This window comes from Curvibacter gracilis ATCC BAA-807, from assembly GCF_000518645.1.
GTDB lineage: Bacteria > Pseudomonadota > Gammaproteobacteria > Burkholderiales > Burkholderiaceae_C > Curvibacter > Curvibacter gracilis.
In genome coordinates, this window is record NZ_JADZ01000013.1 from 1 (window position 1) to 112,138 (window position 112,138).

The 112,138-nt window shown below is 65.3% G+C and carries 109 protein-coding genes (1 of these 109 cut by a window edge); 70 read left to right on the top strand and 39 right to left on the bottom strand.

Translation table 11 applies throughout. The features are described from left to right. From L880_RS32210 to L880_RS35600, 12 genes are all read left to right on the top strand, one after another. Nucleotides 1-2,321: type VI secretion system Vgr family protein (locus tag L880_RS32210; protein ID WP_157462799.1), on the top strand; the 2,321-nt coding region annotated here is incomplete at its 5' end. 14 nt (nt 2,322-2,335) lie between these two features. Next, the gene (locus L880_RS0110915; RefSeq protein WP_027475708.1) at nt 2,336-2,698 is read left to right on the top strand and encodes a PAAR domain-containing protein; all 363 of its coding nucleotides are present in this window, start codon (nt 2,336-2,338) and stop codon (nt 2,696-2,698) included. 1 nt (nt 2,699) lies between these two features. Next, the gene (locus L880_RS32215; RefSeq protein WP_051443248.1) at nt 2,700-3,311 is read left to right on the top strand and encodes a DUF4123 domain-containing protein; all 612 of its coding nucleotides are present in this window, start codon (nt 2,700-2,702) and stop codon (nt 3,309-3,311) included. 21 nt (nt 3,312-3,332) lie between these two features. Further along, complete coding sequence (locus tag L880_RS0110925) at nt 3,333-3,737, top strand: hypothetical protein (protein ID WP_027475709.1); 405 nt, start codon at nt 3,333-3,335, stop codon at nt 3,735-3,737. Further along, nucleotides 3,734-4,522 carry a hypothetical protein gene (locus L880_RS32220; RefSeq protein ID WP_051443249.1) on the top strand — a complete coding sequence of 263 codons (789 nt, stop codon included), beginning with the start codon at nt 3,734-3,736 and terminating at the stop codon, nt 4,520-4,522. The genes L880_RS0110925 and L880_RS32220 overlap by 4 nt, the downstream gene beginning before the upstream one ends. 91 nt (nt 4,523-4,613) lie before the next feature. Continuing rightward, nucleotides 4,614-5,702, top strand: coding sequence for a type VI immunity family protein (locus tag L880_RS0110935; RefSeq protein ID WP_027475710.1), 1,089 nt, complete (start codon nt 4,614-4,616; stop codon nt 5,700-5,702). Nucleotides 5,703-5,966: 264 nt separating this feature from the next. After that, entirely contained in the window at nt 5,967-6,818 is an 852-nt protein-coding gene (locus tag L880_RS0110945) for a type VI immunity family protein (protein WP_245615094.1), read from the top strand. Between the two features lie 27 nt (nt 6,819-6,845). Further along, a complete protein-coding gene (locus L880_RS34365) occupies nt 6,846-7,559 on the top strand; it encodes a hypothetical protein (RefSeq protein ID WP_157462801.1) in 714 nt (237 codons plus the stop codon). 100 nt (nt 7,560-7,659) lie between these two features. Beyond that, the gene (locus L880_RS0110955; RefSeq protein ID WP_027475713.1) at nt 7,660-8,094 is read left to right on the top strand and encodes a hypothetical protein; all 435 of its coding nucleotides are present in this window, start codon (nt 7,660-7,662) and stop codon (nt 8,092-8,094) included. Nucleotides 8,095-8,141: 47 nt separating this feature from the next. Further along, the gene (locus L880_RS35595) at nt 8,142-8,294 is read left to right on the top strand and encodes a hypothetical protein (protein WP_157462803.1); all 153 of its coding nucleotides are present in this window, start codon (nt 8,142-8,144) and stop codon (nt 8,292-8,294) included. A gap of 635 nt (nt 8,295-8,929) precedes the next feature. After that, nucleotides 8,930-9,757, top strand: a complete 828-nt coding sequence (locus L880_RS0110970; protein WP_027475714.1) for a hypothetical protein — start codon at nt 8,930-8,932, stop codon at nt 9,755-9,757. A gap of 125 nt (nt 9,758-9,882) precedes the next feature. After that, complete coding sequence (locus L880_RS35600) at nt 9,883-10,311, top strand: hypothetical protein (RefSeq protein ID WP_157462805.1); 429 nt, start codon at nt 9,883-9,885, stop codon at nt 10,309-10,311. Nucleotides 10,312-10,467: 156 nt separating this feature from the next. On the opposite strand, the gene L880_RS34370 is transcribed toward L880_RS35600, so the two are convergent. After that, nucleotides 10,468-11,475, bottom strand: a complete 1,008-nt coding sequence (locus L880_RS34370; protein WP_051443251.1) for a BLUF domain-containing protein — start codon at nt 11,473-11,475, stop codon at nt 10,468-10,470. Nucleotides 11,476-11,602: 127 nt separating this feature from the next. On the opposite strand from L880_RS34370, the gene dinB reads away from it, so the two are divergent. From dinB to L880_RS0110995, 3 genes are all read left to right on the top strand, one after another. Continuing rightward, nucleotides 11,603-12,838, top strand: coding sequence for a DNA polymerase IV (gene dinB, locus L880_RS0110985; protein ID WP_027475716.1), 1,236 nt, complete (start codon nt 11,603-11,605; stop codon nt 12,836-12,838). A gap of 120 nt (nt 12,839-12,958) precedes the next feature. Beyond that, nucleotides 12,959-13,792, top strand: a complete 834-nt coding sequence (locus L880_RS0110990) for an enoyl-CoA hydratase-related protein (RefSeq protein ID WP_027475717.1) — start codon at nt 12,959-12,961, stop codon at nt 13,790-13,792. Nucleotides 13,793-14,031: 239 nt separating this feature from the next. Further along, nucleotides 14,032-15,591 (top strand): methyl-accepting chemotaxis protein, encoded by a 1,560-nt coding sequence (locus L880_RS0110995; protein WP_027475718.1) that lies wholly within the window; start codon nt 14,032-14,034, stop codon nt 15,589-15,591. Nucleotides 15,592-15,615: 24 nt separating this feature from the next. Here L880_RS0110995 and queF read toward each other — a convergent pair whose 3' ends face one another. The 5 genes from queF to L880_RS0111020 all read right to left on the bottom strand — a co-directional run bounded on the left by queF (nt 15,616) and on the right by L880_RS0111020 (nt 22,321). Further along, the gene (gene queF, locus L880_RS0111000; protein WP_027475719.1) at nt 15,616-16,464 is read right to left on the bottom strand and encodes an NADPH-dependent 7-cyano-7-deazaguanine reductase QueF; all 849 of its coding nucleotides are present in this window, start codon (nt 16,462-16,464) and stop codon (nt 15,616-15,618) included. Nucleotides 16,465-16,469: 5 nt separating this feature from the next. After that, entirely contained in the window at nt 16,470-17,342 is an 873-nt protein-coding gene (locus L880_RS0111005) for a 2OG-Fe(II) oxygenase (protein ID WP_027475720.1), read from the bottom strand. 66 nt (nt 17,343-17,408) lie between these two features. Continuing rightward, complete coding sequence (locus L880_RS0111010; RefSeq protein ID WP_084461246.1) at nt 17,409-18,191, bottom strand: carbonic anhydrase; 783 nt, start codon at nt 18,189-18,191, stop codon at nt 17,409-17,411. Between the two features lie 121 nt (nt 18,192-18,312). Then, nucleotides 18,313-19,089, bottom strand: a complete 777-nt coding sequence (gene yaaA / locus L880_RS0111015) for a peroxide stress protein YaaA (protein WP_027475722.1) — start codon at nt 19,087-19,089, stop codon at nt 18,313-18,315. Nucleotides 19,090-19,294: 205 nt separating this feature from the next. Continuing rightward, nucleotides 19,295-22,321, bottom strand: a complete 3,027-nt coding sequence (locus tag L880_RS0111020; RefSeq protein WP_027475723.1) for an Rne/Rng family ribonuclease — start codon at nt 22,319-22,321, stop codon at nt 19,295-19,297. Nucleotides 22,322-22,862: 541 nt separating this feature from the next. On the opposite strand from L880_RS0111020, the gene L880_RS0111025 reads away from it, so the two are divergent. From L880_RS0111025 to L880_RS0111040, 4 genes are read left to right on the top strand one after another with little or no spacing between them, the layout of a single operon-like run. Continuing rightward, the gene (locus L880_RS0111025; RefSeq protein ID WP_027475724.1) at nt 22,863-23,888 is read left to right on the top strand and encodes an RluA family pseudouridine synthase; all 1,026 of its coding nucleotides are present in this window, start codon (nt 22,863-22,865) and stop codon (nt 23,886-23,888) included. After that, nucleotides 23,885-24,556, top strand: a complete 672-nt coding sequence (locus tag L880_RS0111030; protein ID WP_027475725.1) for an HAD family hydrolase — start codon at nt 23,885-23,887, stop codon at nt 24,554-24,556. The genes L880_RS0111025 and L880_RS0111030 overlap by 4 nt, the downstream gene beginning before the upstream one ends. A 41-nt stretch (nt 24,557-24,597) precedes the next feature. Further along, a complete protein-coding gene (locus L880_RS0111035; RefSeq protein ID WP_027475726.1) occupies nt 24,598-24,963 on the top strand; it encodes a Rieske (2Fe-2S) protein in 366 nt (121 codons plus the stop codon). A gap of 1 nt (nt 24,964) precedes the next feature. Then, nucleotides 24,965-26,011 carry a S49 family peptidase gene (locus L880_RS0111040; protein WP_027475727.1) on the top strand — a complete coding sequence of 349 codons (1,047 nt, stop codon included), beginning with the start codon at nt 24,965-24,967 and terminating at the stop codon, nt 26,009-26,011. A 36-nt stretch (nt 26,012-26,047) separates the two neighbouring features. On the opposite strand, the gene L880_RS0111045 is transcribed toward L880_RS0111040, so the two are convergent. Continuing rightward, nucleotides 26,048-26,860: an SAM-dependent methyltransferase gene (locus L880_RS0111045; protein WP_027475728.1), complete on the bottom strand. Its 813-nt coding sequence runs from the start codon at nt 26,858-26,860 to the stop codon at nt 26,048-26,050. Continuing rightward, nucleotides 26,857-27,471, bottom strand: coding sequence for a Maf family protein (locus L880_RS0111050; RefSeq protein ID WP_027475729.1), 615 nt, complete (start codon nt 27,469-27,471; stop codon nt 26,857-26,859). Before L880_RS0111050 ends, L880_RS0111045 begins: the two co-directional genes overlap by 4 nt. A 26-nt stretch (nt 27,472-27,497) precedes the next feature. On the opposite strand from L880_RS0111050, the gene L880_RS0111055 reads away from it, so the two are divergent. The 21 genes from L880_RS0111055 (at nt 27,498) to nagZ (ending at nt 47,117) form a co-directional block, all read left to right on the top strand. After that, entirely contained in the window at nt 27,498-28,040 is a 543-nt protein-coding gene (locus L880_RS0111055) for a YceD family protein (protein WP_027475730.1), read from the top strand. 187 nt (nt 28,041-28,227) lie between these two features. After that, nucleotides 28,228-28,410 carry a 50S ribosomal protein L32 gene (gene rpmF, locus L880_RS0111060; RefSeq protein ID WP_019575026.1) on the top strand — a complete coding sequence of 61 codons (183 nt, stop codon included), beginning with the start codon at nt 28,228-28,230 and terminating at the stop codon, nt 28,408-28,410. Nucleotides 28,411-28,517: 107 nt separating this feature from the next. After that, nucleotides 28,518-29,573 (top strand): phosphate acyltransferase PlsX, encoded by a 1,056-nt coding sequence (gene plsX, locus L880_RS0111065; RefSeq protein ID WP_027475731.1) that lies wholly within the window; start codon nt 28,518-28,520, stop codon nt 29,571-29,573. After that, nucleotides 29,570-30,547, top strand: coding sequence for a beta-ketoacyl-ACP synthase III (locus L880_RS0111070; RefSeq protein WP_027475732.1), 978 nt, complete (start codon nt 29,570-29,572; stop codon nt 30,545-30,547). The genes plsX and L880_RS0111070 overlap by 4 nt, the downstream gene beginning before the upstream one ends. Nucleotides 30,548-30,692: 145 nt before the next feature. Continuing rightward, nucleotides 30,693-31,643, top strand: a complete 951-nt coding sequence (gene fabD / locus L880_RS0111075) for an ACP S-malonyltransferase (RefSeq protein WP_027475733.1) — start codon at nt 30,693-30,695, stop codon at nt 31,641-31,643. Beyond that, nucleotides 31,640-32,383 carry a 3-oxoacyl-ACP reductase FabG gene (gene fabG / locus L880_RS0111080; protein WP_027475734.1) on the top strand — a complete coding sequence of 248 codons (744 nt, stop codon included), beginning with the start codon at nt 31,640-31,642 and terminating at the stop codon, nt 32,381-32,383. Before fabD ends, fabG begins: the two co-directional genes overlap by 4 nt. Nucleotides 32,384-32,487: 104 nt before the next feature. Next, nucleotides 32,488-32,727, top strand: a complete 240-nt coding sequence (acpP, locus tag L880_RS0111085; protein ID WP_019575021.1) for an acyl carrier protein — start codon at nt 32,488-32,490, stop codon at nt 32,725-32,727. Nucleotides 32,728-32,842: 115 nt separating this feature from the next. Then, entirely contained in the window at nt 32,843-34,090 is a 1,248-nt protein-coding gene (fabF, locus tag L880_RS0111090; protein ID WP_027475735.1) for a beta-ketoacyl-ACP synthase II, read from the top strand. A 557-nt stretch (nt 34,091-34,647) separates the two neighbouring features. Further along, on the top strand, nt 34,648-35,283 hold the full coding sequence (rpoE, locus tag L880_RS0111100; protein ID WP_027475736.1) for an RNA polymerase sigma factor RpoE: 636 nt from the start codon (nt 34,648-34,650) through the stop codon (nt 35,281-35,283). Between the two features lie 27 nt (nt 35,284-35,310). After that, nucleotides 35,311-35,934: a sigma-E factor negative regulatory protein gene (locus tag L880_RS0111105; RefSeq protein ID WP_169737751.1), complete on the top strand. Its 624-nt coding sequence runs from the start codon at nt 35,311-35,313 to the stop codon at nt 35,932-35,934. 140 nt (nt 35,935-36,074) lie between these two features. Then, a complete protein-coding gene (locus L880_RS0111110) occupies nt 36,075-37,025 on the top strand; it encodes a MucB/RseB C-terminal domain-containing protein (RefSeq protein WP_281174761.1) in 951 nt (316 codons plus the stop codon). Between the two features lie 92 nt (nt 37,026-37,117). Then, on the top strand, nt 37,118-38,602 hold the full coding sequence (locus L880_RS0111115; RefSeq protein ID WP_027475739.1) for a DegQ family serine endoprotease: 1,485 nt from the start codon (nt 37,118-37,120) through the stop codon (nt 38,600-38,602). Nucleotides 38,603-39,105: 503 nt separating this feature from the next. Further along, nucleotides 39,106-40,914, top strand: coding sequence for a translation elongation factor 4 (gene lepA, locus L880_RS0111120; protein ID WP_027475740.1), 1,809 nt, complete (start codon nt 39,106-39,108; stop codon nt 40,912-40,914). Between the two features lie 2 nt (nt 40,915-40,916). Then, on the top strand, nt 40,917-41,897 hold the full coding sequence (gene lepB / locus L880_RS0111125; protein WP_027475741.1) for a signal peptidase I: 981 nt from the start codon (nt 40,917-40,919) through the stop codon (nt 41,895-41,897). Between the two features lie 94 nt (nt 41,898-41,991). Further along, complete coding sequence (locus L880_RS0111130) at nt 41,992-42,312, top strand: DUF4845 domain-containing protein (protein ID WP_245615098.1); 321 nt, start codon at nt 41,992-41,994, stop codon at nt 42,310-42,312. Beyond that, a complete protein-coding gene (gene rnc, locus L880_RS0111135; RefSeq protein WP_027475743.1) occupies nt 42,313-42,996 on the top strand; it encodes a ribonuclease III in 684 nt (227 codons plus the stop codon). Continuing rightward, complete coding sequence (gene era / locus L880_RS0111140) at nt 42,993-44,012, top strand: GTPase Era (protein ID WP_027475744.1); 1,020 nt, start codon at nt 42,993-42,995, stop codon at nt 44,010-44,012. Before rnc ends, era begins: the two co-directional genes overlap by 4 nt. Nucleotides 44,013-44,024: 12 nt before the next feature. Further along, a complete protein-coding gene (gene recO / locus L880_RS0111145; protein ID WP_027475745.1) occupies nt 44,025-44,789 on the top strand; it encodes a DNA repair protein RecO in 765 nt (254 codons plus the stop codon). Beyond that, nucleotides 44,786-45,559 carry a pyridoxine 5'-phosphate synthase gene (locus L880_RS0111150; protein WP_027475746.1) on the top strand — a complete coding sequence of 258 codons (774 nt, stop codon included), beginning with the start codon at nt 44,786-44,788 and terminating at the stop codon, nt 45,557-45,559. Before recO ends, L880_RS0111150 begins: the two co-directional genes overlap by 4 nt. A gap of 15 nt (nt 45,560-45,574) precedes the next feature. Beyond that, the gene (gene acpS, locus L880_RS0111155) at nt 45,575-45,991 is read left to right on the top strand and encodes a holo-ACP synthase (protein ID WP_027475747.1); all 417 of its coding nucleotides are present in this window, start codon (nt 45,575-45,577) and stop codon (nt 45,989-45,991) included. Between the two features lie 43 nt (nt 45,992-46,034). Then, complete coding sequence (gene nagZ, locus L880_RS0111160; protein ID WP_027475748.1) at nt 46,035-47,117, top strand: beta-N-acetylhexosaminidase; 1,083 nt, start codon at nt 46,035-46,037, stop codon at nt 47,115-47,117. A gap of 49 nt (nt 47,118-47,166) precedes the next feature. Here the strand turns inward: nagZ and L880_RS0111165 are convergent, their stop codons facing one another. Both L880_RS0111165 and lysS read right to left on the bottom strand, forming a co-directional pair. Further along, nucleotides 47,167-48,183 (bottom strand): GGDEF domain-containing response regulator, encoded by a 1,017-nt coding sequence (locus L880_RS0111165; protein ID WP_051443252.1) that lies wholly within the window; start codon nt 48,181-48,183, stop codon nt 47,167-47,169. A 113-nt stretch (nt 48,184-48,296) separates the two neighbouring features. Continuing rightward, nucleotides 48,297-49,832, bottom strand: coding sequence for a lysine--tRNA ligase (gene lysS, locus L880_RS0111170; RefSeq protein ID WP_027475750.1), 1,536 nt, complete (start codon nt 49,830-49,832; stop codon nt 48,297-48,299). Nucleotides 49,833-50,057: 225 nt separating this feature from the next. Here lysS and L880_RS0111175 point away from each other — a divergent pair, with 225 nt between their 5' ends. Further along, entirely contained in the window at nt 50,058-50,612 is a 555-nt protein-coding gene (locus L880_RS0111175; RefSeq protein ID WP_027475751.1) for a YggT family protein, read from the top strand. A 12-nt stretch (nt 50,613-50,624) separates the two neighbouring features. On the opposite strand, the gene chrA is transcribed toward L880_RS0111175, so the two are convergent. The 16 genes from chrA to grpE all read right to left on the bottom strand — a co-directional run bounded on the left by chrA (nt 50,625) and on the right by grpE (nt 69,153). Then, nucleotides 50,625-51,977 carry a chromate efflux transporter gene (gene chrA, locus L880_RS0111180; RefSeq protein ID WP_027475752.1) on the bottom strand — a complete coding sequence of 451 codons (1,353 nt, stop codon included), beginning with the start codon at nt 51,975-51,977 and terminating at the stop codon, nt 50,625-50,627. A gap of 107 nt (nt 51,978-52,084) precedes the next feature. Beyond that, nucleotides 52,085-52,957 carry an acetyl-CoA carboxylase, carboxyltransferase subunit beta gene (accD, locus tag L880_RS0111185; RefSeq protein WP_019575003.1) on the bottom strand — a complete coding sequence of 291 codons (873 nt, stop codon included), beginning with the start codon at nt 52,955-52,957 and terminating at the stop codon, nt 52,085-52,087. Between the two features lie 28 nt (nt 52,958-52,985). Further along, complete coding sequence (trpA, locus tag L880_RS0111190) at nt 52,986-53,804, bottom strand: tryptophan synthase subunit alpha (protein WP_027475753.1); 819 nt, start codon at nt 53,802-53,804, stop codon at nt 52,986-52,988. Beyond that, nucleotides 53,801-55,084 (bottom strand): tryptophan synthase subunit beta, encoded by a 1,284-nt coding sequence (gene trpB, locus L880_RS0111195; protein ID WP_027475754.1) that lies wholly within the window; start codon nt 55,082-55,084, stop codon nt 53,801-53,803. Before trpB ends, trpA begins: the two co-directional genes overlap by 4 nt. Continuing rightward, nucleotides 55,062-55,787 carry a phosphoribosylanthranilate isomerase gene (locus L880_RS0111200; RefSeq protein WP_027475755.1) on the bottom strand — a complete coding sequence of 242 codons (726 nt, stop codon included), beginning with the start codon at nt 55,785-55,787 and terminating at the stop codon, nt 55,062-55,064. The genes trpB and L880_RS0111200 overlap by 23 nt, the downstream gene beginning before the upstream one ends. Beyond that, nucleotides 55,784-56,617, bottom strand: coding sequence for a tRNA pseudouridine(38-40) synthase TruA (gene truA, locus L880_RS0111205; protein WP_027475756.1), 834 nt, complete (start codon nt 56,615-56,617; stop codon nt 55,784-55,786). The genes L880_RS0111200 and truA overlap by 4 nt, the downstream gene beginning before the upstream one ends. Nucleotides 56,618-56,646: 29 nt before the next feature. After that, a complete protein-coding gene (locus tag L880_RS0111210; protein WP_051443253.1) occupies nt 56,647-59,244 on the bottom strand; it encodes a motility hub landmark protein FimV in 2,598 nt (865 codons plus the stop codon). 197 nt (nt 59,245-59,441) lie between these two features. Next, nucleotides 59,442-60,578 (bottom strand): aspartate-semialdehyde dehydrogenase, encoded by a 1,137-nt coding sequence (gene asd / locus L880_RS0111215; RefSeq protein ID WP_031255030.1) that lies wholly within the window; start codon nt 60,576-60,578, stop codon nt 59,442-59,444. 81 nt (nt 60,579-60,659) lie between these two features. Then, the gene (leuB, locus tag L880_RS0111220; protein ID WP_027475758.1) at nt 60,660-61,748 is read right to left on the bottom strand and encodes a 3-isopropylmalate dehydrogenase; all 1,089 of its coding nucleotides are present in this window, start codon (nt 61,746-61,748) and stop codon (nt 60,660-60,662) included. 65 nt (nt 61,749-61,813) lie between these two features. Further along, nucleotides 61,814-62,464, bottom strand: a complete 651-nt coding sequence (gene leuD / locus L880_RS0111225) for a 3-isopropylmalate dehydratase small subunit (RefSeq protein ID WP_027475759.1) — start codon at nt 62,462-62,464, stop codon at nt 61,814-61,816. Between the two features lie 21 nt (nt 62,465-62,485). Next, on the bottom strand, nt 62,486-62,614 hold the full coding sequence (locus L880_RS0111230; RefSeq protein ID WP_019574995.1) for an entericidin A/B family lipoprotein: 129 nt from the start codon (nt 62,612-62,614) through the stop codon (nt 62,486-62,488). A 20-nt stretch (nt 62,615-62,634) separates the two neighbouring features. Next, nucleotides 62,635-64,056: a 3-isopropylmalate dehydratase large subunit gene (gene leuC, locus L880_RS0111235; RefSeq protein WP_027475760.1), complete on the bottom strand. Its 1,422-nt coding sequence runs from the start codon at nt 64,054-64,056 to the stop codon at nt 62,635-62,637. Between the two features lie 33 nt (nt 64,057-64,089). Beyond that, nucleotides 64,090-65,079 (bottom strand): LysR family transcriptional regulator, encoded by a 990-nt coding sequence (locus L880_RS32245; RefSeq protein ID WP_043329249.1) that lies wholly within the window; start codon nt 65,077-65,079, stop codon nt 64,090-64,092. A 206-nt stretch (nt 65,080-65,285) separates the two neighbouring features. Continuing rightward, complete coding sequence (gene dnaJ / locus L880_RS0111245) at nt 65,286-66,419, bottom strand: molecular chaperone DnaJ (RefSeq protein ID WP_027475761.1); 1,134 nt, start codon at nt 66,417-66,419, stop codon at nt 65,286-65,288. An 87-nt stretch (nt 66,420-66,506) separates the two neighbouring features. Then, nucleotides 66,507-68,465 (bottom strand): molecular chaperone DnaK, encoded by a 1,959-nt coding sequence (gene dnaK / locus L880_RS0111250; protein ID WP_027475762.1) that lies wholly within the window; start codon nt 68,463-68,465, stop codon nt 66,507-66,509. Between the two features lie 127 nt (nt 68,466-68,592). Further along, complete coding sequence (gene grpE, locus L880_RS0111255) at nt 68,593-69,153, bottom strand: nucleotide exchange factor GrpE (RefSeq protein WP_019574990.1); 561 nt, start codon at nt 69,151-69,153, stop codon at nt 68,593-68,595. Between the two features lie 214 nt (nt 69,154-69,367). Here grpE and rpsF point away from each other — a divergent pair, with 214 nt between their 5' ends. From rpsF to dnaB, 5 genes are all read left to right on the top strand, one after another. Continuing rightward, the gene (rpsF, locus tag L880_RS0111260) at nt 69,368-69,742 is read left to right on the top strand and encodes a 30S ribosomal protein S6 (RefSeq protein ID WP_019574989.1); all 375 of its coding nucleotides are present in this window, start codon (nt 69,368-69,370) and stop codon (nt 69,740-69,742) included. Nucleotides 69,743-69,780: 38 nt separating this feature from the next. Continuing rightward, the gene (gene priB / locus L880_RS0111265; RefSeq protein ID WP_019574988.1) at nt 69,781-70,068 is read left to right on the top strand and encodes a primosomal replication protein N; all 288 of its coding nucleotides are present in this window, start codon (nt 69,781-69,783) and stop codon (nt 70,066-70,068) included. Between the two features lie 16 nt (nt 70,069-70,084). Next, nucleotides 70,085-70,366, top strand: coding sequence for a 30S ribosomal protein S18 (gene rpsR, locus L880_RS0111270; RefSeq protein WP_011794373.1), 282 nt, complete (start codon nt 70,085-70,087; stop codon nt 70,364-70,366). A gap of 11 nt (nt 70,367-70,377) precedes the next feature. Further along, nucleotides 70,378-70,830, top strand: coding sequence for a 50S ribosomal protein L9 (gene rplI / locus L880_RS0111275; protein ID WP_019574987.1), 453 nt, complete (start codon nt 70,378-70,380; stop codon nt 70,828-70,830). Between the two features lie 178 nt (nt 70,831-71,008). Further along, nucleotides 71,009-72,505 (top strand): replicative DNA helicase, encoded by a 1,497-nt coding sequence (gene dnaB / locus L880_RS0111280; protein ID WP_027475763.1) that lies wholly within the window; start codon nt 71,009-71,011, stop codon nt 72,503-72,505. A gap of 98 nt (nt 72,506-72,603) precedes the next feature. Here the strand turns inward: dnaB and L880_RS0111285 are convergent, their stop codons facing one another. The 3 genes from L880_RS0111285 to L880_RS0111295 all read right to left on the bottom strand — a co-directional run bounded on the left by L880_RS0111285 (nt 72,604) and on the right by L880_RS0111295 (nt 75,570). Next, a complete protein-coding gene (locus tag L880_RS0111285) occupies nt 72,604-74,388 on the bottom strand; it encodes a PhoH family protein (RefSeq protein WP_027475764.1) in 1,785 nt (594 codons plus the stop codon). A gap of 187 nt (nt 74,389-74,575) precedes the next feature. Continuing rightward, nucleotides 74,576-75,061, bottom strand: coding sequence for a peroxiredoxin (locus L880_RS0111290; RefSeq protein WP_027475765.1), 486 nt, complete (start codon nt 75,059-75,061; stop codon nt 74,576-74,578). 119 nt (nt 75,062-75,180) lie between these two features. Then, nucleotides 75,181-75,570 (bottom strand): Mth938-like domain-containing protein, encoded by a 390-nt coding sequence (locus L880_RS0111295; protein WP_027475766.1) that lies wholly within the window; start codon nt 75,568-75,570, stop codon nt 75,181-75,183. Between the two features lie 124 nt (nt 75,571-75,694). On the opposite strand from L880_RS0111295, the gene L880_RS0111300 reads away from it, so the two are divergent. The 6 genes from L880_RS0111300 to moaD all read left to right on the top strand — a co-directional run bounded on the left by L880_RS0111300 (nt 75,695) and on the right by moaD (nt 82,063). After that, nucleotides 75,695-76,927 (top strand): pyridoxal phosphate-dependent aminotransferase, encoded by a 1,233-nt coding sequence (locus L880_RS0111300; protein ID WP_027475767.1) that lies wholly within the window; start codon nt 75,695-75,697, stop codon nt 76,925-76,927. Between the two features lie 39 nt (nt 76,928-76,966). Next, nucleotides 76,967-78,289, top strand: coding sequence for a homoserine dehydrogenase (locus L880_RS0111305; RefSeq protein WP_027475768.1), 1,323 nt, complete (start codon nt 76,967-76,969; stop codon nt 78,287-78,289). 120 nt (nt 78,290-78,409) lie between these two features. Continuing rightward, nucleotides 78,410-79,840, top strand: a complete 1,431-nt coding sequence (thrC, locus tag L880_RS0111310) for a threonine synthase (protein WP_027475769.1) — start codon at nt 78,410-78,412, stop codon at nt 79,838-79,840. Nucleotides 79,841-79,986: 146 nt separating this feature from the next. Further along, nucleotides 79,987-80,535, top strand: coding sequence for a molybdopterin-guanine dinucleotide biosynthesis protein B (gene mobB, locus L880_RS0111315; protein WP_019574978.1), 549 nt, complete (start codon nt 79,987-79,989; stop codon nt 80,533-80,535). Then, nucleotides 80,532-81,803, top strand: a complete 1,272-nt coding sequence (locus L880_RS0111320; protein WP_027475770.1) for a molybdopterin molybdotransferase MoeA — start codon at nt 80,532-80,534, stop codon at nt 81,801-81,803. Before mobB ends, L880_RS0111320 begins: the two co-directional genes overlap by 4 nt. Then, nucleotides 81,800-82,063, top strand: a complete 264-nt coding sequence (moaD, locus tag L880_RS0111325) for a molybdopterin converting factor subunit 1 (protein WP_027475771.1) — start codon at nt 81,800-81,802, stop codon at nt 82,061-82,063. Before L880_RS0111320 ends, moaD begins: the two co-directional genes overlap by 4 nt. On the opposite strand, the gene L880_RS0111330 is transcribed toward moaD, so the two are convergent. Both L880_RS0111330 and L880_RS0111335 read right to left on the bottom strand, forming a co-directional pair. Next, nucleotides 82,064-82,405 (bottom strand): hypothetical protein, encoded by a 342-nt coding sequence (locus tag L880_RS0111330; protein WP_027475772.1) that lies wholly within the window; start codon nt 82,403-82,405, stop codon nt 82,064-82,066. It abuts the gene before it with no gap. Between the two features lie 38 nt (nt 82,406-82,443). Continuing rightward, nucleotides 82,444-82,698: a hypothetical protein gene (locus L880_RS0111335; protein ID WP_027475773.1), complete on the bottom strand. Its 255-nt coding sequence runs from the start codon at nt 82,696-82,698 to the stop codon at nt 82,444-82,446. Nucleotides 82,699-82,781: 83 nt separating this feature from the next. Here L880_RS0111335 and L880_RS0111340 point away from each other — a divergent pair, with 83 nt between their 5' ends. Both L880_RS0111340 and L880_RS0111345 read left to right on the top strand, forming a co-directional pair. Then, nucleotides 82,782-83,024, top strand: coding sequence for a hypothetical protein (locus L880_RS0111340; RefSeq protein ID WP_245573638.1), 243 nt, complete (start codon nt 82,782-82,784; stop codon nt 83,022-83,024). Between the two features lie 48 nt (nt 83,025-83,072). Continuing rightward, a complete protein-coding gene (locus tag L880_RS0111345) occupies nt 83,073-84,014 on the top strand; it encodes a hypothetical protein (RefSeq protein WP_051443265.1) in 942 nt (313 codons plus the stop codon). On the opposite strand, the gene L880_RS0111350 is transcribed toward L880_RS0111345, so the two are convergent. Together L880_RS0111350 and dapA are read right to left on the bottom strand one after the other, a co-directional pair. After that, a complete protein-coding gene (locus L880_RS0111350) occupies nt 83,992-85,305 on the bottom strand; it encodes a DUF4397 domain-containing protein (RefSeq protein ID WP_084461249.1) in 1,314 nt (437 codons plus the stop codon). The two genes, L880_RS0111345 and L880_RS0111350, sit on opposite strands and share 23 nt — an antisense overlap. A gap of 198 nt (nt 85,306-85,503) precedes the next feature. Further along, the gene (gene dapA, locus L880_RS0111355; RefSeq protein WP_027475776.1) at nt 85,504-86,415 is read right to left on the bottom strand and encodes a 4-hydroxy-tetrahydrodipicolinate synthase; all 912 of its coding nucleotides are present in this window, start codon (nt 86,413-86,415) and stop codon (nt 85,504-85,506) included. 307 nt (nt 86,416-86,722) lie between these two features. On the opposite strand from dapA, the gene L880_RS0111360 reads away from it, so the two are divergent. Beyond that, nucleotides 86,723-87,211, top strand: coding sequence for a molybdenum cofactor biosynthesis protein MoaE (locus tag L880_RS0111360; RefSeq protein ID WP_027475777.1), 489 nt, complete (start codon nt 86,723-86,725; stop codon nt 87,209-87,211). A 20-nt stretch (nt 87,212-87,231) separates the two neighbouring features. On the opposite strand, the gene L880_RS0111365 is transcribed toward L880_RS0111360, so the two are convergent. Next, nucleotides 87,232-87,795 carry a hypothetical protein gene (locus L880_RS0111365; RefSeq protein ID WP_027475778.1) on the bottom strand — a complete coding sequence of 188 codons (564 nt, stop codon included), beginning with the start codon at nt 87,793-87,795 and terminating at the stop codon, nt 87,232-87,234. 87 nt (nt 87,796-87,882) lie between these two features. Between L880_RS0111365 and clpB the strand changes: the two genes are divergently transcribed. The 4 genes from clpB (at nt 87,883) to L880_RS0111385 (ending at nt 93,385) form a co-directional block, all read left to right on the top strand. Then, entirely contained in the window at nt 87,883-90,489 is a 2,607-nt protein-coding gene (gene clpB / locus L880_RS0111370; protein ID WP_027475779.1) for an ATP-dependent chaperone ClpB, read from the top strand. Between the two features lie 109 nt (nt 90,490-90,598). Next, nucleotides 90,599-90,946, top strand: coding sequence for a hypothetical protein (locus L880_RS32250; RefSeq protein ID WP_043329256.1), 348 nt, complete (start codon nt 90,599-90,601; stop codon nt 90,944-90,946). Nucleotides 90,947-91,087: 141 nt separating this feature from the next. After that, nucleotides 91,088-91,975 (top strand): formyltransferase family protein, encoded by an 888-nt coding sequence (locus L880_RS0111380; protein ID WP_157462809.1) that lies wholly within the window; start codon nt 91,088-91,090, stop codon nt 91,973-91,975. A 66-nt stretch (nt 91,976-92,041) separates the two neighbouring features. Then, the gene (locus tag L880_RS0111385; protein WP_027475781.1) at nt 92,042-93,385 is read left to right on the top strand and encodes an amidase; all 1,344 of its coding nucleotides are present in this window, start codon (nt 92,042-92,044) and stop codon (nt 93,383-93,385) included. A 16-nt stretch (nt 93,386-93,401) separates the two neighbouring features. On the opposite strand, the gene L880_RS0111390 is transcribed toward L880_RS0111385, so the two are convergent. Both L880_RS0111390 and L880_RS0111395 read right to left on the bottom strand, forming a co-directional pair. Beyond that, the gene (locus L880_RS0111390) at nt 93,402-95,570 is read right to left on the bottom strand and encodes an FUSC family protein (protein ID WP_027475782.1); all 2,169 of its coding nucleotides are present in this window, start codon (nt 95,568-95,570) and stop codon (nt 93,402-93,404) included. Nucleotides 95,571-95,671: 101 nt separating this feature from the next. Next, a complete protein-coding gene (locus L880_RS0111395; RefSeq protein WP_027475783.1) occupies nt 95,672-96,586 on the bottom strand; it encodes an AraC family transcriptional regulator in 915 nt (304 codons plus the stop codon). 111 nt (nt 96,587-96,697) lie between these two features. On the opposite strand from L880_RS0111395, the gene L880_RS0111400 reads away from it, so the two are divergent. Beyond that, nucleotides 96,698-97,957 (top strand): MFS transporter, encoded by a 1,260-nt coding sequence (locus L880_RS0111400; protein WP_027475784.1) that lies wholly within the window; start codon nt 96,698-96,700, stop codon nt 97,955-97,957. 12 nt (nt 97,958-97,969) lie between these two features. On the opposite strand, the gene L880_RS0111405 is transcribed toward L880_RS0111400, so the two are convergent. Further along, nucleotides 97,970-99,031: an ABC transporter ATP-binding protein gene (locus L880_RS0111405; protein WP_027475785.1), complete on the bottom strand. Its 1,062-nt coding sequence runs from the start codon at nt 99,029-99,031 to the stop codon at nt 97,970-97,972. Between the two features lie 52 nt (nt 99,032-99,083). Here L880_RS0111405 and L880_RS0111410 point away from each other — a divergent pair, with 52 nt between their 5' ends. From L880_RS0111410 to L880_RS0111445, 8 genes are all read left to right on the top strand, one after another. Next, complete coding sequence (locus L880_RS0111410) at nt 99,084-100,700, top strand: ABC transporter permease (protein ID WP_027475786.1); 1,617 nt, start codon at nt 99,084-99,086, stop codon at nt 100,698-100,700. 159 nt (nt 100,701-100,859) lie between these two features. Beyond that, complete coding sequence (locus L880_RS0111415) at nt 100,860-101,906, top strand: Fe(3+) ABC transporter substrate-binding protein (protein WP_027475787.1); 1,047 nt, start codon at nt 100,860-100,862, stop codon at nt 101,904-101,906. A gap of 143 nt (nt 101,907-102,049) precedes the next feature. Beyond that, nucleotides 102,050-104,302: a TonB-dependent receptor gene (locus tag L880_RS0111420; RefSeq protein WP_027475788.1), complete on the top strand. Its 2,253-nt coding sequence runs from the start codon at nt 102,050-102,052 to the stop codon at nt 104,300-104,302. Nucleotides 104,303-104,314: 12 nt separating this feature from the next. Further along, nucleotides 104,315-105,001, top strand: coding sequence for a Fe2+-dependent dioxygenase (locus tag L880_RS0111425; RefSeq protein WP_027475789.1), 687 nt, complete (start codon nt 104,315-104,317; stop codon nt 104,999-105,001). Then, entirely contained in the window at nt 104,986-106,089 is a 1,104-nt protein-coding gene (locus L880_RS0111430) for an alpha-hydroxy acid oxidase (protein ID WP_027475790.1), read from the top strand. Before L880_RS0111425 ends, L880_RS0111430 begins: the two co-directional genes overlap by 16 nt. A 105-nt stretch (nt 106,090-106,194) precedes the next feature. Then, entirely contained in the window at nt 106,195-107,907 is a 1,713-nt protein-coding gene (locus L880_RS0111435; protein ID WP_027475791.1) for a thiamine pyrophosphate-binding protein, read from the top strand. A gap of 89 nt (nt 107,908-107,996) precedes the next feature. Next, nucleotides 107,997-108,239, top strand: coding sequence for a type II toxin-antitoxin system Phd/YefM family antitoxin (locus L880_RS0111440; RefSeq protein ID WP_027475792.1), 243 nt, complete (start codon nt 107,997-107,999; stop codon nt 108,237-108,239). Further along, the gene (locus L880_RS0111445; RefSeq protein WP_027475793.1) at nt 108,236-108,499 is read left to right on the top strand and encodes a Txe/YoeB family addiction module toxin; all 264 of its coding nucleotides are present in this window, start codon (nt 108,236-108,238) and stop codon (nt 108,497-108,499) included. Before L880_RS0111440 ends, L880_RS0111445 begins: the two co-directional genes overlap by 4 nt. Before the next feature lie 42 nt (nt 108,500-108,541). Here L880_RS0111445 and L880_RS0111450 read toward each other — a convergent pair whose 3' ends face one another. Both L880_RS0111450 and L880_RS0111455 read right to left on the bottom strand, forming a co-directional pair. After that, on the bottom strand, nt 108,542-109,579 hold the full coding sequence (locus tag L880_RS0111450; protein WP_027475794.1) for an MBL fold metallo-hydrolase: 1,038 nt from the start codon (nt 109,577-109,579) through the stop codon (nt 108,542-108,544). 14 nt (nt 109,580-109,593) lie between these two features. After that, nucleotides 109,594-110,520, bottom strand: a complete 927-nt coding sequence (locus tag L880_RS0111455; RefSeq protein WP_027475795.1) for a LysR family transcriptional regulator — start codon at nt 110,518-110,520, stop codon at nt 109,594-109,596. Between the two features lie 168 nt (nt 110,521-110,688). Here L880_RS0111455 and L880_RS0111460 point away from each other — a divergent pair, with 168 nt between their 5' ends. After that, on the top strand, nt 110,689-111,555 hold the full coding sequence (locus L880_RS0111460; RefSeq protein ID WP_027475796.1) for an alpha/beta hydrolase: 867 nt from the start codon (nt 110,689-110,691) through the stop codon (nt 111,553-111,555). Between the two features lie 181 nt (nt 111,556-111,736). Then, nucleotides 111,737-112,138: the beginning of an efflux RND transporter periplasmic adaptor subunit gene (locus L880_RS0111465; RefSeq protein ID WP_027475797.1), read on the top strand. It continues 882 nt past the right edge of the window; only the first 402 of its 1,284 coding nucleotides appear in the window; it begins with the start codon at nt 111,737-111,739; its stop codon lies off the right edge, out of view.

Genomic DNA, 112,138 nt, shown 5'->3' on the forward strand with positions numbered 1-112,138 from the left:
CAACAGCGCCTTCAGGGAGGATCGTCACCGTGCCCCGCACCGTCACCTACTGGTCTGCCGTGGCCCTTGAACTCAAGGGCAGCCCGGCCTTCGAAGTGCATAACCTGAGCGGGCGCGAAGCGCTGGGCGAGCTGTTCGAGTACAGCGTCGTGCTGCAAAGCCCCGACAGCCCCGACCTGAGCGAGCACGTCACGGCCAACCTGCCCTACAAGCAGATGGTGGGCCGCGAGGCGGGCGTGCGCATTGAGCTGGACGGGGGCGGCCAGCGCGAGATCAACGGCCTGGTCACCCGCGCCCGCTACCTGCGCTCGGAGAACCGGCGCAGCCTCTACGAGGTGACCCTGCAGCCCTGGCTGGCCCTGGCCGCGCGCACCAGCGACCACCGCATCTTTCAGGACCTGGACGTCATCGGCATCACCCAGCAGGTGCTGGCCGACTACCCCTACCCGATGGAGCTGCGCGTGTCCCACAGCTACCCGAGGCGGGTGTTTCAGGTGCAGTACGGCGAGACCGACCTGGGCTTTCTGAGCCGGTTGTGGCAAGAGTGGGGGCTGTACTACCACTGGCAGCACGAGGGCGGCAAACACCGTCTCATTCTGGTCGACGATGCGGGCGCCCACCCGCCCTGCCAAGGCGCGTACGCCACCGTGGCCTACTATGGGCACGGCGCCAAGCTCACCGAAGAGTACTGCCATCAGTTCAGCACCCAGGAAGGCCTGCAAAGCGGGCGCTGGGTGAGCGACGACTTCGACTTCACCCGCCCGCGGGCGCGGCTGCAGCAAAGCAGCGCCCTGCCGCGCAACACCGGCCACCCCGGGCAAGAGCTGTACCGCTGGCCGGGCGACTACGCCGACCCCGACGAAGGGCGCAACCTCAGCCTCACCCGCATGCAAGAGGCCGGCGCACCCGGCAACCGGGCCCAGGGCTCGGGCAAGCTGCGCGGCATCGAGTGCGGGCGCACCTTCACCCTTCAGAAACACCCCCAGGACAAGGCCAACCAGCGCTGGCTGGTGCTCAGCACCACGCTGCAGATCCAGGAAAGCGCCCACGCCTCAGGGCAAGAGGGCTACAGCTGCCACTGCAGCTTTGAACTGCAGCCGGCCAAGCACGTGTTCCGCAGCCCTCAAACCCAGCCCAAACCCCTCACCACCGGCCCCCAGACCGCCATCGTCACCGGCCCGCCCGGGCAAGAGATCCACACCAACGAGTATGGCCAGGTCAAGGTGCAGTTCCACTGGGACCGCTACGGCCAGCGCGACGAACACAGCAGCTGCTGGATCCGCGTCTCGCAGCCCTGGGCAGGCAGCAACTTTGGGGGTATCGCCACGCCGCGCATCGGGCAAGAGGTGATCGTCGACTTCGAAAACGGCGACCCCGACCGCCCCATCATCACCGGGCGGGTCTACAACGCGCTGAACATGCCGCCCTGGGCGCTGCCGGGCAACGCCAGCATGAGCGGGCTGCTGAGCCGCTCCACGCCCGGGGGCACGCCGGGGGCGGGCCTCAAGAACGGGGTGGGGGACGCCAACGCGCTGCGCTTTGAAGACAAGAAGGGTCAAGAGCAGCTGTGGCTGCACGCCCAGAAAGACCAGTTGAGCGAGGTGGAGCACGACGAAGACAAATGGGTGGGCCACGACCGGCGCAAGACCATAGACCACGACGAAACCAGCCACATCCGCAACGACCGCACCGAGACGGTGGGGCACGACGAGCGCATCACGGTGCACAACAACCGCAGCGAGCGGGTGGACCATGACGAGCACATCAGCATCGGAGACAACCGCAGCGAAGACGTGGGCCGCAACGAGACCATCCACATCGGAGGCAACCGCAGCGTGACGGTGGGCGGCCTGAAGACCGAGACGGTGACCTTGGCCAAGGCCGAGACCATCGGGTTGGGCAAGGCGCTGAGCATTGGCGGCGCCTACCAGACCACGGTGGGCGGCTTGATGAACACCACGGTGGGTTTGCAGAAATCCGAGCAGGTGGGGCTCAACGCCAGCCAGAGCATCGGCAAGGACAGAAGCATCTCCATTGCCAACGATGACCAGAAAACCGTGGGCAACAACCACAGCGAGCAGATTGGCAAGAACCAGGCCATCGAAGTGGGGGCCGACCATGCGCTGCGCGTCAAGGCCAACAGCCTCACCCAGGCCGGCCAGGAACTGGCGCTGCAGGCCGGTGCCTTGTTGCAGGCCAAAGGGCAGGATGTGGTGATCACCGGGGCCAGCAGCATCCGCCTGCAATGCGGGGCCAGCACCATCGAACTCAAGCCCGGCTTGATCACCATCGATGCCCCGCTGGTGAAGATCAACAGTTGAAGAGGGGGCTGTTGATGGGACAACCTGCTGCACGCATTGGCGACATGCACACCTGCCCGATGATCGAGCCCGGGCCCACACCGCATGTTGGCGGGCCCATTGTGTCGGGGGAAGCCAGCGTCATCATCGGCGGCTCTCCCGCCGCCCGTGTGGGTGACCGTGCCGCCTGTGCCGGCCCGGTGGATTCGATCACCCAGGGCGAAAGCACCGTGCTCATCGGTGGCCGGCCCGCCGCCCGCCTGGGCGACAAGACCGCTCACGGCGGCATCATCGTGGCGGGTTGCCCCACCGTGCTCATAGGCCGCAATGAGGGCGAGTGCCTGGCCCAGGCCGCCCGTTCAGGGGCCGCCGTGCTTCATTCGATGGGGGCCGACTGAAATGCACTCCCCCTACAAGCCGCCCACGCCCCCTGTGCCCGACCGATACACCGCCGCCTGTGCCGTGGCGGTTCGCCGGCTCCTGAGGGCTCAGCCTGCCGAGCAAGCCTACGCCATCGTTGACACGGCGGTCGACGACCGCCTGTATGGCTGGCTGCAGCTTGAGCCACCCCGCAGCGAAGTGACCTGCCTATACGACGGCGACCCGGCTGTGCGCTACGCACGCTATGCGCCCTACCTGATGCACCTGCACGAGCACAGCCCGCTGCTGCGCCAGTGGTTTGAACGCGGCTGGCAGCAGCACTGGGGCATCTGGTGCACCAGCGCGCAAGAGCCGGCGCGCCTGAAGCGCCACTTCAAACGTTTTCTCACGTTGAAGCACGAAGGCCGTCTGGCCTACCTGCGCTACTACGACCCCCGTGTGCTGATGACCCTGTTGCCCGCCCTGAACCCCGGCCACCTGTCAGATTTTTTTGGGGCCGAGGTCATCGGCAGCTATGGCGCCTGCCGACCGGATGGGCAGTTGTGGGTGGCCAGCGCCGTGCGCCCCAGTTGGCTGCACCAAACCTTTGGCGCGGCCAAGCTGGTCAGCGCGCTGTACCCCCTTCGTTGAACCACGCACGGGCGCAGCAACATGCCTTTGTCCAACACAGAACTCCGCCGCCTGCAGCGCGCCGCGCTGCAGGCCCATGAAGCCATGCTGGCCGATGCCGTGCGCGAGGTGGCCCAGCTTGGCCCCCGCGACTGGCCTGCCAATGCCTTGCTGGCCCACACCCGCCGTGGCCTGGACCGCGCTGTGCTGCATGGCCTGGACACCCAGCCCGACCTGCTGAGCTTTCTGGCCTTTCGCCACCTGTTTGGCGAGCGCTTTGACGAGTTTCCGGCGGTGCGGCGCTACCTGGCGCGCACCGACCTGCCCAGCGGCCACCGCATGCAACACATGATGCTCACGCTGCCCCTGGGCATCTGGGACGTGGTGCGCCGCCGCACACCGCCCGGGCCCTCGCCCCTGGGCATCCACCCCGAGGAGGCGCCATGAGCACCGCCGCCCTTGAGAATTTCCGAGGCCCAGGCTGCGGTCACCTGGCGTACGGCTTCAGGGCCCTGGACATGCTCAAAAAATCAGACAGCCTGTGCCAGGTGCTGCCCCCGATCGGCAACCAAGCCTGCCGCAGCAAAGACTACATGAACGAGATCGACAGCCGGGCCCTGTGCACCTTGTTTTGCTGTTGCAACAAGACCGGTGGACGGCAGGCCTGCGTCAAGAATGTGCTGTGGGCCGCCGACGGGGCCAATGGCTACAGCGGGCACTACAAGGCCGAGGTGCCCTACATCGATCGCCAGCCCCAGATGTCACGCAACAACCCCAAGCGTGCCACCCGCGGCCGGCCCGCGGGCTCTCGCATCCCCGATGTGGTGGTGGTCAAGGATGGCGCCAAGCCCCCCACGCTGGACAATGTTCAGAAGGCCTATGAGATGAAGTTTCCGGGCGACAGCTACGGCAATGAGATCGGGTCGGACCACATGACCCAGCAGGAGGCCTACAAGGATCTGTTTGAGGACAAGATCGATGAAAAGCCAATGACAACCCAAAGTTGCAAGTGTGACGACGAAGACGAGGCAAAAGAGAACGCCAGCGTGCTGCAAAAGGCCCGCGCCTGGGAGGCCCAGCGCGATCAGGCCCTGGCGATCGAGCACCCGCTCAACGAAGAGATGTGGCCTTTGATCGCCAGCGCATTGACCGGTGGCGTGACCAGTGTGATCGGGAGGGGGGCGAGCTTGTTGCTGGGACGCGCCTTGCAAGTCCTCAAGCTGGCGTTTTAAGCACCGCGCCCCCCACGTCGCCCCTGGTCTGCCTCATTGATCTCCGGCCACCCCATCGACGCCTCACCCCTTACCAACACCAGGAACCCCCATGCCCCCCTTAGACCCGAACCTGAGCGAAAAAGACGTGCTCCAAGCCTTGCAAGGCACGCTGGAGGTGGTGGACACGCTGCGCGTGATCGACAACCTCAACAATCTGGTGGCGCGCGGCGGCTTCATGCTGAACATGGCGTTTCTGGACGGTGACCAGTTGGCGGTGCGCGAGCGCTTTTGGGCGCTGTTTGACCACTACTGCCGCGTGGTGCCGCTGCAGGAGATGGTGTGGTGGCGCATTGGCCGGCCACTGCCCTTTTTGAGTGAACGCGCCCAAAAGCAGATCGCAGACGAGCGTACCTACCGCTTCAATCCCAAGGTTGTGCATTCCTTTCGAATGGGCTCGGGCCTGCAAAGCCTCAAGATGCGGGGCCCGGCGATCTGGGACGATCACGCCCAGGCGCATTACTGCAAGGTGTTTATCCGAGACTCCAAATCGATGTGGTTTCGCGATACGCACATCACACCGGGCTCAGGCCCCTCGCCCAGCGTGGTGCGCTTTGGCTTCCCGGTGTCGTGGGTGAGGGGTGGGGGCGACACGGCGGGCTTTGTCAAGCAGGCGGTGCAGATTCTGCAGCCGCTGTGGGCCACGGCGGGCTGGGGGGTGATCCCGGCGCCCACCGAAGAAATCTCGTGGAGCAATGAGGCTCAGCAGCGCCTGTACCCTTGGTTGGAGCGTTTTGCGGGCATCGATGCGATCAGCTCATTCACACTGAACAAAACGGCTTTTCACAAGGGCATGCCCAGCATCAACTGGATCAATTTTGTGAGTGATGCGCTGTTGCAGCCGCTGGGCGGGCGCGAGGCGGTGCGGGCGCAGGTGCAGGCCAGCCAGTGGCTGACGGCCAAAGACGTGGGCAACTGCCTGATGGTGCAGGCGGGGCCATTTCCGAGCGTGTGCGACACGCTCAGCGGGCTGCCGCTGCCGGCGGGCTTTGGCGAGGCGGCGCGGCTGCTCAAGCCCATCCGGGTGCAAGGCGTTCTCAACAGTTTTGTGAGCAGCAAAGGCGGGCACGGCCCCGACGATGAGGACTGGCAGCGCGACTGCGATCAGTGGTTTGGGCGCTTTGACCGCTATGGGCTATGAGCACGGCCCGTTGACACCAGGAACCCCCATGCCCCCCTTAGACCCGAACCTGAGCGAAAAAGACGTGCTCCAAGCCTTGCAAGGCACGCTGGAGGTGGTGGACACGCTGCGCGTGATCGACAACCTCAACAATCTGGTGGCGCGCGGCGGCTTCATGCTGAACATGGCGTTTCTGGACGGTGACCAGTTGGCGGTGCGCGAGCGCTTTTGGGCGCTGTTTGACCACTACTGCCGCGTGGTGCCGCTGCAGGAGATGGTGTGGTGGTGGGGGGGCGCCCTCTGCCTTATCTGGGTGAACGGGCCCAGGCCAAGCTGCGCGAACTCAAACACAACGCGCTCAACCCGAAGTACGCCATCAGCTTCCGCATGGGTTCGGGCCTGCAAAGCCTCAAGATGCGGGGCCCGGCGATCTGGGACGACCACGCCCAGGCGCATTACTGCAAGGTGTTTATCCGAGACTCCAAATCGATGTGGTTTCGCGATACGCATGTCACACCGGGCTCAGGCCCCTCGCCCAGTGTGGTGCGCTTTGGCTTCCCGGTGTCGTGGGTGCGGGGTGGGGGTGACACGGCGGGCTTTGTCAAGCAGGCGGTGCAGATTCTGCAGCCGCTGTGGGCCACGGCGGGTTGGGGCGTGATCCCGGCGCCCACCGAAGAAATCTCGTGGAGCAATGAGGCGCAGCAGCGCCTGTACCCCTGGCTGGAGCGCTTTGCGGGCATCGATGCCATCAGTTCGGACACACTGAACAAAACCGCTTTTAACAAGGGCATGCCCAGCATCAACTGGATCAATTTTGTGAGCGATGCGCTGTTGCAACCGCTGGGCGGGCGCGAGGCGGTGCGGGCGCAGGTGCAGGCCAGCCAGTGGCTGACGGGCAAAGACGTGGGCAACTGCCTGATGGTGCAGGCGGGGCCGTTTCCGAGCGTGTGCGACACGCACAGCGGGCTGCCGCTGCCGGCGGGCTTTGGCGAGGCGGCGCGGCTGTTCAAGCCCATCCGGGTGCAAGGCGTGCTCAATGACTTTGTGAGCAGCAAGGTCGGGCACGGCCCCGACGATGAGGCCTGGCAGCGCGACTGCGATCAGTGGTTTGGGCGCTTTGACCGCTATGGCTTGTAGACCTGACGAATGAGGAGTGAATGCAGCATGACGATGTCCGACAAGACCGAACAGCGCCGCCAGCAACGTGCGGCGCTGCAAGCGCAGGAAGTGGCCCTGGCGCAGGCAGTGCGCGAGGCAGCCCATCTCAATGCAGACGATTGGCCGGACGAGGTTTTGCTGGCCCACACCCGCCGTGGGCTGGACCGTGCGGTGTTGCACGGGCTGGACAGCCAACCCGACATTCTGGGTTTTTTGAGCTTTCGCCATTTGTTTGGCGAGCGCTTTGATGAGGTGCCTGCAGTGCGGCAGTACCTTGCGCGCACCGATCTGCCCAGCGATCAACGCATGCAGCGCATGATGCTAGAGTTGCCCTTTGATGTCTGGCAGCAGGTGGGCCAAAGCACGCCGCCCGGCCCTTCGCCAGAGGGGTGGGCCGAGCTGGCGCAGGAGGCGGGGCCGGTCGTTCAAGGCCAAGGGCTTGAGCCGCAAGCGGGCGATTCGCAGCGCATTGAGCCAGCGGAATCAGACGGGCCCTTTGTGTGCACACTGAGCTCGTACCAAGAGTACCTGCGTGAGTTGCAAAAGAAGAAGTTGGCCTGGGCCGCCTTGCGTGATGAGGTGCTGGCCCTCCAGCCCATCCTCCAGGATGAACGCTGGCAAAAGGCAGCCAGCGTGCTGGGCGGTGGCCAAGGAGAGGTGCCGACCAGGGCTGCAGCCCGGTGTGCCAAGGGCTTGCAGGGTTTGGGAATCCATTTCTGATCTGATGGATTTGGGCCAGCGATTGCTACCCCGCGTCCTGGCGGTGTGAGTGGCTCGGCAAGCCCGTTGGAAGAGAATGAAAACCGAACCACCGTAGCCCGTGGCGATTCAGGAGAAGGAGCTGCCGCCGATGCGTTTTACACGCTTGAAAACCACCATTATTGCGCTGCTCTTTGGGCTGCCGATGGCCTTCATCGAGCCCTACCCATCAGAACATGATGTGGCGCTGCTTGCACTGGGTGCATTGTTTTTCGGGTTTGTGTTCACCGTTATCCGAGAGCCTGATCTGAAGCGGGTGTGGATTGGCTATGGCCTCGCCACATTCATGTGCTTCGCCGTCTCATGCGTGTGGTGGTGGGGCGCAATGCGTGCTGGCTGGTGGTACCCACCTCAACTGCCCATCATTCAGCAATTTATCTGGGTGGATGGTGAATCCGCGTATGACGCGATGGTGAGCAATCTATTTCTGATGCTGTGGCTTGTTGTCACGGCCGCCTTTGTGGCTTGGCAAGTGAGGGCGCGCGGACGGGGTTGATTTTGCTGGGTCGGCTCCAAGCGGGGAGCACAGTCAATCCTGGGACGATGCGATACCAAAGCGGCGTGGTCATCTGCGTGGGCGGCGCCAACAAGAGTTCGGGCAAATCAGGCGGCTCGATCATCAAAGACCTGGCCCGCTTTGACGGCCAACGCTGGGAGCGCATTCACGACCCGGACAACGAGCGCATCGACGAGTGATGGTCCCGTTGGACCTGAGCAACCCCTATGCTCCCTTGGCCCCCAAGTTGAGCGAACAAGATGTGAGCCAAGCCCTGCAAGGTACGCTGCAGGTGGTGGACACGCTGCGCGTGATCGACAAGCGCAACACTGCGCATCCTTGCCCCATATCAGTCCTTGGGTCACCGTTTACAGCGGCTACCCCCAACGGGTTGCCGCACAGCAAGTTCAGGGGCGATTCAAGCTGGGCAGGCCCAAAAGATGCCGTCACGCGTCATCGAAATGGTCACGCAGGGCCAGTGCACGCGGGCAGAGATCCAGAAGCAACTCGACGGGATGTTCAAAGTGCATGAGTAGGCCGTGGTGCGGGCGGTGAAGCATGCGGGCAAGGTGAAGGATGACGTTCGGAATGTATTGATGGGCAGAAAGGACTGATGACGATGCGTGAGGATCTGTTTAGAACGACGGTGGCTGCGGCGCTCATTGAGCCAGAGTTACCTTTGCTGGGCGAGTCTTTGGACTCCGTTGAAGGGCAAGGCGTCATTTCGACATTTGCTCCCGGCTTGCGACCAGATTCACCATGGCGCAGTCAGCTCGTCGAGGACTGGGTCATGGCGTCTGTCGCCTACTGGCCTGCTACGTTTTGGCGGTGCATTTTGTCTGCGGAAGGCCAAGTCAACCTCTACGGCCCCGGAGGCAGCCCGGATCACATCTTCCAAATCCCCCAGGCCGGCGTGTTCGGCCCCGGCTCGGCAGGCTATGGCTACGTCAACCGCATCCGGGCGGTCGACGACGGGCTGTATGTGTGTGGTGATCACCGGCAGTTCTACCGCTTCAACTGGGATGGCCAGAACCTGTCCACGGGGCGCTGGGTGGACATGGCCGCCAGCATGCGGCAGGCCCCGGTCTCTGACGACCCGCCCGACGATGACGAGGCCTTTGACGCCTGGCTGGACGCCCAGGACGGCAGCGTGGAGTTTCGCGATCTGGGTGGCAGCGCGGAGCACGACCTGTACGCGGTGGGCGATGAAACCTGGCACTTCGATGGCCACCAGTGGCAACGCCTGACCCTGCCCAGTGACGAAGCGCTGAACGCCATCGAGGTACAAGATGCGCGGCACGTCGCCTTGGTGGGGCACAACGGCACCGTGCTGTTGGGCAATGCCCGCGAGGGCTTCAGAGATGTGTCTGGCGTGGACGACAACCAGAACTTCACCGGGGTGGTCTTCTTCGAACAACAAGTCTGGCTGGCCAGCACTCTGAGCTTGCTCGTCTACGACCTGCACAAGCCCGACGCCAAGATCGAGCGCTACCACACCGACCTGGCGGTGGACCGGGTGGACACCCATCAACTACAAGCGATGGGCGGAGTGCTGTGGAGCTTTGGCTACAAAGACCTGGCCTACCTGGACACGCGCACCCCCGAGGCGCATTGGGTGCGAGTGCACCATCCGGACAACCCGAGGGTGGACCAGCCTCTCTAGCCAGAAAGCCCGAATGTTTCCCAGGGCGCGGCTGGCCCCCAAGCAACCAGATGATGGATTTGACAGGGTGGACCCACAAGGGTCACAGGGGCCCTCGACGCTCGTGCCAAGAAAGGTCAACAACCGTGAAACTGTGCTTTGTTCTGTTGGGTTTATCGCTTCTATGCGGAACGCAAAACTCGCGTGGTCAGGACCATGCGCTGGCCGTGGATCAGTGCATCGCCGAAAGATCTGGCGCCGACAGCGTCATTTGCATCGAAAAAATCAAGCAAAACAGCCAAGCCGAGCTGCGACGCCTGGAGCGAGCCACTGTGTTGAAACTGAAAAAACAAAGCACGGCTGGGGATATCACCGTCACGCATTACCAGATGGCGGTGTCTGCGTTGAACAAGGCATCCACAGAGTTTGCGAGGTTCAGTGCCCATCAATGCGAGTTCTCGGTGGGGGCGAGTGGCGCCGTGGCCTCCGGTAGTGGACAGGTTCGTGGAGCCTGCCATGTTCAATTGAACGACTGGCGCATCCAATATCTGAAGATGGAGTTGTCAAAACGCTGATCCATGACGTGTTCGACAGGGATCAAAGAATGTGCAGTGTCGGCTGCTTGCACTTTCCCATTTCAATTGCCCTCGGGCCAATGCCAGATCGACACCCTGCACAAAGGCCACCCTGCTGCCCGTACTGACTGAGCGGTGGGCGTGGGGCTCTGCCTCTCACCCCGGAGGCCCAGATGGTGGCCCCAGCCTGAACAACGCTTGCAAGGAGGGCCACAGTGCTGACCAGTTGTTGCCGGCGGCATCCGGGGCTGGTTCGCCAAGGGTGCGCAAGTCCAGCCCGGCTTGTTGGGCCAGGGCAATCAGTTCGCCCTCCAGGCTGGGGGCGAAGCCCAGGCCGATGAGGCCGGGGCGCTGCTGCCGGTCCAGCCGGGTGAGGCAGCGCAGGGCGTCCTGCATCAACAGCCGGTCGTGCCCGGCATCGCCCTCGAACAGCAACAGCAGGTGGCCGTAGTCGGCCAGCAAGGCCTGCACGATGCCCAGTTCCAGGCCGGATTGGGGCAGGGCCACCACGCGCCGGGGCTGGCCCTGTTGCCCGAAATCGACATAGCGGATCGACAGGCTGGGGGCCTCCCCGCCTGTGAAGCGGCCGTGTCCCACCTTGCGCCGGTGCTTTCTGGCCAGCCAATGCACCAGGCTGGTGGCGTGCTCGTTGTGCCGGGCGCAGACCATCAGGCGCTGGAGGGGCTGTGGCGGCAGGAAGGGGTTGCCACCCGTGCCGGCCAGGGGGGTGGACAGCAGGCGCAGCAGCTGGGCCGGTGCCAGCGCCAGCCGCTGGCGTCGGGCGTGGCGGAACTGGTCGATGCGGCGGCCCAGGCTGTCGGGGGTCTCGGGGCTTTCCATGACGGCGCTGGACCAGGGCACCAGCAGCCGGCGCTCGGCGGGCTCGCGGTGCAGCAGGCGCATGTGGCGGTGGCGGGCATCGCGGGCGATGCGGGTCAGCACCTGGTCGATGGCCGTGCCCGGGCCTTCCAGCCAGTGCACAAACCAGCCGCTTTGGTACAGCAGGGTGGAGGCCACCCCCATGGCAGCGTTGCGCGCAGCAGCCGAGGCCCCAATGTGCCTGACCTGGGCCAGAGGGGTGCCCTCGAAGCAGGCGCGGCTGGCGTAGACCACCGAGTCAACTGTCTCGGAGCGGGGCAGCAGAAAGTCGTCTGGCGTGAGCATGGCCCCCAAGCATCTCAGGTTTGCCTCACCCGTCTGCGGGCCAGCCCTGCCATCTCTTCCAGCTTTTGCAAAGCGCCAGTCCTGCGGTTGGTTTGGGGTGATGTCTGGGGCGCTATGCTTGGCTCTCATGAACCCGCCGGCCTCATCGCCCCCTCCGCTGCGGCGCATCGCGCACCTCGACATGGACGCCTTCTACGCGTCGGTCGAACTGCTGCGCTACCCGCAACTCAAGGGGCTGCCGGTGGTGATCGGCGGTGGTCGACGCAAGGAGGATGCGGTGCTGGCGGCAGGTGCGGCGCTGCCGCTGGAGGCCTTCGCGCGCCTGTCGGGCTACACCGGCCGGGGCGTGATCACCACCGCCACCTACGCGGCGCGTCAGTTCGGTGTGGGTTCGGCCATGGGCCTGATGAAGGCGGCCCGGCTGTGCCCGCAGGCCATCCTGCTGCCGGTGGATTTTGACGAGTACCGCAAGTATTCGCGCCTGTTCAAGCAGGAGATCACCGAGATTGCCCCGCTGATGGAAGACCGTGGGGTGGACGAGGTGTACATCGACTTCACCGAGGTGCCCGGTGGCCAGCGCGAGGGCGGCCGCGTGCTGGCCCGCCTGATCCAGAAACGGATTTTTGACGTGACCGGCCTGACCTGCTCGGTGGGCGTGGCGCCCAACAAGCTGCTGGCCAAGATGGCCAGCGAGTTCAACAAGCCCAATGGCATCTCGGTGGTGCACGAGGCTGATCTGCAGACGAAGATCTGGCCCTTGGCCTGCCGCAAGGTGAACGGCATCGGCCCCAAGGCCGAAGCCCGCCTGGCCACGCACGACATCCACACCATCGGCGATCTGGCGGCACGCGACCGGGCCTGGCTGGTGGCCCATTTTGGCCGCAGCTATGGCGCCTGGCTGCACGATGCCGCCTGGGGCCGCGATGAGCGCCCGGTGGTGACCGAAAGCGAGCCGGTGTCGGTGAGCCGCGAGACCACCTTCGAGCGTGACCTGCACGCGGTGCACGACAAGGCGGAGTTGGGGGCCGTGTTCACCCATCTGTGTGAGCGCGTCGCGGCCGACCTGCAGCGCAAGGGCTATGTGGGGCGCACCATCGGCGTGAAGCTGCGCTATGACGATTTCAAGAGTGTCACCCGCGATCAGACCCTGCCCCAAGCCACGGCGGATGCGGCCCAGATCCGGCGTGCGGCCGGCCAGTGCCTGAAGCGGGTGGACCTGACGCGGCGTTTTCGCCTGTTGGGCGTGCGCGTGGGCAGTCTGCAGCGCCTGGGGCCGGATGGCCAGCCTCTGCCGCCCGAGGTGGTGGCGCCCGACGCTGGTGGGCAACGCAGCCTGGACCTGCTGACCGAGCCCTTGTTCTGAGCCTGGGCCGCTGGTCGCTGTCGCCCGTTTGCCAGCGGCTTGATCGGCGCTCACGTTAAATTGAAACGTTCGGCCGCGAGCGGTTTTGCGGCTTGGCCACCTCGACAAGACGGAGACCCCATGAAGTGCTTTGCCCTGACCCAGACCGACCACATCGCCCACCTGGTGCTGAACCAGCCCGAGGCCTTGAACACCATGCACCCCACCTTCTGGCGCGAGCTCGATGAGGTGCTGGAGCAGTTGAACCGCGAGGGCCAGGCGCGAGCGCTGGTGATCTCGAGCACGGGCAAGCATTTCAGTGCCGGCATGTCGCTGGACACCTTTGCCGGCGCCATCAGCATGGACGACCAGAGCCCCGAGGGCCGGGCCGCGGTGTTCGACCTGCTGACCGATATGCAGGCCACCTTCACCCGCCTGGAGACCTTGCGCATGCCGGTGATCGTGGCCATCCAGGGCGGCTGCATCGGCGGTGCGGTGGACATGGTGACGGCCTGCTGCATCCGCTATGCCAGCGCCGACGCCTTCTTCTGTGTGCAGGAGATCAACATCGGCATGGTGGCCGATGTGGGCACCCTGCAGCGCCTGCCCAAGCTGCTGCCGCAGGCCCTGGTCAAAGAGCTGGCCTACACCGGTCGCCGCCTGAGCGCCGAACGGGCCCAGGCGCATGGCCTGGTCAACGAGGTGTTCGAGAGCGCCGAAGCCACGCTGGCGGCGGCCCTGCAATGCGCCCGCGAGATCGCGGCCAAACCCCCTGTGGCGATCTGGGGCACCAAGCAGGCCATCCACTACGCCCGCGACCATTCGGTGGAGGATTCGCTGCGCCAGATGGGCTGGCTGCAGGGCGCCATCTGGAGCAACGCCCATGTGCGCGAGGCGGTGCTGGCCATGAAGCAAAAGCGCGCGGGGGCCTTCCCTTCGCTGTCGGCCCTCACCCCCTTCAAGACACTGGGTTGACGAATCCAGTGTTCGCTTGGCGGACGATGCTCGCATTTTTTGTTGCTGCGAATCAACCGTTGATCTGCGGTAAGCGCTACAGTCATTTCTTATAAAAATAGGGCCGAGGCGACCCAGAGGCGCCTGGCTCAGGGAGGGTTGGCGCTCTGCCGCAGCATGTGCGGCGCGGTCCTGTCACGGCTGACGAGCGCCAATCCTGTCGGTGCTACTTTTTGAGTTGTTACTGGATGGGGGTCTACATGCGCGTCAATCTGCCGGTGTCTCAGCACGAGTACGTGTTCGACGACGACCAATTGTTGGTGTCCACCACCGACACACGGGGCGTCATCACCCACTGCAACCCCGCCTTTGTGCAGGTCAGTGGGTTCACCTACGACGAGTTGATCGGTCAGCCCCACAACCTGATCCGCCACCCGGACATGCCGGCTGCGGCCTTCAAGGACATGTGGGCCACGATTGGGCGCGGTCGGCCCTGGACGGGGCTGGTGAAAAACCGGCGCCAGAACGGTGACCACTACTGGGTGTATGCCAACGTGACCCCCGTGATGTCCAACGGCAAACCCACCGGGTACATGTCGGTGCGCATCAAGCCCACCCGTGAGCAGGTGCAGGATGCTGAGCGTCTGTACGAGCGCTTGCGTCGCGATGAAGAGCAAGGGCGTGCCTCGGTGATGCTGCGTGGTGGCAAGGTGATCAGCCGCGACTGGAGTGCCCGTCTGCTGCGCCTGACCCGTCTGGACCTGCCCAGCACCCTGGGGCTGTGGTTGTTTCTGATCGGCTGTGGGGTGGTGCTGCCTGATCTGATGGGGGCCTCGGCCAGCCTGGCCATGGGCATTCGCCTGGCCGTGCTGCTGCTGGGGGGCATCGGGGTGGTGGCCTGGTTCCATGCCAGGGTCAGCCGCAGCCTGAACGAGGCCGTGCGTTTTGCGGGTGACCTGTCGGGCTGCAACCTGTCCACCTCGGTGGCAGTCAACTACCCGGAACCTTTGGGGGGCCTGATGCAGCGGCTGCAGCAGATCCAGGTCAACCTCAAGGCGGTGGTGGGCGATGTGCGTTTCGAGGTGGCGGGCTTCACCCAGGCGGCGGGCGAGATCGCCCAGGGTGCTGACGACCTGTCGGGCCGCACCGAGACCCAGGCCAGCAGCCTGCAGGAAACTGCGGCCTCCATGGAGGAGATCTCCAGCACCGTGCGCCAGACGGCCGACACCTCAGGCAAGGTGTCGCATGAAAGCGAGCAAAGCCTGGCGCTGGCCGAGCGGGGAGGGGCCGCCATGCGTGATGCCGCCCAGGCCATCGGCGCCATCGAGCAATCATCCGCCAAGATGAGCGAGATCATCGGCGTGATCGAGGGCATTGCGTTTCAGACCAACATCCTGGCCCTCAACGCGGCGGTCGAGGCCGCCCGGGCGGGCGAGCAGGGGCGGGGCTTTGCCGTGGTGGCCTCCGAGGTGCGGGCCCTGGCCCAGCGCAGTGCCACGGCCGCCAAGGAGATCCGCGAGCTGATCGGCAACTCGGCCCAGCAGGTGAGCGATGGGGCCCGTCAGGTGCAGGGCGTGGGGCACACCATCGAAGAGGTGGTGGCCTCGGTGTCGCGGGTCAGCACGTTGGTGGGGCAGATCAGTGCGGCGGCGCGTGAACAGTCCACGGGGCTGAGCCAGATCAACGAAGCGGTGACGCAACTGGACGTGACCACGCAGCAGAATGCCGCGCTGGTCGAAGAATCTGCCGCCGCCGCCCAGACCCTGAGCCAGAGCGCGCGCTCCTTGCAGCGCTCGGTCAGCGTGTTCCGGCTCAGTTGAGTCGGGCCCTGCCCACCGCAGGCTTCACTGGCGGGCGGTGCGGGTGTTGGCCGGCAGAGCCTGGGGATGGCTGGTGCGGAAAGGGTTGATGTCCAGCCCGCCGCGCCGCGTGTAGCGTGCATACACCGACAGCTTGATCGGCTGGCAGCGGCGCCAGAGGTCCATGAAGATGCGCTCCACGCATTGCTCGTGAAACTCATTGTGGTTGCGGAAGCTCACCAGGTAGGCCAGCAGGCCGGCCTGGTCGATCTGGGCGCCGCTGTAGCGGATCTGCACGCTGCCCCAGTCGGGCTGGCCGGTGACCAGGCAATTGCTTTTCAGCAGGTGGCTGGTCAGGGTCTCGGTCACCGGGGCCTCGCCCGCCTGGGTGCTCAGCAGCTCAGGGGCCGGGGTGTAGTGCTGGCATTCGATGTCCAGCCGGTCCAGGTTCAGGCCGTCGAGCTCGTGCACCGGTTCGCGGTCGAAGACCTCGGGGGCCAGCAATTTGACACCCACGCTGCCAGGGTGCGGGGCGCCACGCCAGGCGGCCTCGCTCAGGTCGGCGCGCAACCGGGCCTGCACCTCGCTGGCATCGGCAAAGCGCGTGTTGTTGAAGCTGTTGAGGTACAGCTTGAACGACTTGCTCTCGATGATGTTGGGGCTTTCGCAGGGCACGGTGACATGGGCGATGGCCACCTGCGGCTTGCCGCGCTGGTTGAGCCAGGACAGCTCGAAGGCGGTCCACAGGTCGGCTCCGAAGAACGGCGGGCTGCCTGAGATGCCGATCTCCTCGCGCTTGCCCAGGCGTGGGATCGGGAACAGCAGGCTGGGCTGGTACTGGTCGACGTAGGCCGAGGCCTTGCCGAGCTGGGATTGCTCTGGGGTGTTGGTCATGGGGGTCATTTGAATTCGCGTTCGCGCAGCCACTTGGTGGCGATCCATTTCTCGCCGGCGATCACCGGCGCGCCGCCGTGCAGGGTGCGGGTGCTGGGGTGGGGGCGCTCGTAGCTGAAGAACACCGCGTTGCCGCGCTGCGGCGCGACTTCGAGGTGCACGTCAGGGAAGGTGGTGCCGCCGCCTTTTTCGGGCTCGTTGAGGTACATGACCAGGGTGCCCACACGCTGACCACCGCGTTGGAGGATGGTGGGGGTGCCCGGCTCGCCGGGGTCGAAGTAATCGTAGTGGGGCTTGTATTCGGCGCCGGGTCGGTAGTGCAGAACCTGCAGCCCCTCGCCGTTTTCGACGGGCCAGTTCAGCAGCCGTGCGATGCGTTGTTCGATGCGCTGGATCAGCGGGCTTTCGCCGCGCGAGAAGAACATGCCGTCGCTGGTGCGGTCCACACTGACCTCTTCGCCCCCGGTCTGGGTGGCCACGGTGCGCGAGCGTGCCAGGCGCGGGCTGGCCGCAGCGATCAGGGCATCGCACTCTTCATCTGACAGGAACTGCCCGAACACCACGACGCGCGGCTGCACCATGGCCAGCAGCACGGGCACCTGCCGGTCGCCGGCATCCACGCGCAGGGGGGATTCGGCCAGCGCGGGTTCGGGCACCGGGCTGCGGGCGGGCAGACCCTGGCGCAGGGCCCGGGCTTCGAGGTGGTCGCCGAGGGTGATCTCCATGGCCTCGATGGCCACCTCTTCAGTCCAGCCCGAGGCCAGCATGGCCTTGAGCACGCTGGGGGCGTCGTGGCCGGCTTCGGCCTGTTCGACGATCCATTGGCGCAGGGCGGGGGTGATGGCTTGCGTGGTGGTGGTGCTGGAGGTCTGGGTCATCGGGAGTCGGTGAGGGCTGGATGAGGCGCCAATGCTAACGCCAAGCCAGCCTCCCCGGCGCAAGCGCTAGTTGGCTTCGACCCGGCGCCCGTGCAAGGGCTGGATGGGCCGGGCGTTGAAGGGGTACAGGCGCTGAAACGCCCGGATCTGCTGGGCCGAGGCGGTGATGGGCTGCTGCAGCACCTGCCAGCGCACGCCTTCGCTGCAGGGCGGCGTGGTCAGCGAGCCTCGATAGCGGTAGTAACGCCGGGACGCGGGCAACCAGTCGCTGACCTGCAGGGGGCTGGTCAAGGTCTGTGTCTCTCCGGCCTTGGCGGGCAGATGGTCGAACACGGCCTGCAGGTCGGTGTTGGCCGTCCCTTGATCGATGAAGACGGCCAGCACCGCCAGTTCCCCACTGGCGTTGCGGTGCACCAGGTGCGCCTCGAGGGGGTGAGATCGGCCATTGACCCGCTCTTCGCTGGGGGTGTGGAAGTGGAACTGCTGCAGCTCGAAGCGCTCGCCGTCCAGCAGCAGGGCGCCGGCCTGGCTCAGGTTGACCTGCAGGGTGTGGCCATTGTTGAGCACGCTGGCGGGGCTGGCGCGGTAGTCCCATTCCAACGGAGGCAGGTCGGCCCGGATGGCGTGGCGGATGTCGATGGGGGATTGCTGGTGGCCGGTCTTGCAGCCTTTGAAGTCGGGGTCGACCTCCGCCCAATGCGCCGCATCGTGGGGGCCGCGATAAGCCCAGTGGGCGTGGCCGGGCTCGTCGGCTTGCGCCAGGTGGGCGCAACCCAGGGCCAGTGCGAGGGCGGCAGCGGTGCGGATCGTGGTCCGGCGCGGTGAGGACTGGGAGGAGGGTGGGGACATGGGCGTGCCTTTCAAAAATGAAAGGCACTCTAGGTTGCCCCGACGGTCGTGCGGCCCGACTTCAGGTGCCGGCCGGCGCAAAGGCGGTTCAGGCTGTCCGGGCGGACTGGCGCCAGACCGGTCAGCCCAGGCGGCGCCGGAAGACGAGGCGATCGGTTTCAGACGCGGCGGGCTGGAAGGCATAGCCGTCGAGGTCAAAGCCCTCGAGCTGGCTGGGCAGGTTGACCCGGTGGGTGATGGCGTAACGTGCCATCAGACCTCGGGCCCGCTTGGCATGGAAGCTGATGATTTTGTAGCGATCGTCTTTCCAGTCTTCGAACACACATTCGATGACCCGGGCCTTGAGTACTTTCTGCTGCACGGCCTTGAAGTACTCCTGCGAGGCCAGGTTGACGACCACCGGTGAGGCGTCGGCCTGCAGGCGCTGGTTGAGATGATCGGCAATCTGCGGGCCCCAGAACTGGTAGAGGTCTTTGCCGCCCGGGTTGGCCAGGCGGGTGCCCATTTCGAGGCGGTAGGGCTGCAACTGGTCCAGGGGGCGCAGCACACCGTACAGGCCGCTCAGGATGGCCAGGTGTTGCTGAGCCCATTGCAGGTCTTCTGCCGAGAGGCTGCGCGCCTGCAGGCCGTCGTACACATCGCCATTGAAGGCCAGCACGGCCTGGCGGGAGTTGTCAGCGGTGAACCGGTTCGACCAGGCCTCGTAGCGGGCCACATTGAGGCTGGCCAGCTTGTCGCTCAAGCTCATCAGGCTGGCGATGTCGGCCGGGGTCTTCTGGCGCAGCACCTCGATCAGTTGTCGGGACTGCGGCAGGAATTGGGGCAGGGTGTGCGGCAGCTCGGCAGGCACGGGCGTGTCGTAGTCGAGGGACTTGGCAGGAGAGATCAGGAACAGCATGGCGTGGGTGTCGAAGCGGGTAGGGCGGAGGGGCATCGGGCAGCTGAATGCGCCACCCGGTGGGCCTGTCAGCGCCTGATTGTGCCCACAAGCCGGAGACCCGGCGGGGCACCCTGGATTGGGCCGAGCCCTATGAAAAAAGCCCGGCACCCCCAAGAGGGGCCGGGCTGGATCAGGGCAGCGGCCGGTTCAGACCGGCCGGGGCTCAGGCCTGCTGTTCGAAGGGCAGCTTGAGCTCGCTCAGATCGCGGCGGGTTTCCACCAGGATCAGTGGGCCTTCGTCAAGCACCACCAGCGGGGGGCGTTCGCGGGGCACATGCACCGGCTTGGGCTCGGCAGCGATGGCGGCCTGCACGGCAGCCACCTTGTCGGCGTCCGAGTTGACCCATTCCAGGCCGGCGCTTTGCGCCAGTTCCTGCAGCGTGGGGATCGGCAGCTCAAAGGCTTGCACCTTGGGCAGGCCGGCTTCCACCGGAGCCGCGACAGGTGCCTGGGCGACCACCGGGGCAGCGATCTCGGCGACCACCTGGGCAGGCGCCTCGGCTTGGGCCGGTGCCGGTGCTGCGGCCTCGACCGGGGCCACCCAGGCTTCGGCTGGGGCGGCTGCGGGCTCGACCGGGGTCACGTTGCTGAAGTAGCTGGCGCGGGGCTCGAACTCAGCCTGTTCCTGGCCTTCACGGCCTTCCGGATTGGCCTGGCCGTCGCGTGGTGCGCGTTCGCCTTGGCGCTCACGGCGGTCACGGCCGTAACGGTCACGCGAACGGCGTTCACGGCGTTCCTCGCCGCCGCCTTCCACCGGGGTGGCGCGACCCTGGCCTTCGGCCTGGGCCTCAGCCGAGGCTTCGATCAGGTTGCTGCCTTCCGGAGCCTGGGGTGCATCGCCCTGGCCTTCGGTGCGTGGGGCACGGTCCTGGCGCGGGCCGCGTTCACGGCGCTCGCCACGTTCGCCACGTTCACGGCGCGGGCGTTCGGCGCGAGCCTCGGTGTTCACCGGGTTGCCCGCTTCATCCAGGGCCAGGTTGGCCACGGCTGCTTCGGGGGCCGCTTCGTTCAGGCCGTTGCTGCGCAGCTCGGCCGGGGCGCCGTTGGCACCCTGGTTCTCGGGGCGGCGCTCACGCGGGGCGCGGTCCGGGCGGCCTTCGCGGCGCGGGGCCTCGCCCTCGGGGCGCTCGCCACGCGGGGCGCGGGTTTCGCCGTCACGCGGGGCGCGCGGTTCACCGCGCTCACCGTTGCGGCCTTCGCCGCGCTCGCCACGTTCACCATTGCGACGCGGGCCGCGGCCTTCGCCACGTTCCGTGCGCTCGCCATTGCGGTTCTCGCGGCCTTCGCCCCGTTCGCCACGCTCACCACGGCGGCCACCACGGCCTTCGCCGTTGCGCGACTCGCCGCGTTCGCCGTTGCGGCCTTCACGCTTTTCGTCCTTCTTGGCCTCGGTGGCCACAGGCGCCGGAGCGGGTGCCACCACGGGCTTCACGCCGAACAAGCCCTTGAGCCAGCCGAAGAAGCCGGTGTCTGCGGGCACTGCCGGGGCGGGCGCGGCAGCCGGTGCGGCTGGAGCGGCCTTGTCGGCCGGGCGGCCACGGGCGGCCGAGGGCGCGCCTTCGGGCTTGGGCAGGGCCTGGGGCGCCGGGGCGTCGGGCAGCACGCCCTTGATCACCGGGGTCTGCTTGTTGGTGGGCTCTTGCGAACGGCGGGTGACGGTGGTCGGGTCCTCGATCACTTCGGCCATCTTGTAGCTGGCTTCCATGTGGTCCAGGCGCGGGTCGTCGTGCTTGAGGCGTTCGAGCTTGTAGTGCGGGGTTTCCAGGGCCTTGTTGGGCACCAGCATCACGCTCAGGCGCTGCTTGACCTCGATCTTGGCGATCTCGGTGCGCTTTTCGTTGAGCAGGAACGAGGCCACCTCGACCGGCACTTGCACGTGCACGGCGGCGGTGTTGTCCTTCATGGACTCTTCCTGGATGATGCGCAAGATCTGCAGCGCCGAGCTTTCGGTGTCGCGGATGTGGCCCGAGCCACCGCAGCGCGGGCAGGGGATGGATGAGCCTTCCGACAGCGCCGGCTTGAGGCGTTGGCGGCTCATTTCCATCAGGCCGAACTTGCTGATGGTGCCGAACTGCACGCGGGCGCGGTCCTGGCGCAGCGCGTCGCGCAGGCGGTTTTCCACTTCGCGGCGGTTCTTCGACTCTTCCATGTCGATGAAGTCGATCACGATCAGTCCCCCCAGATCGCGCAGACGCATCTGGCGCGCCACTTCGTCAGCGGCTTCCAGGTTGGTGCGGGTGGCGGTTTCCTCGATGTCGCCGCCCTTGATGGCGCGCGCCGAGTTGACGTCCACCGACACCAGGGCTTCGGTGTGGTCGATCACGATGGCGCCGCCCGAGGGCAGGGTCACGGTGCGGGCGTAGGCCGATTCGATCTGGTGTTCGATCTGGAAGCGGCTGAACAGCGGGGCATCGTCGCGGTAGCGCTTCACGCGGGCGGCATGCTCGGGCATGACGTGCGCCATGAACTGGTGCGCCTGCTCGTAGATGTCGTCGGTGTCGATCAGGATGTCGCCGATGTCGTGGTTGAAGTAGTCACGGATGGCGCGGATCACCAGGCTCGATTCCTGGTAGATCAGGTAGGCGCCCTTGCCGCCCTTGGCCGCGCCGTCGATGGCGGTCCAGAGCTTGAGCAGGTAGTTCAGGTCCCACTGCAGTTCAGGGGCGCTGCGGCCGATGCCGGCCGTGCGGGCGATGATGGACATGCCGTTGGGGTATTCCAACTGGTCCATGGCTTCTTTGAGCTCGGCCCGGTCTTCGCCTTCGATGCGGCGCGAGACACCGCCACCGCGGGGGTTGTTGGGCATCAGCACCACGTAGCGGCCGGCCAGGCTCACGAAGGTGGTCAGGGCCGCGCCCTTGTTGCCGCGTTCTTCCTTTTCGACCTGGACCAGCAGTTCCTGGCCTTCACGGATCACGTCGTTGATGCGCGCCTGGCTGGGCGACACGCCCGGGGCAAAGTACTGGCGCGAAATTTCCTTGAAGGGCAGAAAGCCGTGGCGGTCTTCGCCGTAGTCGACAAAACAGGCTTCGAGGCTGGGCTCGAAGCGGGTGACGACGGCCTTGTAGATGTTGCCCTTGCGCTGTTCGCGCCCTTCGATTTCGATTTCGTAGTCGAGCAGTTTCTGCCCGTCCACGATGGCCAAACGGCGTTCTTCCGCCTGGGTGGCGTTAATCAGCATCCGCTTCATGATGCGTGTCCTTCCTGGACCCTGTAGGTCCATGCAATCGTCAAATCTTCAACAGGCCCGAAATGAGCCAACGATGCCGGAACAGACGCTTTGAAACGAAGGGAATTGCCGTGGGTGCACAGACGCCTGAGCTGGTGGCTCAGGTATCGGGCGGGGGCGCGTGGATGGGGGCGAGTGAGTGTAGGGGCTGTGTGGCCGCAAAGGGTGCGGCGTCAGGTGACCGGTAGGCGGGCACCATGGGCGATTGCATGCCATTTGACGGTGGCATGAGCCACCGCAAGCAGGTCTGAATCAGCGCCATCAGCACAGGTTGTCTCGCTTTGATCCGCCCGAGACCCCGGCAATTTCAGCGGGCTCTCAGGCATGGGTATTCCGTATCGGTGTTTCAAAGTGCCGGCCCATCTGGCTTTGGGACACTGTCATCACGAACTCTGGTGCGTGATCTACAGCTCACAAGTCAGTCGGCATCGACCTTGCCAGCGCCGCGGAAGTGGGACTGGACTAAACTCCAGACGAATCAACCAGTTACAGCAAAGCGCTAGTGAAACACATTATAGAGGGCAAAGTCGGCCCTCAAATCAAGCCCGCCGCAGCTGCGGCCAGCCTCTTGCTGGTGGACGAAGAATCCGCCGGCCAGCGCCTCGACAACTTCCTGATCCGGCACCTCAAAGGGGTGCCGAAAACGCATGTCTACCGCATCATCCGCAGCGGTGAAGTGCGCATCAACAAGGGGCGGGTGGCCGCCGATACCCGGGTTCAGACCGGGGATTCGGTGCGCGTGCCGCCCGTCCGTCTATCTGAGCGCGCCGCCGAGAAGGCCGACGCCCCGGCGCCGGCGCGCGAGTTCCCGGTTCTTTTCGAGGACGATCATCTGCTGGCCATTGCCAAGCCCGCCGGTGTGGCGGTGCACGGCGGCAGCGGCGTGAGCTTTGGCGTGATCGAGCAATTGCGCCAGGCGCGACCGCAGGCGCGCTTTCTGGAGCTGGTGCACCGGCTGGACCGGGAGACCTCGGGCATCCTGCTGTTGGCCAAGAAGCGCTCGGCGCTGACGCACCTGCAAGACCAGTTCCGCGACCGCGAGACTGGCAAGACCTACCTGGCCCTGGCCATCGGGGCCTGGCCGGTCAACAAGAAGGTGATCGACTCGGCCCTGCACAAGTACCTGCTTCCGGATGGTGAGCGGCGTGTGAAGGTGGTCGACAAGGACCACCCGGATGCCATGCGTGCGGTCACCCTGGTGCGCGTGCGTTCGGGCTTGCCCGCGGTTCAGTTGGCGGGCTTGCCGGCGTTCTCGCTGCTGGAGGTGACCATCAAGACTGGCCGCACGCACCAGATCCGGGTGCACCTGGCCAGCAGCGGGCATGCGATTGCGGGCGACGACAAATATGGTGATTTCGAATTGAACAAGCGCCTGGTCAGGCACGGCCTCAAGCGCATGTTCCTGCATGCCTGGCGGTTACAGTTCAAGCACCCCGCCAGCGGCGAGGCGATCCAGTTGGAATTGCCCCTGCCGCCCGAGTTGCAATCCTTCATCGACGCCAATCCCAACGCCGACACCAGCCCATGACCGCCTCCAGCCGCCCCCGCCAGTTCGACCTGATCGCCTTCGATTGGGACGGCACCCTGTTTGATTCCACTCAGATCATCGTGCGCTGCATCCAGGCGGCGGTGGTGGATGTCGGCGGGGCGCGCCCGAGCGATGAGGCGGCTTCTTATGTGATCGGCATGGCCTTGATGCAGGCCCTGGCCCATGCGGCACCGGATGTGCCGCCTGAGAAGTACCCTGAATTGGGTAATCGTTACCGCTTTCACTATCTGAAACATCAGGACGACATCGCCCTGTTTGACGGCGTGCTGCCTCTGTTGGCCTCCTTGCGTGAGCGTCAGCACATCATCACGGTGGCCACGGGCAAGAGCCGGCGGGGATTGAACGAAGCTTTGCATTCGGTGGCTTTGCGCGGGGTGTTTGACGGCTCGCGCACCGCCGATGAGACGGCGGGCAAGCCCGACCCTCGCATGCTGCACGAGCTGATGGCCGAGTTTGATGTGGCGCCTGAGCGCACTTTGATGATTGGCGATACCACCCATGACCTGCAGATGGCGATGAACGCCGGCTGCGCCAGTGTGGGGGTGAGTTATGGTGCCCATGAGCCGGATGCATTCGACGCCTTGCGACCGCGCCATGTGGCGCATTCGGTGGCTGATCTGCACCAGTGGCTGCTCAACAACGCTTGAACTGAAGGCCGCGCCGGGGCTCGCGCGGCCGGGGAGGGGTGATGGAAGCGATGATTCCGTTGTGTAACAGCAACGATCTGGTCGACAGTGGGGACGGAGTGCCCTTCGATGTGGTCTATGCCGGGCAGACCTGCCGTGCCTTTGCCATACGCTATGAGGGTCGTGCCCACGCTTACCTGAACCGCTGCACCCACGTGGCCATGGAGATGGACTACCAGCCCAATCGTTTCTTCGATGATTCGGGGCGGTGGTTGCTCTGTGCCACCCATGGTGCGGTCTATGCGCCCGACACCGGTCAGTGCCGAGGTGGCCCCTGCCGAAGTGGCTTGATCCGCATCGAGCTCTCGGAAATGGATGGCGTGGTGCACTGGCATACTGCCTACAACCTGCACCCTGTTGAATTCTGAGATGACGGATCCCCGCACGCCCGAACCCACCGATGAGCCCGTGTCGACGCCGGCTCCCGAGCCTGTTGCGCCGACGGTGTCCGCTGCGGCGCCTTCTTCTACCGCATCCGCTTCGCCCCTCCCCTCCGGCTGGGAGCGTGAAACGCTTGAAAAGCTGGCCTTCGCCTCGCTGCGCGAGCAGCAGGCGGCGCGGCGTTGGCGCAATGTGATCCGCCTGGCTTGGTTGGTGCTGCTGTCGGTCAGTGCCTGGATGCTTTTCAGCCGTGCAGCCCCTGTCACTGATAAAAGCACACCTCACACGGCCGTGGTCGAAATCAAGGGCGAGATTGCGGCTGGAGCGGACGCCAGTGCCGAGTTTGTGGTGGCGGCCATGCGCAGCGCCTTCGAGGACGACGGCGCTCAGGCGGTGGTGTTGTTGATCAACTCGCCAGGCGGCAGCCCGGTTCAGGCCGGCATCATCAACGACGAGATCCGCCGCCTGAAGGCCAAGCATTCCAAGCCGGTGTATGTGGTGGTGGAAGAGTCGTGTGCCTCGGCGGCCTATTACATCGCGGCAGCAGCCGATCAGATCTTTGTCGACAAGGCCAGCATCGTGGGCAGCATTGGTGTTCTCATGGATGGGTTCGGCTTCACGGGCCTGATGGACAAGCTGGGCGTGGAGCGGCGCCTCATGACGGCCGGCGAAAACAAGGGCTTTCTGGACCCGTTCAGCCCGCAGACCGAGCGTCAGCGTGTGTTTGCCCAGGCCATGCTGGATCAGATCCACCAGCAGTTCATCAAGGCGGTGAAGGATGGGCGCGGCAAGCGTCTCAAGGAAACGCCTGAAATGTTCAGCGGTCTGTTCTGGACCGGTGAGCAGGCGGTTGAGATGGGTCTGGCCGATCAACTCGGCAACCTGGATTACGTGGCTCGCGAAGTGGTCAAGGCCGAAGACCTGGTGGATTACACCCGCCGCGACAACGTGGCGGAGCGCCTGGCCAAACGCTTCGGTGCGGCCTTTGGCGAGGGGGCCGTGCGTGCCCTGCGCTCCGTGCCTGCCTTGCGCTGAGCGCGCAGGCAGGATGGCCTCTGGGGAGGCTGGGCCTCAGCGCCCGATGCCGAAGACTGCCGGCAGGTCGTTGGGCGGGAAGTCTTTCGCTTTGCCGGCTGCCTTGGGGTCTAGATGGGCTTGTTGGCGCCAATCTTTCACCAGTTTGCTGCGGTTCTGCCCTTGCTCCAGCGTCAGGCCGTAGCTGATGGCCAGGCGGGTGTTGGGCTGCAGGCTTTGCAGCAGGCCCTGCCACAGGGCTTGATTGCGGTAGGGTGTTTCAATGAACAGCTGGGTCTGGCCTGTCTTGAGGGCCAGGGACTCGAGCTCGCGCAGGCGTTGGCTGCGTTCGCCATTGTCCTGAGGCAGGTAGCCCACAAACGCAAAGTTCTGTCCATTCAGGCCGCTGGCGGCCAGGGTCAGCAGCAGCGAAACCGGTCCGGTCAGGGCCACCACTTCAATGCCAAGGTCGTGGGCGGCGCGCACCACCGAGGAGCCGGGGTCGGCCACGGCGGGCATGCCGGCCTCGCTGATCAAGCCCATGTCATGGCCGGCCAGGGCGGGCGCCAGCAGGGGCCGTGCGTCAAATTGACCGGCTTGGTGGTCGCCTTTCTTGTGCACGGCGCGTGGCAGCTCTTGCAGCGCCTGCTCCTGTATCGGCGCCACCAGGGGGTGGTGCTCGCCAATGCGCTTGAGGTAGGCGCGTGTGCTCTTGGCGTTCTCGCACACCCAATGGCGCAAGCCGGCGGCCGTGATCAGGGTTTTGCTCGGGATCACGTCGGTCACCGGCGCTTGCTGGTTGCAGCCGAAGTCCAGGGGGGCAGGGACCAGGAACAGGCGGCCCAGGGGGGGTGAATTTGCCTTGCTCATGCCAGCACCTCGATGCCGGCGGCCTGGATCAGGCGACAGGTGCGGATCAGCGGCAGGCCGATCAGGGCGGTGGGGTCGTCGTTTTCGATCGAAGACAGCAGGGCGATGCCCAGTCCTTCGCTTTTGGCGCTGCCGGCGCAATCGTAGGGTTTTTCGCGCTGCAGGTAGGTCTCGATCTCGGCGTCGCTGAGTTCGCGAAATTGAACCCGCACGGCGGCCAGATCGCTTTGGGCAAACCCGGTGGCCTGGCAGACCACGGCCACCGCGGTCTGGAAGACGACGGTCTGGCCACGCATGCGACGCAACTGGGCCACGGCGCGCTCGTGGTTGCCGGGCTTGCCCAGGGGGTCGCCGTGCAGGTCGGCCACCTGGTCAGAGCCAATGACGACCGCCGAGGGGAATTGCCGGGCCACGGCATGGGCCTTGGCCAGGGCCAGGCGTTTGGCCAGTTCCGCCGGAGCTTCGCCGGTCAGCGGGGTTTCATCCACATCGGGAGAAGCCACTTCAAAGGGCAGGCCGAGGCGGTTCAGCAATTCCTTGCGGTAGCGGGAGGTGGAGCCCAGCACCAGGGTGCGCGATGGGCTGGGGTGGTTGGGGGCGCTTGGGGTCATGCCGGGGATTCTCTTACACTGCGCGCATGAAGAAAGAGTATTTCGTGGAGCGCCTCGACCTGAAAGCCTTGGCGCAGGCTGGTGACACCCTGTCGGGGCAGGCGCCCTTGCTGAGCTTTACCCGCTTGGCAGAAGAGGCTGTACCGACTGGCATCGATGAGCATGAGGTGCGCTGGTCGGCGCAAGGTGAGTCGCGGCCCGTGACGGGTGGCTCGGATCAGGTGTGGCTGCACCTGGAGGCGGAGGCCAGCCTGGTGCAGGTCTGCCAGCGCTGCCTTGGGCCGGTGGAGGTGCTGCTGGCGAGCCAGCGTTCCTTCCGCTTCGTGCGTGATGAGGCGACGGCGGAAGCCGAGGATGATGAATCCGAAGAAGATGTGTTGGTGATCAGTCGCGAGTTCAACCTGCACGAATTGATCGAAGATGAGCTGCTGATGGAGTTGCCCGTGGTGCCTCGCCATGAGGTTTGTCCCGAGGCGGTGCCCATGGCGGTTGAGGATGAGGAATTCAAGGCTGCCGAGGCTGCAAGGCCCAATCCTTTTGCGGCTTTGGCCAAGCTTAAGAAAGAGTGATTAGGCCTGGCTTTTGAGATGAGCTATAATCAAAGGCTTCGCGCGAATTCCTCGGCGTCTTTTTGATCTGGTTGCCGCGCTGATTGAGTTGATTTCTCACTGATTTCGCACAGAACTTGCCTGTGCTGGCGTGATTTTCTCGCTGGCCCCAGGCTCATGTAACAACCCTTTAGTCCAGGAGCCTGACATGGCCGTCCAGCAAAACAAAAAGTCCCCTTCCAAGCGCGGTATGCACCGCTCGCACAATGCCCTGAACGTGCCGGGTATCGCTGTGGAACCCACCACTGGTGAAATCCACCTGCGTCACCACATCAGCCCCAACGGTTTCTACCGTGGCCGTCAGGTTCTGAAGAACAAGTCCGAAGCCTGATCTGCTTCCGGAGCCATCGAAGCCCGATGCTACATTCCAAGTAGCGCGGGCTTTTCTTTTGTTGGCTATCCATTTCGAAACCGCTTGGGCGGTTGATTGAGCTCTGAATGATCACACTGGCTGTTGACTGCATGGGGGGCGACCATGGTCCCCGCGTCACGCTGGCAGCATGCCGGCATTTTCTTGAGCAGCATGCGGATGCGCGGCTTTTGCTGGTTGGCAAGCCTGAGGCCCTGACGGGGCTGGTGCATGAGCGCGCCGAGGTGTTGGCCGCCTCTGAAGTCGTCAGCATGGACGACACCGTGGAGGTGGCTCTGCGCAAGAAGAAGGATTCTTCGATGCGTGTGGCCATCCAGCAGGTCAAGGATGGTCGTGCGGATGTGGCGGTGTCTGCGGGTAACACGGGCGCCTTGATGGCCATTGCCCGCTACCTGCTCAAAACCCTGGATGGCATTGATCGGCCGGCGATTGCGGCCTTGATGCCCAACATCAAAGGCCAGGCGACCACGGTGCTGGATCTGGGTGCCAATGTGGATTGCACCGCCGAGCACCTGCTGCAGTTTGCCGTGATGGGCTCGGCCCTGGTTTCCGTGCTGAAGGATGAGGCCCACCCCTCTGTGGGCTTGCTCAACATTGGTGAAGAGGTCATCAAGGGCAATGACACGATCAAAAAAGCCGGTGAATTGTTGCGATCTGCCTCGGGTTCGGGGGATCTGAACTTTTTTGGCAACGTTGAGGGCAATGACATCTTCAAGGGCACGACTGAGATCGTGGTCTGTGATGGCTTTGTCGGCAACGTGGCGCTGAAGGCCACTGAAGGCTTGGCCTTCATGATTGTTGGTTTTTTGCGTGAAGAGTTTTCTCGCAGTATTTTTCGGAAAATTGCTGCCATCTGTGCCTATCCCGTTCTTTCTTCGTTGAAAAAGCGCATGGATTACCGTCGCTACAACGGTGCGGCCCTTTTGGGTTTGCGTGGCCTGGTGTTCAAGAGCCATGGCTCGGCCGATGAGTTCGCTTTCGAGCAGGCCTTGAACCGGGCGTATGATGCGGCCCGAAACAACCTGCTTGACCGCGTGAAGGTCCGGATTGCTCGCGCTGCGCCCTTGTTGGCGGTGGTGCCGGGTGATGTCGGGGCCGGCGCGGCGGGCTCCTCCGCACAATGAGACGTTATTCGCGCATAGCCGGTACCGGCAGTTATCTCCCCCCCCGCAGGCTGACGAATGCAGACTTGGCGGCCGAATTGGCTACCAAGGGTGTCGAAACTTCAGACGAGTGGATCGTTGAGCGCACCGGTATTCGAGCCCGACACTTTGCTGCGCCCGATGTGGGCAGCAGCGATCTCGCACTGAAGGCCAGTCAGCGAGCGCTGGAGGCGGCGGGCCTTGAGGCTTCGCAGATCGATCTGATCATCGTGGCCACGTCGACGCCTGACATGGTGTTCCCCTCCACGGCGTGCATTCTTCAACACAAGCTTGGCAACGCCGGTGCGGCAGCCTTTGATGTGCAGGCTGTTTGCAGTGGGTTTGTCTATGCCCTGACCGTGGCGGATGCCATGATCCAGTCGGGCGCTGCGCAGCGTGCGTTGGTGGTGGGCGCTGAGGTGTTCTCGCGACTGCTCGATTTCACGGACCGCACGACCTGTGTGTTGTTCGGCGACGGCGCCGGTGCTGTGGTGCTGGAGGCCTCGGATGAGCCGGGCATCCTGGCCTCGGATCTGCACGCTGATGGCAAGCATGTTGGCATTCTGTGCGTGCCGGGGCATGTCTCTGGTGGGCAGGTTTTGGGCGACCCTCTGCTCAAGATGGACGGTCAGGCGGTCTTCAAACTGGCTGTGGGGGTGTTGGAGGACGCGGCGCGTGCCACCCTGGCCAAAGCAGGCAAGACCGATGCTGATATCGACTGGTTGATTCCACACCAGGCCAACATCCGCATCATGCAAAGCACGGCGCGCAAGCTGAAACTTCCCCTCGACAAGGTGGTGGTGACGGTGGATCAGCATGGCAACACGTCGGCGGCTTCCATTCCTCTGGCGCTGGACTCGGCGGTGCGTGCCGGTCAGGTCAAGCGAGGCCAGCACCTGATGTTGGAAGGTGTCGGTGGTGGGTTTACCTGGGGCGCAGTCTTCCTGCGCTACTGATCGGCATTGTTGGTGGGCATCTGTGGGGCTGGCTTGTGGGCTGGCCTGCATGGATCGGTCCCTGTCTGGGTGTCGCCGCCCCCGTGCTCTGTCGCAGTCGGGTGTTGCGGTGATGTGGTTCTAGTTTGTCCAGTCTCCAAAAAACATGACTCCATTTGCATTTGTATTTCCAGGTCAGGGCTCCCAGTCGGTGGGTATGCTTGATGCCTGGGGTGATCATCCTGAGGTGCGCAACACCTTGCGTGAGGCGTCGGACGCCTTGGGTGAGGATGTCGCGGCGCTGATCCAGTCCGGTCCCAAAGAGGCGCTGGCGCTCACCACCAACACCCAGCCGGTGATGCTGGTGGCAGCGGTGGCAGCCTACCGGGCCTGGGTCGCCGAAACTGGCCTGTTGCCTTCGGTGGTGGCGGGGCACTCCTTGGGTGAGTATTCCGCGCTTGTCGCTTCGGGCGTGTTGACGCTGACGCAGGCTGCGCCTCTGGTGCGTTTCCGTGCTGCTGCGATGCAGGAGGCGGTGCCGGTCGGGGTCGGAGCCATGGCGGCCATCCTGGGCATGCCTGCGGCGCAGGTCGTGGCCGGCTGTCAGGCGGTCACTGCTGAGTTTGGTGTGGGGTCGTCGGACGTGGTGGAGGCGGTCAATTTCAATGACCCGGTGCAGACCGTGATTGCCGGCACCAAGGCTGGCGTCGAAAAGGCCTGCGAATACCTCAAGTCTCAAGGTGCCAAGCGAGCCTTGCCCTTGCCTGTCTCCGCGCCATTCCATTCAAGCCTGATGAAGCCTGCGGCCGAGAAGCTGCGTGAAAAGTTGGCGACACTGAGTCTGGGGGTGCCTCAGATTGCGGTGGTCAACAATGTGGATGTTCAGGTGGAATCGGATCCTGAGCGCATTCGCGATGCTCTTTACCGCCAGGCCTTCCAACCCGTCCGTTGGGTTGAGTGTGTGCAGGCGATCAAGGCGCGTGGTGTGTCGCACGTCATTGAGTGTGGCCCAGGCAAGGTGTTGGCGGGCATGACCAAGCGCATCGATGCCGAGTTGGTCGGCGGTGTGGTGTTGGATCCTGCAACACTGGCAGAAACCAAAGGATTGTTGGCATGAGTGAAGTGAAGTTTGAAGGCCAGGTGGCGCTGGTCACTGGCGCATCGCGTGGCATTGGTGCGGCTATCGCACTTGAGCTGGCTCAGCGAGGCCTGAAGGTGATCGGTACCGCGACCACCGACGAGGGTGCTGACCGCATCTCGGCGACCCTGGCACCCGTGGGTGGCCTGGGGGCCAGGCTGGATGTCAACGATGGCGCGGCTGTTGAGGCGCTGATCGATCGCATCGTGAAAGAGCAGGGCGCCTTGCAGGTGCTGGTGAACAACGCGGGCATCACGCGCGACATGTTGGCCATGCGTCTCAAGGATGCCGACTGGGATGCGGTGCTCGATACCAATCTGAAATCGGTGTTTCGCATGAGCCGTGCCGTGATGCGCCAGATGATGAAGCAGCGCTATGGACGCATCATCAGCATCACCAGCGTCGTGGGGGCATCGGGCAATCCGGGGCAGGCCAACTATGCTGCTGCCAAGGCGGGTGTTGCGGGCATGACCCGCGCGTTGGCTCGTGAATTGGGCAGCCGAGGCATCACGGTGAACTGCGTGGCCCCAGGTTTCATCGATACCGACATGACAGCTTCGCTGCCTGAAGAGCAGCAAAAAGCCTTGCTGACCCAGATCCCTCTGGGTCATCTGGGGAAGCCCGCTGACATCGCTCATGCCGTCGCCTATCTGGCCTCTCCGCAGGCTTCGTATGTGACCGGTCAAGAGTTGCATGTCAATGGCGGCATGTACATGTAAATTAGAAGCAGATCAAAGCCGAATGGTCCGTGCGGCAAATGCTTCGGGAATGTTCTCCGGGGCGGCTAAAATCACGGATCTTTTCACAACCCTCAGAGGGAACCATGAGCGATATCGAAGCACGTGTCAAAAAAATCATCGCCGAACAACTCGGCGTGGAAGAGTCTCAAGTCACTAACGAAAAGGCCTTTGTCGCTGACCTCGGCGCAGACTCTCTGGACACGGTGGAACTGGTGATGGCTCTGGAAGACGAGTTCGGCATCGAGATCCCGGACGAAGACGCCGAGAAGATCACCACGGTGCAAAACGCGATCGACTACGCCAACACGCACCACAAGGCCTGAGTCCCCAGCGGACCGGTCCTACACTTTTGGAGTGCGGGCCGGCAGGGCCTTGCGGCTTTGCCTGGCTTGTCACAGACCGCCGGCGCTTCGCGTCCGGCCAAACTGAGATTTTCATATGTCCCGTCGTCGCGTTGTCGTCACTGGCCTGGGTTGTATCAGCCCCGTAGGCAATACGGTTGCCGAGTCCTGGAACAATTTGTTGGCCGGCCAGTCTGGTATCGACCTGATCAAGTCGTTTGACGCCAGCGCTTTTGCCTGCAAGTTTGCGGGTGAAGTGAAGGGGTTTGACATCACCCAGTACATCCCCGAGAAAGAGGCGCGTCACATGGACCGCTTCATTCACCTTGGGATGGCTGCGGCCATGCAGGCGGTGGTTGATTCGGGTTTGCCGACTGGCGACGCGCTGAGCGAGGAGCAGGCAGCCCGCATCGGCTGCAACATCGGTTCTGGCATCGGCGGCCTGCCGATGATCGAGCAGACCCATGGCGAATACACCAATCGTGGGCCGAGAAGAATTTCTCCTTTCTTCGTTCCGGCCTCGATCATCAACATGATCTCGGGTCATGTTTCCATTCAATATGGCTTCAAGGGCCCCAACGTGGCAGTGGTCACTGCTTGCACGACGGGTTTGCATGCCATCGGTTTGTCGGCTCGCATGATCGAGTACGGCGATTGCGATGTCATGGTGGCTGGTGGTGCTGAGTCGACCGTCTCGCCTTTGGGCATTGGCGGCTTTGCGGCGGCGCGTGCGCTGTCCACCCGCAATGACGATCCCAAGACTGCTTCCCGCCCGTGGGACAAGGACCGTGATGGTTTTGTCCTGGGCGAAGGCTCGGGTGTCATGGTGCTCGAAGAGTATGAGCACGCCAAGGCCCGTGGTGCCCGCATCTACGCTGAGGTGACCGGCTTTGGTATGTCGGGTGACGCCTATCACATGACGGCACCCAACGTGGACGGTCCACGCCGCTCCATGGAAATGGCGTTGCGCAACGCCGGTATCAACGCGGATCAGGTCCATTACCTGAACGCCCATGGCACCTCGACGCCTCTGGGCGACACCAACGAAACCAATGCCATCAAGGCGGCACTGGGCGATCACGCCTACAAGACCGTGGTGAATTCGACCAAGTCGATGACCGGGCACTTGCTGGGTGGCGCTGGGGGGATCGAAAGTGTGTTCACAGCTTTGGCCGTGTACCACCAGAAGAGCCCGCCGACCATCAATATCTTCAATCAGGATCCGGATTGCGATCTGGATTACTGCGCCAATGAGGCCCGTGATCTGAAGATTGATGTGGCCGTCAAGAACAACTTTGGTTTTGGTGGCACCAACGGCACGCTGGTCTTCAAACGACTGAGTTGATCGCACTGCATGGGGCTGCTGGCCCTTTGCTTCTGGTCAACTTGTTCAACATGTCGGTTGCTGATTGATGCACACCGCGCCCCCTGTTCGCTACCCTGTGAAGCCCTCTGGGCTTCGATGGGCGTGGGAAGGGGGCGTTTTTGTTGCTGCTCTCGTCGGTATTGCGCTCTGGGCGTACCAGACGGAGCCGTCGATGCTGCACGCAGGGATGGCCTTTTGCCTGTGTCTGCCTGCGCTGGTGTTCGTTTGGCGGTCAGCATGGGGTTTCGAGGCTGGCGAGTTGGTCTGGGATGGCTCCACCTGGGTCCTGCACCGCCGCATGCCCAATCGGTCTGTGTGGGCTGGCGACGGTACGCTCCAGGTGATGATGGACTTGCAGTGGGTGTTGCTGCTTCGCTGGCGCGCTACCGGTGTTTGGCGAGCGAAGTGGGTCTGGCTGGAGCGACGCAGCGAGCCATCTCGCTGGCACCTGCTGCGCTGTGCGGTATATTCGCGCGCTGCACGCGAGCCGTCGAAAGAGCCCACCGGGTCTTGAGCTTGTTGCTGTCTTCTATTCAATGACCCAGCCCCCCACAACCCTATCGCCAGCTCAGGACGACAGTGATTTGCTGTTGGTACAGCGCGCGGTCGCGGGCAATCAACGAGCGTTTGAGCTTCTGGTTCTGAAATATCAGCGGCGTGTGGCTCGGCTTGTGGCGCGCATGGTTCGAGATTCGGATTTGGTTGACGATGTGGTGCAGGAGACCTTTATTCGCGCTTACCGGGCGTTGCATCAATTTCGTGGGGAGGCGCAGTTCTACACCTGGCTGTACAGGATCGCCGTCAACACGGCCAAGAAGGCCTTGGTCGATCTGCGCCGCAATCCGGTGATGAACGAAAGTGCGTTGCGCGGACGTGATGACGACGATGAAACTTCCCCGGTTTCAAACGAACTAAGCAGCGATGAAACCCCGGAAACCGTCCTGGCAGCCAAGGAAATCGGCGAAGCCGTGAACTCGGCCATGGAGGCCTTGCCCGAGGATCTGCGGCAGGCCGTGACCTTGCGAGAAATCGAAGGGCTCAGCTATGACGAGATTGCTGAGGTGATGAATTGTCCGATCGGCACGGTGCGCTCCCGGATTTTTCGCGCCCGGGAGGCCATTTCGGCCAAGGTCAAGCCATTGCTGGCCAATCAGACGGGGAAACGTTGGTGATGAACCAAGGGATTGCAAATGGATCGAATGCTTGAAAACCGCGAGTTGATCTCCGATCTGGCCGATGGGCGCCTGGATGACGCCGATGCAGCCAAGCTTCTGGCTCAGATGAGCGCAGACGACGATGCGGCCCTCACCTGGGACATCTACCACCTCAGCCGGGACGTGCTGCGCGGAGAGTGGGGCACGACTGCAGAGGCTGCAGACGCTGCGCTCAGCCTGTCTCCTGATTTTATGGTTCGTTTGCGCACTCGTCTGGCCGAAGAGCGGATCGAGCCTTTGGTCTCATTGCCGCAGCCCATGCCTGTGGCGCCGCAAACCTTTCAGGCTGAAGCGGCCAATCAACCCCTCTTCCGTTGGCGCATGGTGGCCGGGCTGGCCTCAGTGGTCGCGGTCGCGGCCGTCGGCTGGGGTGTGTTGGGCCAACAAGGTTCGGGACAATTGAGCGAACAATTGGCTGCCAACTCGGCGCCGACGGCGGCTGTTCAGGCTGTGACGGTTTCGCTGCCGGGAGACGAGCGAGCCGTCATGCTGCGCGATCCCCGTCTGGATGAATTGCTGGCGGCCCACAAGCAGGCTGCCGGTGCCTCTGCATTGCAGACGCCCGCAGGTTTCTTGCGCAATGCAACGTTTGAGGGGGCTTCACGGTGAGCTTTGCCTCAGGCACGGATAACTTGCGACGGGTGATCGTGTGCGCATTCTTGCCTTTGGTTGCCGCGGTAGGCCCGTGCTCAGGCGCTTTGGCGGCACAGCCGCAACCACTCACCCAGGCAACGGTCGGACCGGCCCCCGTGGTCAAGCCGGCTCCTCCTGAGTTGGATTTGAACCAGTGGTTGCTGCGGATGCACAACGCATCCAGCCGCAAGGCCTATGTCGGCACGTTTGTGGTGATGTCAGCGGCGGGGGGCATGTACAGCTCGCGCATCTGGCATGTTTGTGATGGCGATGTACAGATGGAACGCATCGATGCGCTGACCGGGCCGCCTCGTTCAACGTTGCGCCGAAATGATCAGGTCATCACATTTTTGCCTGAACTGCGTGTGGCGCGTGCCGAAAAGCGCGAGTCGCTGGGCGTGTTCCCCAATCTGCGGCGGGGTGCGGACCCGGCGCTGGCCAATTTGTACCAGGCCAGTGCGCAAGGCGTGGATCGGGTGGCCGGCTTTGATGCGGATGTGGTGCTGATTCAACCCAAAGATGTACAACGCTTCGGCTACCGCATCTGGAGCGAGAAAAAGTCTGGTTTGGTGGTCAAGATCCAGACCCTGGATTCTGACGGGCGGGTGCTGGAGCAGGCCGCTTTTTCCGAGTTGGACCTTGACGCCAATGTGAAGATGGAAAAGTTGGCCCAGATGATGGCGGCCACCAGCGGGTATCGGGTGGAGCACCCAGATCTGACCAAGACCACGGCGCAACAGGAAGGTTGGGCCTTGAAGGGCCCCGTGGCTGGCTTCCAGACCGTCAGTTGCTACAGGCGCGGCATGCCTGCCGCCCCCACGATCGGACCCAAGGGGCCACCGGAGCCCACGCTGCAATGGACCTTTTCTGATGGCCTGGCCACGGTCTCTCTGTTCATCGAGCCCTATGACCGCCAGCCACGTGCCGCCGATGAAGTGCAACTCTCCATGGGGGCCACGCAAACCCTGGGCAAGCGGGTGCTCGGCGATTGGTGGGTGACCCTGGTGGGCGAAGTGCCTGCTCAGACCTTGAAGCTGTTTGTTCAGAACCTTGAGCGACTCAAGTAAAACCCCTGCCAGCCTTCGTCGGCCCGTTGCGAATCACGCCCCGGGCCTTTGGTGTTTCTGACTTGATGCATGAATTGATTCTTGAAAGGACCATGATGCCAATCGTCCCCTGGAAAAAAAGCCTGAACGCCTGGGTGCTGCTGGCGGCGGTGGGCAGTGCCTCCGCGTTGTCTCTGTTTCCGACGCACGCGGCGCAAGCCCAAAGTGCGCCAATGCAGCGGACATTGCCAGACTTCACAGACCTGGTCGATCAAGTGGGGCCTTCGGTGGTCAACATCCGAACCCTTGAAAAAGTCTCCAGCCGGGCTGGGGCCGGCACTGGCATGGATGAAGACATGCTGGAGTTCTTCCGCCGCTTTGGTCTGCCGGTGCCGCAGGTGCCCCGCCAGACGCCCAAGCAGCAGCGCCCCCAGCCCGAGGAGGAAGCGCAGCCACGGGGGGTGGGCTCCGGTTTCATCCTGACGCCCGATGGCTTCATCATGACCAATGCCCATGTGGTGGAAGATGCCGATGAGGTGCTGGTCACCTTGACGGACAAGCGCGAGTTCAAGGCCCGCATCGTCGGCTCTGACAAACGCACCGATGTGGCTGTGGTCAAGATCGAAGCCTCCGGATTGCCGGCTGTGAAGCTGGGTGATGTGGCCCGTCTGCGGGTGGGGGAGTGGGTGATGGCCATTGGCTCGCCCTTCGGCCTGGAGAACACGGTCACGGCCGGTATCGTGAGCGCCAAACAACGCGAAACGGGTGATTACCTTCCTTTCATCCAGACCGATGTTGCGATCAACCCAGGCAACTCGGGTGGGCCCTTGATCAACATGCGTGGGGAGGTCATTGGCATCAACAGCCAGATCTACTCCCGTTCGGGCGGCTTCATGGGCATTTCCTTTGCCATTCCGATCGATGAAGCCATCCGGGTGAGTGACCAGCTGCGTGTCAGCGGACGCGTTTCGCGGGGTCGCATCGGCGTGCAGATCGATCAGGTGACCAAGGAGGTCGCCGATTCGGTCGGCCTGTCCAAGGCTCAAGGTGCCCTGGTCCGAGGGGTTGAGTCTGGATCGCCTGCAGACAAGGCCGGCGTGGAGCCGGGTGACGTGATCTTGCGCTTTGATGGCAAGCCGATCGAGAAGAGTGCCGATCTGCCGCGTCTGGTGGGTAACACCAAGCCTGGCTCGCGCAGCACCCTGACGGTGTTCCGGCGCGGCGCCAATCGCGATCTGGCGATCACGGTGGCAGAAATCGAGCCCGACTCGGTGGCGGCGCGCAAGAGCGATCGCGATGACAAGCCGCGCAGTTCCTCGGCGGCACAGTCCTTGGGCTTGGTGGTCACTGAGCTGACGGCTGCCCAGAAGAAGGAACTCAAGCTCAAGGGTGGGGTGCGTGTCGATGCTGCGACCGAGGCGGCGGCCCGGGCCGGTTTGCGGGAAGGTGACGTGATCCTCTCCGTGGCCAATGTCGAAACGCTGTCTGTGAAGGATTTTGAGCAGGCATTGGCCAAGGCGGATCGCAGCAAGGTGATCAGTGTGCTGTTCCGCCGTGGCGACTGGACCCAACTCGCCACATTGCGTCCGGCCCGCTGATGGGGATGCCGGCCTTGTTTCAACCCTTCTGCCTGCTCGGGTTTGCGCACGCAGATGTCCCGTTTTGGACAAGGTCGGTGCTTTTTTCAAACAGGGGTGGGCTTGGGGATAAAAAGTGTGCAGGTGCTCACGTATTCAGGGCCTAATTCGCCGTTTAGGTAGAATTGCCCTGTTGACCGATGCGCTTCGGCATATCGAGAAGATCAAAAACCACGATACGGGAAGCCAGATCGTCGAAAGATGGTGATCCACAGATCACCCACAAGTTGTTCAGAATTTCTTCGTTCAATTTGTGCATAAGCTGTGGATAAATATCTTGTTGCAGTGTTGCAACGACGAGGTCTTGGTCTTGCTCGGGCTGTACGTCCCAGGCTTTTTGCCTACAATGAAGCTCCAACTATCGCAGTTGCCATAGATTGTTGGTTCAGGGCGCGTCGCCACAAGACGCGCCCTTTTTTCTTGTGCCTCCTCCAGACAATTCAATTACTTAAGCGTTCTCGTTGATGAATCACATCAGAAATTTTTCGATCATCGCCCACATCGACCACGGCAAATCAACGCTGGCCGACCGCTTGATCCAGCGCTGCGGAGGCCTTGAAGAGCGTGAGATGGAGGCACAGGTGCTTGATTCGATGGACATCGAAAAAGAGCGTGGGATAACCATCAAGGCGCAGACCGCTGCGCTGCAGTACAAGGCCAAGGATGGGCAGGTCTACAACCTGAACCTGATCGACACCCCCGGCCACGTCGACTTCTCCTATGAAGTGAGCCGCTCTTTGTCGGCCTGTGAGGGCGCGCTGTTGGTGGTGGATGCTTCGCAGGGTGTCGAGGCCCAGACCGTGGCCAATTGCTACACCGCACTCGACCTGGGGGTCGAGGTGCTGCCGGTGCTCAACAAGATGGATTTGCCGCAGGCCGATCCCGAGAACGCCAAGGCCGAGGTCGAGGACGTGATCGGCATCGACGCCACCGACGCGATTCCCTGTTCGGCCAAGACCGGCATGGGCATCGACGAGATTCTCGAAGCCATCGTCGCCAAGATTCCGGCCCCCAAAGGCAACCCGAATGCTCCCTTGCGGGCCATGATCATCGACAGCTGGTTCGACAGCTACGTGGGTGTGGTGATGCTGGTGCGCGTCGTGGATGGTCGCCTCGGGCGCGGTGAGCGCTTCAAGATGATGGCCACGGGCACGGTGTACAACGCCGACAACCTCGGTGTGTTCACACCGGCCAACCTGCCGCGTGAATCGCTGGAGGCGGGTGAGGTGGGCTACATCATTGCTGGCATCAAGGAGTTGCAGGCGGCCAAGGTGGGCGACACCATCACACTTGAAAAGAAGTTGCCCAACAACCTGGGGCCGGCTACCGAAGCGCTGCCCGGTTTCAAGGAAATCCAGCCCCAGGTGTTCGCCGGTCTGTACCCGACCGAGGCCAACCAATACGACTCCCTGCGTGACAGCCTGGAAAAACTCAAGCTCAACGATGCCTCGCTGCAGTTCGAGCCCGAGGTGTCTCAGGCTCTGGGTTTCGGTTTCCGCTGCGGCTTCCTCGGTCTGCTGCACATGGAGATCGTGCAGGAGCGCCTGGAGCGCGAGTTCGATCAAGACCTGATCACCACCGCACCCAGCGTGGTCTACGAGGTGGTCAAGGGCGATGGCGAAGTCATCATGGTGGAGAACCCGGCCAAGATGCCGGACCAGGGACGCATCCAGGAGATCCGCGAGCCCATCGTGACCGTGCACCTGTACATGCCGCAGGACTACGTGGGCGCCGTGATGACATTGGCCAACCAGAAGCGTGGCGTCCAGATGAACATGGCCTACCACGGCCGCCAGGTGATGCTCACCTACGAGCTGCCCCTGGGCGAGATCGTGCTGGACTTCTTCGACAAGCTCAAATCCGTCAGCCGTGGTTACGCCTCGATGGACTACGAGTTCAAGGAGTACCGCGCCTCTGACGTGGTGAAGGTCGACATCCTGCTCAACGGCGAAAAGGTCGACGCACTGTCCATCATCGTGCACCGCAGCCAGTCCCAGTACCGCGGCCGTGCGGTCGCGGCCAAGATGCGCGAAATCATCAGCCGGCAGATGTTCGATGTGGCCATCCAGGCCGCCATCGGCGCCAACATCATCGCGCGCGAATCCATCAAGGCCTTGCGCAAGAACGTGCTGGCCAAGTGCTATGGCGGCGACGTCAGCCGCAAGCGCAAACTCCTTGAGAAACAAAAGGCGGGTAAGAAACGCATGAAACAGATCGGTTCGGTCGAGGTGCCGCAAGAGGCATTCCTGGCCATTCTGCAGGTGGAGGATTGATGATGAACGCCATGTCAACGGTCACGGCCATCATCCTGGCTGGTTTTGCGGCCTACATCGGAGCCTGGTACCTCAACATCGGGGGCATCGAGGGCAATTTTGCGTTGCTGCTGTTCCTGGCCACCTTGGTCACTGGGGCGTATTGGCTGGCTGAGCGCTTTTACTTTCTGCCGCGCCGGCGTCAGGCCGCTGCGGCCGTCGACGCCGCACAGGCCCAACGCCGCGAAGAACTCACCCGCATGGGCATCAAGCAGGTCGATGGTGATGTGGAAGACACCAAAGCCCGCCTGCTGATGCAACCCTGGTGGTTGGATTGGACCGCAGGCCTGTTCCCCGTGATCGCCGCGGTCTTCGTGTTGCGTTCCTTCCTGTTCGAGCCGTTCAAGATTCCGTCGGGCTCCATGATCCCGACCCTGCTGGTGGGCGATCTGATCCTGGTGAACAAGTTCGCCTATGGCGTGCGTCTGCCGGTGATCAACAAGAAGATCACCGATGGCACACCGCCCCAGCGCGGCGATGTGATGGTGTTCCGTTACCCACCCAAGCCCAGCCTGGACTACATCAAGCGTGTGGTGGGGGTGCCGGGCGATGAGGTGGCCTACATCAACAAGCGCCTGACCATCAACGGCAAGCCGCTGGAGACCACGGCCATCCCTGATTTCTTCGATGAAGACGCCGTGCGCTACTTCAAGCAATTCGAGGAGAAGTTGGGTGATCAACCGCACCGCCTGCTCAACGACCCGGACCGTCCTGCTTTTGTGCCGGGCGTGGAAGACTTTCCGTTCAAGGCCAACTGCCACTACACCATTGAAGGGGTGACCTGCAAGGTGCCTGACGGCCATTACTTCATGATGGGCGACAATCGCGATAATTCGCTGGACTCACGCTATTGGGGCTTCGTGCCCGATGCCAACATCGTCGGCAAAGCAGTGTTTGTCTGGATGAACTTCGGTAACCTGAAGCGCATTGGGCCCTTCCATTGAAGCTGGCTCGCAAGTGCATGCCTCGGGTCAATCGCACAAGAGGGATCGAAATATGAACAGACACATTCCAGTGGGCCGCTCGTCTCAGCGCGGCATGTCCTTCATCTCACTGGTGCTCCTGGCGGCGCTGATCGTCTCGGTTTTTGTCGTGGGTGCCCAGGTGGTTCCCACGGGCATTGAATATGTCGCGGCCAAGCGCGCCATCGACCGGGCCAAGACCGGCAACACGGTGGCCGAGATCCAGCAGGCGTTTGACCGCTCTGCGGCCATCGACGACATCACATCGATCACGGGCAAAGACCTCGACATTCGAAAGGCCGGTGACAAAGTCATCGTCTCCTTCGCCTATGTCCGTGAAATTCATCTCATCGGGCCAGCTTATCTGGTCATGAAATACAGCGCGCAGACCAACTAGGTGGACCCTCGACTTCAAACCCTGCAGCAGAAGCTGCAACACACATTTGCGGACCCGAAGCTGTTTCAGCGGGCGGTGACCCACCGCAGTTTTTCCGCCGACCACAACGAGCGTCTTGAATTCCTGGGCGACTCGGTGCTCAACCTGGCGGTGTCCAGCCTGCTGTACCGGCGCCTGGGCACCTTGGCCGAGGGGGATCTGTCGCGCACGCGGGCCAATCTGGTCAAGCAAGACACCTTGCACCAACTGGCCTTGGATCTTGATCTGCCCGGCGTACTTCGTCTGGGCGAAGGGGAGGCCCGCTCCGGCGGGCAGAAACGCCCCTCCATCCTGGCCGATGCCGTGGAAGCCCTGATCGGCGCGGTGTTCCTGGATGCCGGCTATGGTCCGGCCGAGGCCCTGGTGCACCGGCTGTACCAGGCCGTGGAGATCAACCCACAGATGCAAGCCATGGGCAAGGATGCCAAGACGGGCTTGCAGGAGTGGTTGCAGGCCCGCAAAATGAAAGTGCCGTCCTACCGCGTGGTGCTCACCACGGGGGTGGCGCATCGCCAGACCTTTGATGTCGAGTGTGAAATTCCCGAACTGGGCCTGACCGAGCGAGGCATCGGCGGCTCCCGGCGTGCCGGCGAGCAGGCCGCCGCAGCAGCGATGCTGCTCACCCTGAAAGCGAAATACAAATGAACGACGCTACAAAGCCTGTAGCCGGCCCGAACGCCGACCTCGAAGCCATGCTGGCTGCCGCCAAGCCAGGCGCTGCCCCCGTGACCGCCGCTGACGTGGTGGCGGGTGCCGCCCCTGTCGAAGGCCAGCGCTGTGGCGTGATCGCCATCGTGGGCAAGCCCAACGTGGGCAAATCCACGCTGCTCAACGCCCTGATCGGCCAGAAGATCAGCATCACCTCGCGCAAGGCCCAAACCACACGCCACCGCATCACCGGCATCCGCACCCTGGGGCAGACCCAGTACGTGTTTGTCGACACCCCCGGCTTCCAGACCCGCCACAGCACGGCACTCAACAAGTCGCTCAACAAGACGGTGATGGGCGCCATCGGTGACGTGGACCTGGTGCTGTTCGTGGTCGAGGCCGGCAATTTCACCCTGGCCGACGCCAAGGTGCTGTCCCTGCTCAAGCCCGGCATCCCGGCGCTGCTGGTGGCCAACAAGCTTGACACCGTGAACCGCCGCGCCGAGTTGGCACCCTGGCTCAAGAGCATGCAGGAACGCCATCCCTTCAACGAATTCGTGCCCATGTCGGCCAAGAACAAGGGCGACATCGAGCGCCTGTTCGGCATTTGCGAGAAATACCTGCCTGAGCAGGCCTGGTTCTATGGCGCCGATGAACTGACCGACCGCAGCGAGAAGTTCCTGGCCTCCGAAACGGTGCGTGAAAAACTTTTCCGCTTCACCGGCGATGAGCTGCCCTACACCTCGACCGTGGTCATCGACAAGTTCGACGAGGAAAAGAGCAAGACCCACAACCGCATGCTGCGCATCTCGGCCACCATCGTGGTCGAGCGCGACGGCCACAAGGCCATGGTGATCGGCGACAAGGGCGAGCGCCTCAAGCGCATCGGCACCGAAGCCCGGCAGGAGCTTGAAAAGCTCATGGACGCCAAGGTGTTCCTGGAGCTGTGGGTCAAGGTCCGCTCGGGCTGGGCCGACGATGAAGCCCGTGTGCGCAGCTTCGGCTACGAGTAAGCGACTCCCGCCGTGGCGCCCCCGAAGCGCATTGCAGACGAACCCGCCTTCGTTCTGCACCGCTACGACTGGAGTGAGTCCAGCCTGATCCTCGAGGTCATGACCCGGCACCACGGCCGCCAGGCCCTGGTGGCCAAGGGCGCCAAGAAGCCCACCTCCAACTTCCGCCCGGTGCTGCTGCCCTTGCAGCCGCTGCGCCTGGGCTACAGCCTGTCGCCCGATGCGCAGGCCGAGATCCACACCCTCAAAGCGGCCGATTGGGTGGGCGGCCACATCATGCCCACGGGCGATGCCCTGTTGTCAGGCTATTACCTCAATGAACTGCTGATGCGCCTGCTGGCACGCGACGATCCGCATCCGGGTCTGTTCGACGCCTATGCCGCCGTGGTGAGGGTGCTGGCCAGCGAACACGGCGATGCATTGCAGCCCGTGCTGCGGGCCTTTGAGCTGGTGCTGCTGCGCGAGCTGGGCCTGCTGCCGGCACTCGATCAGCAAACAGCGACCCTGACACCTTTGAGCCCCAAGAGGCTCTATGTGCTGGTGCCCGAAGGCGGCCTGCGTGAAGCGCAGGCCCAGGAGCGCGGCGGCCTGCCTGGGGCCTGGTGGCTGGCCTTGCAGCGCGCCCTCGATGAGCCCGCCCCGCTGGCCGCCACCTTGCGCGCCAGTGCCGATGGAACGGCCGAGCTCAAACACCAGCTTCGGGCCTTGCTCCACTACCATTGCGGATCGCGCACCCTGCGCACCCGGCAACTCATGATCGACCTGCAAAACCTATGAACGCTGTGACCTCTTCCCTGCACCCGCTCACCGCCCTGTCGGTCAACCTCAACAAGGTGGCCCTGGTGCGCAACACCCGGCACCTGGGCATCCCCAGTGTCACCCGGGCGGCCGAGCTCTGCCTGCAGGCCGGTGCTGCCGGCATCACTGTGCACCCGCGCCCCGATGAGCGCCATATCCGGGCCGGTGATGTGGGCGATCTGGCAGCGCTGCTCAAGCAGTGGCCGAAGGCCGAGTTCAACATCGAGGGCAACCCCTTCCACAACCTGATGGACCACGTGCGCGAGTTCCGCCCGCACCAGGCCACCTTGGTGCCCGACAGCGAAGGTCAGTTCACCAGCGACCATGGCTGGAGCTTCCCGCAGGATGCCGGCCGGCTCAAGCCCTTGATCGATGAGGCCCATGCCCTGGGGGTGCGGGTCAGCCTGTTCATGGACCCGATTCCGGAGGCCATGGCGGCCGCCCGTGCCATCGGGGCCGACCGGGTCGAGCTTTACACCGAGACCTGGGCCCGTGCCTTTGGCACCCCGGATGAGGCCCGTGTGCTGGCGCAGTTTGCCGACACGGCGCGGGCAGCGCTGGCGGTCGGCCTGGGGCTCAATGCGGGGCATGATCTGTCGCGCGACAACCTCAGCACGTTCCTGCGGGGGGTGCCGGGTGTGCAGGAAGTCTCCATCGGCCACGCATTGATCGCCGACGCCCTGGAGCTGGGCTATGAGGCCACGGTGCGCGACTACCTGCGCTGCATCTTGGCCGCTCAATCCGCCTGAGCCCGGGGCGTTGCGATGATCTACGGCATCGGGACCGACATCTGCGACGTGCGCCGCATCCAGGCCAGCCTGGACCGCCACGGCGATCGCTTTGCCGAGCGGGTGCTGGCACCCGCCGAGCTGCAAACCTGGCGCGAGCGAACCGAGCGCTGGCCCGAGCGCGGCGTGCGCTACCTGGCCACCCGTTTCTCGGCCAAGGAGGCCTTCAGCAAGGCCGTGGGCATGGGCATGCGCATGCCCATGACCTGGCGTTCCTGCGAGATCGCCAAACTGCCCAGCGGGCAGCCGGTGATCGTGTTGCACGATGAGCTCAAGACCTGGTTCGAGGCCCGCGGTCTGCGCGCCCACGTCACCGTGACCGACGAGACCGACTACGCCGCCAGCTTTGTGGTGGTGGAGCACACCCCGCCTGGCCCTGCCGCCGCGGCCTGAACCCCGCTTCTTTTTCTGTTTTCCGTTGGAAGAACCCTGCACCATGTCCGACCATGCCCCTCTGATCCTTGACGTCGCCGGCACCGAACTCAGCGCTGCGGACCGCCGTCGCCTGGCCCACCCCTTGACGGGGGGGGTGATCCTGTTCTCGCGCAACTGGCAAAGCCGGGCCCAGTTGCTGGCCCTCACCAGCGCCATCAAGGCGGTGCGCGACGATTTGCTGATCTGTGTGGACCACGAAGGCGGGCGCGTGCAGCGCTTCCGCTCGGATGGTTTCACCCACCTGCCGCCCATGCGCGCCCTGGGCGAGCTGTGGATGAAGGATGGCAAGGGTGGCCCAGGCAGCGGTGCCCTGGCAGCCACCAACGCCGCCACGGCGGCGGGCTATGTGCTGGGCAGCGAGCTGCGTGCCTGCGGTGTGGATTTCAGCTTCACCCCCGTGCTGGACCTGGATTGGGGTGAAAGCGGTGTGATCGGCGACCGGGCCTTCCACCGGGATCCGCGCGTGGTGGCCCTGCTGGCCAAGAGCCTCATGCATGGCTTGCTGCAGGCGGGCATGGCCAATTGCGGCAAGCATTTCCCTGGCCACGGCTTCGTCAAGGCCGATTCTCACACCGAGATCCCGGTGGACAAGCGCAGCCTCAAGGCCATCCTGGCAGACGACGCAGCCCCCTATCCCTGGTTGTCGAGCACCCTCACCAGCGTCATGCCCGCACACGTGATCTACCCCAAGGTGGACCGCCGCCCGGCGGGCTTCTCCAGCCGCTGGCTGCAGGAGATCCTGCGCCGCCAGCTGGGCTTTGATGGTGCGATCTTCAGCGACGATCTCAGCATGGCTGGCGCCCGGCTGCTGGATGGCCGCGAGGTGAGCTACACCGAGGCGGGCGTGGCGGCCCTGACTGCAGGCTGCGATCTGGTGCTGCTGTGCAACCAGAGCCTGGGTGATGGCAGCGCCGTGGATGAACTGCTCGATGGCCTGGCCCAGGCGCAGGCGGCAGGCCTCTGGCGCCCCAGCCAGGACAGCGAGTCGCGCCGACTGGCGCTGCTGCCCGAGACCCTGCCGCAGGCCTGGGATGAACTGATGCTGCAGCCGGCCTACCTGAACGCATTGGCCCTGCTGCCTTGAACAGGGGCCGCCTGGCCAGCGGGCACGCCGGCCAGCGGCGGGGGCGTTCTCAGCCCTGCAGGTGCTCCACCGTGTCCATCTGGAACTCAAAGCTGAAGAAGCGATTGCGCCCCTGGGCCTTGGCGGCGTAGAGCGCCTCGTCCGCCCGCATCAGCATGCCTTCAGGGCTGGTGGAGTCATCGGGCAGGCAGGTGGTGATGCCGCCCGAAATCGTCACCCAGGGTTCAGTGGGTGAGTCGGGGTGGGCCAGCTTCAGGCTGCGCAGCATCTTGGCGCAGGCCCGGGCAAAGGTCATGGCCCCCGATTTGGGGGTGTCGGGCAGGATCAGGGCGAACTCCTCACCGCCGTACCGGGCCGCCACATCCGAAGGGCGCTTGCAGATCGTGCTGAGCATGGCCGAGATCTTCTGCAGGCACAGGTCGCCTTCCACATGCCCCAGACTGTCGTTGTAACGCTTGAAGTGGTCGATGTCGCACAGCATCAGCGTCAGGGGTTTGTTGTCACGCCGTGCCTGGCGGATTTCGGTGTACAGCAGCCTGTCCAGGCCGCGGCGGTTCACCAGACCGGTCAGCGGGTCGCGCTCAACCAATTCGTTGAGCTTCTGGTTGGCATGGTTCAGTTCCTCCGTTACGGCCACCAGCCGGCGCTGCATGCTCAGCAGGCGCTGCATGGCCCGCAGCTTGGCGGCCAGAACGGTCGAGGTCACCGGCTTGATCAGGTAGTCATCGCCGCCTGCTTCGATGCCGCGCCAAAGGTCTTCATCGCGGTCCATGCCCGACAAAAAGATGATGGGCGTCCAGTTGCCTGGTTCGCTGTCGCGGATCTTCTGGGCCGTCCAATAGCCGTCATGCCCAGGCATGCGGATGTCGAGCAGCACCAGGTCCGGGCGCTTGGCGGCGAACACCTCCAGCGCTTCCTCAGCGGAGCCGGCCTGCCACACGGTCTGAACGCCCACCTGCCTGAGTTCCAGTGCCAGCGCCAGGCGGATGGCCTCCTGATCGTCGACCACCAGCACCGTGAAAGGGCTTCCGTAAGAAAGAGGCATGTTGGGTCTCGCTTCAAGCATTCGATCTTGGGTCCCATGCTAAAGGGCTTTGTGGCGCCTTCAACTGTCGAATCCGGTATTTCTCCCTGCTTTTACTGTCCCGACACTTCAGGGGGGCGTCTCGCCCCCCGAGATCAAGCCTCGCGGCGCAGCGCCGGGAACAGGATCACGTCCCGGATGCTGGGGCTGTCGGTCAACAGCATCATGAAACGGTCGATGCCGATGCCGCAGCCACCGGTGGGCGGCAGGCCGTATTCCAGGGCACGCACAAAGTCGTGGTCGAAGAACATGGCTTCGTCGTCACCACCATCCTTGGCGGCCACCTGAGCGTGGAAGCGGGCGGCCTGGTCTTCGGCATCGTTGAGCTCGGAGAAGCCGTTGCCGAACTCACGGCCGGTGATGTAGAGCTCGAAGCGCTCGGTGACTTCCGGGCGCTGATCGTTGGCGCGGGCCAGCGGCGAGATCTCGGTCGGGTGCTCCATGATGAAGGTGGGCTGCCACAGCTTCTCTTCGACGGTTTCCTCGAACAGCAGCACCTGCAGGCTGGCCAGGCTGCGGCCGCTGAGCTTGTTCTTCTCTTCCGACAGACCGATCTTCTTCAGGCTCTGGATCAACCAGGCCGCGTCGTCCACCTGCGCATCAGGGGTGTGCTTGAGGATGGCTTCACGGATGGTCAGGCGCTCGAAGGGCTGGGCCAGATCCACGGCCTTGCCCTGGTAGGTGAGTTGCAAGGTGCCGACGGACTTCTGGGCCGCATCGCGGATCAGGGCTTCGGTGAAGCTCATCAGGTCCTGGTAGTTCCAGTAGGCCGCATAGAACTCCATCATCGTGAACTCGGGGTTGTGGCGCACCGAGATGCCTTCGTTGCGGAAGTTGCGGTTGATTTCAAACACCCGCTCAAAGCCGCCAACGATCAGGCGCTTGAGGTAGAGCTCGGGCGCGATGCGCAGGTACATCTCCTGGTCCAGCGCGTTGTGGTGCGTCACAAAGGGCTTGGCATTGGCACCACCCGGGATCGGGTGCAGCATGGGGGTTTCGACTTCCAGGAAGCCGTGCTGCACCATGAATTCGCGGATGCCGCTCACGGCCTTGCTGCGCGCCGCAAAACGCTTGCGGACATGTTCATCGGTGATCAGGTCGACGTAACGCTGACGGTACTTCTGCTCCTGGTCGCTCATGCCATGGAACTTGTCTGGCAGCGGGCGCAGGCTCTTGGTCAGCAGGCGCAACTGGGTCACGTGGATCGACAGCTCGCCGGTCTTGGTCTTGAACAGGGTGCCCACGGCGCCCACGATGTCGCCCAGGTCCCAGTGCTTGAAGGCGGCGTAATGGGCCTCGCCCAGGGCATCGCGGGTCACGTACAGCTGGATGCGGCCGGTGGCGTCCTGCACGGTGGCAAAGCTGGCCTTGCCCATGACGCGCTTGAGCATCATGCGGCCGGCCACGCTGACCGTCACTGGACGGGCCGTCAGGTCTTCGGCCTCGGAGTGGCCATAGGCCGCATGCAGGGCGTCGGCGTGGTGCTCGGGCTTGAAGTCGTTCGGGAAGGCCACACCTTCACCGCGTGCCTGGGCTTCGCGCAGGGCTTTGAGCTTTTCGCGGCGTTCTGCGATCAGCTGGTTGTCATCCTGGGCGGGGTTGGCGTGCGCGGTGTGTTGGTTTTCAGACATGGAATGCGTTCGTTGAACGGGTCAAATGGGGGCCGCAAAGGGCCAAACCGCGTATTTTAGTTTTTTGCTGGCGCCTTGGTACAGCTGGATGCGGATTCGAGGGGCCCGGGCCTGCTGCTTGCGGCAGATTCCAGGGCGCGCAGGGCTGCTGTCAGGGCGCAGCCGTGCAGCGTTGATAATTCGCTGCGTGCGGCATTGCACGTCACCAAGGGTTCTGCTCCGATCATGCTTTATCAAATCGCTTCACTTTTGCTGGATGTGGTGGCCGGTCTGTTCGGCGGCGCTTGTCTGTTGCGTTGGTACATGCAGCTGCAGCGTGTGCCCTTCGGCAATCCCGTGGGTCGGATGGTGTTCGCCCTGTCCGACTGGCTGGTGCTGCCCTTGCGCCGGGTGGTGCCTTCCATCGGGCGCTGGGATGTGTCCAGTCTGCTGGGCGCCTGGTTGATCGAGCTGCTGCAATTTCTGCTGCTGTGGGCCTTGCTGGGCGGGCAGGCCAGCCTGGTCAGCCTGCCGGTGCTGGCCGTCTTCGGGCTGCTCAAGCTGGCCCTCACGGGCATGACAGGGCTGGTGATCGTGTTTGCCATCCTGTCCTGGGTGCAGTCGCCCAATCCGATGTTCCATGTGCTGCAGCGCCTGTGCGACCCCTTGCTGACGCCGTTCCGACGCGTCATTCCCCTGGTGGGCGGGGTGGATCTGGCACCTCTGGCCTTGCTGGTGGCCCTGCACATCGGCAATCTGGTGCTGGGTTATGTGCAGGCCTCGGTGCTGATGGGCTTCTGACGGGCTTTTGATTCAGCGCAGCCACTGCAGGGCCAGGCCAGCCAGCAAGGCTGCCCCCACCACCGTCATCACGCCGGTCTTGAAGCGGATCAGGGCGACCAGTGCGGCCAGCCCGATCACGGCGGCAGGCCACTCGAAAGGCCCCTGCCAGCCGGCGGGCCACAGCACGTGCCAGGCAAAGAACAGCGCCAGGTTGAGGATCACGCCCACCACCGCCGCGGTGATGCCCGTCAGCGGCGCCGTGAATTGCAGCTTGCCATGGGTGGATTCGATGAACGGCCCACCCAGGAAAATGAACACGAAGGACGGCAGAAAGGTGAAAAAAGTCACCACAACGGCCCCTGCCACACCTGCCGCCAGCAGCGCATCGGGGCCGTACAGGGACTGGCCCCAGCCGCCCACGAAACCCACAAAAGACACCACCATGATCAGCGGGCCGGGTGTGCTCTCACCCAGGGCCAGGCCGTCCATCATCTGCGTGGCACTCAGCCAGTGGAAGTGTTCGACGGCCCCCTGGTACACATAGGGCAGCACGGCATAGGCCCCGCCAAAGGTCAGCAGGGCTGCCTTGGTGAAGAACCAGGCCATCTGCGTGAGCGGGCCATCCCAGCCCTGCAGGGCCACCAGGCCCCCCAGTGCCAGGGCCCACAAGGCCAGGCCCGCCAGCAGCACGCGTGCGAAGCCGCCCCAGCTGAAGCGTGCGTGGGTGGGGGTGGGGGTGTCATCGTCGATCAGGGCAGGCGCGTGTTGGGCCTGGTGCGCACTGGCGTGTCCGCCTCCCAGGCTGAAGGACGCCGGTGCCCAGCGCCCGCCCAGGTAACCGATCACGGCAGCGCCCAGCACGATCAGGGGGAAGGGCAGGTCCAGGGCGAAGATGGCCACAAAGGCCGCCAGGGCGATCAGGCGCAGCGGCGTGTTCTTGAGGGCACGTCCACCGATGCGGTGCGCCGCGGCCAGCACGATGGCGGTCACGGCCGGCTTGATGCCGTACAGGGCGGCCGCCACCGCCGGCGTGCTGCCAAAGCGCATGTAAAGCCACGACAGGACCATCAGCAAGAGCAACGAAGGCAGCACGAACAGCGCGCCTGCCACCAGGCCACCCCAGCGCCGGTGCAGCAGCCAGCCGATGTAGGTGGCCAGTTGCTGGGCCTCGGGCCCGGGCAGCAGCATGCAGTAGTTGAGCGCGTGCAGAAAGCGCTGCTCCGAAATCCAGCGCCGTCGCTCGACCAGCTCCTCATGCATCATCGCGATCTGACCGGCCGGCCCGCCAAAGCTGATGCAGCCCAGTTTGAGCCAGTACAGCAGGGCCTTCCAGAAGCTGGGCGGGGTGGGTCGGCGGGTGTCGGCGTCTGTGGGTTGGTCCATGGCGGCGTTGAGCTCGGGTGCACTGGGGTCCAAGGGGGCCTCATGCAGGCCTGAAAAAGCAGAAGGCCTTCAAGAAGGCCTTCTGGATGGGATGGTCGTTGCCGGGCTCAGAGCACGGCGTCGGCCGGCTGGCGCTGCAGCATGGCCAGCGCGCTGGCCACGGTCTTGCGCAGTTCCCGACGATCGCAGATGAAGTCGACAGCCCCCTTGGACTGCAGGAACTCGGCCCGCTGGAAGCCCTCAGGCAGGGTCACCCGCACGGTGGATTCGATCACGCGCGGGCCGGCAAAGCCGATCAGGGCCTTGGGTTCGGCGATCACGATGTCACCCACGAAGGCGAAACCGGCGCTCACGCCCCCCATGGTCGGGTCGGTCAGCACGCTGATGTAGGGCAGGCCCTTCTTGGCCAGGCGGGTCAGGGCCGCGTTGGTCTTGGCCATCTGCATCAGGGACAGCAGGCCTTCCTGCATGCGGGCACCGCCCGTGGCCGTGAAGCACAGGAAGGGCACCTTTTGCTCGATGGCGGTCTCGACACCGCGCACAAAGCGCTCACCCACCACCGAGCCCATGCTGCCGCCCATGAAGTCGAATTCAAAGCAGGCGGCGACCAGGTTGATGCTGTGCACCGAGCCGCCGATCACCACCAGGGCGTCGGTTTCGCCGGTGTTCTCCAGGGCCTCTTTCAGGCGCTCAGGGTACTTGCGGCTGTCCTTGAACTTGAGTGCATCGACCGGGATCACCTCCTGGCCGATTTCGTAACGACCCTCGGCATCGAGGAAGGCATTGAGCCGGGCCCGGGCGCCGATGCGGTGGTGGTGACCGCAGGTGGGGCAGACGTTCTGGTTGTGTTCCAGATCGGTCTTGTACAGCACCGATTCACAGCTGGGGCACTTGATCCACAGCCCTTCGGGCACGCTGCGGCGCTCGCTGGGGTTGGTCTGTTGGATCTTGGCCGGTAGCAGTTTTTCGAGCCAGCTCATGCGTTTCTCCTTGATGCCAGGGGCTTGTTCAGGCCTGGCTTTGGTTCAGTGCCGATCGGACGCCGACGAGGAAGCTGCTGCACTGGGCAATCGCTTCTTCGCGTGGCAGGTCTTCGATCAGCTGGATGATCTTGCTGCCGATGACCACGGCATCGGCAACGCGGGACACCGCGACAGCGGTCTGGGCATCACGGATGCCAAAGCCCACGCCAACCGGGATTTTGACATGCTTGCGGATCTTGGGCAGCGCCGCCTCCACCGCGTCGGTGTCCAGGTGGCCCGCCCCCGTCACGCCCTTGAGCGACACGTAGTACACATAGCCGGTGGCCACCTCGGCCACTTGCTGGATGCGTTCATCGGTGCTGGTGGGGGCCAGCAGGAAGATCAGGTCCAGGCCCGCCTGCTTGAGGCGGCTGGCGAAGTCGCGGCATTCCTCGGGTGGGTAGTCGACGATCAGCACGCCATCCACGCCAGAAGCAGCGGCGTCGCGGATGAAGGCGTTGTCACCGTGCTTCTGGTCGTAGCGCTCCACCGGGTTGGCATAGCCCATCAGCACCACCGGGGTGAGGTTGTCGCGCTCGCGGAAGGTTTTGACCATGGCCAGAACCTGGGCCGTGCCGATGCCGAAGGTCAGGGCCTTCTCACCGGCGCGCTGGATCACCGGGCCATCGGCCATCGGGTCGGAGAATGGAACCCCCAGCTCGATGATGTCGGCCCCGGCCGCCGCCATGGCATGCATCAGGTCGGGGGTGATGTCGGCTTGCGGAAAGCCGGCCGTCACGTAAGGGATGAGGGCCTTTCGACCTTGGGCCTTCAGGGCCTGGAGGGTTGCTTCGATTCGGCTCATTTCACCACCTGCATGACTTGTTCGGCGCCTTTGACGGATTGGCCGCGGCAGCTGGGGCGGCAGAAGAATTCGGCCTGGCTCAGGTCGGCCACGGTGCCGATGTCCTTGTCGCCACGGCCCGACAGGTTGACCAGGATGGATTGGTCGGGGCGCATGGTCTTGGCCAGCTTCATGGCGTAGGCCACGGCGTGACTGGACTCCAGTGCGGGGATGATGCCCTCGGTGCGGCACAGGTAATGGAAGGCGTCGAGCGCTTCGCGGTCGGTGATGCCCACGTACTCGGCCCGGCCGATGTCCTTCAGGTAGGCGTGCTCCGGGCCCACGCCGGGGTAGTCCAGGCCGGCACTCACGCTGTGGGTTTCGGTGATCTGGCCGTTGTCGTCCTGCAGGATGTAGGTGCGGTTGCCGTGCAGCACGCCCGGGCTGCCCTTTTGCAGCGAGGCCGAGTGCTTGCCGCTGTCCAGCCCTTCGCCGGCGGCTTCGACCCCGATCAGGCGGGTTTTCTCGTGCGGGATGTAGGGGTAGAAGATGCCCATGGCATTGCTGCCACCGCCCACGCAGGCCACCACCACATCAGGTTGTTCAGCCGCCATGTGCAGGTGCTTGAACAGGGCCGGCATCTGGGTCAGGCACTCTTCACCGATCACGCTCTGGAAGTCGCGCACCATGGCCGGGTAGGGCGCCGGGCCGGCCACCGTGCCGATGATGTAGAAGGTGTTCTCGACGTTGGTGACCCAGTCACGCATGGCTTCGTTGAGCGCATCCTTCAAGGTCTTGCTGCCGGACTCGACCGGCACCACCTTGGCGCCCAGCAGGTGCATGCGGTACACATTGGGGCTTTGGCGCTTGACGTCTTCGCTGCCCATGTACACCACGCATTCCAGCCCGTAACGGGCGCAAATGGTGGCGGTGGCCACGCCGTGCTGGCCGGCACCGGTTTCGGCAATCACGCGGGGCTTGCCCATGCGCTTGGCCAGCATGGCCTGCCCGATGGTGTTGTTCACCTTGTGGGCGCCCGTGTGGTTGAGGTCTTCACGCTTGAGGAAGATCTGTGCGCCGCCCATTTCGCGGCTCATGCGGGCCGCGTGGTACACCGGTGAAGGGCGGCCGACGAAGTGGGCCAGCTCGTAGCGGAACTCGGCCTGGAAGGCTGGGTCGTGCTGGTACTTGGCGTAGGCCTCGCGCAGCTCGGTCAGCGCATGGGTGAGGGTTTCGCTGGCAAAACTGCCGCCATAGGGGCCGAAATGCCCAGAGGCATCAGGTTGTTGGTACTCGAACATGTTGAAAACTCTTTGCAAGTTGTTCGTCGGCCGCACGCACGGCAGCGACGAACTGGAAGATCTTTTCGGGTGACTTGATGCCCTTGGACACCTCGACACCCGAGCTCACATCAACGGCCAGCGTGGGGCAACGCGGGCGCACTTGCAAGATGCCATCGGTCACGTTTGCAGGCGTGAGTCCACCAGACAAAACGAGGTGAGAGCTGACGTTTGGTGGAAGAAGTGACCAATTGAATGTTTTGCCGCTGCCTCCATAGCCGTCGACATGGGCGTCGAGCAGGATGGCACTGGCTTCTGAGTAATCTGCCGCGTATTTTACGAGGTCGAAGGCCTGGGCCTCCGGTCCGAGCGGAATTCGTGCTGCTTTGACCCAGTTGCGCCCGGCGGGGCCGGCTGCGGCCAGGCAGTCTGCCTGGCTTTCATCACCATGAAACTGCAGCAGTGCGCCAGGGATCTGGGCGCTGGCCGCCTGCACTTCTGCGGCGGGCGCATTGACGAACAGCAGCACCGGGGTCACGAAAGGCGGCAGCCGCCGCGCCAGTTCGGCCGCGCGGGCCGGGCTCACAAAGCGCGGGCTGGGCGGGTAGAGCACAAAGCCCACCGCGTCGGCCCCGGCGGCCACGACGGCCTCCAGGTCTTCTTCACGGGTGATGCCGCAGATCTTGATGCGGGTGCGGTGCAGTGGGGGAAGGGTCGGGTTCATGGCAGCCAATCATAGGCGGGGGTGCGCTCGGGCAAGCCCCATTGAGGGCCATAGACCGGCCCTGCGAAGTACAGGCCGTCGGGCGAGAAGGTGGGTGCTGCTGCATCGCGTGAGCGCGCTGCCAGCACCTGGGCCATCCACTCGGGCGGCTTGAGGCCCTGGCCGATCATCAGCAGGCAACCCATGATGTTGCGGATCATGTGGTGCAAAAAGGCATTGCCCTCGAACTCGAAGCGCCAGTAGCAGGGCTCGAAGCTGTGGCGCGTGTCGGCGCGGCCGTCTTCGACGGGGCGCCCGGGGCGACGGTGGATGTGGACGTGGTAGAGCGTCTTGACGGGGGTCAGCGCCTGGCAGGCCGAGGCCCTGAAAGAGCTGAAATCATGCTCGCCCACCAGCAACTGGGCGGCCTTGTCCATGGCTTCATGGTCGAGCTTGCGGAACACCCAGCCCACGGCACCGGCTTCCAGGCTGGGCCGCACCGGTGACTGCAGCACCACGTACACGTAGCGCCGCCGCAGTGCGCAGGCCCGTGAGTGGAAGCTTTGCGGCACATGGCGGGCCCATTGCACCGCGATGTCGGACGGCAAAAAGGTGTTGACGCCGCGCACCCAGGAGAAATCTGGGCGATCGGCGTGCGTGTCGAAATGCACCACCTGCATCAGACCGTGCACACCCGCATCGGTGCGGCCGGCGCACAACGTGACGATGGGGCTGTCCACGAAGCGCGCCAAGGCTTTCTCGAGCGCATCTTGAACCGTGGGCACGGTGGGCTGGCTTTGCCAGCCCGCATAGGCGCGGCCCTGGTAACTCACACCCAGGGCCATGCGCACAGGGGGCCTGGGGTCGGTCGGCTGGGCCTTCAAGCCAGTTGCTCGAGCAGGCGCTCGGCTTTGGTCTTGAGCGCCCCGGTGGCTTCGGCGATCACTTCCTCCACCAAGGCCCGGGCACCGTCGGCGTCACCGATGGCATTGAACTCTTCGGCCAGCGCCAGCTTGGTGGCCAGCGGGTCTTCCGGGTGGATGTCGAGTTCGTCATCGTCATCTTCCAGCTCCAGCGTCGGTTCCACCTGGGGTGCAGGTTCGGAGATCTCCGGCAGGGGCTCGGGCAGCGGGGTGACCTGGGTCGGCTCCGCGGGCTTTTCGAGTTCCATCGACAGCGAATCGAGGTCGAACTCGATCATGCCCGAGTCACTCGGCGCTGCAGCGACCTCGGGTGCGGCCGGGGTCAGACGTGCGGGCTCGGTGGCATTGCTGCTGGGGAAGTCGAGGTCCTCCGTCAGGTCGATGCTGATGTCATCTGACGTCGGCGCTGGTGCTTCTTGCGGCTCGAGAACGGCGGCAGGGGGCTCCAGGTCCAGGTTCAGGTCACCAAACGGATCGTCCGAGGGCAGGGGGGCTGGCGCCGGTTGGGAGGGCAGGTCGTCCAGCGGCAGGTCCAGGTCGAGGTCCAGATCCAGGTCTGCGCTGGGCGGCTGGGTCGGGGCCGAGAACGGCACGGAGGCTGGACCCTCCCGAGGGGCGGGGGCTTCCGCCAGGGCACCATCGGCGTACAGCGGGTTGGTGGGGTCCAGCTCACGGCCCAGTTCGCGGATGCGATCCCATTCGGGTGCCTTGCCCTGGGTGAGCTTGAAGGCCTCCAGCGCAGTGGCATTGACCGCCACCACATCACGCCGCTTGGCATAGATTTCGACCAGCTTGGCGTGGATGGCTACGCGGCTGGGGTTGATCTTGAGGGCTTCCTTGAGGATCTCTTCGGCTTGCAGGTCCCGTCCATAGGCCAGGTAGACATCGGCTTCGGCCACGGGATCGACGTCGCCGGCATCCAACTGGCTGGGCGAGTAAGCCATGGACGAGGAGCCATTGGTCGAATCGTTGGTGTCGACACGCTGACCGCCGCTGGCTCCGAAGAAGGAGTCGGGCTGCAGCTTGCTTTCCAGGAAGGAGCTGTCCACGTGGTTGGCACGCCGACGCTTGACGAACCGGTAGGCCACCAGGCCGGCCAGCAAGGCCAGGATGCCACCGCCGGCGGCAGGAATCAGTGGATCGTCGCCCAGGAAGCTGAGCAGACCGGCTTCTTCTTCAGGCGCCGGCACCACTGGAGGGGCTGCCGGTTTGGGCGGCGCTGGAGGCGGCTTGGGGGCCTCGGGGGCGGGCGGCGGTGGCGGCACGGGCGCTGCGGCGGGTGCGGCGACGGCGGGTGCCTCTGTAGCGGGCTTGGCGTCAGCAGCGGGTGCGGGTGCGGGTGCAGGTGCAGGTGCAGGTGCAGGTGCAGGTGCAGGTGCAGGTGCAGGTGCAGGTGCAGGTGCAGCGGTGCTGAGTTTGTTGAGGTCTGCCAGGTTCTTGTTCAGCTCTGCCGTCCGTTCGGCCTGGGCCTTGGCTTGCTTTTCTTCGGCAATCTTTTGCTCGGCTGCCACGTCGCCCTTCTTGGCGTCCAACGCACCCTTGGACAGGGTGAGCTTGTCGGGCGCTGGGGCTGCCGGCTTCTTTTCTTCGACCTGGGTCTGGACCTGGCCACTGGCGCTGCGGTCGGCGGCGGCCACTTTGACGTGCGGGGCCTGGTCTGCCAGCTTGCGGCGGAAATCGTTGAAGTCGCGGCTCTGGGCCTGGATGATCTGTCGTGCTTCGGCTGCTGGCACCGCTTCGGCACTGGCGCTGTCCGGCAGGGCCAGCACGGCTCCCGCCTTGATGCGGTTCACGTTGCCACGCAAAAAGGCGTCAGGGTTGGCCCGCATCAGGGCCACCAGCATCTGGTCGAGCGATACCTGGGGCTGTTTGATGCTGGCGGCGATGCGTCCTGCGGTGTCGCCCTGCTTCACGGTCAGGGTGTCTGCGGAGGGCGACGGCGCAGAAGCGGCCTTGGTGGCCACGGCAGGCGCCACCGGGCGGCTGGGGGCGGGTTGCGCAGTGGCTGGTGGGGGTGCCAGCACCACAGGCGGTGCCGATCGAGTCGGTGGCGACACGGGCGAGGCCTGCGCCGGGTTGATCGGGCTGGCTTGAGCCTGGCGCGCCGCGGGGGGATCAAACAGCAGGGTGTAGTCGCGCACGATGCGACCCGATGCCCAGTTGGCCTCCAGAATCAGGTCCAGAAAGGGGTCGTTGATGACGCGGTCGCTCTTGATCTGCAAAAAGGCACGCCCATCGGCGCGGCGCACCACATCGATGTTCATGCCCGAGATGGCGGGGTTGTACTCAAAGCCGGCCGCTCTGAAGGCCGATGAATTGGCCGGGGTGGCCTTGAGGCTGTCGAATTCGGCGCTGGTGATATCGGGCAGTTCAATGTCGGCACGCAAGGGCTCGCCCAGGGCGGATTGAACCGTCAGCTTGCCCAGCGTCAGTGCCTGGGCGTCAACGCTCCACAGGCCGGCCGAGCAGACCAGCAGCGCGGCCAGGGCCGTGCATTGCCAACGATTCTTGCTTGCGGGGTTCTTCATGCCTTGGTGCTCGGGAGCAGGTTGCATGGCAAATCTTTTTTCAACATTTGTAACTTGTCCCGAACTCAAATAGTGAAAAAGCACCATAGCATCAAGGCCTTATGCTGACAAGCTGACGTGCCGTGGAAGCTTGCGGCACGCTTTGAGGTCTGCAGAACGAGCCGTCCGGACGTTGCCAATTGACAACGTCCGGACGGTTGCGTTTAGTTACCTTTGTAAATGAATCACGCGTCCAGCAGGATGCGCAGCATGCGGCGCAGCGGCTCTGCAGCACCCCACAGCAGCTGGTCGCCGATGGTGAAGGCGCCCACGTATTCCGGCCCCATGGCGAGCTTGCGCACGCGGCCCACGGGAATCGTCAGGGTACCGGTCACGGCCACCGGGGTCAGGTCCTTGATGGTGGCTTCACGGGTGTTGGGGACCACCTTGGCCCAGGGGTTGTCGGCGGCGATCATGGCTTCGATGTCGGCCACGGGCACGTCCTTCTTGAGCTTGAAGGTCAGGGCCTGGCTGTGGCAGCGCATGGCGCCCACGCGCACGCAGAAACCGTCGACCGGGATGGCGGGGGCGTTGAAGCCTTCGCCGATGCCCAGGATCTTGTTGGTCTCGGCCATGCCCTTCCATTCTTCGCGGCTGACGCCGTTGCCCAGGTCCTTGTCGATCCAGGGGATCAGGCTGCCGCCCAGGGGTACGCCGAAGTTGGCGGTTTCAGCTTCGCTGAGGCTGCGCTGCTTGGCGATGACCTTGCGGTCGATTTCCAGGATGGCGCTCTTGGGGTCGTCCAGCAGGTTGCGCACTTCGGCGTTCAGGGTGCCGAACTGGGTCAGCAGCTCACGCATGTGCTGAGCGCCGCCGCCCGATGCGGCTTGGTAGGTCTGGGTGGACATCCATTCGACCAGGCCTGCCTTGTACAGCGCGCCCACACCCATCAGCATGCAGCTGACGGTGCAGTTGCCGCCCACCCAGTTGTTGCCGCCCTTGGCGAGCGCGCTCTGGATCACGGGCAGGTTCACCGGGTCCAGGATGATGACGGCATCGTCCTTCATGCGCAGCGTGGAGGCTGCGTCGATCCAGTGGCCGTTCCAGCCGGCTGCACGCAGCTTGGGGAACACTTCGGTGGTGTAGTCGCCGCCTTGGGCGGTGATGATGATGTCGCAGCGCTTGAGGGCTGCGATGTCGTAGGCGTCCTGCAGAACGGTTTCGTTCTTGGCTTGCGCGGGGGCCTTGCCACCGGCATTCGACGTCGAGAAGAAAACGGGTTCGATCAGGCCGAAGTCACCTTCAGCCGTCATGCGGTCGATCAGCACCGAGCCGACCATGCCGCGCCAACCCACCAAACCTACAAGATTACCTACCTTCATCACATTGCCCTTTCAGAAAAATGAAATCTTCTTCACCCCGGCTCGTCGGGCCGGGGAGGGCGTGACGAACCGGGCTACTGCTTAGCCTTTAATGGTCGTCTTGGTAATGGCGGCCACCACGGCATCACCCATCTCGCGGGTGCTGACCTTGGTGGTGCCTTCCGAGTAGATGTCAACGGTTCTGAGGCCAGCAGCCAGCACCGATTGCACCGCGGACTCGATTCGGTCGGCGGCTTCGGCTTGGTTGAGGGAGAAGCGGAGCATCATGGCAGCGGACAGTATTGTAGCCAAAGGATTGGCGATGCCCTTGCCCGCGATGTCGGGGGCGCTGCCGTGGCTGGGTTCGTACAGGCCCTGGTTGCTCGAATTCAGGCTGGCCGAGGGCAGCATGCCGATGGAGCCGGTCAGCATGGCCGCTTCGTCGGACAGGATGTCGCCGAACATGTTGCCGGTCACCACCACGTCGAATTTCTTTGGGGCCTTGACCAGTTGCATGGCCGCGTTGTCGACGTACATGTGGTCGAGCTCCACGTCGGGGTATTGCTGGCCCACCTCGATCATGATGTCCTTCCAGAACTGGAAGGTCTCGAGCACATTGGCCTTGTCCACGCTGGTCACTCGCTTGCTGCGCTTGCGTGCCGCCTGGAAGGCCACGTGGGCGATGCGTTCCACTTCAGGGCGCGAGTAGCGCATGGTGTCGAAGGCTTCTTCGGCGCCGGGGAAGTGGCCGTCCACCGCCGTGCGGCGGCCCCGGGGTTGACCGAAGTAGATGTCGCCCGTCAGCTCACGGATGATCAGGATGTCCAGGCCGGCGATCAGCTCGGGCTTGAGGCTGGAGGCGCCCACGAGCTGCTCGTAGCAGATGGCAGGGCGGAAGTTGGCAAACAGGCCCAGGTTCTTGCGCAGGCCCAGAATGGCCTGCTCCGGGCGCAGCGGGCGGTCGAGCTTGTCGTATTTCCAGTCGCCCACGGCGCCGAACAGGATGGCATCGGCCTCTTTGGCCAGCTTCAGGGTCGATTCGGGCAGCGGGTGGCCGTGGGCCTCGTAGGCGGCGCCGCCCACCAGGGCAGTTTCGGTTTCGAATTTCAGGTCGAGAACGTTCAGGACCTTGACGGCCTCGGCGACGATTTCGGTGCCAATGCCGTCACCCGGCAGGATTGCGATTTTCATGGGATGGATCAGGGTGAGGCCGACCTGGGTCGGCCTGGGTTGAATTCGTTAAGTGAAGCGGGCGATCAGCCGACCATGGTCTGGGCCAGCCAGGGCTTCTGGGCCAGGCGCTCGGCCTCGAAGAGCTTGATCTTGTCGGCGTGACGCAGGGTCAGGCCGATGTCGTCCAGGCCGTTGAGCAGGCAGTACTTGCGGAAGGCATTGACCTCGAACGGGATCTCTTCGCCTTGCGGACGCACGATGACCTGGCGTTCCAGGTCGATGGTGAGCTGGTAGCCCGGGAAGGCCAGTACTTCATCGAACAGTTGCGCCACGGTGCTTTCGGGCAGCACGATGGGCAGCAGGCCGTTCTTGAAGCAGTTGTTGAAGAAGATGTCGGCAAAGCTGGGCGCGATGATGGCGCGAAAGCCGAACTGGTCCAGTGCCCAGGGCGCGTGCTCGCGCGAGGAGCCGCAGCCGAAGTTCTTGCGAGCCAACAGCACCGAGGCGCCAGCATAGCGCGGCTGGTTCAGCACGAAGTCGGGGTTGGGCTTGCGGCTGGCCGGGTCCTGGCCGGGCTCGCCGTGGTCCAGGTAACGCCATTCGTCAAACAGATTGGGGCCGAAGCCGGTCTTGCGGATCGACTTCAGGAACTGCTTGGGAATGATCGCGTCGGTGTCGACGTTCTCGCGGTCCATCGGGGCCACGATGCCCTTGTGTACGGTGAATTTTTGCATGATGAGTCAGGGCCTTGTGGCTTATTTCTTGGCCGCGTTTTCGATCGCCGAGCCGGCTTTCTGGACGTCTTCGCCCAGGCCCTTGACGGTGTTGCAGCCCATCAGGGCGACCAGGGCGGACAGGGTCAGGAAGGTGGTGATGCGGTTCATGGCAAGGTTCTCCTTCTGGGTCAGGCGAATTGGCGGATGTCGACGAAGTGGCCGTGCACGGCAGCGGCCGCGGCCATGGCCGGGCTCACCAGGTGGGTGCGGCCCCCGGCGCCTTGGCGGCCTTCGAAATTGCGGTTGCTGGTGGAGGCGCAGCGCTCGCCGGGCTCCAGGCGGTCGGCGTTCATGGCCAGGCACATGGAGCAACCGGGTTCGCGCCATTCAAAGCCGGCGGCCTTGAAGATCTGATCCAGGCCTTCGCGCTCGGCCTGTTCCTTCACCAGGCCGGAGCCCGGCACCACCATGGCCACCTTGATGTTCTTGGCCACTTTCTGGCCCAGCTTCTTGACCACGGCAGCGGCTTCGCGCATGTCTTCGATGCGGCTGTTGGTGCACGAGCCGATGAACACCTTGTCGACAAAGATGTCGTTGATCGGCTTGCCGGGCTCCAGCGCCATGTAGGTCAGGGCGCGCTCGATGGCGCCGCGCTTGTTGGCGTCTTTTTCCTTGTCGGGGTCGGGGATGCGGGCGTCCACGCCGAGCACCATTTCGGGCGAGGTGCCCCAGGTGACCTGCGGCACGATCTGGGCGGCGTCCAGTTCGACCACGGCGTCGAATTGGGCGTCAGCGTCGGAGTGCAGGGTCTTCCAGTAGGTGATGGCGTGTTCCAGCTCGACGCCCGAGGGCGCCAGCGGGCGTCCCTTGACGTATTCGATGGTCTTGTCGTCCACCGCCACCAGGCCCGCGCGTGCGCCGGCTTCGATGGCCATGTTGCACACGGTCATGCGGCCTTCCATGGACAGGGCGCGGATGGCCGAACCGGCAAACTCGATGGTGTAGCCGGTGCCGCCTGCCGTGCCGATCTTGCCGATGATGGCCAGCACGATGTCCTTGGCGGTGACGCCCTTGGCCACGTTGCCTTCCACCTTGATCAGCAGGTTCTTGGCCTTCTTGGCCAGCAGGGTCTGGGTGGCCATCACGTGTTCGACTTCGCTGGTGCCGATGCCGTGGGCGAGCGCACCGAAGGCGCCATGGGTGGAGGTGTGCGAATCACCGCAGACCACGGTCATGCCCGGCAGGGTGGCGCCGTTTTCGGGGCCGATCACGTGCACGATGCCCTGGCGCTTGGACATGAAGGGGAAGAAGGCCGCAGCGCCAAATTCCTTGATGTTGCTGTCCAGCGTCGTGATCTGCTCTTTGCTGATCGGGTCGGTGATGCCGTCGTAGCCCAGTTCCCAGCCGGTGGTGGGGGTGTTGTGGTCGGCCGTGGCCACGATGGAGCTCACGCGCCAGACCTTGCGGCCGGCCTCGCGCAGGCCTTCAAAGGCTTGCGGGCTGGTCACTTCGTGCACCAGGTGGCGGTCGATGTAGAGCACGGCGGTGCCGTCTTCTTCGGTGTGGACGACGTGCTCGTCCCAGATCTTGTCGTAAAGGGTGCGTCCCATGGTGGTCTCTGGTCTTTCGTGAGGAAGGTGATTTTAGGCGGGCAGGGGCTCGGCAGACAGGGCGGTGCCTGCCATGCCGGCCGCATGGGGAAGCGGTGGCGGGCTGCTGGCACGCAGGTGGTCGGCCAGCAGGCGCGCGGTCATGGGCAGGGCCTGGAAGTCGCGCGCCACGATGCGCAGTTCGCGGTGGGCCCACTCGTCTTTCAGTGCCACGGCCTGCAACTGGCCGACGCCTTGCATCAGGGCAAAGGCCCGGTCGGGCAGCACCCCCACGCCCAGGCCGTTATCGATCATGCGGTACATGGCATCCAGCCCGGTGACCTGGATGCGCAACTTGAGTGCGCGCCCGGCGCGGGCTGCGGCCTGCTGCATGGCCAGGCTGATGCTGCTGTTGGCGTGCAGGCCCACGATGTCGTGGTCAAGCACGTCGGCGAAGTGGGCGCTGTCCTGCTGGGCCAGCGGGTGATGCTGCGGCACCACCAGCACCAGGCGGTCCTCCCGGTAGGGCAGGGTCTGCAGCGGGGCGCCGGTGCCGGCCTGATCGCGCACGTGGCAGATGCCCAGGTCGGCGGCCCCTTCGGTCACGGCCTGCATGACGTCCGGGCTCAGGTGTTCTTCGAGGTCGATCTTGATCTGCTCGTGCTGCCGGGTGAAGGCGCCCAGGTCCTCGGGCAGAAACTGCACGATGGCCGAAATATTGGCGTGGATGCGCACATGCCCGCGCACCCCATCGGCGTATTCGCTCAATTCGCCCTGCATCTTCTCCAGGCCATACAGCACGGTGCGGGCGTGGTGCAGCAGGCTCTCGCCGGCCGGGGTCAGGCGCACGCCGCGGCTGTGCCGGTACAGCAGTTGGGTGTCGACCGTGGCCTCCAGGTCGCTCAGGCGCTTGCTGACGGCCGAAGCGGCGATGAACTCGCGCTCGGCGGCCTTGCCGATGCTGCCCAGCTCACAGACGGCCACGAACAGCTGCAGCGAGGTCAGGTCGATTCGGCGGGCAAAGTTGCGCTCGGAGCTTTTCATGGGGTGTTTCATCTCGGATTGAGATGTGATGCGTATTTTCCATGGGATTTTAGGCCTTCGACATCTCCATCGGCGATGTCTTCCGTCGCTGGGGGTGGGAGCTGGCGGCGCAGGTGGCGCGCCATGGTCTGGGCGTCAGGCACAAAAAAGCCCGCTGGATAGCGGGCTTGGTCTTGGGCTCTGACTTGCGGCACTGAGCGCCGAGATCAGCTGAAGAAGTTCTTCAGTCGATCGGTCCAGCTGTCGCCGCTGGGGGAGTGCTTGCCGCCCCCCTTCTTCAGCGATTCTTCCAGTTCGCGCAGCAGCTTGCGCTGGTACTCGGTGAGCTTGACCGGGGTCTCGACCGCGATGTGGCAGTACAGGTCGCCCGGGTAGCTGGAGCGCACCCCCTTGATGCCCTTGCCACGCAGCCGGAACTGCTTGCCGGCCTGGGTGCCTTCGGGAATGTCGATGGCGGCCTTGCCTTGCAGCGTGGGCACTTCGATCTCGCCGCCCAGGGCGGCCGTGATGAAGCTGACCGGCACGGAGCAGTGCAGATCGTCTCCGTCGCGCTCGAAGATGTCGTGCTTCTTGAGCCGGATTTCGATGTACAGATCGCCCGGAGGGCCACCATTGGTGCCGGGCTCGCCATTGCCGACGCTGCGGATGCGCATGCCGTCGTCGATGCCGGCGGGGATCTTCACTTCCAGCGTCTTCTGCTTCTTGATCTTGCCCTGGCCATGGCAGGCGGTGCAGGGCTCGGGGATCACCTTGCCACTGCCGCGGCAGGTGGGGCAGGTCTGTTGCACGCTGAAGAAGCCCTGGCGCATCTGCACGCTGCCCTGGCCGTTGCAGGTGCCGCAGGTCTTGGCGCTGGTGCCGGGCTTGGCGCCGGAGCCGTGACAGGTGTCGCAGGTGTCCCAGCTCGGGATGCGGATCTGCGCATCCTTGCCTCGGGCGGCCTCTTCGAGGGTGACCTCCATGGCGTAGCTGAGGTCGCTGCCGCGGTAGACCTGACGCCCACCCGCACGTCCGCCACGCTGCTGGCCGAACATGTCGCCGAAGATGTCACCAAAGGCTTCGGCAAAGCCGCCAAAGCCTTCGGCGCCACCCGGGCCGCGCATGTTCGGATCCACGCCGGCATGGCCGTGCTGGTCATAGGCGGCCCGCTTCTGCGGGTCGCTGAGCATTTCGTAGGCTTCCTTGGCTTCCTTGAATTTTTCTTCGGCAGCCTTGGCCGCATCGCCCTGATTGCGGTCAGGGTGATGCTTCATCGCCAACTTGCGATAAGCCTTCTTGATCTCTTCATCCGAGGCGGTCTTGGCGACGCCCAGGACTTCGTAAAAGTCTCGTTTAGCCATTGGTTTTCCGAGCCGTATTCAACACAAACGCCGCGCAGGTCCCAGGCCTGGGTCCGGCGCGGCGGGCGAAGTGGCCGTAGCCGGGGATCAGCCCTTCTTCACTTCCTTGACTTCAGCGTCCACCACATTGTCGTCGGCGGGCTTGGAGGCAGATTCCGTGCCAGCGGCGCCAGCGGCACCCGCAGCGCCACCGGCGGCGGCTTGCTGGGCAGCCTGTTCGGCCTGCATGTCGGCGTACATCTTCTCACCCAGCTTCTGGCTGGCGGTCATGAGCGCGTTGCTCTTTTCCTCGATGGCGGCCTTGTCCTCGCCCTTCAGGACTTCTTCGAGGTCCTTGATGGCGGCTTCGATCTTTTCCTTCTCGCCGGCTTCGAGCTTGTCGCCGTAGTCGGTCAGGCTCTTCTTCACGCTGTGCACGGTGGCTTCGCCCTGGTTGCGGGCCTGCACGATTTCGAGCTTCTTCTTGTCTTCGGCGGCGTTCAGCTCGGCGTCTTTCACCATCTTCTGGATTTCCTCCTCGGACAGACCCGAGTTGGCCTTGATGGTGATCTTGTTTTCCTTGCCGGTGCCCTTGTCCTTGGCGCCCACGTGCAGGATGCCGTTGGCGTCGATGTCAAAGGACACTTCGATCTGGGGCAGGCCGCGCGGTGCGGGCGGGATGCCTTCGAGGTTGAACTCGCCGAGCAGCTTGTTGCCCGAGGCCATTTCGCGTTCGCCCTGGAACACCTTGATGGTAACGGCCGGCTGGTTGTCGTCGGCGGTGGAGAAGGTCTGGGCGAATTTGGTCGGGATGGTGGTGTTCTTGCTGATCATCTTGGTCATGACACCGCCCAGGGTTTCAATGCCCAGGGACAGCGGGGTCACGTCCAGCAGCAGCACGTCCTTGCGGTCGCCCGACAGCACCTGGCCCTGAATGGCGGCACCCACGGCCACGGCTTCGTCAGGGTTCACGTCCTTGCGCGGATCCTTGCCGAAGAATTCCTTCACCTTTTCCTGCACCTTGGGCATGCGGGTCATGCCGCCGACCAGGATCACGTCGTGGATCTCACCCACGGTCACGCCGGCATCCTTGATGGCGGTGCGGCAGGGGGCGATGGTGCGCTCGATCAGCTCTTCCACCAGCTGTTCCAGCTTGGCGCGGGTCAGCTTGATGTTCAGGTGCTTGGGGCCCGACGCGTCAGCGGTGATGTAGGGCAGGTTCAGGTCGGTGGCGGCCGAGGACGACAGCTCGATCTTGGCCTTTTCAGCGGCTTCCTTCAGGCGTTGCAGGGCCAGCACGTCCTTGGACAGGTCAACGCCTTGTTCTTTCTTGAACTCGGTGATGATGTAGTCGATGATGCGCTGGTCGAAGTCTTCGCCACCCAGGAAGGTGTCGCCGTTGGTGGACAGCACTTCGAACTGCTTCTCGCCATCGACGTCGGCGATTTCGATGATGGACACGTCGAACGTGCCGCCACCCAGGTCATACACGGCAATCTTGCGGTCGCCCTTGTCGGTCTTGTCCAGGCCGAAGGCCAGTGCAGCGGCTGTGGGCTCGTTGATGATGCGCTTCACTTCCAGGCCGGCGATGCGGCCGGCGTCCTTGGTGGCCTGGCGCTGGGCGTCGTTGAAGTAGGCGGGCACCGTGATCACGGCTTCGGTCACTTCTTCGCCGAGGTAGTCTTCGGCGGTCTTCTTCATCTTGCGCAGGATGTCGGCCGACACCTGCTGGGCCGACAGGCGCTTGCCGCGCACTTCCACCCAGGCGTCGCCGTTGTCGGCGGCCACGATGGAGTAGGGCATCAGGTTGATGTCCTTCTGCACTTCCTTTTCGGTGAACTTGCGGCCGATCAGACGCTTGATCGCGTAGAGCGTGTTCTTGGGGTTGGTCACGGCCTGGCGCTTGGCCGAGGCGCCGACCAGCACTTCGCCGTCTTCCTGGTAAGCCACGATCGACGGCGTGGTGCGCGCGCCTTCCGAGTTCTCGATCACCTTGGTGGTGTTGCCTTCCATGATGGACACGCAGCTGTTGGTGGTGCCCAAGTCAATACCGATGATTTTTCCCATGATTTACTCCTGTATTTCGACTGCGTGCCAGGCGATTTGCCGGCGCGCATTGTTTGGTTCGTCTTGTTGATGAGTTGTGGATAACTGTCGGGGTTTCAAGCCCCTGGCGGCTTCCAGACCCGAAAATTTATTTGGGTGCAGCCACGGTCACCAGGGCCGGGCGCAGCACGCGCTCGGCGATCAGGTAGCCCTTTTGCAGCACGCTCACCACGGTGTTGGCCTCTTGGTCGGCGGGCACCATGCTGATGGCCTGGTGCTGGTGCGGGTCGAACTTGGCGCCGGCAGCCGGCGCAATGGCCAGCACCTTGTTGCGTTCGAGGGCGGCAGTCAACTGGCGCAGGGTGGCTTCGGCGCCTTCGCGGATCTGCTCGGGCTTGGCGTCCTTGATCGCCAGGCCGGCTTCCAGGCTGTCGCACACGGGCAGCAGGCTTTCGGCAAAGCTCTCGATACCGAACTTGCGGGCCTTGGCAATTTCTTCCTCGGCGCGGCGGCGGGCGTTCTCGGCCTCGGCCTTGGCACGCAGGAACTGGTCGGCCAGATCCGCGCTCTTGGCCTTGAGGGCTGCCAGCTCGGCTTGCGCCTGGGCCAGGGCCTCGACGTCGTTGGCCGCCTGCGCGGCTTCTTGCTCTTCAGGGCTCATCGGGCCGCCTGGCATGGCCTGATTCTGGTGTTCTTGGTTTTCAGACATTCGGATTCGGGTCGATAAGTTGACGAAAAGAGGATGTCGCGGCAGATGGGGCCGCGCTTGAACTTTTCAAGGCGTGGATTGTCCACTGGATTCGCTATCGTTAAAAAAGCGATGGGCGCTTGTATTTTTGGAATCAGTGGCGCTACAATCGTGGGCTTTGCCTTGCCGTACTGCTACAGACGCAGCGGACGGCTTCACCCAGAAGGAGTACTCAATGCGTCATTATGAAATCGTTTTGCTGATTCACCCGGATCAGAGCGAACAGGTTCCGGCCATGCTGGAGCGCTACAAGGGCATGATCACCGCCGGCGGCGGCAAGATCCACCGCGTGGAAGACTGGGGCCGTCGTCAACTGGCGTACCTGATCAACAAGCTGGCCAAGGCCCACTACCTGTGCGTCAACATCGAAGCCGACCAGGCTGTGATGGCTGAACTGGAACACGCGTTCAAGTTCAACGATGCCGTGCTGCGTCACCTGACTGTCGTCAAGAAGAAGGCTGACACCGGCCCGTCTTCGATGATGAAGACCGTCGAGCGTGAAGAGGCCCGCAAGGCCCAGCAAGCTGAATTCGCCGCTGCCAACAACTAAGGCCTGCGTCCAGTTCGTTTGACTGATTCAAAGGGGAAGTGAACCACGTCGCTCTGACCGCCGTGATCGTTGAGGCCAAGCCGATGCGATTCACACCTGCCGGTCTGCCTGCCATCGATCTGCGGCTCGAATCCGAGTCGGAGGTCGAAGAAGCTGGGCAGAAGCGCAAGGTGCAGGTGGCCATCAGGGCTGTTGCACTCGGCAGCAATGCCGAGCGGCTTGCCAAGCAAGCGCTCGGTTCGGTCTGGAAATTCTCCGGATTTCTGGCCACACCGCGCAACGTCAAGACCGTCGTTTTTCACATCCAGGAATTCCAGCAAGATTAAATTTCAGGAGGCCAACATGGCCACGTTCAAGAAGTTCAACAAAGACAAGCGCCCGAAGCGCAACACCCAGTCCCTGCTGTTCAAGCGCAAGCGCTTCTGCCGCTTCACCGTCGCTGGCGTCGAAGAAATCGACTACAAGGATGTCGACACCCTGCGTGACTTCATCGCTGAAAACGGCAAGATCATCCCCGCTCGCCTGACCGGCACGCGCGCCATCTACCAGCGTCAGCTGAACACCGCCATCAAGCGTGCTCGCTTCCTGGCTCTGGTGCCTTACAGCGACCAGCACAAGATCTAAGGAGAACAACCATGCAAATCATCCTGCTCGAAAAGGTTGTGAACCTGGGTAACCTCGGCGAAATCGTCAAGGTCAAGGACGGCTACGCCCGCAACTTCCTGATCCCGTCGGGCCGCGCCCGCCGTGCCACCGAAGCTGCCAAGGCTGAATTCGAAGCCAAGCGCGCTGAGCTGGAAAAGGCTGCTGCCGCCAAGCTGGCCGAAGCTCAAGCCCAAGGCGAAAAGCTGGCTGGTACGACCGTCAAGGTCACCCAGAAGGCTGGCGTTGACGGCCGTCTGTTCGGTTCCGTCACCAACCACGACATCGCTGAAGAGCTGATCAAGCAAGGCTACCAAGTGGTCAAGGCTCAGATCCGCCTGCCCAACGGCCCCCTGAAGGTGGTTGGCGACAGCACCATCAGCGTCGCTCTGCACACTGATGTGGTCGTTGAAGTGAATGTTTCCGTGTACGGCGAAACCGCCTGATCACCGAAGCCATAGCTTCTGTCAAGCCGCCTTCGGGCGGCTTTTCTTTTGGGGGTGCCGCCATGCTCGATGTGCGTTTATCCCCTTGATTTCCCCCTGCCATGCACAGCTTATCCCCAGCCTTGGGGCTGACGGAAGGCGTTGAAACGCTTACGATTTGAGGCTGCCAAGGAAACCCATGTCTGCCATTTTTCCGCCCGTCGATTCTGATTTCGAGCCTGACTTCCATCTTCCTGCCGGGATCGAGATGCCGCCGCCGCTGGAGCCAGCGCCGGCGCCGGCTCAGCACGCGATCGAGCGCACGGTGGACCGTGAGGTGGCCAAGCTGCGCGTGCCGCCGCACTCGATCGAGGCCGAGTCCAGCGTGCTCGGGGGCTTGTTGCTGGACAACAGCGCCTGGGATCGCGTGGCCGACGTGGTCAGTGAGGGTGACTTCTACCGCTACGAGCACCGCGTCGTGTTCGGCGTGCTCAGTTCCCTGATCAACTCCGGCAAGCCCGCCGACGTGATCACAGTCTATGAAAGCCTGCAGAACCTGGGCAAGGCCGAAGAAGTGGGCGGCCTGGGTTACCTCAACTCGCTGGCCCAGTACGTGCCAAGTGCCAGCAACATCCGGCGCTACGGCGAGATCGTTCGTGAGCGCTCCATCCTGCGCAAGCTGGTCACCGCCAGCGATGAGATCGCCACCGTGGCATTCAATCCGCAGGGGCGGGCTGTCGACAAGATCCTGGATGAGGCCGAGCAGAAGATCTTCAAGATCTCGGAAGAAGGCTCGCGCAACAAGCAGGGCTTCCAGTCCATGGATTCGTTGGTGGTCGACCTGCTGGACCGCGTCCAGGAGATGGCCGACAACACCAATGACATCACCGGTGTGCCCACGGGTTTCTATGACCTCGACCGCATGACCTCGGGCCTGCAGGCCGGTGACCTGGTGGTGCTGGCGGCACGTCCCTCGATGGGCAAGACGGCTTTCGCCATCAACATCGCCGAACACGTGGCGTTGAATGAAGGCCTGCCGGTGGCGGTGTTCTCCATGGAAATGGGCGCCGCACAGTTGGCCGTGCGTATCGTGGGTTCCATCGGTCGTATCAACCAGGGCAACCTGCGCACCGGCAAGCTGACCGATGATGAGTGGCCGCGTCTGACCGAGGCCATCGAGCGCCTGCGCACCGTGTCGCTGCACATCGACGAAACGCCCGGCCTGTCGCCCAGCGAACTGCGGGCCAACTCGCGCCGGCTGGCGCGCCAGTGCGGCAAGATGGGCCTGATCGTGGTCGACTACCTGCAACTCATGAGCGGATCCGGGTCTGCGGCCAGTGCCGACAACCGGGCCACCGAACTGGGCGAAATCTCCCGGGGCCTGAAGATGCTGGCCAAGGAGCTGCAATGCCCGGTGATCGCGCTTTCGCAGCTGAACCGAAGCGTGGAGCAGCGCACCGACAAGCGCCCCATGATGAGTGACTTGCGCGAATCCGGCGCCATCGAGCAGGATGCGGACATCATCATGTTCATCTACCGCGACGACTACTACAACAAGGAAAGCAAGGACCAGAACATGGCCGAGGTCATCATCGGCAAGCAGCGTAACGGCCCGACAGGGACCGTGAAGCTGTATTTCCACAAGTCGCAGACCCGCTTCGAAAGCCTGGCCCGCGGCTCATCGGACGATTTCTGATCTGCTGCCAGCGATCCCCTGAAAGGCAAAACGCCCGGCGATGACCGGGCGTTTTGCATGGGGGCGGCAGCTTGGCTGCCGTCTTGTTCAGTGGCGTGTCAAAGCACTTCGCTGGCAAAGTCGGCCAGGCGCGAGCGCTCGCCACGCGCCAGGGTGATGTGCCCGCTGTGCGGCCAGCCCTTGAACTTGTCCACCGCAAAGGTGAGGCCGGACGAGCCCTCGGTCAGATAAGGCGTGTCGATCTGGGCCAGGTTGCCCATGCAGATGATCTTGGTGCCCGGGCCGGCCCGGGTGATCAGGGTCTTCATCTGCTTGGGCGTCAGGTTCTGGGCTTCGTCGATGATCACGTACTTGTTGAGGAAGGTGCGCCCGCGCATGAAGTTCATGCTCTTGATCTTGATGCGGCTGCGAATCAGCTCATTGGTGGCGGCGCGCCCCCATTCGCCGGCATTGCCGCCATCGCCCTTGGCCAGGAACTCAAGGTTGTCGTCGAGGGCGCCCATCCAGGGTCCCATCTTCTCTTCCTCGGTGCCGGGCAGAAAGCCGATGTCCTCGCCAACGCTCACGGTGGCGCGGGTCATGATGATCTCGGTGTAGCGGCGGTCGTCCAGCACCTGGGTCAGGCCCGCGGCCAGGGCCATCAGGGTCTTGCCGGTGCCGGCGGTGCCGGCCAGGGTCACGAAGTCGATTTCGGGATCGGTCAGCAGGTTCATCGCGAAGTTCTGTTCGCGGTTGCGCGTGGTCACGCCCCAGACCGCGTTCTTCGCGTGAGCAAAGTCCTTCAGGGTCTGCAGCACGGCGGTCTTGCCGCGGATCTCGGTCACGCGCGCATACAGGCTGGGCTCGCCCGGGGCTTCGAAGAACACGAACTGGTTGATCAGCAGATTGGGCACGATGGGGCCCGAAATGCGGTAATAAGTGTGTGAGCCGCTTTGCCAGCTCTCGACCGACTTGCCGTTCTTGGCCCAGAAGTCGGCGGGCAGTGCCAGGGCGCCGGAGTACAGCAGGTCGCCGTCCTCCAGGGTCTTGTCGTTCTGGTAGTCCTCGGCGGTGAGGCCCAGGGCGCGTGCTTTCACGCGCATGTTGATGTCTTTGGACACCAGCACCACCTCGCGCGTGGGCTGGCCTTCCTGGCCTTGCGGGCTGTGCAGGTGGCGCAGCGCCTCGACCACACCCAGGATCTGGTTGTCGGCCTTGCCTTGCGGCAGGCTGGTGGGCAAGGTGTAGTTGAGCGGGCGGGTCTGGAAGAACAGCTTGCCACCGGCCTCGCGGTGGCCGGTGGTGTCGAGCTTCAGGCCGGCGGTGATGTCGGCGCCTTGGGCGGCGGCCAGGGCATCTAGCGAGCGGCTGGTCTGGCGCGCGTTGCGGGCCACCTCGGTCATGCCCTTTTTGTGGCTGTCGAGCTCTTCCAGCACGATCATCGGCAGGAAGATGTCGTGCTCCTCAAAGCGGAACAGGCACATCGGGTCGTGCATCAGCACATTGGTGTCCAGCACGAACAACTTGGTCGGGCCGGTGTGTCGCGCCTTGCGGCTGCGTGGTGCGGCTGCCGGCGCCTCGGCGGTGGCGGCGGGCGCTGCTGTCGGGGCGGCAGGGGCCGATTTGGCGGCAGCGGGCGCCGTGGCTGGTGGGCTCAGCAGGGCTGATACCTGGGTGGAAGCCGTCTTGCGCCGGCTCGAGGTCTTGGCGGCTGGCGCTGGGGCGGCGGGGGCTGCGGGGATGGCCAGCAGCGCCTCGGGTGCCTCGCGTTTGGCCTCGGGGTGGGCTGAGTCGGCGGCGCGGCTGCGTGAACCGGCCTTGCGCGAGTTGCCTTCGCCGGTGCTCGCGTAAGCGCTGGTGGGCAGGATGGTGGCTTTCTTCGATGGGGCGGGCGGCAGGGGCATGGAAGGTCAGACTCCAGAAAAAGCACAGAAAGTGGGAATGCGAACGCGCTGATCGGTCCGGGAAGCAAAAAAGCCGCCAGGAGACCTGAGCGGCTTTTGCGGAGGAGGGTGGCGGTGCGAAACCAGCAACATATGCGAGCCATTATGCATGACTCGGCAGGCCCTCCCAGGATGGGACTGAGGGTTCTCAGGCAGCCTTTTTCAGGGCCTTGAGTTCCTTGACCGACTTCAGCACTTCGTCCACGTGGCCCGGCACCTTGAGGCCGCGCCATTCTTCTTTGAGAATGCCGTCTTCGCCAATCAGGAAGGTGCTGCGTTCGATGCCCTTGACCTTCTTGCCGTACATGATCTTGTTCTTGACCACGCCGAACATGTGGCACATTTTTTCTTCGGTGTCGGCGATCAGCTCGAAGGGCAGTTCCAGCTTGAGCTTGAACTCGTCGTGCGACTTCATGTTGTCGCGCGACACGCCGAACACGGTGGCGCCGGCCTTCACAAAATCCTTGTATTTGTCGCGGAACTGCATCGCCTCGGTGGTGCAGCCCGGGGTGTTGTCCTTCGGGTAGAAGTACAGCACCAGAATCTGGCCCAGGTGGGAAGAGTTCGACACCTTGATCCCACCCGTGGCGTTCGCTTCGAATTCAGGGATGGACTTGTTGACAACGATCGCCATAGAACTTCAATCTCGTGTGACAGGTGTGACCTAAGATGGTTGGGTCCGGAGGCATTGCACCTCTCTTTTGATCGCCCACTCCATCCGCAACCCGAGATTTTACCTCTAAATCGGTCGGCTCAGGGTTGCGCGGGCTCGCTGCCCTCGATCAGCAGTGCTGCAGCCACCTTGCGACCCTCCTGCGCCAGGATGTTGTAGGTGCGGCAGGCCGCCTGGGTGTCCATGGTTTCCAGCCCGATGCGGCGGGCCATCAGGGCCTTCAGCCAGGCCGCTGGCGGGAAGCGGTTGCGTTGGCCGCTGCCAAACACAATCAGTTCGCAATCAATGTCGGCCAACTGCTCGAAGTGGGCTTCGCTCAGGTCTTCGAAGCGGCTCACGGGCCAACTCAGGCGCTGCCCCTGCGAGCTGATGATCAGGCTGCCGGCGTGTTTCTCGCCATTGATGGCCACCCAGCCCTCGCCGTAGGCAGTGATGGATTGAACGTCGAATTGGTCGGGTTGCAGCTTCATGGGGCACTGGGTTGGGGCGAAGAGGCGCGCCAATGGTGCGCGCTGCAGGCTGCGATGCAGAACTGTGGTCAAATTATAGGTTTCGCTTCTGACGACTTACCCAGGAGGGGGCTTTCCCGTCACCATGAAAACTGTCCAGAAATCTGCCAAGCTTGCCAACGTCTGCTATGACATCCGCGGTCCCATCATGGACCGAGCGCGTCAGATGGAAGACGAAGGCCAGAAGATCATCAAGCTCAATATTGGCAATCTGGCGGTATTCGGTTTTGACTCCCCCGAGGAAATCCAGCAGGACATGATCCGCAACCTGCCCAATTCGGCAGGCTATTCGGACAGCAAGGGCATTTTTGCCGCCCGCAAGGCGGTGATGCACTACACCCAGCAGCAAGGCATCAAGGGCGTCACCCTTGACGACATCTATCTGGGCAACGGCGCCAGCGAGCTCATCGTGATGGCCACCAACGCCCTGCTCGACAACGGCGACGAAGTTCTGCTGCCCTCGCCCGATTACCCGCTGTGGACGGCGGCGGCCAGCCTGTCGGGCGGCACCCCGGTGCACTACCGCTGCGACGAGGCCAATGGCTGGATGCCCGACCTGGACGACATCCGCAGCAAGATCACCTCCCGCACCAAGGGCATCGTGGTGATCAACCCCAACAACCCGACTGGCGCCCTGTACTCCGACGATCTGCTCAAGGCCATCGTCGCGATCGCCCGCGAGCACGGCCTGGTGATCTTCGCCGACGAGGTGTATGACAAGGTGCTGTACGACGACGTCAAGCACACCGCCATCGGCTCGCTCAGCGAAGACGTGCTGACCCTCACCTTCAACTCGCTGTCCAAGAGCTACCGCAGCTGCGGCTACCGGGCCGGCTGGATGGTGGTGTCGGGCGACAAGAAGCCCGCCAAGGACTACATCGAGGGCCTGAACATGCTCTCGAACATGCGCCTGTGCTCCAACGTGCCCGGCCAGTGGGCCATCCAGACCGCCCTCGGCGGCTACCAGAGCATCAATGACCTGGTCTGCGAAGGGGGCCGCCTGCGCCGCCAGCGCGACCTGGCCTATGAGCTGATCACCGCCATCCCGGGCGTCAGCTGCGTCAAGCCCACGGCGGCGCTGTACATGTTCCCGCGCCTGGACCCGGCGGTCTACCCGATCAAGGATGACCAGCAGTTCTTCCTCGAACTGCTGGAAGAGACCCGTGTGATGCTGGTGCAGGGCACCGGCTTCAACTGGCCTGACACCGACCACTTCCGCATCGTGTTCCTGCCCCATGAGGACGATCTGCGCGAGGCCATCGGCCGCATCGCCCGCTTCCTGGAGCAGTACCGCAAGCGCAGCAGCGTTGTGGTCTGAGCCTTTCCCTATCTGTTTCAAACTTCAAACCGTCTCGCTATGAACCCGATCAAAGTTGGCCTGCTGGGCATTGGCACCGTTGGCAGTGGCACCTTCCACGTGCTGCAACGCAACCAGGAAGAAATCCGCCGCCGTGCGGGCCGTGGCATCGAGATCACCATGGTGGCCGATCTGGACGTCGAGCGCGCCCGCGCTGTGGTGGGTGATCAGGTGCAGGTCGTCAATGACGCCCGCGCCGTCATCGCCAACCCCGAGATCGACATCGTGATCGAGCTGATCGGAGGCTACGGCATCGCCAAGGCCCTGGTGCTCGAAGCCATTGCCGCCGGCAAGCACGTGGTCACCGCCAACAAGGCGCTGCTGGCCGTGCATGGCACCGAGATCTTCGCCGCCGCTTCGGCCAAGGGCGTGATGGTGGCCTTCGAGGCCGCCGTGGCCGGGGGCATCCCCATCATCAAGGCGCTGCGCGAAGGCCTGACCGCCAACGCCATCCAGTGGATCGCCGGCATCATCAACGGCACCACCAACTTCATCCTGTCCGAAATGCGTGACAAGGGCCTGGACTTTGAAGTGGTGCTCAAGGAGGCCCAGCGCCTGGGCTACGCCGAAGCCGACCCCACCTTCGACATCGAAGGCGTGGATGCGGCCCACAAGGCCACCCTGATGAGCGCCATCGCTTTCGGCATTCCGGTGCAGTTCGACAAGGCCTATGTCGAAGGCATCACCCGCCTCTCGGCGGCCGACATCCGCTACGCCGAGCAACTCGGCTACCGCATCAAGCTGCTGGGCATCACCAAGCGCGCTGCCAACGGCATCGAGCTGCGCGTGCACCCCAGCCTGGTGCCGGCCAAGCGCCTGATTGCCAATGTCGAAGGCGCCATGAACGCCGTGATGGTGCAGGGCGATGCCGTGGGCACCACGCTGTACTACGGCAAGGGCGCGGGCTCCGAGCCCACCGCCAGTGCCGTGATTGCCGACCTGGTCGACATCACCCGCCTGCACACGGCCGATGCCGCCCAGCGCGTGCCTCACCTGGCCTTCCAGCCTGACGCCATGAGCGACGTGCCGGTGCTGCCCATGAGCGAGGTCATCACCAGCTACTACCTGCGCCTGCGCGTGTCCGACGAGGCTGGCGTGCTGGCCCGTGTCACCGGCATCCTGGCCACCGCCGGCATCAGCATCGATGCGGTGCTGCAGCGCGAGGCCGACGAAGTGGGAGGCGAGGGCTCCACCCAGACCGACCTGATCATCCTCACCCACGACACCCGCGAAGGCATCATGAACGCCGCCATGGCCGAAATGCAGGGCCTGCCCACGGTGCTGGCCCCCATCACCCGCATCCGCAAGGAAGAGCTGGCCTGAGGGCTCAGCCGCCTGTCGCGCTCGGCCACCCATTGATTCGGGTGGCGATCGCGTCAAAATGGCAGTCTGACCGGTCACCACCGGCGGGTTGCCCTTGAATTGTTGGAACAGGAACTAAACGTGAAGTACCTGAGCACACGAGGTCACGCCGACCGCAAGCGCTTTTGTGAAATCCTGCTGGAGGGCCTGGCGCCCGATGGCGGGCTCTACCTGCCCGAGCATTACCCCCAGGTGGATGACGCCACACTGACGCGCTGGCGTCAGGTCTACCACGAGCAGGGCTATGCCGAGCTGGCCTTCGAGATCCTGTCGCTGTACATCGACGACATCCCGGCGGCCGACCTGCGCGCCCTGTGCCACAAGACCTACACCGCCGAGGTGTTCGGCACGGGCGAGATCGTGCCCCTGCGCCACCTCGAAGACGGCCTGTGGCTCGAAGCCCTGTCCAACGGCCCCACACTGGCCTTCAAGGACATGGCCATGCAGCTGCTGGGCAACCTGTTCGAGTACGAACTGGCCCGCCGCGGTGAAGAGCTCAACATCCTGGGCGCCACCTCGGGTGACACCGGCAGCGCGGCCGAGTACGCCATGCGCGGCAAGAAGGGCGTGCGCGTCTTCATGACCAGCCCGAACGGCCGCATGAGCCCCTTCCAGCAGGCCCAGATGTTCAGCCTGCAGGACGAGAACATCCACAACCTGGCGGTCGAAGGCGTGTTTGACGACTGCCAGGACATCGTCAAGGCCGTCTCCAACGACCTGGCCTTCAAGCGCAAGTACAAGATCGGCACGGTCAACTCGATCAACTGGGCGCGTCTGCTGGCCCAGGTGGTGTACTACTTCGCCGGCTACGTGCAGGCCACGCAGTCGAACCAGCAGAAGGTCAGCTTCACCGTGCCCTCGGGCAACTTCGGCAATGTCTGCGCCGGCCATGTGGCCCGCATGATGGGCCTGCCGATCGATCGCCTGGTGGTGGCCACCAACGAGAACGACGTGCTCGACGAGTTCTTCCGCACCGGCGTCTACCGCGTGCGCGGCAGCGCCGACACGCACGAGACCTCCAGCCCCTCGATGGACATCTCCAAGGCCAGCAATTTCGAGCGCTTCGTGTTCGACCTGCTGGGCCGCGATGCGGCGCGCACCCAGGATCTGTTCGGTGCCCAGCTGTCCAGCCAGGGCCGTTTCGACCTCAGCGCCGACCCGCTGTTCGCCCAGGCGGCCAGCCGTTATGGTTTTGTCAGCGGCCGCAGCACCCATGCCGATCGCCTGGCCACCATCCGCGACAACTTCCAGCGCCATGGCGTGACCATCGACACCCACACCGCCGATGGGGTGAAAGTGGCCCTGGAGCAGCGCGGCGACCCGTCGGTGCCGATGATCGTGCTCGAGACGGCCCTGCCGATCAAGTTTGCCGCCACCATCGCCGAAGCCCTGGGCCACGAGCCCGAGCGCCCGGCCCGCTTTGAAGGCATCGAACAACTGCCCAAGAAGGTCCAGGTGATCCCGGCCGACGTGGCGGTGGTCAAGGCTTACATCGAACGCCATTGCGACTGATCACCCGAACCGCGACGACGGCGATCACCGCGCTTTGGCGCTGAAGCAAAAAGCCAGCGTCCTGCGCTGGCTTTTTGCCATCTGACAACCCCCCAACAGGTCTGGCCCCCGGCATTCGGCCAAGTGTGCAGACCGAGGAGACTTGCATGAAAGTTGTCGGCTTTGCGGGCTATTCGGGCTCGGGCAAGACCACGCTGCTGGAGCGCGTGATCCCGGCTCTGCGCCAGCGCGGGCTGCGTGTGTCGGTGGTCAAGCATGCGCACCACCGTTTCGATATCGACCACCCGGGCAAGGACAGCTGGCGGCACCGCCAGGCCGGCGCCTTCGAGGTGGTGGTGGCCAGCGAGCACCGCCTGGCCCTGATGCGCGAGTACGAGCAGCCTTACCGGCTCTCGGTGCACCAGATGCTGGCCGAGTTGTACGAGGGCGTGGACTGGGTGCTGGTGGAGGGCTTCAAGGAGAGCGATCTGCTCAAGGTCGAGGTCTGGCGTGCGCCCGAGGGCGATTTCGCGGGCCACCCCGCACGCTACCCTGAAGACGACTTCATCGTGGCCATCGCCACCAACGTGCCCTTGGCCGAATTGCCCGAACCCACCGGGCGCCCCGTGCTCGACCTGAACCAGCCCGAGGCCGTGGCGGCCTGGCTGGTCGACAATGGCGAGCGCTTTGAATACTCCTTCGAGAACCGAACATGAACGCACCCACCACCGCCCCGCAGCCCGCCAAAGCGCTGCGCCCGCTTGATGACGTGCTGGCCGAGCTGCTCGGCCATGCGCGGCCCTTGAACGGTGCAGCCTGGCCAGATGAGCAGGTCTCCACCTTCGAGGCCGATGGCCGCGTGCTGACCGAATCGGTGATCTCTCCTCTGCAGGTGCCCCCGCACGACAACAGTGCCATGGATGGCTACGCCCTGCGTGCCGCCGATGCCGCGGCGGCAGGCACCGTGCTGCCGGTGTCGCAGCGCATCGCCGCCGGTGAGGTGCCCGTTCCCTTGCAGCCCGGCACGGCCGCGCGCATCTTCACCGGGGCGCCAGTGCCGCCCGGTGCCGACACCGTGGTGATGCAGGAAGACTGCGAAGCCCTGGCGGATGCGCCAGGGGCGCCCCAGGTCCGCTTCGTCAAGGCCGTGCGCGCCGGCATGGCCATCCGCCGTTCCGGCGAAGATGTGCAATTGGGCAGCGTGGTGCTCGCCGGCGGGCAGCGCCTGAGCCCGGCCAGCCTGGGCCTGGCCGCCAGCGTCGGGCGGGCCCACCTGCAGGTGGCACGGCGCCCCCGCGTGGCGCTGTTCTCGACGGGCGACGAACTGGTCATGCCCGGCGAAGTGCCGCCCGAGCAATTGCCGGCCGGCGCCATCTACAACTCCAACCGCTTCTTTTTGCGTGCGCTCTTGCTGCGCATGGGCTGCGAGGTCACCGACTTCGGGATCGTGCCCGACAACCTGGAGCGCACCCGCCAGACCCTGGCCGAGGCGGCCCAGGGGCATGACCTCATCCTCACCAGCGGTGGGGTCAGTGTGGGCGAGGAAGACCACGTCAAGCCGGCGGTGCAGTCGTTGGGTGAACTGCACCTGTGGCAACTGGCCATCAAGCCCGGCAAGCCCTTTGCCTATGGGCGCGTTGCGCAAAGCCACTTTGTGGGGCTGCCGGGCAACCCTGTGTCCAGCTACGTCACCTTCCTGATGCTGGTGCGCCCGTTTCTGCTGCGCCTGCAGGGCGTGCAGGACGTGCGCCCCAAGTCGGTGGGCCTGCCGGCCCATTTCACCTGGGGCAAGGCGGACAAGCGCCGCGAGTTTCTGCGGGTGTGGCGCAACCCGCAGGGCGGGCTGGACCTGTTCCCCCACCAGGGCTCGGGCGTGCTGACCTCGGCCGTCTGGGGCGATGGCCTGGTCGACAACCCCGCAGGCACCACCATCGCCCCGGGCGACCAGGTGGCCTTTGTGTCTTTCACCGAGCTGTTGTCATGAGCGCTGAATTCGAACTGCGCGTGCGCTATTTCGCCTCCATCCGCGAGGCCCTGGGCCGGGGTGATGAGACGGTGCGCACCCGTGCCACCACCCTGGGCGAGCTGCGCGATGAGTTGATCGCCCGGGGTGGCGCCTACGCCGAGGTGCTGGCGCGCCAGCGCCCGGTGCGCCTGGCCCTGAACCAGGACCTGCGCGACGAGTCGGCCGCGCTGGTGGCCGGCGCCGAGGTGGCGTTCTTTCCGCCGGTCACCGGCGGCTGATCAGGCGGGCGGGGTGTCTGCCGTGGGCGTGGGCTCTAGCGTCGGGCTGGCCCATTCCAGCAGCTCGGCCAGGCGCAGCACCACCCAGGTGGCCTCGGGGCCCGCAAAGCCGGACTCCGGGTTGCTCAGGCCGGCATGGATGCTGCGCAGAATGCCCGATTCCGAGGGCGCCTCGGCGTGGTACAGGGTCTGGGCATGGCCCACCAGCTGGCAGGCCAGGTCTTCGCACAGCTCGTAGCGCTGGCGCACCACGGCCGCCGGTTCGCGCAGGCGCTGGCGGGCATCGCTGAACAAGGCGAGGAACGAGGGCGGGACGATGATCTGGTTGTCGTCTTCGGTCATGGCGTGGGTGGGGCTGGGTGAGGCAGGGGGCGGGCGCCTCAGTCGGGCACGAAGCGGCGTTCAAAGCGCTCCTGATCGGCCGGCAATTCAAAGGTCACCATCTGCCCCATCTTCATGTCCTCGAGCCTGCAGGCCGCAAACAGGCTGTACTTGCCCGTCAGGTCGAAGCTGGGCAGATCGATCAGCGCATAGGGGTAGGGCACGAAAAGCTGGTGCTCAAAGACCACCCGATGCACATTGCGCGGGTTGGGGAACAGCTTGTAGCCGTCGATGGTGATGGTTTGTGTGGCCATGGGGCGTGTGCGCGTTACAGTGCTGCCGAATGCTAAAGCAATCCTGAGTGTCCAGAGCCGGGCCGCAGGAAAGAACTCGATCGATGCGAAAGGAACCCATGGCCAAGAACAACAACGAATGGACCCTCAAGGTGATGGCCTTGCTCAAGAGTGGCAACGCCCAGGCCGCCATCGGCCAGATCAAGGTCGCCCCCACCGTGGCCGACCTCAAGCGCCTGCAGGCCGCCTTGCTGGCCCCCGGCGCTCCACGCCTGCCCAATGTGGCCGAGGTGCTGGTGGAACAGATCGCATTGCAATCGGCGCCGCGCCTGCACCGCGCGCCCTGAACCCGGAGGTGCCCCATGTCCGAATCGTCCTCGATCCAGGCCCGGCCCATGCCGGCCCCGCTGCAGTCCTGGCAGCAGACGGCCGCAGGGCAGCGCCGCTTCGGCCTCATCGCGCACCGCCTGCACCGCCTGGGCAGTGACAGCGCGCTGGCCCAATGGGCGCGCAGCAGCGAAGACCTGGTGCGGCAATTGGGCCTGCAACTGGTCACGGTGGGGGCGGCTTTCGACGCCTTGCTCAACGAAGAACTGCTGGTCGATTACGCGGGCCTGCACCGCCTGCCCAATGGGCGCGAAGGCGGGCTGATGCGGGTGGTCTCGCGCATCGCCGGGGGGCTGACCCCGGGTGAGGCCCTGGACGGCGTGATCTTTCTGATGGACCCGGTCGACCCCTCGTCCACCTTTCCCGAAGCCCAGGCCCTGAAACGCCAGTGCGTGACCCATGGCAAGCCCTTTGTGCCGACCTTGGCGGGCGCCCTGGAATGGGTGTTGGTCGAGGCGCTGGTGGCCGGGTTGGCGCCCGAGCGCCTGGGGGCCGCCGCCGTGGCCGAGCTGGACCCGGCAGACCAGACCCTGGCCCTGATCGCCCACGATGCACGCAAGGCGCAGATGGTCGATTTTGCCGGCCAGCACTTTGATCTGCTGTCGCGCTTCGAATCGCGCGTGGCCACCGGCACCACCGGCGGGCTGCTCAATGAGCTGGCCTGGTCGCGCGGCTGGCCTGCGGGCCAGCCCTGGGTCACCCGCTACCAGAGTGGGCCCTTGGGCGGCGATGCCCAGATTGCCGAGCTGGTGCTCGATGGCGCTTGCCAGAAGGTGATCTTTTTTGAAGACCCGCACGTGGCCCGCCAGCACGAGGCCGACATCCAGCTGATGGAGCGGGCCGTCTGGAGTGCCGGTGCCCGCTGCAGCTGCCTGAACTCGCCGGCCATGGCGGCGCAGTGGGCCCAGGCCTTGCAACGCCTGGATTTCAGCTGTCCTGACGCATCGTGAACTTGCTGACCGCGCTGGTGCCGAAGGCAAAGGCGGTGTAGACCACGCCGGCCACACTGGTGTAGCTGGCCACCGTCTGGGTGCTGCCGCCGCTGGCGCTGATCACGAAATCGTATTCGCCGGCCGTGAAGCTGGTGTAGCTGGAGGCGCTGTTGGCGGCCGTGTAGTCGGCCAGCAGCGAGCCGCCGTTGTAGGTCAGCTGCGCGCTGCCTGCGGTGGCCGCCAGGTTGACCAGGCGGATTTTCGACTTGGTGCTGGAGGTCGATGGGAAGTTGTTGTCCACAAAGCTCACCACCGTGTAGGCCCCGCTGCTGTCCTGGGCCAGCGCCACCGTCATGTCGTCCCCCGCGACCAGCGTCACCTGGCTGCTGACCGAGCTGCCACTGATGGTGAAGCCCACCAGACGCGAACCCGCCGTCACCTGCGAGTACGACGACACCCCATAGGCGCCGATGGCGGCGCTGGACACCGCTGTGCCATCCAGCGTGGCCTGGGCCGATGCCGTGGCCGAGCCCGCATTCACAAAGCGCACCCGGGTCAGCGTACAGGCGTAGGTCGTGCTGGTGCCTTGTTGCGGCAGGCGCAGCACGCTGGCCAGCGTGGTGCTGTTGGTGGGGATCAGCACAAAGGTATCGATGCCCTGGTCCGACAGCGTGATGCTGGCCACATAGGCGCGCAGGTCGCTGGTGTCGCCGTTGCCGGTGATCCACAGGCTGTAGGTGCCCTTGCTCACCTTGCTGAACGAGCTGGTGCCACCTTCAGCCACGTTGCTGATGGCGGCCGACTGGTTGTCCAGGCTGGTGGTGCTGGTGGTGGTGATGTACACGTCCACCCCGTCGCCGGTCTGCAGGCCGTTGATGAGACGTAGCTTGGCGTAGCCACTGCTGGGGGTGCTTTCGTTTTCGGTGTAGATGGTGGTGCTGAGGGCGCTTTGCGTGCCCGTCACCACCACCGAGGTGGAGGTGTCCTTGCTCAGGGTGAGCGAGGACTCCAGGCTGTTCACCGCCCCGCCTGCGCTGCGCAGACCCAGGGTGTAGGTGTCCGGGTCGGCGCCGTAGTAGCTGCTGGCGGCGGCACTGGCCACGCTGCTGGCGATGGAGGTGGTGTCCAGGTAGGCGTCCAGTGCGCTCAGGCCCTGCGTCGCGTTGATCACCCGGATCTTGGAGCTGCCGTCGTCGCCGCTGCCGCAGGCGGTCAGCACCGGCGCGATGCCCAGACTGCCCAGGGCCATCAGCCAGCTGCGGCGGCTCAGTGCTTGGGGGGCGAGAGAAAGGCTTGGAGAGGGTTTCATGCGTAGGCTTCGAAAGAGGGGACACGGTGTCGGCGCCAATGCCCCGAGCTCTGGCTCTGGCTCTGCATCTGGCCCTGGCGCCTGCGTGTCGCGATCTTCAGCGTGCCCCGTCACAAGCGAATGTCCTCATGGTGAGGTTTTGTGAACCCCTGGCCTGCACTGTGTCGCCTGGGTGAAGCTGTGTGAAGCCGCCCCGCTTCAGCCTGCGGCGCGGTCCAGCGTCAGCAGGCGCTGCAGCAAACCGGGCGAGGCCATCGTCATGGGCTCGCGCAAGTGAGGCAGGAGCTGTCCCTGGGCCGCCAGCAAGGCCTTGATGGGGGCCGGGTTGGGCTCGGCGAACAAGGCGTGGATCATGGGCTGCAGGCTGTGCCACAACACCCGAGCGGCGGGCAGATCGGACGCGGCCAACAGGGCCAGCAGGCGGGCAAAGCGCCCGGTTTGCCAATGCGCACTGGCGGCAATGGCGCCGTGGCCGCCAAGGGTCAGGGTGCTGAAGATCTGCGCGTCCTCCCCGGCCAGCACCTGCAGCCGGCCGTCCTCGATCAAGGCCTGGGTCTTGGCCGGGTCGCCACCGCAGTCCTTGATGGCCTGGATGCGGGGGTGCTCCGCCAGTGCCAGCAGGGTGGCCAGGCTCAGTGTGGAGCCGGTGCGGTAGGGGATGTCATAGACGATCAATGGCGCCTCGGCCTGGTCGGCGATGCGTTCGAACCAGCCCTGCAGGCCGGCTTGCGAGGGACGGATGTAATGCGGGGCAGGCACCAGCCAGCCGGCCAGCGGGTAGCTGGCCAGGGCGGCCAGGCGCTCCAGCGTGTGGCCCAGGTGGTAGCCCGACAGCCCCATCACCACCGGCAGCGTGGTGTGGGCCAGCACGGTGTCGAACACGGCCTGCTGTTCTGGCTCCGTCAGCGAAGCGGCCTCGCCGGTCGAACCACACACCACCAGGCCGCTCAGGCCTTGCGCGGCCTGGCTGTAGTGTCGGGTGAGGGCAGCCAGGCTCGCGTGGTCCACCTGGCCGGCGTCATCGAAAGGGGTGATCAGAGGCAGCCACAGGCCCTGGAACGGGCTGGAGGTGGGTGGGTTGAGCGTGGCTTGGCGGGTGCGTGATGGCATGCGTGTTTCCTTGGCAAAGGTAGAAGACCCGGGGATGAACCGGCCTCGAACACGCAACAGGGACTGGGGCAAAAAACAGCTGGGGGTTGGCTGGGGGCTCTTGCCGTGCGGCTCCATCGCTCATCCGAGGACGGAACCGCAGCTCCGGTCAGATGAGCTGGGGTTTTTTGCATTTGTTCACGCCGCAAGCCAGGGCGGGTACGCCGGGCGCATGGCGCTCGGTGGCTGGCTGGCTTGGGGCGGTGAACATCGGCGCAGTATAAACGCCGCCGCCCGCGGGCACCCGGGCGGTGCCAAAATGCAGCCCATGAGCCGATTACCCCGTGTGGCGATCCAGACCGCCGACTTTGATGTTTCTGCCGAACTGGCCGCGCTGCGCGCCCATGACCGGCGTGTGGGCGCCGTGTGCAGCTTTGTCGGCACCGTGCGGGGCGGCAACGAGGGCAACAACGGCGCGCCCGTGCTGTCGATGGAGCTGGAGCACTACCCCGGCATGACCGAGCGCGCCATCGAGGCCATGATCGACCAGGCCCACCAGCGCTTTGACCTGTATGGCGCCCGGGTGGTGCACCGTGTGGGGCTGTTGCAGCCCGGCGAGCAGATCGTGCTGGTGGCCGTCACCTCGGCGCACCGGGGGCAGAGCTTTCTGGGTTGCGAGTTCCTGATGGATTACCTCAAGACCCAGGCCCCGTTCTGGAAGAAGGAGCAGACCCCGCAGGGCGCGCATTGGGTGGACGCCCGGGTCAGCGATGACGCTGCGCTGGCGCGCTGGGGCATCGAAGCGCGCAACGCCTGAAGGCACCGGGCGCTTGCAGATCAGTGCAGGTAGCCTGAGCGGCTGGCCGTGGGGGGCGTGTTGAGGGCTGAAGGGGGCTCTGGCGGCTTCAGGGGCGTGTCGGGCAGGTTCCAGTCGGTCTGGCCCAGCGTCAGGGTCAGCAACTGGCGCAGCCCCTGCTGCAGGCCGGGCTCGAATTCAATGTCCACGGTGCGGCCTGGGGCCTGCGGGTCCAGCCGCTCCAGAAACGAGATGGCCAGCTTGTCGCCACGCCGCTGCTGGCTGACCTCGGTCACCAGCAGGGGCACCTCGCCCAGCGGCAGGGTGACGTAGTCGGCGCGAAAGGGCTGGCCATAGTCGGCATGGGGGGTGGGGGCGGGCACGGCCTGGATGGGCGGCGCGGCCTGATCCGGGGTGGCAGCGCTGGCCTGGCTGATGTCGCCGGTGGCGGGGGCGGGCACCTCCCCCAGCAGCATGGGCCACCAGCCCTTGAGCAGCAGGCGCGTCAGCCACAGCCGCAACTCCTCGCGCGAGGTGGTGTTGAAGCGCATCAGGATGCGGTCTTGCTCGCGCTGGTACTGAAGCGACAGTTGGTGGATCTCCATGCTTTGATTTTAGTCAGCACCCCGGTGTCGGGCGGCCCTTGAAATAAGCCTGTTGGGCACAAGTTGCTGATCAACTGGAGATCACCCATGCGAATCGACAAATTCACCACCAAGTTTCAAGAAGCCCTAGGCGAGGCTCAGAGTCTGGCCCTGGGGAACGATCATGCCTACATCGAGCCGGCCCACCTGCTGGTGGCCTTGCTGCGCCAGGACGACGGCCCCAAGGCCCTGCTGCAGCGTGCCGGCGTCAACGTGCCGGGTCTGCTGAGTGCAGCCGAGGCCGCCGTCAAGCGCCTGCCCCAGGTGCAGGGCCAGGAGCAGGTGCAGGTCAGCCGTGACCTGGCCGTGCTGTTCCAGGCCACTGAAAAAGAAGCCATCAAACGAGGCGATCAGTACATCGCCAGCGAGCTGTTCCTGCTGGCCCTGACCGAAAGCAAGATCGAGCTGGCCGCCACCGCCAAGAGCCAGGGCCTGACCCGCAAGAGCCTGGAGTCGGCCATCGAAGCCGTGCGCGGTGGCCAGAACGTCAACAGCCCCGAGGCCGAAGGCCAGCGCGAGGCGCTCAAGAAATACTGCCTCGACCTGACCGAGCGGGCCCGCCAGGGCAAGCTCGACCCCGTGATCGGCCGCGATGACGAGATCCGCCGTGCCATCCAGGTGCTGCAACGCCGCAGCAAGAACAACCCCGTGCTGATCGGCGAGCCCGGCGTGGGCAAGACCGCCATCGTGGAGGGCCTGGCCCAGCGCATCGTGGCCGGCGAGGTGCCCGATTCGCTCAAGGGCAAGCGCGTGCTGTCGCTGGACATGGCTTCGCTGCTGGCTGGCGCCAAGTTCCGCGGCGATTTCGAAGAGCGGCTGAAGAACGTGCTGACGGAGCTGGCCAAGGATGAGGGCCAGACCATCGTCTTCATCGATGAGCTGCACACCATGGTGGGCGCCGGCAAGGCCGAGGGCGCCATGGACGCGGGCAACATGCTCAAGCCGGCGCTGGCGCGTGGCGAGCTGCACTGCGTGGGGGCCACCACCCTGGACGAATACCGCAAGTACATCGAGAAAGACGCTGCGCTGGAGCGCCGCTTCCAGAAGATCCTGGTCGGCGAGCCCTCGGTCGAGGCCACCATCGCCATCCTGCGCGGCCTGCAAGAGAAGTACGAGGTGCACCATGGCGTGGACATCACCGACCCCGCCATCGTGGCCGCGGCCGAGCTGAGCCACCGCTACATCACCGACCGCTTCCTGCCCGACAAGGCCATCGACCTGATCGACGAGGCCGCGGCCAAGATCAAGATCGAGATCGACTCCAAGCCCGAGGCCATCGACAAGCTGGACCGCCGCATGATCCAGTTGCAGATCGAGCGCGAGGCCATGAAGAAAGAGACCGACGAGGCCTCGCAAAAACGCCTCGAGCTGATCGAAGAGGAAATCGGCAAGCTGCAAAAAGAGATCGCCGACCTCGAAGAGATCTGGAAGTCCGAGAAGGCCCAGGCCCAGGGCAGCCAGCAGGTGCGCGAGGCCATCGACAAGCTGCGCCAGCAGATCGAAGAGCTCACCCGCAAGGGCGATTTCAACAAGGTGGCCGAGCTGCAATACGGCAAGCTGCCCGAGCTGGAAAAGCAGCTCAAGGAAGCCCAGGACAAGGAAGCCGGCCGCACCGCCAGCCACGGCGCTCCGCGCCTGCTGCGCACCCAGGTCGGTGCCGAGGAGATCGCCGAGGTGGTGAGCCGCGCCACCGGCATCCCGGTGTCCAAGATGATGCAGGGCGAGAAAGACAAGCTGCTGCAGATGGAAGACAAGCTGCACGAGCGTGTGGTGGGCCAGGACGAGGCCATCAGCGCGGTGGCCAACGCCATCCGGCGCTCGCGCTCGGGCCTGTCCGACCCCAACCGCCCCACCGGCTCTTTCCTGTTCCTGGGCCCCACGGGCGTGGGCAAGACCGAGTTGTGCAAGGCGCTGGCGGGCTTTTTGTTCGACTCGGAAGAGCACCTGATCCGCATCGACATGAGCGAGTTCATGGAGAAGCACTCCGTGGCCCGCCTGATCGGCGCGCCTCCGGGCTATGTGGGCTATGAAGAGGGCGGCTACCTGACCGAGGCGGTGCGCCGCAAGCCCTACAGCGTGGTGCTGCTCGACGAGGTCGAAAAGGCCCACCCTGATGTGTTCAACGTGTTGCTGCAGGTGCTCGACGATGGCCGCCTGACCGATGGCCAGGGCCGCACCGTGGACTTCAAGAACACCGTGATCGTGATGACCAGCAACATCGGATCGCACCACATCCAGGCCATGGTGGGCCAGTCGTATGACGACATCAAGGACGCGGTGTGGGATGAGCTGAAGAACCACTTCCGCCCCGAGTTCCTGAACCGCATCGACGAAACCGTGGTGTTCCATGCGCTCGATGCCAAGCACATCGAGTCGATCGCCGGCATCCAGCTGCAGATCCTGCAGGCCCGCCTGCAGAAGATGGACCTCACGCTGCAGGTCTCGCCCGCGGCACTGGCCGAGCTGGCCAAGGTGGGCTTCGACCCGGTGTTCGGTGCCCGGCCGCTCAAGCGTGCGATCCAGCAGCGCATCGAGAACCCGCTGTCGAAGCTGCTGCTGGAAGGCAAGTTCGCGCCCAAGAGCGTGATCCCGGTCGATGTCGATCCGGTGCTGGCGCCCGGGGTGTTCCGCTTCGGCGAGGCCAGCGCAGCCTGAACGGGCTCCGGCCCACGACGGCTTGAACTTTGTCGCTGCGGCTCCATCTTAGGGGCATGCACAGCCCGACGCGCCTGGCGCGTCGGGCTTTTCGTCTTGAAAGGAACCCATGTCCGGACTCAACCAGGCCCTGGCCTCTTTGTCCCGTCTCTTGTTGCGCCTGCTGCTGGTGGCGGCCGCCCTGGTGCTGGTGCTCAGCCTGCTCGCGGCCATGGCCGTGCTGGCCCTGGCCTGGACCCTGCGGGCCGGCTGGGCCCGCCTCACGGGGCGCCCCGTCACCCCCTGGGTGCGGCGCTTTGACCTGGGCCAGCAGTTCGGCGACGTGCTGCGGCGTGGCCAGGGCGGGCAGGGCGGCGTTGGGCGCGGTGCCTCGGCCGATGTGACCGATGTCGAGGTGCGCGAGATCATCGATGTGGGTGAAGTGCGCGACAGCAGCCCCCGCCTGCCCCCACGCTGAATCGCCAGGCATCCGACTGCCTTACCCTGCTACCTGCCGTTTACCAAAACCTCAATCGGCCTTTACCTGCGGCTTTCAAAATCGTGACACCGGCCCCCGGGGCAGCCACCTTGAGCGTGGCAACTGCGGGCTGGCGCCCCCTTGACCCAGCCCAGGAAGCCCATGCCAGAGCGGCGCTTTGCCATCACGGCCACCGACCGTTACCTCGGTGTTTTCAAGGCCTTTGTCGAGGCGGGATGGCAGCCCGTGAAGTTGTTCACGGCGCCCACCGACGAGCGCATCTCGCACAACAAGGCCACCATCGCCTACGCGCGCAGCCTGGGGCTGGACATCCAGCTCTCACCGCTGGACCAGGCCGCCATGGTGGATCTGCAGGCCCGTGATTGCGAGCTGCTGGTGCTGGCCAGCTACCAGTGGCGCATCGGCGACTGGGCACCCTACCTGCGCTATGCGATCAACTTCCACCCCTCGCCGCTGCCGCGCTACCGCGGGCCCTACCCCCTGGTGCAGGCGCTGCTGGACCGGCAAAAGCGCTGGGCCGTGAGCTGCCACCAGGTCACCCACGAGTTCGATGCGGGTGCCGTGCTGGCCAGCCGCAGCTTCGAGCTGAGCGACGACGAGTGCCACGAAAGCCTGGACCTCAAGACCCAGATCGCCGCCGGCCAGCTGGCCACCGCGGTGGCCATGAACCTGGACGCCCTGTGGGACCAGGCCCAGCCTCAGGGCGAGGGCCATTACGTGAAGCTCTGGAGCGACGCCGACCGCCTGCTGGATTTCGAGCGCGGCGTGGACGAGTTGCAGACCCAGCTGCGCGCCTTTGGCCGCTTTGAATGCCTGGCGCGGGTCAACAACGTGGTCTTCCATGTGCGCCGTGCCGCGGCCTGGAAGCAGGGCCATCGCTTTCCGCCCGGCGCGGTGGTGCACAGCGACGGGCCGCGCCTGGTGCTGGCCTGCAGCGACGGCTATGTGGCCCTGCTCGAGTGGAGCCTGCTGGCGCCGGGCACCCCGACCGAGACCCCGGCGCGCTGAACGCCCAGGCGGCAGCGCAGCCCGCCCCCGCCCGATAATGCCGGTTGGCTGAATTGCGAGGGGCCCATGCGCTTCATCACCGACACCATTCCCGTTCTCAAGGCCCGCCTGGCGCGGGGCGAAACCAGTTGCGAGGCCCTGGTGGCCGGCGCCCTGGAGGCTGCGGCCGCCCCGGCGGCGGCCAGCGTCTTCACCACCTTGTACCCCCAGGCCGCCCTGGCGGCGGCCCGCCACGCCGATGCGCAGCGCGCTGCCGGCGTGGCCCAGCCGGCCCTGGCCGGCCTGCCCGTCAGCATCAAGGATCTGTACGACGTGGCTGGCGAGACCACGCTGGCCGGCTCGGTGGTCTGCCGTGGCGAGCCCGCCGCCCTGGCCGATGCCCCGGCCGTGGCCCGCCTGCGCGGCGCCGGTGCGGCCCTGCTGGGCAAGACCAACATGACCGAGTTCGCGTTTTCGGGCGTGGGCATCAACCCCCATCACGGCACGCCGCGCAACCCGGCCGATGCCGCGCTGGCGCGCATCCCCGGTGGCTCTTCGTCCGGCGCGGCGGTGTCGGTGGCCCTGGGCCTGGCGGTGGCCGGCCTGGGCTCGGACACCGGAGGCTCGATCCGCATCCCGGCGGCCCTGTGCGGCCTGGTGGGCTTCAAGAGCACCCAGTCGCGCGTGCCGCGCCAGGGCGCGCTGGAGCTGTCGCGCAGCCTGGACACGGTGTGCGCCATGACCCGCAGCGTGGCCGACTGCCTGACGGTGGATGCCGTGCTGGCCGGCGCGCCGCTGCCCGTGCAACGCCGCCCGCTGGCCGGCCTGCGCCTGGCCTTGCCGCAGACCGTGCTGCTCGATGCCCTGGAGTCCGCCGTGGCCCAGGCTTACGCCCACGCGCTCACCCGCCTGTCGGCGGCCGGTGCACAGTTGATCGAGATCCCCTTGAGCGAGCTGGCCGAGATCCCGCGCTTGAACGCGCCCGGCGGCTTTTCACCGGTCGAAGCCTATGCCGTGCACCACCAGCGCCTGGCCCGGGCACGGGCGCAGTTCGACCCCCGCGTGGCGGCCCGCATCGAGCTGGGGGCGCCTGTCTTGGCCCGTGAGTACATCGCCATGCAAGACCACCGTGCCGACTGGATTGGCCGGGTGGAGGCGCAACTGGAAGGCTTTGACGCGGTGCTGTGCCCCACCGTGCCGGTGTTGGCGCCGTCCATCGACGCGCTGGTGGCGTCCGACGAGGCCTTCTTCAAGGCCAATGGCCTGTTGCTGCGCAACACCTTTGCCTTCAACTACCTCGACGGCTGTGCCTTCAGCCTGCCCTGCCAGGCCGCGGGCGAGCTGCCGGTGGGGCTGATGCTGGCCTCGGTGCGCGGCGATGACGCCCGCCTGGCCAGCGTGGCCCTGGCGGTGGAGCAGGCGCTGGCCTGAACCACCTTCCAGGCGCTCAGCCCGGCGGGCGGCGCAGGTCGGCCAGCGCCTCGCGCGCCGAGGACGCCACCCGGGCCGCGTCGCGCAGGGCCACCTGCAGGCGCCGGTTCATCCAGGGCATCACGTCTTCGCTGAGCGGCTTTTCCGGCAGCAGGTCCAGCCCCGCATCCAGGGCCGCGGCCTCGACCTGGGTCTCGATGTCGGTGTCGCCGGCGGGCTGTTTGCCAAGGGTCAGCAGCGTGTCCAGCGTCTTCTGGGCAGCCTGCACCGCCGCCTGCGCCTGGGCCTGCTGCAGTTCAGTGCCGCCGCGCAACTGCATCATGCGCAGCATCGACAGGTGGGCCATCAGTCGCTGGGCGTGGTCGAGCAGGCGGGTCAGGGGTTGCAGCGGCAGCTGCACCTGGCGTGGCTCGAAGCTGCTGCGCTGCAGGGCCGTGGCCAGCAGGGCCAGGGCGTCGTAGGCCTGGCGCCGGGCCAGGCGTTGGGTCACGGTGCGCTCGGGGTGGGCCGGGTCATGCGGTGCCAGCGCCGCATGCGCGTAGGCGCGCAGCGCCTGCAGCAGGCGCGGCAGCGAGCGGGGCAGGGCGCGCCGCTCCCACGAGGGCAGCACAAAACAGAAGGCCCAGGCCATCAAGGCGCCCAGCAGCGTGTCGCCCAGGCGTTCGACAATCGGAAAGCCGATCGCCGGGTGGGCCAGATGGGCCTGCAGCAAGGCCATCACCGTGGCCGCCGAGGCCGTGACCAGGTAGCGCTCCACCGCGAAGCTGTGCGCCAGGCCCACCGCTGTCAGAAAGGCCAGGGTCAGCAACAGGGGCGAGTGCACATGGGCCAGCCCCATCACGATCAGGCAGCCCAGCAAGGTGCCCAGCACCCGGATGTTGCGCCGCGACAGGGTCTGCTCCAGGTTGCCGCGCAGCACCACGGCCACGCTCAGCACCAGCCATTGGGGGTGGGCGGTCCAGGGCAGGGCCAGCGCGATGTAGTAGGCCGCACCCAGTGCCAGCGCGGCGCGCAGGGCGTGGCGCAGCACGGGCGAGGCCAAGCTCAGGTGGGGCTTGAAGGCCGACAGCGGCCAGCCTTCGGGGGCCACGAAAAGTTGCAGTTCCTTGCGCGTCAGCGGCAGTTCGCCGTCGCCCTGGCGCAGCAGCGCATGGATGGCGTCCACGTCATCGGCCAGGTGTTGCACCCGGTTCACCAGGGCCGGCAACAGGCGGGCCCGCCGGTCGTCCGATGGCAGCAGGGGGTGGGCCAGGAACTGGTCACGCAGGTCCAGCCGCAGCGGGGGCTCGGCCTCGTCGGTGGGCGGCAGGCCGCGCACACCGGCCTGGGCCTGGTCCAGCCGGTAGGCCAGGTGGCGCAGGCGCGCCGCCAGGGCCGCGCGCACCTGCAGGGCCAGCTCGTCGCTGCCCAGCAGCTCCAGGTCGAGGCGGCTGGCCAGCAGGATGTCGCGCAGGTCGATGGCACGCAGCAGCATGCCGGTGTCGCGGCGCGCACGGGGGGAGTCGGGGGCGGCAAACAGCAGGTCGCGGGCCGCCTGCAGGCGTTCGGCCAGCACGGCCTCGTCGCGCACCCAGGTCTGCAGCGAATCGCGTGCCTGGTCGGTTTCGGCGGCCCCTTCGACCACCCCGGCCCGTGAGCGCAGCAACTGGGCCGTGGCGTCCAGCGCGGCGGCCAGGGCCAGGCTGCGGTAGCGCGGTTGCAGCAGGCGCACCAGGATCTGCGCCCAGCCCAGGTACACGGCTGAGCCGGCCAGGGTCCAGGCCAGCAGTTCGCCGGGCGGGGTGCCCGGGGGCACGCCCATGGTGAAGACGATGGCCAGCACGGCGGCAAACGACACCGGGCCGGCCCGTGGGCCCCAGGCCAGGGTCATCATGCCGAGGAACACCAGCCCCATGATGGCCAGGCCCAGCAGCCGGGGGTAGGGGTCCAGGGCCGCCACCGTCCAGGTGGCCAGCGCACCGAGCACGGCGGCCAGCAGCACCCGGTGCAGCGAGCGCCGCGGTGTGGTGGGCACATCGGCCAGGCTGGAGAACACCGCACCGCTGCTGGCCAGCTGGGCCAGGTGCAGGGTGGCGTGGCTGCCGAACAGCCATTGGATCAGGCCGATGCCGAGCGCCACGCCCAGGCCGTTGAGGACGTGGGGGGGCAGTCGGTGCAGCCAGGTCAGGGGAGAGAAAAAACGCATGGGCAAGGCAAGGCTAGAGAGGGGGCTGTCGGGGACCTGCGGCAGCATAGCGTGAGCCGACGGCCTTGTCTGTGAGGATGTAACCGGATGAACAGTGCCCCTCAGGCCGTGTCCGCGCTGGTCCGAGCTTTGCCGCTGAAGTGGCTGGGCGGCTGGCCCATGGCGGCGCGGAACATGGCGGTGAAGGCGCTTTCGCTGGCGTAGCCGCTGGCCGCGGCCACCCGGCTCACCGGCTGGCCGCGGGCCAGCAGGGGCAGGGCATAGGCCAGCGTGGCCTGCTGGCGCCATTGCTGGTAGCTCAGGCCCAGCTGCTCGCGGAACAACCGGGCCACGGTGCGCTCGCTGGCCCCGACGCTGGCCGACCATTCGGCCAGCGTGGCCCGTTCGCCCGGGGCCCGCAGCACGGCTTCACACAGGGCCCGCAGGCGCTTGTCGCCGCCGTCGCGCGGGGGCAGGGGCACGCCCATGCGGATCTGCGGGGCCTGCAGCAACTCGTCGCACAGCAGGGGCTGGATCAGGCGCTCGCGTTGCAGCAAGGCCTGTTGCCTGAGGGGTTCGACCTGGCTCAGTTGGGCGTCCGAGTGCGTGTCCAGGCCCAGCACCAGGGCGCGCATCAGCTCGGTGACCTCGATCACCACGCAGCCCTGCCAGGGGGCGTGCTGCGGGGCAGCGTTGTGGTGCAGGTACAGGGTGTGCAGGTCGGCGTCTTCCACCACATTGATCGAGTGGCTCATGCCCGCCGGCACCCAGACCGCGCGCGAGGGCGGCACGATGAAGGTGCCGTCGTCGGTGCTGAGCCGGCACACGCCGTTGAGCGAGAAGGTGAGCTGCGGCCACTCGTGGTGGTGCGGCACCACCTTGGTCTCGGCCTGCAGGTGGCGCATCTTGGCGCGCAGCGGGCGATCGGCCGTGGGCAGGTACAGGTGCGGGGTCAGGCTGTCGACCACGTCGCCCGGGGGGCGCACGGTCACGGGCCTGGCTGCGCTGCGGGCGGGGCGGCGTCGGGTGGCGGGCATGTCGGTGCTGCGATTTGTCTTGATTTCGATGGATTATGTCTTTTCATCGTCAACAAGACGAGCCCACTCCCCCTAACATGACCCTCGTCAAGCCTATCGGGAGCCCCATTCATGTCCACCACCGCCCACGCCTTGCCCGTACCCACTGTCCGCCAGGATGCCGCCCTGATCGGCCTGGTGGGGCTGGCCCACGGCATCAGCCATTTCAGCCAGCTGGTGCTGGCGCCCTTGTTCCCCTGGCTCAAGGATGCCTTTGGCGTGAGCTATACCGAGCTGGGCTTTGTGCTCACCGTGTTCTTCGTGGTGTCGTGCATCGTGCAGGCCCTGTCGGGCTTTGTGGTCGACCGCTACAGCCCGCGCCCGGTGCTGTTTGCCGGCCTGGGCCTGCTGGGCGTGGCCTTGCTGGGCTATGCCGCGGCCCCCAGCTACTGGATGCTGCTGTTCTGCGCGGTGCTGGCCGGCATGGGCAACGGGGTGTTCCACCCGGTCGACTACACCTTGTTCAACCGGAAAGTGGCCACCACCCGCCTGGGCCATGCCTACAGCGTGCACGGCATCACCGGCAGCCTGGGCTGGGCGCTGGCGCCGGCCCTGGTGGTGCCGCTGGCCATGGCTTTCTCCTGGCGCGTGGCACTGGCCAGCGCGGGTGGGCTGGCCCTGGCCGTGCTGGCCGTGCTGTGGCTCAACCGCGAGGTGCTGAGCCTGCCCAGCGCCACCGCCGCGCCCAAGCCTGCCGCGGCCTCATCGGCCAAGAGCACAGGCTCGGCCGCGGGCGGCCTTGATTTCCTGCGCATCCCGGCCGTGTGGATGTGCTTTGCCTTCTTCCTGTTCTATGCCATGGCGCTCAGCGTGGTGCAGACCTTCGCGCCCGAGGCGGCGCGCCAACTGCATGCCGTGCCCGTCACCCTGGTGGCGGTGTGCCTGACCATCTACATGGTGGCCAGCGCCGGCGGCATGGTGCTGGGCGGCTTTCTGGCCTCTGACCCCACGCGTTGTGAGCGCATCGTGGCCGTGGGCATCGGCCTGGCCGCCCTGGTGGCCCTCAGCCTGGCCCTGGCCCCGGTGCCGGCCAGCCTGGTGCCGGTGCTGTTCGGCTTCATGGGCTTTGCCAATGGCATCGCCGGGCCCTCGCGCGATCTGCTGGTCAAGCGCTCCACACCCGAGAACGCCACCGGCCGCGTCTATGGCGTGGTGTATGCGGGGCTGGACATCGGGCAGGCCATCTCGCCGCTGGTGTTCGGCCGGCTGATGGACCATGGCCAGTACACCAGCGTGCTAGTGGGCCTGGCCGTGGTGCAGGCGGTGCTGATCGCCAGCGCCTTCAATGTGCGGCGGGTGCGCCGCACAGCCTCGGGCCTGCAGCCCGCCTGATCCGCCGCGGCTTCAGGCCGCCGTGGCGAGGCGGTCGAACACCACCGGGTGTTCGGGCCGGGCCCGCACGCCGATCCAGCTGCCCACGGGGAGATCCAGGTGGCTGGGCAACTGGGCCAGCAGGCGCTGTCCGTCGCTCAGGCGCAGTTCGTACAGCGATTCGGCGCCGCGGAACAGCTTGCGGACAACCTGGGCCTGGGGGGCATCTGGTGCCGGGTCGCAGGCCACGTCGCTGGCGCGCAGCAACACGTCGCACGGCCCTTCGGCGCGTTGCGCCGGGGCCGGCAAGGGCCCCAGGGCGGTGTCGACCCAGCCCTGGCCGGCCTGGCGCTGCACATGGCCCGGTGCGAACACCCCGTGACCGATGAAGTCGGCCACAAAGCGGGTCGCCGGTTCGCGGTACACCGTGCCGGCATCGGCCCACTGGTGCATCCGCCCCTGTGACATGACCCCGATCAGGTCGCCCAGGGCAAAGGCCTCCATCTGGTCGTGGGTGACGAACAGCGCGGTGGTCTGGGCTTCCTTGAGGATGCTGCGCACCTCCTGGGCCAGGCGCTCGCGCAGTTCCACATCCAGGTTGGAGAAGGGCTCGTCGAGCAGCATCAAGTGGGGCCTGGGCGCCAGGGCCCGCGCCAGGGCCACCCGCTGCTGCTGCCCGCCCGAGAGTTCGTGCGGAAAGCGTTGGGCGCTGGAGCGCAGCCCGACCAGGGCCAGCACCTCGTCCACCCGCTGGGTTTGCTGGGCGCGCGGCTGGCGGTGCAGCCCGAAGCGGACGTTGTCGGCCACGCTGAGGTGCGGGAACAGCGCGTAGTCCTGGAACACCATGCCGATGCGCCGTCCCTCGGGCGGCACATGGCTGCCCTGGCCGCTGACCCACTCGCCAGCCAGCCGGACCGTGCCGGCGCTGACGGGTTCGAGCCCGGCCACGGCGCGCAGCAGCGTGGTCTTGCCGCAGCCCGAGGGGCCCAGCAACACCCCGATCTCGCCGGCCTTCAGGCCCAGGCTGGCGCGGTCCACCGCCAGGTGTTCGCGACCGGGGTAGCGGATCTCCAAATCAACGACATCAAGAAACATGGGGCGATTGTAGGGAGTCGAAGGGCCGCGATATTGGCTCCTACAATGCCGCATGATTTTTCGTCCGGGCTTCTTCTCGCGTGCCGTTCTCTGGGGAATTGCCCTGTTGCTGGCCTTGCCGGTGCTGGTGGTGATCGGGGCCTGGCTGCAATGGAACGAAGGCTCCAGCGAGCTGCTGCGCAACATGCTGGACACGGTGCTGCCGCGCTATGCCGGCACCACCGTGGCGCTGTCCCTGGGCGTGGGCATCGGGGTGGTTCTGCTGGGCACGCTGTGTGCAGTGCTGGTGAGCCTGTTCGATTTCCCGGGGCGTCGCACCTTTGAATGGGCCCTGTTGTTGCCCCTGGCCATGCCGGCCTATGTGCTGGCCTATGCCTACACCGACTTCCTGCAGTTCAGCGGGCCCTTGCAGACCTGGATGCGTGCGGCCTGGGGCCTGGAGGGTCGCCTGCTGCCCAACATCCGCAGCGTGGGGGGCGCGATCGGCGTCTTCATCCTCGCCTTGTACCCCTATGTCTACCTGCTGGTGCGCACGGCGCTGGCGCAGCGGGCCCAGTTGCTGATGGAGGCGGCCCGCCTGCTGGGGGCCTCGCTGGGGCGGCGCGTGTTCCGCGTGGCCTTGCCCATGGCCCGCCCGGCCATGGCGGCAGGCGCTGCCCTGGCACTGATGGAGACCTTGGCCGACTACGGCGTCTCCAGCTATTTCGGGATCCAGACCTTCACCGCCGGCATCTACAAGGCCTGGCTGGTCATGGAAGACCATATTGCGGCAGCACAGTTGGCCACGGTGCTGTTGCTGATCGTGGCGCTGCTGCTGACGCTGGAGCAGCGCTCTCAGGCGCGCCTGCGTTTTGCCAGCCAGCGGCTGGACCGGGCATCCGCAGCTTCGGCTTCGCTGAGGCTGGGCGGCTGGCGTGCCGCGCTGGCGATCGCTCTGTGTGCGCTGCCGGTGCTGCTGGGTTTTGTGCTGCCGGTGGGCTTCATGCTGCGGGCCCTGCACGCCGCCGGGGAGGTGGCCTTGCCCTGGGCGCGTTTCGGTCGCTGGGCTTTCGACAGCCTGGCGCTGGGCCTGGGCACGGCCGTGCTGGCCAGCCTGTTGGCCCTGTGGCTGTCGGCCCAGTCGCGCCTGTACCCGGGCACCCAGATGCGCTCGCTGTCCTATCTGATCGGCCTGGGCTATGCCGTGCCCGGCGCCGTGATCGTGGTCGGGCTGCTGCTGCCTGTGGGCTGGGTTCAGTCGCACTGGCCGCAAGCGTCCGTGGGGTCTTGGCTGACCACCACCTTCCTGGGGCTGATCTGGGCCTACCTGGTGCGTTTTGTGGCGGTGGCGCTGCAATCGGTGCAAAGCGGCTACAGCCGGGTGCCGGTCCACCTCGATGACAGCGCCCGCATGCTCGGGGTGGCCGGCTGGGGCCTGCTCAGGCGTGTGCACATGCCGCTGCTGCGCCAGCCCATGATGGCCGCCATCCTGCTGGTGATGGTGGATGTCATGAAGGAGCTGCCTGCGACCCTGGTGTTGCGGCCTTTCAACACCGACACCCTGGCCGTGATCACCCATCAGCTGGCGCGTGACGAGCGCCTGGGCGAGGCGGCCTTGCCGGCCCTGGCCCTGGTGCTGGTGGGCCTGGTGCCGGTGATCCTGCTGAGCCGCACCCTGCGCCGTCGTTAGTCTCGCGCAACACCTCGTTCATCGGGTGTTCAGATCTTTATGAGAATCATTCTTGTTCGTGATAGCATTTGACTTCCCTTTGCATTGAGTTGCCAAGGAAGAGCAAATCCTTCACCTGAATCGAACCATCACGAGCTGACCTTGGCGAGGCCCTGACGCATGCGACGCATCCTTCCGATCTTCTTATTGGCCCTGGCGGCCCCGTGGCTGTCCGCCCAGGCGGACGAGGGCGCTGTCAACCTCTACTCGGCGCGCCATTACCAGAGCGACGATGCGCTCTACAGCGCCTTCACCAAGGCCACCGGTATCAAGATCAACCGGGTCGATTCCGATGACGCCGGCATCCTCAGCCGCCTCAAGGCCGAAGGCAGCGCCTCGCCGGCCGATGTGATCCTGCTGGTGGATGCGGCCCGCCTGTGGCGTGCCGAAAACGATGGCCTGTTCCAGCCGATCCGCTCCAAGACCCTCGAAGAAGCCATTCCTGCACAGTTCCACGCCCAGCCCAAGGCCGACGGCGGCATCGCCTGGTTCGGTTTTTCGACCCGTGCCCGCGTCATCGTCTTCAACAAGCTCAAGTACCGCAAATCCGATTTCGACACCTACGACAAGCTCGCCGATCCCCAGTTCAAGGGCAGGCTCTGCACCACCACCGGTTCGTCGCCCTACAACGTGAGTCTGTTCGGTTCGATGATCGAGCACATCGGCCCGGCGGCCACCGAGACCTGGCTGCAAGGCCTGGTCAACAACATGGCCCGTTCGCCCCAGGGCGGTGACACGGACCAGATCCGCGCCGTGGCCAGTGGTGAATGCGGTGTGGCCCTTTCCAACAGCTATTACTACGCCCGTCTGATGCGCTCCAGCAACCCCGAAGACCGGGCCGTGGTGGAGAAGGTGGGGGTGGTGTTCCCCAACCAGTCCAGCTGGGGCACGCACGTCAATGTGGCCGGCGGTGCCGTCGCCCGCTACTCGAAGAACCAGGCCAACGCCGTCAAGTTCCTCGAGTACCTGGCCAGCCCCGAAGCGCAAAAGCATTTCGCCAACGGCAACAACGAGTGGCCGGTGGCCAAGGGTGTGCAGTTCGACAACGCCGCCCTCAAATCGATGGCGGGTGGCGGCAGCTTCAAGAGCGAAGTCATCCCCGTGAGCGCAGCCGGCCAGAACCAGACCAAGGTGCAGCAGATGCTGGACCGCGTCGGCTACCGCTGACCGTTTTCCCTGGGTGGTGGTCGTGCCCAGCGGGCAAGCCACGCCATTTTTCAACTCAGCCAGCGACCTGTACTGCGCGGTGCGGGGCGTCAGCCAACGGCCCGGGCTTCTGCCCCAGGGCCCACCCACACACTGGAGTTTTCATGCAACGCAAAAAGATGTCCCGAAATCAGCAAAGTGTGGCGCGCCAGGCCGCGCCCGCCCCTGGCAAAGTGCTGCCGCTGGCCGCGCTCATGTTGGCCGGCTCCCTGGGCACGGCCCAGCAGGCGATGGCGCAGAGCGAGGAGAAGTCCCTCAGCACCGTGACCGTCAAGGACACCAAGGAGGGCCCGACCATTGCCAAGGAGAGCCTGCTCGTCAAGCAGACCGGCATCGCCAAGGGCAACCAGGACATCCGCGACATTCCCCAGACCGTGACGGTGATGACCGAGCACTACATGGATGACCGCAACTACGATGACCTGCGCGAAGTGCTCAAGTCGGTCTCGGGCGTGACCTTCCAGGCTGGCGAAACGGGCGAAGAAGATGTGCGCATCCGGGGCTTCTCGCTCCAGCAGGCCGGCGACATCTATGTCGATGGCCTGCACGACAACGCCATGGTCCAGCACGACACCTTCAACCTCGACCGGGTCGAGGTGCTCAAGGGCTCGGCCTCCATGCTGTTCGGCAAAGGCTCGACCGGCGGGGTGGTCAACCAGGTCAACAAGCAGCCTTTCCTGATGGACCAGAGCGAGATCAACGGCACCGTGGGCAACGGCCGCTCGGCCCGCGTCTCGGCGGACATCAACCGTCAGACCGGCGAGTCGTCGGCCTTCCGGGTGAACATCATGCGTCACCAGGCCGACAACTGGGGCGCAACGGTCAAGAAGGAGGGCGTGGCCCCCACCTACCGCTGGGGCATCGGCGAGCGCGACGAGTACTCGATCGGCATGTACCACCTGCGCACCGAGGGGCGCCCGATGTACAACCACCCCTGGCTGATCAACAACGGCAGCACCACCGCCAGCAACAACAGCACCGGCACCATCACCCCCGTGCTCGACGCCACCGCCTACTACGGGCTGGCCAGCGACTACCTGCGCACCGAGTCCAACTACGGTACGGTCACCCACAAGCGCCGACTCGATGGCGATGCCGAGATCAAGACCACGCTGCGTTACGGCCACTACTCGCGTGATCTGCTGGCCAGCAACATCAGCTGGGGCAGCGTGACCACCGCGTCCAGCCTCAGCGGCAGCACGGTGCTCAACCGCCGCTTCAAGGCGCGTCGCAACGACTCCAACATGCTGCAGGTGCAAAGCGAGTACACCGGCAACGCCAACTGGGGCGGCTTCAAGCACAGCCTGGTGGGCGGGGTCGACTACTACGACCAGCGTGCGCTGCAGAACAACAATGCCACGGCCGGTCTGGCCACACCCCCCACCACCACGGTGGGAAATCCCGACAACGGCGCCTTCGTGCAGGACACCCGCGCGGTCGCCATGGCGCCCTTCCGTGCCCGCTCGCTGGGCTTCTACGGCCAGGACGTCATGAGCCTGACCGAACAGATCAAGCTGGTCGGCGGCCTGCGCTACGACCGCTTCATGGGCAAGTACGGCGACACCAGCGGCAACAGCTTCAGCATGGACAACAACCTCTGGAGCCCGCGCCTGGGGGCCATCTGGCAACCCAATGACACCTCGTCCTACTACGCCTCGTACGGCACCTCGTACAACACCTCGGGTGACACCTACCAGTACGGCACGGTCAACCTGAGCCTGTCGGGCACCAACGCCACCCTGCTCAACACCCCGCCGGAAAAGAGCCGCAATTTCGAACTGGGCGCCAAGTACGATGTCTTCGACAAGAAGGGCTTGTTCGGTGTGGCGCTGTTCCGCAGCGAGAAGTACAACGAGCGCAACACCGACGTCGACACGGTAGCCAATCAGTACCTGCTCTCGGGCAAGCGCCATGCCACCGGCATGGAGTTCAACTTCGCCGGTCGCCTGACCCCGGCCTGGGAGGTGTTCTACAACCACACCTGGATCCCCTCGGCCACCATCGACGTCAGCAGCGTGGCCTCCACCAGCGCTGCCCAGCGCCAGGGCGATCGTCCGGCCCTCACACCCAAGCACAGTGCCACCCTCTGGAGCACCTACCGCGTGCTGCCGGGCTGGCGTGTCGGTGGCGGTCTGAACTACCGGGGTGCCCAGAATCCTGACCAGAACCGCAACGTCGTCGCCCAGGCCTTCACCACCGTCGATGCCATGGTCGAACACAACCTGACCAGCAACACCCTGCTGCGTCTGAACGTGAGCAACCTGACCAACAAGCTGTATGCTGACCAGCTCTACCGAGGCTTTTACGTGCCCGGCGCGCCGCGTCGCATCGAGCTGAGCGTCAAGGCCCTGTTCTGACCTGGGGAGCCCATGCTGCTGCAACTCAAGAACCTGCTGAGCGCGGAAGAACTCGGCATCGCCCGTGCCCTGCTCGGGGACGACGCGCCATGGATCGATGGGCGCAGCAGCGCGGGCGTCCAGGCCCTGACACAGAAGAACAATGAGCAGCTGGCGCAGGACAGCGAAGCCTCCCGCACCCTGCAGGCCCTGATCCTCGGGGCCCTGCGGCGCGATCCGCTGTTCTTCTCGGCAGCCCTGCCGCGCAAGATCTTCAACCCGCTGTTCAACCGCTACGGTGGCGGCAGCAATTTCTACGGCCCCCATGTGGATGGGGCGGTGCTGCACTCCAAGGCCTCGCAGGAGTGGGTTCGCACCGATGTCTCCTGCACCGTCTTCCTCAGCGACCCGGCCGATTACGACGGTGGCGAGCTGCTGGTGCAGGACACCTATGGCAGCCGTGGCGTCAAACTGGCGGCGGGCGATGCGGTGCTGTACCCCGGCACCAGCGTGCACCAGGTCACCCCCGTCACCCGCGGCCACCGGGTGGCCAGCTTTCTCTGGATCGAGAGCATGGTGCGCAGCGATGAGCAGCGCCGCATCCTGTTCGACCTCGACATGAACCTGCTCAAGCTGCGCGCCCAGCTGGGCGAAACCCCCGAGACCACGGCCCTGACCGGCGTCTACCACAACCTGTTGCGGCAATGGGCGCAGACCTGAAGGGCTTGCCCGCCACCTTGCCGGATTACGCCCAGCGGGCCCAGGAGCGCCTCACGCCCGAGGCCTGGGCCTATTTCGATGGCGGCGCGGGCGACGAGTGGACCCAGCGCCGCAACGTGGCCGCCTGGGCCCGCTGGGGCCTGCGGCCCCGGGTTCTGCAGGACCTGCGTGAAGGCCACACCCGTGTGCACCTGCTGGGCCGCGAGCTGCCCACCCCCCTGATCGTGGCCCCCATGGCCTACCAGTGTTGGGCCCACCCCGATGGCGAGCGGGCCATGGCCCTGGCGGCCAGCAGCCAGCAATGCGGCTTTGTGCTCAGCCAGCACAGCACCACAGCGCTGCAGCAGGTCGCCCCCTTGATGCGGGCCGAGGCCGTGCGCGGCCCGCTGTGGATGCAACTGGCCAACGGCACCGACCGCGGCCATTTGCTGGAGTTGATGGCCGAGGCTGAGCGCGCCGGCTACGAGGCCCTGGTGCTCAGCGTCGATGCGCCGGTGCAGGGCAGCCGCGACCGGGTGCGCCGTCTGGGCGCCCAGCCGTCCGCGGCCCTGGTCACGCCGCATTGGCGGGCGGCCCCATCGGCGCCGGAGGGCCTGTGCGGCGGCACCGTCGAGCAGGCGCTGCGCTGGGACGACCTTGCCTGGCTGCAGGCGCGCACCCAGCTGCCCCTGCTGCTCAAGGGCATCACCCACCCCCTGGACGCGCGCCAGGCCGCCCGCCTGAACGTGGCGGGCGTGGTGCTCAGCAACCATGGCGGCCGCGTGCTCGACACCCAGCCGGCCACGGCCGAATGCCTGCCCGAGCTGGCCGATGCGCTGCAGGGCGACGCCGCCTTGCTGGTGGACGGCGGCATCCGGCGTGGCACCGATGTGTTCAAGGCCCTGGCCCTGGGCGCCCAGGCCGTGTTGATCGGCCGGCCCTGCCTGTGGGGCCTGGCGGCCCAGGGCGCCATGGGGGCGGCCCATGTGCTGCGCCTGTTGCGCGATGAGTTCGAGATGGCCCTGGCCCTGTGCGGTTGCCGCTCGCCGGCCGACATCTCCCGCGATCACCTGCGGGCCCTGGATCGCGCGGTCGACGACGCGCCCTGAGCAAACGGGCTCAGCCGAGCTGAATCCCGGCAAGCCATCAGGGCAGGGAAGCCATTACGATCAGGGCTCCCCCATTGATCTCCATTTCACCCGAGAAGACACCCCATGGCAGAGCAGCAGATCGCAGGACACTTGTTGGTTGAATGCCTGATCGCCCAAGGCGTGGACACTGCCTTCGGCGTGCCCGGCGAAAGCTACCTGGCGGTATTGGACGGCTTTCACCGCTACCGCGAACACATCCGTTTCATCACCTGCCGCCAGGAGGGCGGTGCCGCCTTCATGGCCGAGGCCGCCGGCAAGCTGACCGGGCGCCCTGGGGTCTGCCTGGTCACGCGCGGGCCCGGTGCCACCAACGCGTCGATTGGCGTGCACACTGCGTTCCAGGATTCCACCCCCATGGTCTTGCTGGTGGGCGATGTGGGCAGCGATTTCCGCGACCGCGAGGCCTTCCAGGAGATCGACTTCCAGAGCTTCTTCGGCCCCAGCACCAAGGGCATGGCCAAGCGGGTCGAGCGCATCGATGACGCGCGCCGCATCCCCGAGTACATCGCCCGCGCCTTTGCCACCGCCATGAACGGCCGCCCCGGCCCGGTGGTGCTGGTGCTGCCCGAAGACATGCTGACCCAGACCGTGAGCGCCACGCCCCTGCCGCGGGTGGAGCCGGTGCAGGCCTGGAGCGACCCGGGTTCGCTGCGCGACCTGCGTGCCCTGCTGATGCAGGCCCAACGCCCCTTCGTGATCGCCGGTGGCGGCGGCTGGACCCCGCAGGCCGCCCAGGCCCTGCAGCGCTTTGCCGAGAACTGGCAACTGCCCGTGGGCAATGCCTTCCGCTTTCAAGACACCTTCGACAACCACCACCCGCTGTACGCGGGCGATGTGGGCATCGGCATCAACCCCCGCCTGGCCGCACGCATCCGTGAGGCCGATCTGGTGATCGCCATCGGCCCGCGCCTGGGCGAGATGACCACCAGCGGCTACACCCTGCTCGAGGCCCCGCGCCCGCGTCAGAAGCTGGTGCACATCCATGCCAGCGCCGAAGAGCTCAACCGCGTCTACCAGGCCGACCTGGTCATCCATGCCAGCATGAACGCCGCCGCGCGCAGCCTGGAGGTGCTCAGCGCGCCGGTCAGCCTGCCCTGGGCCGATTGGGCCGCCGCCGCCCATGCCGACTACCAGGCCAATCTGCAGCCCCAGGCCCTGCCGGGCCTGGACATGGCGCAGCCCGGCGTGATCGACATGCCGGCCGTGGTGGCCCTGCTGCAAAAGCACCTGCCAGCCGATGCGGTGCTCACCAATGGCGCGGGCAACTTTGCCAGCTGGGTGCACCGCTACTTCCGCCACTTCGGCCTGGCCCGCGGGCACAAGACCCAGCTGGCCCCCACGGTGGGCGCCATGGGCTACGGCGTGCCGGCCGGCATCGCGGCCAACCTGCTCACCGGGCGGGTGGCCTTCACCATCGCGGGCGACGGCGACTTCCTCATGAACGGGCAAGAGCTCGCCACCGCGGCCCAGCACGGCGGCAAGAGCCTCATCGTGCTGCTCAACAACGGCATGTACGGCACCATCCGCATGCACCAGGAGCGCGAATACCCCAGCCACGTCAGCGGCTCGGCCCTGGCCAACCCCGACTTCTGTGCCCTGGCCCGCGCCTATGGCTACGCGGCCGAGCAGGTCACCCGCACCGAAGACTTCGAAGCCGCCCTGCTGCGCGCCCTGGCCGCTGAGCGCGGCACCGTGATCGAGATCCCGCTCAGCCCCGAGGTCATCACCACACGCAGCACCCTGAGCGCCATCCGCGAGACTGCGCTCAAGCGTTGAGGCGCTGAGGTGGGCTCCGGGTCTTGGCCCCGGGGCTCTGTTTGACCTGGCGTACCTTTTGACGTACGCTTTTGACACAGGAGTTCATCATGGTCACACTCACCGCCAGCGAAGCACGCGCCAATCTGTACCGCCTCATGGACCAGGCGGCCGAGTCGCACCAGCCCATCACCATCTCCGGCAAGCGCCACGACGCTGTGCTGGTGTCGGCGGAGGATTGGCAGGCCATTCAGGAGACGCTCTACCTGCTGTCGGTGCCCGGCATGCGTGAGTCGATTCGGGAGGGCATGGCCACCCCGGTCGAGTCCTGCGCCCAGGAGCTGGACTGGTGAGCTGGCAGCTGGTCTACACCCGGCATGCGCAAAAAGACGCTCAAAAGCTGCTGGCCAGCGGCCTCAAAGCCAAGGCCCAGGAACTGCTGGCCATCCTGCGTGAGAACCCGTTTCAGAATCCGCCGCCCTATGAGAAGCTGGTCGGCGATCTGACCGGGGCCTACTCGCGTCGCATCAACATCCAGCACCGTCTGGTCTACGAGGTGTTGCAGGCGCAGGGCGTGGTCAAGGTGCTTCGCATGTGGTCGCACTATGAGTGAACTGGCTGTGCGGGTCTTGCCCGCGGCCGCAACAGCCTGAGTTCACTCCACCGCCGTCCACCAGCCCTGCGACAGGGCCGGTGCGCGCAGGTCCAGGCGCTCGCCCATCTGCGGCGCCACCAGGGGCACGCCGGCCTGGCGGGCCAGGCCGGCGATGCGGTCAAACGGCTCGTGCCAGGGGTGCAGGGCCAGGTCGAAGGTGCCGTTGTGGATGGGCATCAGGTGCCGCGCCCGCACATCCAGGTGGGCCTGCAGGCTTTGTTCGGGCTGCATGTGCACATCGGGCCAGTCGGCGTTGTAGGCACCGGTCTCCATCAGACTGATGTCGAAGGGGCCGAAGCGCTCGCCGATGGTCTTGAAGCCCTTGAAATACCCGGTGTCGCCGCTGAAGAACACCCGCAGATCGTCCTGGATCAGCACCCACGAGGCCCACAGCGTGCTGTTGCCATCCTTCAGGCTGCGGCCCGAGAAATGCTGGGCCGGCGTGGCCACCAGGCGCAGGCCCTGCACCTGGGCTTCCTGCCACCAGTCCAGCTGTTGCACCTTGGCCGCGGGCACGCCCCAGGCGATCAGCCGATCGCCCACGCCCAGCGGCGTCACAAAGTGCGCCACCTTGGGGGCCAGCTGCGCGATGGCGGCCCGGTCCAGGTGGTCGTAGTGGTCGTGCGACAGCAGCACGCCGGTGATCTCGGGCAGGTCTTCGATGCGCAGCGGCGGCGCGTGAAAGCGCTTGGGGCCCATGAAGGCGAAGGGCGAGGCGCGCTCGGCAAACACCGGGTCGGTCAGCCAGAACTGCTGGCCCAGCTTCATCAGCATCGTGGAGTGGCCCAGCCGCCACAGGCTCATGTCGGGCGCGGCCAGCAGCTCGGCCCGGCTCAGCGCCTGCACCGGGATGGGCCGCGCCGGCACCGTGTTGGCTGGCTTGCCGAACAGAAAGCGCCACATCACGGCCAGGGTCTTGAGGGTGCCCAGGGCATGGCGTGGTGCCGCGTTGCGGAACTTGCCGCCGCGCCACTGGGGCGAATCGGCATAAGGGGCTGCTTCGACAGGGGCGGGGCGGGCGCACAGGCTGGTGTTCATGGGGCGGCTTGGGTTCAGGCGGGCAGGGGGCTGCCCTGCAACAGAGGCTGGTTGGCAAACAGTTCGGCGGCCCAGTCGACAAAGGCGCGCACCTTGGCGCTCAGGTGCCGGTTGGGCGGGTAAACCACAAACACCGGCAGCAGCGGGTGCCCCCATTCGGGCAGCAGGCGCTGCAAGGCGCCGCTGGCCAGGTAGGGCTGGGCCTGGAAGGTGGTGATCTGCCCGATGCCCAGGCCCTGCAGCAGGGCCTCGGTGTAGGCGTTCGATTCGTTCACGCTGATGCGGTAGGGGCCGGGGATCTCGATCACCTCTTCGCCCTGGTGGAATTCCAGCGGGTACTGGCGGTTGGTGTGGGCCCCGAAATAGGTCACGATGGTGTGCTCGCGCTCGATGTCCAGCGGGTGCGCGGGCACGCGGCGGCGCTGCAGGTAGCTGGGCGCGGCCACGGTGATGAACTCGAGGTTGCCGATGCGCCGCGCCACCAGCGACTGCTCGATCAGGTTGCCACCCCGGATCACGCAGTCCACGTTGTCCGAGATCATGTCCACGATGCGGTCACTCACGCCCAGGTCGAGCTGGATGTCGGGGTAGCGCTCCTGGAAGCGCGCCAGGTTCGGGATGATCAGCAGCCGCGCAATCGTGCTGCCCACGTCCACACGCAGGCGCCCGCGCGGGTTGGCGCGGGCCTGGCTCATGCTGGCCTCGATGTCGTCCAGCTCGGCCAGCAGGCGCACGGTGCGCTCGTAGTAGGCCGCGCCGTCGGCCGTCACCGTGACGCGGCGGGTGGTGCGGTTGAGCAGTTGCACCCGCAGCCGGGCCTCCAGGGCCTGGATGTGCTTGGTCACCGTGGCCTTGGGCAGGTTCAGTGAATCGGCCGCGCGCGTGAAGGTGCCGGCTTCCACCACGCGGGTGAATATGCGCATGGCCTGGATCTGGTCCATGGGCTCTCCTGTTGTTGTGCCCGGTTGGGTCTGGCTCAAATTCTCACATGACGGCCGGTCGGTATTGTTGGGCGTTTGGAAACACTGCTGTGGCGAACAAGGTGTTTATGGCGTCGGCATCTGCCACTAAAGTCGCACCATCCCATCTTGTTGCGAGCCTTGTCCACCATGCCCAGCACCCCTGAAACCGATTCGTCCTGCACTGCCGCAGGCACGCCACCGCTCCACCCCGGGGTCGACAGCCAGGTCGACCTGCCCGGCGGCAAGAGCGTGGCGGTGCGGGTGTACGGCCGCAAGACGCCGGGCGAGGCCAAGCCTCTGGTGGTGCACTTCCACGGCGGCGCCTTTGTGTCGGGCGATCTGGACAACGGCTGCACCGTGGCCCAGCTGCTGCTGAGCGCTGGCGCGGTGGTGGTCTCGGTGGCCTACCCGCTGGCGCCGCAGCACCCCTTCCCCAATGCGGCCGAGGCCGGCTACGAGGTGCTCAAGTGGGTGTTCCGCCAGCGCACCCGCATGGCCGGTACCGGCGCGCTGGTCTATCTGGCCGGTGAAGAGGCCGGCGGCAACGTGGCCGCCGCCGTGAGCCTGATGGCGCGCGACCAGGCCCACCCGCCGCTGGCCGGGCAGATCCTGCTGTCGCCCATGCTCGACCCCTGCGTGGGCACGCCCTCGCTGCGCCAGGCCACCGGCAGCGCCACCTGCTGCAAGTGGGTGGAAGGCTGGCTCAGCTACCTGCGCAGCCCGCGCGATGCCGAGCACCCCTATGCGGTGCCGGCGGGCTCGATGCGCTTGCAAGGCCTGCCCCCCACCCTGGTGCTGGTGGGCCCGGACGACCCCATGCGCGACGAGGCCATGGCCTATGTCACCCGCTTGCAGGCCGCCGGTCTGCAGGCCCGCGGCGAGGTGCTGAGCGCCGCGCAGCACTGGCCCGACGCCCTGCTGGCCGCCCAGGCCCAGGCCTGCCCCTGTGCCGGCGCGGTGCAGGCGCAGTTCCAGCGCTTTTTCGAGGACACCTGTCACCCGGTGCCTTCCTAGCCCGTCATTCAACGCGGCCCTCCCGGCCCTGACTTTTTATTGCTGATCACCGGCCCCGGCCGGTGATTCGGGCGTTGCTCGCCCGATTTTTCTTGTTTTTCCATCTTGCAGTGCTGCCTGCGGGCCCGTGTGGCCCGGCGGGGTGGGCTGCGTCACGCCTTTTTGTCTTGGAGGACCTGCCATGAACCCGACCCCTGAATCCACACCCACCGCCCAGGCTGACCCCGCCCCAACCAAGGACTCAACCAAGGCCTCCAACCCAGTCTCGCGTCGACCGCTGTGGCTGTCGGCCGTCGCCTTGGCCGTGCTGGCCACCACGGGCGCGGCCTTCCTGGGCCTGCCCAGCTCGCATGCCGATGCCCCGACCGAGCAGGCCCCCGCGGCCACCCCGGTCTCGGTGGCCACGGTGGCCGAGCAGCCCATCGCCTTGTGGGACGAGTTCTCGGGCCGGCTGGAGGCCGTGCAGCGCGTGGACCTGCGCCCCCGCGTGGCCGGCGCCGTGCAGACCGTGAACTTCCGCGAAGGCTCGCTGGTGCAGGCCGGTGATCTGCTGTTCAGCCTGGACCCAGCGCCCTTTGCCGCC

What these genes read in the sequence shown, in the direction of transcription:
- L880_RS0111365 (WP_027475778.1), bottom strand. Translation starts at nt 87,795, where the DNA reads ATGGAGATCCACCAACTGTCGCTTCAGTACCAGCGCGAGCAAGACCGC.
- rpsR (WP_011794373.1), top strand. Translation starts at nt 70,085, where the DNA reads ATGGCCACGTTCAAGAAGTTCAACAAAGACAAGCGCCCGAAGCGCAAC.
- mobB (WP_019574978.1), top strand. Translation starts at nt 79,987, where the DNA reads ATGAAAGTTGTCGGCTTTGCGGGCTATTCGGGCTCGGGCAAGACCACG.
- L880_RS0111390 (WP_027475782.1), bottom strand. Translation starts at nt 95,570, where the DNA reads ATGCGTTTTTTCTCTCCCCTGACCTGGCTGCACCGACTGCCCCCCCAC.
- fabG (WP_027475734.1), top strand. Translation starts at nt 31,640, where the DNA reads ATGAGTGAAGTGAAGTTTGAAGGCCAGGTGGCGCTGGTCACTGGCGCA.
- L880_RS0111340 (WP_245573638.1), top strand. Translation starts at nt 82,782, where the DNA reads ATGCGAAAGGAACCCATGGCCAAGAACAACAACGAATGGACCCTCAAG.
- L880_RS0111035 (WP_027475726.1), top strand. Translation starts at nt 24,598, where the DNA reads ATGGAAGCGATGATTCCGTTGTGTAACAGCAACGATCTGGTCGACAGT.
- acpP (WP_019575021.1), top strand. Translation starts at nt 32,488, where the DNA reads ATGAGCGATATCGAAGCACGTGTCAAAAAAATCATCGCCGAACAACTC.
- L880_RS0111455 (WP_027475795.1), bottom strand. Translation starts at nt 110,520, where the DNA reads ATGGACCAGATCCAGGCCATGCGCATATTCACCCGCGTGGTGGAAGCC.
- asd (WP_031255030.1), bottom strand. Translation starts at nt 60,578, where the DNA reads ATGAAGGTAGGTAATCTTGTAGGTTTGGTGGGTTGGCGCGGCATGGTC.
- dapA (WP_027475776.1), bottom strand. Translation starts at nt 86,415, where the DNA reads ATGCCATCACGCACCCGCCAAGCCACGCTCAACCCACCCACCTCCAGC.
- rpoE (WP_027475736.1), top strand. Translation starts at nt 34,648, where the DNA reads ATGACCCAGCCCCCCACAACCCTATCGCCAGCTCAGGACGACAGTGAT.
- L880_RS0110915 (WP_027475708.1), top strand. Translation starts at nt 2,336, where the DNA reads ATGGGACAACCTGCTGCACGCATTGGCGACATGCACACCTGCCCGATG.
- L880_RS0111115 (WP_027475739.1), top strand. Translation starts at nt 37,118, where the DNA reads ATGATGCCAATCGTCCCCTGGAAAAAAAGCCTGAACGCCTGGGTGCTG.
- queF (WP_027475719.1), bottom strand. Translation starts at nt 16,464, where the DNA reads ATGACCAACACCCCAGAGCAATCCCAGCTCGGCAAGGCCTCGGCCTAC.
- L880_RS0111045 (WP_027475728.1), bottom strand. Translation starts at nt 26,860, where the DNA reads ATGAGCAAGGCAAATTCACCCCCCCTGGGCCGCCTGTTCCTGGTCCCT.
- L880_RS0111430 (WP_027475790.1), top strand. Translation starts at nt 104,986, where the DNA reads ATGGGCGCAGACCTGAAGGGCTTGCCCGCCACCTTGCCGGATTACGCC.
- chrA (WP_027475752.1), bottom strand. Translation starts at nt 51,977, where the DNA reads ATGGACCAACCCACAGACGCCGACACCCGCCGACCCACCCCGCCCAGC.
- moaD (WP_027475771.1), top strand. Translation starts at nt 81,800, where the DNA reads ATGAGCGCTGAATTCGAACTGCGCGTGCGCTATTTCGCCTCCATCCGC.
- L880_RS0111415 (WP_027475787.1), top strand. Translation starts at nt 100,860, where the DNA reads ATGCGACGCATCCTTCCGATCTTCTTATTGGCCCTGGCGGCCCCGTGG.
- L880_RS0110990 (WP_027475717.1), top strand. Translation starts at nt 12,959, where the DNA reads ATGAAGTGCTTTGCCCTGACCCAGACCGACCACATCGCCCACCTGGTG.
- L880_RS0111400 (WP_027475784.1), top strand. Translation starts at nt 96,698, where the DNA reads ATGTCCACCACCGCCCACGCCTTGCCCGTACCCACTGTCCGCCAGGAT.
- L880_RS0111175 (WP_027475751.1), top strand. Translation starts at nt 50,058, where the DNA reads ATGCTTTATCAAATCGCTTCACTTTTGCTGGATGTGGTGGCCGGTCTG.
- L880_RS32215 (WP_051443248.1), top strand. Translation starts at nt 2,700, where the DNA reads ATGCACTCCCCCTACAAGCCGCCCACGCCCCCTGTGCCCGACCGATAC.
- rplI (WP_019574987.1), top strand. Translation starts at nt 70,378, where the DNA reads ATGCAAATCATCCTGCTCGAAAAGGTTGTGAACCTGGGTAACCTCGGC.
- L880_RS34370 (WP_051443251.1), bottom strand. Translation starts at nt 11,475, where the DNA reads ATGCTCACGCCAGACGACTTTCTGCTGCCCCGCTCCGAGACAGTTGAC.
- dnaK (WP_027475762.1), bottom strand. Translation starts at nt 68,465, where the DNA reads ATGGGAAAAATCATCGGTATTGACTTGGGCACCACCAACAGCTGCGTG.
- L880_RS0111030 (WP_027475725.1), top strand. Translation starts at nt 23,885, where the DNA reads ATGACCGCCTCCAGCCGCCCCCGCCAGTTCGACCTGATCGCCTTCGAT.
- acpS (WP_027475747.1), top strand. Translation starts at nt 45,575, where the DNA reads ATGATCTACGGCATCGGGACCGACATCTGCGACGTGCGCCGCATCCAG.
- fabF (WP_027475735.1), top strand. Translation starts at nt 32,843, where the DNA reads ATGTCCCGTCGTCGCGTTGTCGTCACTGGCCTGGGTTGTATCAGCCCC.
- L880_RS0111020 (WP_027475723.1), bottom strand. Translation starts at nt 22,321, where the DNA reads ATGAAGCGGATGCTGATTAACGCCACCCAGGCGGAAGAACGCCGTTTG.
- trpA (WP_027475753.1), bottom strand. Translation starts at nt 53,804, where the DNA reads ATGAGCCGAATCGAAGCAACCCTCCAGGCCCTGAAGGCCCAAGGTCGA.
- L880_RS0111130 (WP_245615098.1), top strand. Translation starts at nt 41,992, where the DNA reads ATGTCCTTCATCTCACTGGTGCTCCTGGCGGCGCTGATCGTCTCGGTT.
- lepA (WP_027475740.1), top strand. Translation starts at nt 39,106, where the DNA reads ATGAATCACATCAGAAATTTTTCGATCATCGCCCACATCGACCACGGC.
- trpB (WP_027475754.1), bottom strand. Translation starts at nt 55,084, where the DNA reads ATGTTCGAGTACCAACAACCTGATGCCTCTGGGCATTTCGGCCCCTAT.
- L880_RS0111290 (WP_027475765.1), bottom strand. Translation starts at nt 75,061, where the DNA reads ATGGCGATCGTTGTCAACAAGTCCATCCCTGAATTCGAAGCGAACGCC.
- grpE (WP_019574990.1), bottom strand. Translation starts at nt 69,153, where the DNA reads ATGTCTGAAAACCAAGAACACCAGAATCAGGCCATGCCAGGCGGCCCG.
- L880_RS0111305 (WP_027475768.1), top strand. Translation starts at nt 76,967, where the DNA reads ATGAACCCGATCAAAGTTGGCCTGCTGGGCATTGGCACCGTTGGCAGT.
- L880_RS0111200 (WP_027475755.1), bottom strand. Translation starts at nt 55,787, where the DNA reads ATGAACCCGACCCTTCCCCCACTGCACCGCACCCGCATCAAGATCTGC.
- L880_RS0111330 (WP_027475772.1), bottom strand. Translation starts at nt 82,405, where the DNA reads ATGACCGAAGACGACAACCAGATCATCGTCCCGCCCTCGTTCCTCGCC.
- L880_RS0111055 (WP_027475730.1), top strand. Translation starts at nt 27,498, where the DNA reads ATGAAGAAAGAGTATTTCGTGGAGCGCCTCGACCTGAAAGCCTTGGCG.
- plsX (WP_027475731.1), top strand. Translation starts at nt 28,518, where the DNA reads ATGATCACACTGGCTGTTGACTGCATGGGGGGCGACCATGGTCCCCGC.
- L880_RS0111395 (WP_027475783.1), bottom strand. Translation starts at nt 96,586, where the DNA reads ATGCCCGCCACCCGACGCCGCCCCGCCCGCAGCGCAGCCAGGCCCGTG.
- L880_RS0111010 (WP_084461246.1), bottom strand. Translation starts at nt 18,191, where the DNA reads ATGTCCCCACCCTCCTCCCAGTCCTCACCGCGCCGGACCACGATCCGC.
- L880_RS0111440 (WP_027475792.1), top strand. Translation starts at nt 107,997, where the DNA reads ATGGTCACACTCACCGCCAGCGAAGCACGCGCCAATCTGTACCGCCTC.
- L880_RS0111425 (WP_027475789.1), top strand. Translation starts at nt 104,315, where the DNA reads ATGCTGCTGCAACTCAAGAACCTGCTGAGCGCGGAAGAACTCGGCATC.
- dinB (WP_027475716.1), top strand. Translation starts at nt 11,603, where the DNA reads ATGAACCCGCCGGCCTCATCGCCCCCTCCGCTGCGGCGCATCGCGCAC.
- L880_RS0111105 (WP_169737751.1), top strand. Translation starts at nt 35,311, where the DNA reads ATGCTTGAAAACCGCGAGTTGATCTCCGATCTGGCCGATGGGCGCCTG.
- yaaA (WP_027475722.1), bottom strand. Translation starts at nt 19,089, where the DNA reads ATGCTGTTCCTGATCTCTCCTGCCAAGTCCCTCGACTACGACACGCCC.
- nagZ (WP_027475748.1), top strand. Translation starts at nt 46,035, where the DNA reads ATGTCCGACCATGCCCCTCTGATCCTTGACGTCGCCGGCACCGAACTC.
- leuB (WP_027475758.1), bottom strand. Translation starts at nt 61,748, where the DNA reads ATGAAAATCGCAATCCTGCCGGGTGACGGCATTGGCACCGAAATCGTC.
- L880_RS0111435 (WP_027475791.1), top strand. Translation starts at nt 106,195, where the DNA reads ATGGCAGAGCAGCAGATCGCAGGACACTTGTTGGTTGAATGCCTGATC.
- dnaJ (WP_027475761.1), bottom strand. Translation starts at nt 66,419, where the DNA reads ATGGCTAAACGAGACTTTTACGAAGTCCTGGGCGTCGCCAAGACCGCC.
- L880_RS0110935 (WP_027475710.1), top strand. Translation starts at nt 4,614, where the DNA reads ATGCCCCCCTTAGACCCGAACCTGAGCGAAAAAGACGTGCTCCAAGCC.
- L880_RS34365 (WP_157462801.1), top strand. Translation starts at nt 6,846, where the DNA reads ATGACGATGTCCGACAAGACCGAACAGCGCCGCCAGCAACGTGCGGCG.
- L880_RS0111005 (WP_027475720.1), bottom strand. Translation starts at nt 17,342, where the DNA reads ATGACCCAGACCTCCAGCACCACCACCACGCAAGCCATCACCCCCGCC.
- L880_RS0111350 (WP_084461249.1), bottom strand. Translation starts at nt 85,305, where the DNA reads ATGAAACCCTCTCCAAGCCTTTCTCTCGCCCCCCAAGCACTGAGCCGC.
- L880_RS0111410 (WP_027475786.1), top strand. Translation starts at nt 99,084, where the DNA reads ATGATTTTTCGTCCGGGCTTCTTCTCGCGTGCCGTTCTCTGGGGAATT.
- leuC (WP_027475760.1), bottom strand. Translation starts at nt 64,056, where the DNA reads ATGGGACGCACCCTTTACGACAAGATCTGGGACGAGCACGTCGTCCAC.
- L880_RS0111385 (WP_027475781.1), top strand. Translation starts at nt 92,042, where the DNA reads ATGCGCTTCATCACCGACACCATTCCCGTTCTCAAGGCCCGCCTGGCG.
- L880_RS0111405 (WP_027475785.1), bottom strand. Translation starts at nt 99,031, where the DNA reads ATGTTTCTTGATGTCGTTGATTTGGAGATCCGCTACCCCGGTCGCGAA.
- L880_RS35595 (WP_157462803.1), top strand. Translation starts at nt 8,142, where the DNA reads ATGCGATACCAAAGCGGCGTGGTCATCTGCGTGGGCGGCGCCAACAAG.
- L880_RS0111335 (WP_027475773.1), bottom strand. Translation starts at nt 82,698, where the DNA reads ATGGCCACACAAACCATCACCATCGACGGCTACAAGCTGTTCCCCAAC.
- rpsF (WP_019574989.1), top strand. Translation starts at nt 69,368, where the DNA reads ATGCGTCATTATGAAATCGTTTTGCTGATTCACCCGGATCAGAGCGAA.
- L880_RS0111420 (WP_027475788.1), top strand. Translation starts at nt 102,050, where the DNA reads ATGCAACGCAAAAAGATGTCCCGAAATCAGCAAAGTGTGGCGCGCCAG.
- L880_RS0111285 (WP_027475764.1), bottom strand. Translation starts at nt 74,388, where the DNA reads ATGCCCCTGCCGCCCGCCCCATCGAAGAAAGCCACCATCCTGCCCACC.
- L880_RS0111070 (WP_027475732.1), top strand. Translation starts at nt 29,570, where the DNA reads ATGAGACGTTATTCGCGCATAGCCGGTACCGGCAGTTATCTCCCCCCC.
- L880_RS0111450 (WP_027475794.1), bottom strand. Translation starts at nt 109,579, where the DNA reads ATGAACACCAGCCTGTGCGCCCGCCCCGCCCCTGTCGAAGCAGCCCCT.
- L880_RS0111050 (WP_027475729.1), bottom strand. Translation starts at nt 27,471, where the DNA reads ATGACCCCAAGCGCCCCCAACCACCCCAGCCCATCGCGCACCCTGGTG.
- L880_RS0111210 (WP_051443253.1), bottom strand. Translation starts at nt 59,244, where the DNA reads ATGCAACCTGCTCCCGAGCACCAAGGCATGAAGAACCCCGCAAGCAAG.
- L880_RS0111300 (WP_027475767.1), top strand. Translation starts at nt 75,695, where the DNA reads ATGAAAACTGTCCAGAAATCTGCCAAGCTTGCCAACGTCTGCTATGAC.
- lysS (WP_027475750.1), bottom strand. Translation starts at nt 49,832, where the DNA reads ATGTCTGAAAACCAACACACCGCGCACGCCAACCCCGCCCAGGATGAC.
- accD (WP_019575003.1), bottom strand. Translation starts at nt 52,957, where the DNA reads ATGAGCTGGCTCGAAAAACTGCTACCGGCCAAGATCCAACAGACCAAC.
- rpmF (WP_019575026.1), top strand. Translation starts at nt 28,228, where the DNA reads ATGGCCGTCCAGCAAAACAAAAAGTCCCCTTCCAAGCGCGGTATGCAC.
- L880_RS0111150 (WP_027475746.1), top strand. Translation starts at nt 44,786, where the DNA reads ATGAACGCTGTGACCTCTTCCCTGCACCCGCTCACCGCCCTGTCGGTC.
- L880_RS0111040 (WP_027475727.1), top strand. Translation starts at nt 24,965, where the DNA reads ATGACGGATCCCCGCACGCCCGAACCCACCGATGAGCCCGTGTCGACG.
- L880_RS32245 (WP_043329249.1), bottom strand. Translation starts at nt 65,079, where the DNA reads ATGAAAAGCTCCGAGCGCAACTTTGCCCGCCGAATCGACCTGACCTCG.
- L880_RS0111295 (WP_027475766.1), bottom strand. Translation starts at nt 75,570, where the DNA reads ATGAAGCTGCAACCCGACCAATTCGACGTTCAATCCATCACTGCCTAC.
- fabD (WP_027475733.1), top strand. Translation starts at nt 30,693, where the DNA reads ATGACTCCATTTGCATTTGTATTTCCAGGTCAGGGCTCCCAGTCGGTG.
- L880_RS0110995 (WP_027475718.1), top strand. Translation starts at nt 14,032, where the DNA reads ATGCGCGTCAATCTGCCGGTGTCTCAGCACGAGTACGTGTTCGACGAC.
- L880_RS32250 (WP_043329256.1), top strand. Translation starts at nt 90,599, where the DNA reads ATGTCCGGACTCAACCAGGCCCTGGCCTCTTTGTCCCGTCTCTTGTTG.
- clpB (WP_027475779.1), top strand. Translation starts at nt 87,883, where the DNA reads ATGCGAATCGACAAATTCACCACCAAGTTTCAAGAAGCCCTAGGCGAG.
- L880_RS0110925 (WP_027475709.1), top strand. Translation starts at nt 3,333, where the DNA reads ATGCCTTTGTCCAACACAGAACTCCGCCGCCTGCAGCGCGCCGCGCTG.
- dnaB (WP_027475763.1), top strand. Translation starts at nt 71,009, where the DNA reads ATGTCTGCCATTTTTCCGCCCGTCGATTCTGATTTCGAGCCTGACTTC.
- L880_RS0111320 (WP_027475770.1), top strand. Translation starts at nt 80,532, where the DNA reads ATGAACGCACCCACCACCGCCCCGCAGCCCGCCAAAGCGCTGCGCCCG.
- L880_RS0111230 (WP_019574995.1), bottom strand. Translation starts at nt 62,614, where the DNA reads ATGAACCGCATCACCACCTTCCTGACCCTGTCCGCCCTGGTCGCCCTG.
- L880_RS32220 (WP_051443249.1), top strand. Translation starts at nt 3,734, where the DNA reads ATGAGCACCGCCGCCCTTGAGAATTTCCGAGGCCCAGGCTGCGGTCAC.
- era (WP_027475744.1), top strand. Translation starts at nt 42,993, where the DNA reads ATGAACGACGCTACAAAGCCTGTAGCCGGCCCGAACGCCGACCTCGAA.
- leuD (WP_027475759.1), bottom strand. Translation starts at nt 62,464, where the DNA reads ATGCAAAAATTCACCGTACACAAGGGCATCGTGGCCCCGATGGACCGC.
- L880_RS0111360 (WP_027475777.1), top strand. Translation starts at nt 86,723, where the DNA reads ATGAGCCGATTACCCCGTGTGGCGATCCAGACCGCCGACTTTGATGTT.
- L880_RS0111460 (WP_027475796.1), top strand. Translation starts at nt 110,689, where the DNA reads ATGCCCAGCACCCCTGAAACCGATTCGTCCTGCACTGCCGCAGGCACG.
- L880_RS0111345 (WP_051443265.1), top strand. Translation starts at nt 83,073, where the DNA reads ATGCCGGCCCCGCTGCAGTCCTGGCAGCAGACGGCCGCAGGGCAGCGC.
- lepB (WP_027475741.1), top strand. Translation starts at nt 40,917, where the DNA reads ATGAACGCCATGTCAACGGTCACGGCCATCATCCTGGCTGGTTTTGCG.
- L880_RS0111165 (WP_051443252.1), bottom strand. Translation starts at nt 48,183, where the DNA reads ATGCTTGAAGCGAGACCCAACATGCCTCTTTCTTACGGAAGCCCTTTC.